The following is a 100913-nucleotide window of genomic DNA, read 5'->3' as shown; positions in this document are numbered from 1 at the left end:
AATAGTGGGTCCCCTTTCGTGCGTCTTGGATCGGGTTCGTTCGGAGTCGGCGTGGTGCATACCCGATCCTCCGGAGTTTCATGCCCGATCGCTGTCTCGTGGAGTCATTAGGTCACGAGATGGTAACGACGCCCTTCTGTATCCCGCGTTGCCCCGTGATGTGAGTAACGTCCGCTGGTGCAAGATCCGCTTGGATCGTGCTGCACGGCGGTGCGCATCCTCCCGGGTCGTTCTCAGGGCGACGAGAGGGCGAGACTATGAAGAACCGTTTGGGCTCCATGGGAATCTCGAAGACGGCGGCGGCAACTGTTGCGGGCGTCGGTCTCATCGGTGCGTCGATGACGGGATGCACGAGCGTGGACAACTCGGGCGACGGGTCGACACTCCAGCGATTGCAGGACAGCGGAACCGTCACTGTCGGTTTCGCGGGCGAGGCGCCCTACAGCTTCATGCAGGACGGTGAACTTACCGGTGCGACTGTGGCACTGCACCGGCAGATCTTCTCCAACCTCGGAATCGACAATGTGGAAGGCGTCGCGACGGACTTCGGCGCGCTCATTCCGGGGCTTCAGGCGGGACGGTTCGACGTCGTCAGCGCCGGCATGTCGATCCTGCCGCAACGGTGTGAACAGGCTCTGTTCAGTGAGCCGGAGTTCAACTACACGACGGCACTGATGGTTCCCGAGGGGAACCCGCAACAGCTCAGCGACATGCAGACGATTGCCGACAAGGACGTCCGCATGGCCGTGCTCACCGGCGCGATCGAGTCCGACTACGCCTCGGAGCTGGGGATCGACGCGATGCAGGTGGCGTCGCCGCAGGACGGCATGGATGCTGTGGTCAACGGCCGCGCCGACGTCTTCGCGTTGACGGGCATCTCGCTGAACTGGATGAAACAGAACAACGAGAACGCGCCCGTCGACGTCACGGAGTCGTTCGTCGCGAATATCGACGGCGTTCCCCAGGTCGGCGCGGGCGGCACCGTGTTCCGTACGGACGACGCGGAACTGCGCGACGCCTACAACGCCGAACTGGCCAAGATCACGTCGGACGAGGCCACCTACCTCTCGATCGTCGGGGAGTACGGCTTCACGGCGGAAGAACTGCCGGACCCGGAACTGACGACCGAGATTCTGTGCGAGGGTACAGCCTGATTTCGGGATCCGGACAATGGCTACGGACTCGAATTTCGACCAGTTTCGGGACGCGATACCCCGCATTTTCGACGGGATCGTGGTCACGCTCGAATTGACCATCGGTAGTGCGATTTTCGCATTCCTGCTCGCTCTCGTGCTCGGCCTGGCGGGTGCCGCCGAGAATCTTGCGCTCCGCGGCAGTGCCCGCGTGATCATCGAATTCTTCCGGGGCACATCGCTGCTGGTGCAGTTGTTCTGGTTCTTCTACGTGCTTCCGCTGTTCGGGTACCGGCTCGAACCGATCGTGTGCGGGATCCTTGCCCTATCGCTCAACTACGGGGCATACGGGGCAGAGGTGGTGCGCGGCGCGATCGCATCGGTTCCGCGGCCACAGTGGGAAGCAGCCACTGCTCTCAACTTCGGGTACTGGCAACGGCTGCGCCGGGTGATCTTCCCGCAGGCCTGGGCCGAGATGATCCCGTCGCTGACGAATCTGCTGATCCAGTTGCTCAAGGGCACCGCGCTCGCGAGTTACATTCTGCTGCAGGATCTCACGTTCGAGATCGAACAGTTGCGGCAGAGCACCGGCGACACCCTGTTCGCGTTCGGAATCGGGCTGGTCCTCTATTTCGTGCTCGGGTACGTGCTGACGTTGTTCATGAACGCTCTAGAGGTGCGCGCGAAACGCCGGCTGGGTACCGGTCCGAGCATGCGTGAGATCTTCGGAGTCGCGCCGGCTCTCGACGAACCCGCGGGGGTGGTGAAGACGTGAACGTGCAATGGAGTTGGCAACGCGCCGGGGAGGCGCTGCCGGTGCTGCTCGAGGGATTCCGGATCACGCTCCTGGCGACGGTACTGGGATTCGCTCTCGCAGCAATACTGGGTCTGGCCGTGGCGATCATGCGGCGCTCCTTGCCGAAGGTGCTCGCAAAAGTGCTCTCTGCGGTAGTCGAATTCATTCGGTTGACGCCGCTCGTCGTGCAGTTGCTGTTCGTCTACTATCTGCTCCCGCAATTCTCGGCGTTGCAGATCGGCATCGGGGTGCTCGGTATCCACTACGCGACCTACATGGCCGAGGTGTATCGGGCTGGTATCGAAGCGGTACCGGTGGGGCAGTGGGAAGCGGCTAGGGCACTGTCCCTGCCCCCCGCGCGTACATGGCGTGCGGTGATCCTGCCGCAGGCCGTCCGGCGTGTCGTTCCCGCACTCGGCAACTATGCAGTGTCGATGTTCAAGGACACGCCGTACCTGTTCACCATCTCCGTGGTCGAAATGGTCACGGCCGCGCAGCAATTCGGTGCACGAAACTTTCAGTACCTCGAGCCGCTGACGATGGCGGGGCTGATCTTCCTCGCAGCCAGTTACCCCACGTCAGTGCTCATCCGCAGATTGGAGCGTCGACTTGCCCACTGAACCCGCCCTCGACGAGGACATCGCCACCGCGCGAGGCACATCAGGTGTGCCGATGATCGAATTCGATTCCGTCGTCAAGAAGTTCGGTGACAACGTGGTCCTCGACCACCTCGACTTCAAAGTTGCGGCCGGCGACAGGGTGACTCTGATCGGCCCCAGTGGTTCCGGAAAGACGACCATCCTTCGCCTTCTCATGACTTTGGAGAAAGTGGACGGCGGCGTGATCCGGGTCAAGGGTGAGCCCCTCAGCCATGAGAAGAAAGGGGATCGGCTGGTTCCTGCCTCGGAACGACACCTCCGAGCGATGCGTCGCAGTATCGGAATGGTGTTCCAGCAGTTCAACCTTTTTCCGAACATGAACGTGATGGAGAATCTCACCGAAGCGCCCATCCACGTGCTCGGTCGCAAGAAGTCCGAAGCACAAGAGCGCGCACGTGAACTGCTCGCGACCGTCGGATTGTCGGACAAGGAGACTGCCCATCCCACGCAATTGTCCGGTGGGCAGCAGCAGCGCGTCGCTATCGCGAGAGCCCTCGCGATGGATCCCGACATCCTGCTGCTCGACGAGGTCACCTCGGCCCTCGATCCCGAACTCGTCGCCGATGTGCTCGACGTGCTGCGCACCATCGCGGAGACGACGGACATCACGATGCTCATCGTCACCCACGAGATGAACTTCGCGCGCGACGTCTCCAACCGGGTGCTGATGTTCGATCAGGGGCGCATCGTCGAAGAAGGCACGCCCGAGCACATCTTCACCAACCCCGAACAGGAGCGCACCCGGCGATTCCTCGACGCGATCATCGCGGGAGAGTAAGCACGCCGGAGTTTGTCAGCAGGCCGGAACTGCCAAGTGGGTCGACTCCAACCGTCCCCGAAGCACCACTTCCTCGCCCAGCGTCCATCGCGCGCGTTCTTCGCCGGAAGCGGCGTCGAGCGCACGGCGTGAGGCGACGACGTGTCCGGGCACCGTCTTGGCGAACTCGGACAGTCGTGCTGCCTCGTTGACCGGATCCCCGATCACCGTGTACTCGAACCGTTCTTCGGCCCCGATGTTGCCGGCGACGGCGATCCCCGCGGTGATCCCGATCCCTGCCCGGCATTCGGGCACCTCGGTTTCCAGTCGTTGTGCCATTCTGCGTGCAGCCGCCAGCGCCCGCCCCGGAGCGTCGTCGACTGCGACCGGGGCGCCGAAGATGGCGAGCGCCGCGTCGCCCTCGAACTTGTTCACGAAGCCTCCGGCGACGTGGATCTCGTGGACGACGACGGCGAAGAACCGGTTGAGAAGTTCGACGACCTCGGTGGGTGGTCTGCTCGCTGCGATCCCCGTCGAGCCGATGATGTCGATGAACAGCACAGCGACTTCCCGTTCTTCGCCACCGAGTGTCTCTGCACGGTTCAGGGCGGCCGCTGCGACATCTCGGCCGACGTGTCTGCCGAACACGTCCCGCATACGTTCGCGTTCGCGCAGTCCTTCGGCCATCCGGTTGAACCCTGTTTGCAGCTGGCCGAGTTCGGTGCCGTCGTAGACGACGACGGCTGCGTCGAAGCTGCCGTCCTCGATCCTGCGCATCCCGAAACGCACCGATTCGATCGGGGCGATGGTCGATCGGACCGTCAGGTACATCAGCAGCGAACCGGTGAACAGCGCGATCGTGCAGAGAACGAGGATGGTGATCGCGAGGCGGGTGGTGGTGACCGGGCGGATGAAAGCGAACACCGCGACCAGGATCAGCCCTACCACGGGTACCGCGCTGCCGAGAGCCCAGGAAAGCATCACCCGTCCGGTGGTGCCGGCGAATCTCCGCCGGGGCGGTGTGCCTGCCTCGAGTGCCCTGGCAGAGATGGGACGTAACGCGAATTCGGTGAACATGTACGCGAAGCCGCACACCGTGAACCCGGCGAGGGTGATGGTCAATGCGACCTTCGGGATGGTTTCCGGGTCGACGAGGCCGAAACACGTCGTGAAGAGAATCAGCCCGAGAAACCACAATCCGCCCTGTTCGAGCGTGATGCGCCAGGGCATCTGCAAAGCGATGCGCTGTTCCGCGGCGGTGGGAGGCCGGTCTTCGAGGGCCCACCGCAGCCGCCGGAGAGCGCCGCGCGTGAACATGACCGACCCCAGCACGATCGCGACCCCCACGTACACCGGCGCGAGGATTGCGGTGACCACCAGGAAGTCCGACGTGAGAACGGACGGGCCCGGGATGACGACGTTGATGAGTGCCGCCACGAGCGCGGCACCCACGAGGTGCGTCGCCACGAGCGAGAGGGTGAGCAGCGACTGGATACGGATGCGTTGCCGCCGGACGGGTTCGGCGGGCTCACCGAGAATCGCGGAGCCCAGAGGAGCGGTGCGGTTGCTGCGTGCTGACATGGTCGTTCGAGAGTAGTCGAGCAGATCCACTAGGGTGGGTCCGTGCGTCTTGTGATTGCCCGTTGCCGTGTGGACTACATCGGACGCCTGACGGCGCATCTGCCCTCGGCACGCCGACTACTCCTCGTCAAAGCCGACGGTTCGGTGAGTATCCACGCCGACGACCGCGCCTACAAGCCTTTGAACTGGATGAGCCCGCCCTGCTGGCTCGTCGAGGAGCCGGCCGAGGCGGCGCAGGCGCTGTGGGTGGTGACGAACAAAGCCGGTGAAGAACTGAGGATCACCCTCGAGGAGATCGAGCACGACTCCAGCCACGAACTCGGAGTGGACCCCGGGCTGATCAAGGATGGCGTCGAAGCGCACCTGCAGGAACTCCTCGCCGAACATGTGGAAACACTCGGGCGGGGGTTCACCCTGGTGCGGCGTGAGTACCCGACTGCGATCGGTCCCGTCGACCTCCTGTGCCGCGACGCCGACGGCGCCACGGTGGCGGTGGAGATAAAGCGCCGCGGGGAGATCGACGGCGTCGAACAGCTCAGCCGCTATCTCGAGCTTCTCAACCGCGACCCTTTGCTCGCTCCGGTCAGCGGCGTCTTCGCCGCGCAGCAGATCAAGCCGCAGGCGAAAACCTTGGCGACGGATCGAGGGATCCGTTGCCTCGTTCTCGACTACGAGGCTCTGCGCGGGACCGAGAGCACCGAGTTCAGACTGTTCTGACCGTGCCTCGCCGCAACCGTCCCCCCAGCTCGGCACGCAGACGCGGACACCCCGATACGGAGGGGACCGCGTTCGGTTTCGCGACGAGCCGTACGGAGAACGGGCCGGCAGGAGCGCACGACGAGCGATACACCGTGCGGACCGTGCCCGGCAGTCGTGCCACCAAACCGTACCGATGCCCGGGTTGCGACCACGAGATCGCTCCGGGCACACCGCACGTGGTGGCGTGGCCCGTCGACACACCGGGCGGCGCCGACGACAGGCGGCATTGGCACAACGGGTGCTGGAAGGGTCGCGGAACCCGTCGGCCGACCCGCCGGTGGTCGTAGCGGGCATCGTGGTCAGGTTCTCGGACTCGCACGCATTTCTGTCCGTTCACTCGTAGGCTCGTCTGCGCGCACCCGAGTGTCGCGAGCGCGGGCTGGGATCTGACCACCGGCCGGGTGGCACGCAACCCCGACGGCCTGGATCTCGCGGGGCTGCTCGACGTCGTCGAGTCGGAGATGAAGGATGCTCCCGACCGACTGCAATGGTCGATGAACCACTGTCTTGCCCAGATCGGAATCGAGCACGAACAGTACCGGCCGCGCGCCCTCGAGATCGGGGAGCGGCTCTCGAGGACTACCCGACCTCCCCGGGTTGCACGTCGCCGTACGCGCCGGACTGGATCAACGAAATGGTCGGCCGGCGGATCTGACGGTCACTTCGTCTAGTTCCGTACCTTGCTGGCGACGGCGGGGGAGCGGCCCTGGATGTTCGGTCCGGCCGCGGTGGTGTTCCGCGGCTGTGTACCCGACGCGCCGGGGCCCTCAGCCGGCTTGGTGGCATTCGCCGGCTTGTTCGCGTTCGTGTCGGCAGGCTTGCCGGGCGCCGCCGATTGTGCGGGCTTCGCCGCTTCCGCGGGCTTCGGGGTCCCGGACTTCGGGGTCCCGGACTTCGGTGCCTCTGCCGACTTCGGGGCGCCGCCCGACTTCGGGGCACCGCCCGGCGTGGCGGCACCGCCCTGCGTCGGCCGTGCAGACGACGCGCCCTGGCCGTCGGCGTTCTCCGCCTTCTCGGGATTGCGCGCCGGAGATCCACCCTCGGTGCTGCCAGTGGCCGGTCGAGGCCTGTCGAGCGAGATCTCCCGATCGAGCAGTTCGCCCTCGCGATTGATCGCGGCGAGCATCGTCGGCACGTCGTCGAGTTGCTCGCGTACCGCGTCGAGCTGGCCCAGGATGCGTCCGCGCAGCATCCGCAGTTCCTCGGTGAGGTCCCGGGCGTTGGCGACCTTGCGCTCGGACTGCTCCGTGGCCGTCGAGAGTCGGCGAGCGGCTTCTTCCGTCGCCACCTCGATGCGTCGTTCGGCCTCGGCCTTGCTCTTACGCTCGAGTTCGTCGAGCGCGCCGAGAAGCTTGCTGCGGCGCTCGGCCATCGTGATCTCGAAGTCCTGCTGAACTTGCTCGCGCTTGCTTTCCGCTTCGGCGGCGTGACGGTCGGCTTCGGCGTGGGCAGCCGTGACGATGCGGTCGGCTTCCTTGCGCGCGGCAGCCATCGTCCGCTTGTGCTCTTCCTCGAAAGCGACGCGGCGATCCTCGAGTTCTGCGAGCTTCTGTTCGTAATCGCCGCGGAGCCGGATGCCCTCCTGCTCGGCGAGCGAAATCATCTCGGCGGAGTCCGCTTCCGCGCGTGCCCGCAGCTCGGATGCCTCGTCGGACGCGAGTCGCAGCATCCGCGAGATGCGGTCGCTCATGCCCTCCGCCGTCGTGGGCGGGACCGAGAGCCGGTCCACATCCCTACGGAGTTCGTCGATCTCGTTGCGTGCGTTCTCGAGCTGTCGCGCCAGGTCGCGCGCTTGGGCGGATGCGGCGTCGCGGTCGGTCGCGGTCACGCGCAACTCGGCTTCGAACCGGGCGAAGTAATTGGTTACCTCGTCGCGGTCGAAGCCTTTTCGCACGATCGAGAACGGCAGGTGGCTGGGGGTGCGATCACGATCGAAGACCATGGCGACAATCTACCTGTTGAGACCGGAGGACACGCTGCGCTCCCGCCTATAACTGGACGGGAGCGAAGTCGCGGTCCTGCACCAACAGTTCGGTGCGACGGGCAGCTAGTGCGCAGCGTGCGCGGCCGGCTCCACCAGTTCGACGAGAACGCCGCCCGCATCCTTGGGGTGGAGGAAGTTGATGCGAGAGTCGGCGGTGCCGCGACGAGGCGCGTCGTACAGCAGACGGACGCCGTTGGCGCGCAGTGCCGCGCTGACAGCGTCGAGGTCGGATACGCGGTATGCGAGCTGCTGCAAGCCCGGGCCGCTGCGGTCCAGGAACTTCGCGATGGTGGAATTCTCGTTCAGGGGTGCGAGCAGCTGAATCTGGGTTGCACCTTCGGGGCTGCCCGGCACGGACAGCATCGCTTCCCGGACACCCTGCTCCTCGTTGACCTCCTCATGGGTCGACACGAGGCCCAGGTTCTCGGCGTACCACGTGAGGGCCGCGTCGAGGTCGGGGACTGCGATGCCGACGTGGTCGATCGCGGTGACGAGGCCGGTCGCGAGAATTGCGGCGCCCGGAGCGGAAGTGGGGGAGATCTCAGTCATGTTCTAGACGGTAGCGTTAACGTTGCATGCGTTCATATCGGGAGTGGCATCGAGCCCGGTTGGGCGCCCCATTTCTTCACCGATCGTCGGAGGTCGTTTCCGTGAGCAGTTCTGTCATCGTCGCCGGAGCCCGTACGCCCATGGGGCGTTTGCAGGGTTCACTCAAGGATCTCTCGGGATCCGACCTCGGTGGCGTCGCGATCAAAGGCGCTCTCGAGAAGGCAGGCGTCGCCCCCGAACAGGTCGAGTACGTGATCATGGGACAGGTCCTTACCGCCGGCGCCGGGCAGATCCCCGCACGCCAGGCCGCTGTCGCCGCCGGGATCCCGATGGATGTTCCGGCACTGACCATCAACAAGGTGTGCCTGTCGGGCATCAGCGCGATCGCCATGGCCGATCAGCTGATCCGTGCGGGCGAATTCGACGTCGTCGTCGCAGGTGGCCAGGAATCGATGAGCCAGGCGCCGCACATGCTCGAGAAGAGCCGCGCCGGCTTCAAGTACGGCGATGTGACGCTGCGTGATCACATGGCGTACGACGGCCTGCACGACATCTTCACCGACCAGGCGATGGGCAACCTCACCGAGTCCGCCAACAGCGACGAGCGTTTCGTCTCCCGAGAGGAGCAGGATGCATTCGCCGCGGCCTCGCACCGGAACGCGGCGCGCGCCTGGAAGGACGGGCTCTTCGACGAAGAGGTCGTGCCCGTGGCGATTCCGCAGCGCAAGGGCGACCCGATCATGTTCGCCGCCGACGAGGGAATCCGCGCCGACACCACGACCGAATCGCTCGCGAAACTGCGCCCCGCCTTCTCCAAGGACGGCACCGTGACTGCCGGTTCGGCCTCGCAGATTTCCGACGGCGCCGCTGCGGTAGTGGTGATGAGCAAGGCGAAGGCCGAGGAACTCGGCCTGAGCTGGATCGCGGAGATCGGCGCGCACGGTGTGGTTGCCGGACCCGACTCGACGCTGCAGTCCCAGCCCGCCCGTGCAATCGCGAAGGCATGCGCGCGAGAAGGTATCGACCCGAAGGACCTCGACCTGATCGAGATCAACGAGGCCTTCGCAGCCGTCGGCATCGTCTCGGCACGCGAACTCGGCATCGACGCGGACAAGGTCAACGTCAACGGTGGGGCGATCGCGCTGGGCCATCCGCTCGGCATGTCGGGTGCCCGCATCGCCCTGCACCTCGCGCTGGAACTGAAGCGCCGCGGTGGTGGCGTCGGCGCGGCCGCACTGTGCGGTGGTGGTGGCCAGGGCGACGCCCTCGTCGTACGTGTCCCGAAGGCCTGACCTTCAGGCTCAGAGCACGATCACGGCCCCGGTGCAGCACACCGGGGCCGTGATGTCTCTCACCACCACTACAGGCGGTCGTAGCCGTCCGGCACAATGGGCGCCATGACCAACTTCTTCGACCTGTCCACTCCCGCGAAGAGGTTCCGCCTCGTCGCGATCTGGGAAGCCGTTACCTGGCTCGCGCTCTTGATCGCGATGTTCTTCAAGTGGGTGCTCGGATACGAAGAAGCAATCGCCATCCCGGGCATGGTGCACGGCGTGGCCGGTTTCATCCCGTTCGTTCTCGTCGCACTTCTCACCGCATGGTCGCTCAAGTGGGACCTGAAGACCACATTCCTGGCCCTGGTTTCGAGTGTCCCGCCGTTCGGCACGATCGTCTTCGAGCGCTGGGCAGTGCGCACCGGCCGTCTCGCCGAACTGTCCGCCCCCGAAAGCCGCGAGAAAGTCGACACAGCAGCCTGACCGCCCGGCGCACCACCGCCCGGGCATGACAAACTGGATGGCGTGACTCGACCCGGTTCCCGTCCAGCACGTTCCGCTGCTGCAGCCGCAGCAATGTCCGGCGCGGTGGATCTCGCGCCGCTCAAGGCGAGGGCCACCGCCCCGCCGCCACCTCCGCCGAGCGACAACGGCACCCCCGGCACGATCGCGTCGATCATCGACGTCACCGAAGCCACGTTCGAGGCGGAGGTTCTCGAACGGTCGATGCAGGTTCCCGTGATCGTCGATCTCTGGGCGACGTGGTGTGAACCCTGCAAGCAGCTGACCCCGACGCTCGAAAAGCTCGCCGCCGAAGCCGGCGGCGAATGGGTGCTCGCGAAGGTCGACGTCGACGCCAATCCGCGTATCGCGCAGGCGTTCGGTGTGCAGTCGGTACCCACCGTCGTCGCGCTCGCCGCCGGGCAGCCCCTCGCCGATTTCCAGGGTGTCCAGCCCGAAGCCGCGCTTCGGCAGTGGCTCGACGCGATCCGCGAGGCCGTCGCCGGCAAACTCACCGGACCGCCGAGCGCCGACGGTGAGCCTTCCGAGCAACCTGCGGACCCCCGCTTCGAGGCGGCCGAACAGGCTCTCGAGCAGGGTGATTTCGAGGGCGCCGAGGCCGCGTACCGGCTGATCCTCAACTCCGAACCGAACAACACCGACGCGCAGGCCGCGTTGCGGCAGGTCAGGTTCCTCGGGCGCGCCCAGAACCTGCCGGAGGACGCGGTCGCACGTGCGGACGCCGCCCCCGCAGACCTCGACGCGCAACTGGCAGCGGCGGACGCCGAACTGTTCGCTCAGGATCCGGTAGCGGCGTTCACGCGGTTGATCGAGTTCGTGCGCCGCAGTGCCGGCGACGAACGCACCGCGGCACGGACCCGGCTGCTCGAACTGTTCGAGTTGTTCGACCCGGCCGAGGATTTCGTGGTCGCGGCGCGTCGCAAGCTCGCGATGGCGTTGTACTAGCCCCCGAGGCCGACCGGAACCGAGACCGCCCCAACGGCCGCTGCTTATCGGTAGCGGCCGTTGCAGGCTGCCTCGCCGCCGAGCACCCCCGTACGGAACGCGTCGACCCGCGAAAAGCCGCTGGGCACGGTGGTTCCGTTGACGTCGCTGGCGGCCAGGCCGTCGGTGAGCAGCCCGGAGACCGCCTCGTCGAGATCCCCGGGGGAGAGCCACACCATTTCCGCGTCGGGCTCGAGTTCGGCCGCGAGCGCGCTCATCGGACTCAGTGCGGCACTGATGACGCCGGACAGACATGCCGCGCGCAAAGCCGTGCGCGGATCGGTGAGCGATTGCCCGTTGGAGTGCTGCACGGCCAACGCGTACCGGGACGCGACCAGCACGTACGCGTTGTAGTCGCCGCGGACGTCGGCATCGAACTCGTCGTTCCCCGCCGTCGTGGGGGTGCCGCGCTCGGCGAGTTCCTCGAGGTCGACTCCCACGGTGTTCGTCGCCGGGCAGTACGAGACCGGTGACGTGGCCGCGGCATCCGCGCAGTCGAGGTCCGCGCCGGACAGGTCGAGCCTCGGCGGGTTCGCCAGTTCGAAGACGCGGTCGAACGAATGGAAGATCAGGTCCACGGACTCCGCGGTGACCGCGAGCTCCCCGTCGTCGCTGCCGTCGAAGTATTGCGGCAGGTCCGCCCGTCGCGTCTCGATCTCTGCGGCATCGATCTGGGCGCAGGCCCCTGCGCCGTCGGTGAACCCGATCTGGACGGCCGTGACCCGCTCGAACGCTGACCCGTGGATGGAGTCCGGGTCGTTGGGATCGGTGTCGCGGAACAGCAGCATCGACGCGAGCACATTGTTCAGGCCGTCGGAGGTGTCGAGTTCGAAGTGTGCCGCACGGCCCTCTGCCACATGACGCATGAACGCGCCGGCGAAGCAGTCGGCCTGCTGCTCGAACACGATGCCCGGGTCGTCGTCGGCGATCAGCCCCGCCGAGTACTGGATCGCGTGACCGTACTCGTGGGCGAGCACCATCACGGCGGCCATGGGCCCGAAGTCGTCGATCAGCTGAGGCATCAGGTAGGACCGGTCCCAGCCGATGACGTCGCCGGGACTGCAGTACGCGGCATTGACGAAGTCGAAGGTCGGTTCCCCGCAGAAGCGGGGGCCGCGCCGTTCGGACGGATCCCACGACATGATCGTGGACACCGGCTCGAACGAGCCCTTGGCGATGCTCCTGAACTCCTCGCGCCAGTAGTCCTCGATGTCGCCGATCGCGTTGCCCGCCAGAACATCGACGGGGCCGCCGTCGGTGTTCTCGACGACGACGTCGGCGTCGAGAACACCGACGCGGGGCCCGCTGTAACCGTTCGTGACGGGCAGACCGGCTACCGTGAAAGGGTTGTCGTATATCGACACGGCCGTGCCGCCGACCTGTTGAGCACACCCCGCCAGCAGAACCACGGCCATCACGGGCACCGCCACCCGCTCGAACCGTCGTGTCCGTCTCACGTTGTGGTGCTCCTTCGTCGCGTGCGGGTCACCCCCGCAACGACAGCCAGATGGCACCGTGCGCGGGCAAGGTCACCCGAGCCGACGCAGGACGCCCGTGCCACGAATGCTCTGTCGCCTCCACCGCACCGAGGTTTCCGGTGCCGTGACCGTGGTAGGCGGTCGCATCCGTGTTGAGAATCTCTTCCCATGTGCCGGGTTCGGGTAAACCGACACAATAGTCGGCGTGGGTGGTCCCGGAGAAGTTGTGCAGGCACGCGACGACCGAACCGTCGATGCCGTACCGCAGGAAACTCAGCACGTTGTTGTGGGCGTCGTTCGCATCGATCCACGAGTACCCGTCCGGTGCGCTGTCGAGTGTGTACAGCGCCGGATGCGCCCGGTAGGTGCGGTTGAGGTCGCCGACGAGCTTCTGGATACCGCGGTGGAGTGGCTGATCGAGCTGCCACCAGTCGAGTCCGCGTTCCTCCGACCACTCGGCGACCTGCCCGAACTCCTGCCCCATGAACAGCAGTTGTTTGCCCGGATGCGCCCACATGTAGGCGAGCAGCGACCGCAGACCCGCGGCCCGCGTCTCGTCGTCGCCCGGAAGACGGGTCCACAGCGTGCCTTTGCCGTGCACCACCTCGTCGTGACTGATGGGCAGGACGAAGTTCTCGCTCCACGCGTACATCAGCGAGAACGTGATCTCGTGGTGATGGAACGTGCGGTGCACCGGGTCGCGCGAGAGGTAGCCGAGGGTGTCGTGCATCCAGCCCATGTTCCATTTCATGGTGAACCCGAGCCCGCCGACGTTGGTCGGACGTGTGACACCCGGCCACGAAGTCGACTCCTCGGCGACCGTCACGACCCCCGCGTGGTGCTTGTGGATCGTCGCGTTGAGTTCCTGGAGGAACCCGACGGCCTCGAGATTCTCGCGACCTCCGTAGATGTTCGGGGTCCACCCGCCGTCCGGCCGCGAGTAGTCGAGATAGAGCATCGAGGCGACCGCGTCGACGCGCAGGCCGTCGATGTGGAACTCCTCGATCCAGTACAGCGCGTTCGCGACCAGGAAGTTGCGCACCTCGGCTCGTCCGTAGTCGAAGACGTAGGTTCCCCAGTCCAGCTGTTCGCCGCGTTGCGGATCGGCATGTTCGTACAGCGGCGTTCCGTCGAACCGGGCGAGTGCCCACTGATCCTTCGGGAAGTGGGCCGGAACCCAGTCCATGATCACGCCGACTCCTGCGGCGTGAAGCCGATCGACGAACTCGCGGAATTCGTCGGGGGTGCCGAAACGTGAGGTCGGAGCGTAATAGGAGGTGACCTGATAACCCCAGGACCCGCCGAACGGGTGCTCGGCGACCGGCAGGAGTTCGACGTGCGTGAAGCCGGTTTCGAGGATGTACTCGGCGAGTTGGTCGGCCAGTTCGACGTAGGTCAGGCCGGGCCGCCATGACCCGAGATGTACCTCGTACACCGACATCGCCTCACGCAACGGCTCGGACACCGCCCGCGCGGCCACCCACTCGTCGTCGAGCCAGGTGTAGTTGCTCTCGATTACCCGTGAAGCGGTGGAGGGTGGCACCTCCGCGGCGAAGGCCATCGGGTCGGCTTTGTCGACCACCGAACCGTCGTGCCCGTGCACGCGGTACTTGTAGAGCGCACCCGGTTCGACACCGGGGATGAAGACCTCCCACACCCCGCTCGACCCCAGCACCCGCATGGGTGCTGTGCGCCCGCCCCAGCCGTCGAAGTCGCCGATGACGGTGACTCCGCGCGCGTTCGGCGCCCACACGGCGAAGGAGGTGCCGGTCACGGGCCCGTCGGGTGTGTCGTAATGACGCGGGTGCGCGCCGAGAATTTCCCACAGGCGCTCGTGCCGTCCCTCGTTGAACAGGTGACGGTCGAGCTCGCCGAGCGTCGGCAGGAATCGGTATCCGTCGGCGACGACTTCGGTGTGGTCGAACGGATAGGTGACGACGAGGCGATAGTCGGCCAGGTCGAACTGGGGGACCAGGGCACTGAAGACATCGTTGCCCACCGCCTCGAGGGGGTAGTCGACACCGCCGATGCGGGCAGCGACCTTCTCCGCGCCCGGACGCAATGTGCGCACGACCGTGCCTTCCGCGTGCGGGTGCGCACCTAGAACGGCGTGCGGATCGTGGTGCTCACCGGCGGCCAACCGCGCGAGATCCTCCGGGCGCGGGCTGTGCCGCCGGCGCGGTGGTTCCTCGGCGGAAGGCGGTGGGGGCACTGTCACGTGAGTCTCCTGTAGGCGAGAGTCGATCGGGTCGGAATCCCGATCGGGGGCAGGACCAGAATGTGCGCGACCGATTTCCATGGCTCCAGCCGAACATAGTTGGCTTGGCCCCACGTGTACTGTTCCCCGCTCACCTCGTCGTAAACGGAGAGGTGGTCCTGCCACTCGCGACCGATCGACGGCATGTCCAGCCAGACGGTGCCTTCCTCGGCGCCGTACGGGTTGAGGTTCACGATGACGAGCACCGCGTCGCCGGTGACGGGGTCGTGCTTCGAATACGCGATCAGGGCGTCGTTGTCGATGTGGTGGAAGGTGATGTTCCGCAGTTGCTGTAGCGCGGGATGCGCGCGCCGGATTCGGTTCAGGGTCGTCAGCCACGGCTCGAGCGACTCGCCGCGCCGGCGCGCTTCGTCGAACCGGCGTGGACGCAACTGGTACTTCTCCGAGTCGAGGTATTCCTCGCTGCCGGGACGGACGGCGAGGTGCTCGTACAGTTCGTATCCCGAGTAGACCCCCCAGGTGGGGGACAGCGTCGCGGCGAGTGCGGCCCGCAGGGCGAACATGCCGGGCCCGCCGTGCTGGAGCGTCTCGTGGAGGATGTCCGGAGTGTTGACGAACAGGTTGGGGCGGGCCTCGTCCGCCTTGTCTGCGATCTCGCGTCCGAACTCGGTCAGTTCCCACTTCGCGACACGCCAGGTGAAGTACGTGTAGGACTGCGTGAATCCGCGTCGGGCCAGCCCGTACATGCGCGCGGGCCTGGTGAACGCTTCCGCCAGGAACAACACGTCCGGGTCGGACTTCTTGACCTCGGCGATGAGCCACTCCCAGAAGTCCGGTGGCTTGGTGTGCGGGTTGTCGACCCGGAATATCTTGACTCCCAAGGAGATCCAATGTCGCACGACGCGCAGGACTTCCGCGTAGATCCCGTCCCGGTCGTTGTCGAAGTTCACCGGGTAGATGTCCTGGTACTTCTTGGGCGGGTTCTCGGCGTAGGCGATGGTGCCGTCCGGGAGAACGGTGAACCATTCCGGATGGTCACGGGCCCACGGGTGATCCGGGGCGCACTGCAGCGCGAGATCGAGCGCGACCTCGAGGCCGAGGGCCTCGGCCCGCTCCCGGAATGCCAGGAAACTGTCCTCGTCGCCGAGTTGCGGGTGGATCGCGTCGTGGCCGCCCTCCTCTGCACCGATGGCCCAGGGCGAACCCACGTCGTCCGGTCCCGCCACGAGGGTGTTGTTGGGTCCCTTGCGGTTGATCCGGCCGATCGGGTGGATCGGCGGCAGATAGACGACGTCGAACTCCATGGCGGCGATGCGCGGGAGATCGTCGGCCGCGGTCTCGAAGGTGCCGTGCCGCGGCGTGCCGTCCTCGTTCCAGCCACCGGTCGAACGAGGAAAGAACTCGTACCACGAGCCGAACAAAGCCCGCGTCCGATCGACCACCAGAGTGAAAGCTCTTCCGCGTGTGAGCAGTTCACGCAGCGGCTGAGCCCGCAGGATCTCGGTGACATCCGCGGAGAAGGCCGGAGCGACCCGCTCTGCCAGTGGGAGTTCGGAGCGCAGCGACGCGGCGACGGCCAGCAGGGTGGGGCGATTTCCGCGCAGTACGCCCCGTGCGGCTTTCTCGAAAATCCTTGCGCCGCTCTCGAGATCGTTCGCGAGATCCTCGGGGCCTTGTCCCGCAGTTATTTTGGCGTCGACCGCGTGACGCCAGGTGGACACCGGATCGCTCCATGCCTCGATGCGGTACGTCCAGATCCCGGGCGCGGTAGGGGCGAACACCGCGTGGAAGGTGTCGGGTTCGGCCCCCGGCGTCATCGGGATCCGCGTCGGTTTGGCCGCAGGCGCCGGGGCGGTGGCAGGGCCGCGGACGGTCAGCGTCGCGGCGATGGCGTCGTGGCCCTCGCGCCACACCACTGCCGATACCGGTACCACCTCGCCGACGACCGCTTTGGTGGGATACCGCCCACCTTCGATCGAGGGTTGGACGTCGTCGATGCCGAGGCGACCTGTCACGCTTGCTCCGTTCCGTGCGGGGCCCGGGACGTACCCGGGACCGGGGCGTACTGCGGCCGTGTGTTGTGTCAACCGTAATGGAGGCGGCGGCCCGCGGCCGACCATTGATCGTGACCTCGGAATACCCGGAATCGGGCGTGACGAACCGTATCGGTTACCCACGGTTCACAGCGCGTGACCCAGGCGCAATGCGGCGTTCCATAACCTCTTTCCCGTACGGATCCACGTCTCCGCGGAGGCAATCCGAAAGGACGAGCGCATGGGCGTGCACATCCGGCCGAGCCGGATTTGTCGGGGCTGTTCGAATGGGGCCGGGGGATATGTCCTCCCTGTCCTCGGTTCCGGCACCGAAGGCGCCGCGCCGCGGCGGACATGGGTAGGCTTCCCAGAGTGAAAGCCTTGCGTCGGTTCACCGTACGAGCCCACCTTCCCGAGCGACTCGCTGCGTTGGGGACACTGACCGCCAACCTGAGATGGTCGTGGCATCCGGAGACCCAGGATCTGTTCGCCGCGGTCGATCCCGAGTTGTGGGAGCGATGCGGTAGCGACCCCGTCCGACTGCTCGGCGAGGTCCCACCGGAGCGGCTCGACGCCCTCGCGGAGAACGAGGAATTCCTCGTCCGGCTCGACGCCGCCGCCGCCGATCTCGACCACTATCTGTCCCGCCCCCGGTGGTACCAGCAGCAACAGGAACGCGGCACCGCCGTGCCCGCGGGGATTGCGTACTTCTCCATGGAGTTCGGCGTCTCCGAAGTCCTCCCCAACTACTCCGGCGGACTCGGCATCCTCGCCGGTGACCACCTCAAGGCGGCTTCGGACCTGGGCCTGCCGCTGATCGGCGTCGGATTGCTCTACCGCTCCGGCTATTTCCGGCAGTCGCTCAGCGCAGATGGATGGCAGGTCGAGCACTATCCGGCATACGACCCGCAGGGGCTGCCGATCAAATTGCTCACGGAGGCCGACGGCTCCACGGCGCTCGTCCAGGTCGAGATTCCGGGCGGGCGCACCCTCGACGCGCGGGTGTGGATCGCCCAGATCGGCCGGGTGCCGCTGCTGCTGCTCGACTCGGACATCGCGAGCAACGACGAAGAACTCCGCGGGGTCACCGATCGGCTCTACGGAGGCGACCAGGACCACCGCATCAAGCAGGAGATCCTCGCCGGGATCGGCGGTGTGCGTGCCGTCCGTGCCTACACCCGGATCGCCGGCCTGCCGGACCCCGACGTGTTCCACATGAACGAGGGACACGCGGGCTTCCTCGGTGCCGAGCGCATCCGCGAACTTGTCACGGGCACAGGCCTCGATTTCGACGAGGCGCTTGCCGCGGTCCGGGCCGGAACCGTCTTCACCACGCACACGCCCGTGCCCGCCGGTATCGACCGGTTCCCGATCGACCTTGTGCGCCACTATTTCTCGGGGCGTAACGGCGAGAACGAGTCGGCGCTCCTGCCGGGTCTCACCGTCGACCGCATTCTCGCTCTGGGCCGCGAGTCCGACCCGGACGTGTTCAACATGGCCCACCTCGGACTGCGGCTCGGGCAACGCTGCAACGGCGTCTCGAAGCTGCACGGCGCGGTCAGCCGGAACATGTTCGAGGAGCTGTGGCCCGGGTTCGACGCCACCGAGGTTCCGATCGGATCCGTCACCAACGGCGTGCACGCACCCACTTGGGCTGCGCGCGAATGGCTCGCCCTGGCCGATCGCCTGGCCGGACCTGATCTCGTCGAGGAATCGCGCGGATGGGAACTGCTGCAGACCGTCGACGCCCGCGAACTGTGGGAGATGCGCAACACCCTGCGAAGCATGCTCGTCGAAGAAGTGCGTCGTCGTCTGCGCAACTCGTGGATCGAACGCGGTGCGACCGAAGCCGAGCTGGGCTGGGTCGATTCGGTCTTCGAACCCGGTGTCCTCACCATCGGTTTCGCGCGGCGCGTGCCCACCTACAAGCGCCTGACGTTGATGCTGCGCGACCCGGAGCGGTTGCGGGCACTGCTCCTCGACCCCGAACGGCCACTCCAGCTGGTCGTCGCGGGCAAGAGCCATCCCGCCGACGACGGTGGAAAGGCGCTCATCCAGCAGGTCGTGCGGTTCGCCGACGAGTACGACGTCCGGCACCGCGTGGTGTTCCTGCCCGACTACGACATGTCCATGGCGCGCTACCTCTACTGGGGTTGCGACGTGTGGCTCAACAACCCGCTCCGTCCGCTGGAGGCCTGCGGGACGTCCGGCATGAAGTCGGCGCTCAACGGCGGACTCAACCTGTCCATCCGCGACGGATGGTGGGACGAGATGTACGACGGTGAGAACGGCTGGGCGATCCCCACCGCCGACGGGGTCGACGACGTACGCCGCGACGACCTCGAAGCGAATGCGCTGTACGAACTGCTGGAACGTTCGGTGCTTCCGCGCTTCTACGACCGCGACGGGGACGGAGTGCCCGGCCGGTGGATCGAGATGGTGCGCCACACTCTCGAGAATTTGGGACCGAAGGTGCTCGCCTCGCGCATGGTCCGCGACTACGCCGTCGACTACTACATTCCGGCGGCAGCGGCCGCGCGGTCCGTCGCGGCCGACGACTTCGCCGGTGCGAAGGCCGTCGCCGAGTACCGGGAGCGACTCGAAGCGGCATGGCCGTCGGTGCGGGTCGCGCAGGTCGATACCGAAGGGCTGCCCGAGGTGCCCGAGATCGGCTCGAGGCTCGCGGTCACTGCCCACGTGGAACTCGGAGCGCTCGCGCCCGACGACGTCGAGGTGCAGGCGGTGATCGGCCGGGTCGGATCGGACGACTCGCTCAGCGACATCGTCTCGATCCCGATGACCCACACCGGCAAGGGATCGTTCGGTGAAGTGTTCGAGGCAGATGTCAGGTTGCCGCTGGCCGGACCGGTCGGTTACACCGTGCGGGTGTTGCCGCACCACGATCTGCTCGCCTCGCCGGCAGAGTTCGGCATGGTCCGCCTGCCCTGATGTGCGACCGGGTGGATCCGCGTTCCGTCGCGAACCGGATCCACCCGCAGGTCAGCCACGTAGGCGGGCCAATGCCTTGCGCACGATTTCGGGGTCGGTCGTCTCCCAGAACGGCGGCAGCGACGCGCGCAGGTAGCTGCCGTACCGGGCGGTCGCCAGCCGGGAATCGAGCACCGCGATCACGCCGCGGTCCTCGGTGCTGCGAAGCAGCCTGCCCACGCCCTGAGCGAGGAGCAACGCCGCGTGGTTCGCCGCGACCGCCATGAACCCGTTGCCGCCGCGGGCCTCGACCGCTCGCTGGCGGGCGACGAGCAGGGGATCGTCGGGCCGGGGAAACGGGATGCGGTCGATGATCACCAGAGACAGTGACGGTCCGGGCACGTCGACCCCCTGCCACAACGACAGCGTGCCGAACAGGCTCGTCGGTTCGTCGGCGGCGAACTTCTCGACCAGCGCGCCGGTCGCGTCGTCGCCTTGACACAAGATCGGGGTGTCCACACGTTCGCGCAAGGCCTCGGCGGCGGCCTTCGCCGCACGCATCGACGAGAACAGCCCGAGTGTGCGTCCGCCGGCAGCGGTGACCAGCTTCTCGATCTCGTCGAGATGGCTCGGCGGCATCCCGTCGCGGCCGGGCGGCGGCAGCTTCTTGGCGATGTAGAGGATGCCGGATTTCTCGTGGTCGAACGGCGATCCGACGTCGATGCCGTTCCATTTCAGGGTGCTCGTGTCCGAGGGCGGCTCCGCGCCGGAAGCCGCGGCGGTGTCGCTGCGGCTCGGAGACTGCGGGGGAAGCCCCCAGTCGACGGCGAGACCGTCGAACGAACCACCGACGGTCAAGGTCGCGGAGGTGAGGACGACCGTCGATTCGCCGAAGAGCTTCGAGCGCAGCAGACCGCCCACCGACAGCGGCGCCATCCGGACAGTGCGGCGGGCGACGCCGCGGAACTCGTCGGCCGCGAGCCAGACGACATCCTTGCGTTGCGACGGATCGGGCTCGTCGAAGGCCGTCAGGATGCGCACGGCGCAATCGTGGACGTCGTCGATCTCCGCGAGAGCCTGACTGCGAGCCGCGGCGGCCTCAGGATCCATGCCGGGTTTGGGCGACCCGATCGAGGTGTGCACCGCCCACGCGGCGTCGCGGATCGCGGCGAGTGCGGCACCCGCGCCGTCGGGCACCGCGTCCCACCGTCCGGGTGGAAGCTCGTCGAGCAGGGCATCCCAGTTTTCTGCGGCGCCCTCGAGCCGGTCGACTTCCTCGTCTCCCGCGAGCTTGAGGCACCGTCGCGCGGCAGCGGAGACGCTGCTGCCCGACAGTTCGGCGGTGGCGACCCCGGTGACCCGGTCGACGAGTTCGTGCGCCTCGTCGACGACCACCACGTCGTGCTCGGGGAGGATCTGGATGCCGGTGATCGCGTCGATGGCGAGGAGCGCGTGGTTGGTGACGACGACGTCGACCTGCGCCGCTTCCGCGCGCGCGATCTCGGCGAAGCAGTCCTCGCCCACCGGGCAGCGCGACTTGCCGAGACATTCGCGCGCGGTGACGCTGACCTGACGCCAGGCCTGGTCGGAAACGCCGGGGCTCAGGTCGTCGCGGTCGCCCGTATCCGTCTCGGAGGACCACTCGGTGACCCGGCGCACCTCACGTCCGATGCGCGAGAGCGCGAAGGCGTCGAACAGCCCGGTGTCCGGTGGTTCTTCCGCGAGACCGGTATGAATCTTGTTGAGGCACAGATAATTTCCGCGGCCTTTGAGGATCGCGAAACGTGGCCTGCGGCCCAGCGAATCGGTGAGCGCCTTTGCGAGCCGCGGAAGGTCGCGCTCGACGAGTTGTCGTTGCAGCGCGATGGTGGCAGTGGAGACGACGACGGTGCGGCCGGTGCGGACCGCGTACCGGATACTCGGAACGAGATATGCAAGCGACTTGCCGGTACCGGTGCCGGCCTGGACGGCCAGGTGCTCGCCGGTGTCGATGCTGTGTGCCACTGCCGACGCCATGGTCAGCTGGTTCCGTCGTTCCTTGCCGCCCAGCGCGTGTACCGCGGTTCGCAACAGCTCGGGCACTTCGGGAAGATCGGGCACCCGTCAAGGGTAGCGGGCAGCACCGTCAGGTTTCGGGTCCGGCCGACGCGGTCCGCGGCGATCCGGGACACGGCACCGTGCGTCCACCGGGCGCCGGTCCCGCGGGCTGGTTACCTCGCGCGAACGAACCGGGTCGGGATCGCGGGATCACCGGCCGACAACGTCATCCCCTCCCACGGCAGGCTCACCATGCCCCGGGAAAGGAAACGTCGGCTCTCCTCGAGCGTCGGAAGACCACCGACCGGGTCACCGTCGCGGACGAGAGGAACCATCAGGTCGTGCACGACCGATCCGTCACCGTCGGGGACCCGATCGAGGTCGGCCGGATAAACCACTTCCTCGACGAGTGTGCCGCTGCGACGCGCATACCGCACTGCCTTCTTCGCCCCGCCACGCGACTCCTTCGCGGCGCTGCGCTTCTCGACCGGAATACCCGCGACCTCGACGAGCTTGTAGACCATGCCCGCGGTGGGAGCTCCCGAGCCGGTCACCACCGACGTCCCGACGCCGTATGCGTCCACGGGCTCGGCGCGCAGGCCCGCGATTCCGTACTCGTCGAGATCGCCCGACATGACGATCTTGGTGCGGTTCGCGCCGAGGCCGTCGAGCTGACGGCGGACCTGCCGCGCGAGGACACCGAGATCACCGGAGTCGATGCGGACGGCGCCGAGACCGGGGCCCGCGACCTCGATCGCGGTGTTCACTCCGGCCGTGATGTCGTAGGTGTCGACCAGCAACGTGGTATCCACCCCGAGCGTCTCGACCTGGCTGCGGAAGGCCGACGCCTCGTCCCGGCCCGCGGACGTCGTGTGCAGCAGCGTGAACGCGTGCGCCGCGGTGCCCGCCGCGGGGATACCGAAGCGACGTGCCGCTTCCAGATTCGACGTCGAGTCGAAACCCGCGAGATACGCGGCGCGGGTCGCAGCGACCGCCGCTTCCTCGTGCGTGCGACGCGAGCCCATCTCGATCAGGGTGCGCCCGTCGGCGACGCTGACCATCCGTGCGGCCGCGGACGCCACCGCGCTGTCGTGGTTGAAGATCGACAGCACCAGCGTCTCGAGCAGCACGCATTCGGCGAACGTCCCGCTCACCGACAGGATCGGGGAGCCGGGGAAGTAGAAATCGCCTTCGCGATAACCGTCGATGTCGCCGGAGAAACGGAAGTTTCGCAGCCACTCGACGGTGCCGGGCGCCAGAAACCTCGACACCGATGCCAGTTCGCTCTCCCCGAAGGTGAACGTCGCGAGGGCGTCGATGAGGCGGCCGGTACCGGCGACCACGCCGTACCGGCGACCGCTGGGTAGGCGCCGGGCGAACACCTCGAATACGCAGGGGCGATCACCCGACCCGTCGGCCAGTGCGGCTTCGAGCATCGTCAGTTCGTATTTGTCGGTGAACAGTGCGGTGCTGCCGGGAATCACAGCGGAGGTGGCTTCGGACACTCGAATACTGTAGATCGAGGGCCGGTGGGCGGGTTTTTCGACGCGCGCCGACGTCGTACCCTGGACCTTATGGTGCCGGGGTCCACGACAGATGAGTTCGACGTCCGCATGATGGCAGCGGGCCAGGCCGTCCCGGCCGAGGCCGAGGCGGTCGAGGGGGCCGCGGCCGTCGACCGGCCATGGGTCACCGTGGTCTGGGACGACCCGGTCAATCTGATGCACTACGTGACGTTCATATTCCAGAAGCTGTTCGGGTACAGCAAGGCCAAAGCCACCGAACTGATGCTCGAAGTCCACAACGAGGGCAAGGCCGTCGTCTCGAGTGGCACGCGTGACAAGATGGAGCACGATGTAGAGCGTCTCCATGCCGCCGGTTTGTGGGCGACCATGCAACGGGACGAATGACCCCACCCACAGGAGGACCCGACCGACGTGCGGCCGTGGATCAGGAAGAACTCGCTCAGCGGACCGAAACTTCGCTCGGAGATGGACGCCCACGAGGCGTCGGTCCTGAGGTCTTTGGTCGCATCCGTGCTGGGCATGCTCGAGGATCGCGCCGGCCAGGCGCCGCAGGACGATCTGGCCCAGCTGACCGGACTGCGCACCGGTAACGCCACCCCGCCGGACATCCCGGCCGTGCGGCGACTGCTTCCCGACTTCCATCGCCCCGACCCGGACGCGGCCACGAACGCCGACGACGAGTCCGCCGACCTCAACGGCGCGATGCGCAGCCTCCACGAGCCCAGCATCATCGATGCGAAACTCGCCGCCGGGGCGATGATCCTGCGCACCGTGCCCGAGTCCGGCGGCCGCGTCGTCCTGACTCCCGAGCAGGCCGAAGCGTGGCTGTACGGACTCAACGACGTCCGCCTTGCGCTCGGCGCGACCCTCGACATCGACGACGACACACCCGAGACTCTCGACGACGACGATCCGCGCGCCCCGCATCTCGACGTCTACCACTGGCTCACGTGGGTGCAGGATTCGCTGGTACAGGCCCTCCAGCCGTGACGGTCGCCGGGCCGACCGACTCCATCCTCGATGTGCCCGGTCTGCGCGTCGGGCACTGGCAGGCCCTCGACGCCGACGTTCGTCTCGCGCACGACGGCGTCCCCGGACACGGATCCGCCACCGGATGCACCGTCGTCCTCGCCGAGTCCTCAGCGGTAGCGTCCGTCGACGTACGCGGCGGGGGGCCGGGCACGCGGGAAACCGACCTGCTCGACCCGAGCCATTCGGTGCAGCGCGTCGACGCGGTGCTGCTCACCGGCGGTAGCGCCTACGGGCTCGCCGCCGCAGACGGCGTCATGCGATTCCTGGAAGAGCGTGGCCGCGGCATTCCCATGGGTGCGCCCGGCGCCGTCGTGCCGATCGTCCCGGGTGCGGTGATCTTCGATCTCCCGGTCGGGGCATGGGACGTGCGACCGGATGCCGCCGCAGGGTATGCGGCGGCTGCCGCCGCCGGCGACACCTCGCTCGCGCGCGGATCCGTCGGCGCCGGAACCGGCGCCCGGGCGGGGGTTCTCAAAGGGGGAATCGGCTCGGCAAGCGTGCGGATCACCGACGGACCCGCCGCGGGAGTGACGGTGGCCGCGCTCATGGTCGCTAACCCCGTCGGTTCGGTGACAGATCCCGAAACCGGCCTGCCCTGGGGGTTGGGATACGCCCGCGCCGCAGAACTGGGAATGTCGACGCCCATCGCGTCCGAAGTCGCCGCGGCGCGCGCCCTCGGCGAAAAGGGAACCGTCCTGAACACCACCATCGGGGTGGTAGCGACCGACGCGCCGCTGTCGAAGGTGGCGTGCCGGCGGATGGCGGTCGCCGGTCACGACGGACTCGCCCGCGCCGTACGGCCCGCCCACTCCCCGCTCGACGGCGACACGATCTTCGGCCTCGCCACCGGCACAGCCCACCTTCCCGACGGCCCCGGCATACCGGATGCCTTCGATCCGGGCCTGCCCGTCCTCGCCGCGGTGGGGGTCGCCGCCGCGGAGGCCGTCGAGCGAGCGATCGTCGATGCGGTCCTCGCGGCGACCGGCGTCGCCGGAATCCCGTCCTACCGCGAGGTCTTTCCGTCCGCATTCCGCTCGCCGACGACCTGATCCCGCCCAGAAGGCCACAATGGAGCAATGACCATCCCGACCGGTAACGGCACCGGCTCCACGCACAGGCCGATCTGGCAGCGCGCCGCGCTCTGGACCGGTGGGTTCCTCGTCCTCCTCTACGGGATCGAAGCGGCGGACACTGTCCTTCCCGCAGACCTCGACGCCGCGGGTGTGGAACCTCGCACCGGCGACGGATTGTGGGGGATCCTGTTCGCGCCGCTCCTGCACGCAGACTGGGCACACCTGACGGCCAACACCGTTCCCGCGCTCGTGCTCGGATTCCTCGTCATGCTCTCCGGCATCGGGCGGGGCATCGCGGCCACGGCGATCATCTGGCTCGTCGGTGGCATCGGCACGTGGCTGTTCGCCGGGACCGGCGAGAACCACATCGGCGCCTCGACGCTGATCTTCGGCTGGCTCACCTACCTGATCGTGCGCGGAATCTTCACGCGCAAAGCGGGGCAGATCCTTCTCGGCATCGTCGTCCTGTTCGTGTACGGCGGGATGCTGTGGGGAGTCCTCCCGAGTCAGCCCTGGATCTCGTGGCAAGGTCACCTGTTCGGGGCGCTCGGCGGCATCCTCGCTGCCTGGGTCCTGTCCTCAGGCGCTCGGGCCACACGGCGCACGACGACCGCGCCTTCGCTACGCTGAGCGGAAACCAGGTCCCGCGTGCGCCGTCCACTCCGGGCCCGCACGTCACAGCTTTGTCGCAACTGTGAGTCTGCGCGTGAAATGTCGCGTTGGCTTCATCATGGGGCCTCCGGCATGGCAGCATGACGTGTATGCGCATGACCGTTCTGGGGTGCTCCGGCAGTGTGGCCGGGCCGGATTCCGCCGCATCCGGATACCTGTTGACCGCGCCCGACACCCCGCCTCTGGTCATCGATTTCGGTCCCGGCGTCCTCGGCGCCCTGCAGCGCCATGCGGATCCCGGTGAAGTCTCCGTCCTGTTGTCGCATCTGCATGCCGACCACTGCCTCGATCTGCCCGGTCTGCTGGTGTGGCGCCGGTATTCGCCGAACCCTCCCGTCGTCCGCACCCTGGCGTACGGCCCCAGTGGGACGGCGCAACGGATCGGCGCAGCGTCCGCCGAAGCCCCCGGCGAAACGGACGATGTGAGCGACACCCTCGATGTGCGCACCATCGTCGAAGGCGAGCCGATCCGGTTCGGCACGCTCGAGATCACTCCGGCGAGGATGCAGCATCCGCCGGAGGCCTACGGATTCCGGGTCACGAGTGATTCCGGGCGCACGCTCGTCTACACGGGTGACACCGGCATGTGTGATGCGGTGGTCGATCTCGCGCGCGGCGCCGACGTGCTGCTCTCGGAAGCATCCTGGACGCATTCTCCGGGGGAGCGCCCCGAAGGAATCCATCTGTCCGGCACCGAAGCCGGACAGATCGCGACCCGAGCGGGTGTCGGAGAACTGCTCCTGACTCACATTCCGCCCTGGACTTCGCGTGAGGACGTCATCGCCGAGGCGAAGGCCGAGTACTCCGGCCCGGTCCACGCGGTGTCCGCCGGCGACGTCTACCGCATCTGAGACCGCCTCGGCCATCGCCTAGGCTCGGTGCGTGACCACACGAGAAGACGGCAGGGCGGACGACCAACTCCGCAACATCCGCATCACCCGAGGATTCACCAACCATCCGGCCGGGTCGGTACTCGTCGAGTTCGGGCAGACCCGCGTGATGTGTACGGCGAGCGTCGAAGAAGGCGTGCCTCGCTGGCGGAAAGGCTCCGGGCTCGGTTGGGTCACCGCGGAGTACGCGATGCTTCCCGCCGCCACCCATACCCGCAGCGGACGCGAATCCGTCAAGGGCAAGCTCGGTGGCCGGACCCAGGAGATCAGCCGCCTGGTGGGCCGCTCCCTCCGCGCGTGCATCGATCTCGCCGCGATCGGCGAGAACACCATCGCCATCGACTGCGACGTGTTGCAGGCGGACGGAGGAACTCGCACAGCTGCCGTCACCGGCGCGTACGTCGCGCTGAGCGACGCCGTGACTTGGCTCCGCGCTGCGGGCCGCCTCGCCGATCCCCAGCCGATCTCGTGCCAGGTCGCCGCGGTGAGCGTCGGAGTGGTCGACGGGCGCGTTCGCCTCGACCTGCCGTACGAGGAGGACGTCCGGGCGGAGGTCGACATGAACGTCGTCGCCACCGACACCGGCACGCTCGTGGAGGTCCAGGGCACCGGCGAAGGCGCGACCTTCCCGCGTACGACGCTCGACAAGCTGCTCGACTCGGCGCTCGCCGGCATCGACGAACTCTGCCGGATCCAGCGCGAGGTTCTCGCTCAGCCCTATCCGGGTGTTCTTCCCGCGGTCGCCGACCACGGGAAGAAGAAGTTCGGAGTCTGACATGACCGTGCGAGTACTCGTCGCAAGCCGTAACGCGAAGAAACTCCGGGAACTGCAGCGGGTGCTCGACAGCGCCGGCATCGACGGAATCGAGCTGGTCGGCCTAGATCAGGTTCCCCCGTTCCCGGAAGCACCCGAAACCGGAGCAACCTTCGAACAGAACGCGGCGGCGAAGGCGCGGGACGGCGCGGCCGCTACCGGGATGCCCTGCATCGCCGACGACTCCGGACTCGAAGTGGACGCCCTGCGCGGAATGCCCGGGGTCCTGTCGGCCCGGTGGAGCGGACGGCACGGCGACGACGCCGCCAACACGGCGCTACTTCTCGGCCAGCTACAGGACGTCCCCGAGGACCGGCGCGGCGCAGCTTTCGTCTCCGCATGCGCGCTCGCGTTCCCGTCGCAGGACGGTGAGACCGAAGTGACGGTCGTGCGGGGGGAGTGGCGAGGCCACATCGTGCGTGAACCGCGCGGAGCGAACGGCTTCGGGTACGACCCGGTATTCCAGCCTGAAGGGGAGGAGCGCACCGCGGCGGAACTCACGGCGGAGGAGAAGGACGCTTCGTCGCATCGGGGTCGTGCGCTCGCGCAACTCGTCCCCGTGCTCGCTGCGCTCGCCGCGTCCGGTTAGCGACGGCTTGCGGGCGCGTTCGGACCGGCACTCGCGCTGCGTGCAGACGGTGGACACCGAACCTGCCCGACACTCGAGCAGGACAGCTGTCAGGGCTCGATCAGGGGTGGTGGACGAAGGCACCTCGGACGTCAGACGACGTCCGAGGTGCCCTTCTCGTCCAAGGACCACCGCATGTCGACCACAGTGCCACCCGGTTCCCGCTCGACCACCATGTCGGTGGTCAGGTTTCGGATCAGCGTCAATCCGTGGCCGCGGGAACGCCGAGATTCGTCGTCTTGTGCGTCGTGCCACACCCCGTGATCGGAGACGCGCACGTGTAGTTGCCCCTCGGCGCGGTGATAGGTCGCTTCGAAATCGAGTGTTGCGTCCGGGTCGGACGGGGCATACGCGTGCTCGACCGCATTGGCCAGCGCTTCGTAGCTGGCCAGGAGGATGTCCTGACGACGGTCGTCGTCGAGGGGGAGGTCGGCCAACCAGCGCCGCATTGTGCCACGCAGAAGCGCGATCTCGGATGGATCGGCCCGCACACCCCGATGGCTGATGCCCTCGGGGGTGAACGATGCGGGCTCGTCAAAGGCGGACGACATGGGTTCCTCGGTTCGTCGATGCTGTTACGCCTGCGGTGAGGAGTCCTCCGCCCCACCGGCGAGCGCGCCGACTGCGTCGGCGAGGCGAGGATGAACTGCCAGCACCTCGCCGAGACCGAGCAGTTCCAGCGGACGGGCGGTCGCGCTGCCGTGTGCGACCACCGCGAAACGGCGGTCGTCACCGGCACGCTTGGACAGTTCGACCAACAGGGCGATGCCCATTGATGCCAGGAAGTCGACTGCGGTGAGGTCGACGACCAGTGCTGTCGCGTCGGTATCGAGGAGGGTGAGCGCCTGCTCTTCCAGCAGGGGGGCACTCGTCATATCGACCTCTCCGCTGACCGAGAGGATAGCGACGGAACCCTCTCTCGACGCCGAAAGAGTCATATGAGGATGCGCGGTAAGTGGATCGTTCACCGCCCTATCATGCAAGATCGCGCCGACAGATGCGAGAAACAGGTTGAAGATTACGCCGTCCCAGCCGTCGGGACCGACCCAAACGGGTGTCTGTATTGTTCGAATGCAGCAGGGAAGGACGACCAACGTGGACGTGTACCGACCGGATGACTCGACGTACCATCCGTCGCTACTCCTCATCGAGGACGACCCTGGCGACGCGTTGCTCGTAGAGGAACTGGTTGCCGACAGCGCCCCCGAGATGAAGGTTGTTTGGGTCCAGTCGCTCGCCGCGGCGCGCGAGGAATTCGCCGTCCGGATGCCGGATTGCGTGCTGCTCGATCTCCACCTCCCCGATGCCAGCGGCCTCGAAGCCGTCGCCAAGGTCAAGGAAGTCGCCGAATCGGTTCCGATCGTCGTACTCACCGGCTTGGCCGAGGAACAGACCGGGCTCGCGGCGCTGTCGGTCGGTGCGCAGGACTACCTGGTCAAGGGACGTGTCGAGCCCGATTTGTTCGGCCGCGCCGTCCGGTATGCGATCCAGCGAAAACAAGCGGAACAGGCCGCGTCGGCGCTGCAGGCCGGTCAACTTCGCGCCCAGGAGAACGCTCGCCTCGAGCGAGGATTGCTGCCGTCCCCGCTGTTGAAGCCCGATGCGGGTTTCGACGTCGTCGCCCGGTACCGGCCCGGCCGCACCTCGGCGCTGCTCGGTGGTGACTTCTACGATGTCGTCCAGACCGAGGACGGCACCGTGCACGTCCTCATCGGCGACGTCTCCGGACACGGGCCGGACGAGGCCGCACTCGGGGTCGGGCTGCGCATCGCGTGGCGCACTCTCGTGCTTACCGGAGTCACGGGACCGCGCCGGCTGCACAAGCTCGAGGAGATCCTCGTCGCCGAACGGGCGGGGAACCGGATCTTCGCCTCTGTGACCAACCTCTCGATGTCGGCCGATCGCCGGACCGTGCAAGTCATGCGAGCGGGACACCCGGGTCTGCTGCTCCGAAACGGCAGTAGCGTGGATTGGCTGGAGGCGCCGGGAGGGCCGGCGCTCGGCCTCGTGCCGAGTCTCTCGACCTGGCCGGTGCACGAGATCACCTTGCCGGCCGGTGCTGCGCTCGTCCTGTTCACCGACGGACTGTTCGAGGGGCATCGCGGCGAAGGACGAGAACGTCTCGGAGAGGAGGGCCTGCTTGCTCTGGCACGGGCCTGCGCAGACCTCGAACCCAACGATTTCACCGACTCCCTCATTGCACGTGCGGAAGAACTCGCCGAGAGCAACGGCGGACTGTCCGACGACGTGGCAGTGGTGTACGTGCAATGGAAGAAGGAAGTGACCGCACCCGCATGACGAAAACCGACACCCGGGAGTCCGAGACAGGGCCGGCTACCAGCGCCGGGGCCTCCATGGTGAGCCACGACCGCGGACCCACAGTGCAGGGCTGGTTCCTGATCGTGCTGAGTGTCATGGGGGTGCTGGTCGTGATCGGCACCCTGGTCGGCAGCCACTACCTGCGCGAGACCACCAACATGTCGGACTACGTGCGGGACCGCATCCAGCCCGCCCGCGTCGAGGCATACAGGCTGCAAGCCGCGCTGGTGAACCAGGAAACCGGGGCGCGGGGCTACATCCTCGCCGCCGATCCCGCGTTCCTTCAGCCCTACGAGGACGGCCGCCTGGACGAGCAGGAGGCAGCCGAGTCGCTGCGGGAACTGGTTGCCGGTGAGGACGAGCTCATCGCCGACCTCGATGCGGTCGAAGCGGCGGCGGAGGAATGGCGTCGCGTCTACGCCGCACCGCTCGTGTCGAGCGTGGTTCCGGGCAACCCTCAGCCCGTCGATCCGGTTGTGGTCGAAGCCGGTCGCGTGGCGTTCGACCGGCTGAGAGTGCTCTTCGACGTCCAGAACGCAGGTCTGCTCGACGCCCGCGAAGAGGGAATCGAAGAACTCGAAGAGGTCCGGACGAACCGCGACACCATCTTCGCGTCGATGGTCGCGGTCTTCCTGCTCACCGGAGTGGGAATGGCATTCCTCGTCCAGATGATCGTGGTCCGGCCGCTGGCGCGCCTACGCGAAGCGACGCGGAAGGTCGTCGCGCGCGAAGAATTCGGCCACCACATCACGCCGGAGGGCCCGGCCGACATCCGTGCGCTCGGACAGGACGTCGAGAACATGCGCGAGCGGATCGTCCGCGAACTCGAGGTGTCGCGCGAACGGCACGCAAGGCTGGAAAGCCAGGCGATCGACCTCCAGCGGTCCAACGCAGAACTCGAGCAATTCGCATACGTCGCTTCGCACGACCTGCAGGAGCCGTTGCGCAAGGTGGCGTCGTTCTGCCAGCTACTCGAAAAACGGTACGGCGACAAGCTGGACGAGCGCGGGGCGCAGTACATCGCGTTCGCGGTGGACGGCGCCAAGCGCATGCAGGTCCTCATCAACGATCTGCTCACGTTCTCCCGGGTCGGACGCGTGAGCGACAACCACGTCCGGGTGGCGCTCGCTCCGACGCTCGATGCCGCCCTCACAAACCTCGAGCAGGCGATCGAGGAGTCCGAGGTCGTCATCGAACGACCGGACTCGCTACCGGAGGTCGTGGGGGACCCCACGCTGCTCGTGATGTTGTGGCAGAACCTGCTGGGGAACGCCATCAAATTCCGTCATCCGGACCGCCCGATCACGATCCGGATCGCGTGTGAGGAAGCTCGCGAAGGCGACGAAGCGGTGTGGCAGTTCGCAGTACAGGACACCGGCATCGGCATCGCCCCGGAGTTCTCCGACAAGGTCTTCGTCATCTTCCAGCGCTTGCACGGACGTGACGTCTATACCGGCACCGGTATCGGCCTTGCGATCTGCCGCAAGATCGTCGAATACCACGGCGGGGAGATCTGGCTCGACCCCGAGTACAAGGGCGGTGCCCGGTTCTGCTTTACCATTCCCGTTGTGGGTGACAACGAGCCTGCACAAAACGAGGCTCTGGAAGGAGCATCCGCATGACCGTTCCCGGTGAACCGATCGACGTCCTCCTGGTGGAAGACGATCCCGGTGACGAGCTTATGACACGCGAGGCGTTCGAAGACAACAAGATCGGTAACACGCTGCACGTAGTTCGCGACGGCGAGGAAGCACTCGACTTCCTGTACCGGCGTGGAGCTCACGAAGGTGCGCCCCGGCCAGACCTCATTCTCCTCGATCTCAACCTGCCCAAGTACGACGGACGGCAGGTGCTCGAGAAGATCAAGTCCGACGCCGACCTCACCGACATCCCCGTCGTGGTGCTCACCACGTCCGCTGCCGAGGAGGACATCCTCCGGAGCTACAAGCTGCACGCGAACGCGTATGTCACCAAGCCTGTCGACCTCGACCAGTTCATCCGGGCGGTCCGGCAGATCGACGAGTTCTTCGTCCAGGTGGTGCGTCTGCCGCGGCGCTGAGCGCCCACGAACGCGAATCGGGTGGATGCGACCGGATCTCTCCGGATCGCATCCACCCGATCGTCGTAGTGGGGAGGTGCCGGGTCAGACCCCGAAGTCTGCCTTCACCTGCTGAGTGCGCTTGTGCTCGACATAGAACGACAGGAACGGGATCGTGCCGGCTAGCAGCGTGCCCACGGTCTTTCCGACGGGCCAGCGGACCTTGATCGACAGGTCGAAGGTCAGCACGAGGTAGATGGCGTACACCCACCCGTGCACGATCGCGATCCATGCGGGCACGTTCTCGATGCCGATGATGTACTTGGCGACCATCTCACCGGTGAGGATGAGCAGCCAGATACCGGTGGCGTACGCGAGCACCCGGTAACGCAGCAGGGCGGAACCGATCTTCTTGCGATCGGCGTCACTGATCACGCGCTTCGTGGCGGTGGTGCCGCCTGGCGCCTGCTCGGGTGTGGTGCTCACTGCGTGCTCCTATCGGACCTCCGCGCCAGCTGCGCGAGGTACTCGTTGTACTCCTGGGTCTGTCGTGCCTCAGGATCGTCGGCCTCTTCTGCCAGCGCTTCGGCCACCGTGCGGGGGCGCGTCGGGAGAAGATCCGCGGGGATCTCGGTCGGCTCCGTCGACTCCGACGGGCGCGGGGCGCCGGTGGCTTCGGCTTCGGCTTCTTCCGCTTCGAGTTTGACGAAGCGGCGGTAGGCGTACACGCAGAAGAAGGCGAAGGCCGGCCACTGGAATGCGTAACCGAGATTCTGGTAGTTGCCGCCGGCTTCCTCGAAGCGCATCCACTGCCAGTAGCCGAGCCCCAGGCATCCGGCTGCAGCTACGAGAACCAGGACAACCAGGGCCAACCTGCGGGGTGGTCGATGCTCGGACACGCTGTCGACGGTACCCGAGCGGTGCACCGACCTGCCAAGACGGTCGATGCACCGTGGGTGATCTCACGTGGTGCGCGAGGGGGGACTCGAACCCCCACGTCCGAAGACACGGGTACCTAAAACCCGGGCGTCTGCCAATTCCGCCACTCGCGCTTCACGGACACAATACGTTACGGCCTTTCACCTGCCGACTCGCAGCCGAGCCTGTGCCTGCCGGCCCAGGTCGGTGTCTGGCTGTGGCAGTTCGGACAGAGAAATCGCACGTTGCCGGGGCGGGAGTCGTTGGGGTTCCCGTCGATGTGATCGACGTGGAAGATCAGAGCCTGTCCGGCCCAGATCGGCCCGGTCCCGCAGAGCGCGCAGAGATGGTCGCGCCCGGTCTCGAGGAGGGCGCGCCGAAGCAGATGGGGCTTCACACGAGGTGCCCCGCGCGGGCGTTCGGTGAGGATCGCCGTCCAATGGTGTCGTCCCGCTCCGCCACTGGGCAGACGTGGCCTGCCGGTGAAGTGAGAGGTGTCGATGCCCAGCGCCTTGATTCTGCGGCCCAGATGGGTGTGATGCCCGCCGTTGGGTTTGAGTCCGAAGTACCTCATGACCTCCGCGACGTTGGTCGACTGTCGCACCGCCTCTTCCAGTAGCTCCTTCGTGTACTTGGCCGGTCGTGCCATGTGCGCCCCCTGTTTACGAACGTATGTTCGATTTGGTGCCGAGGCTAGCGGCACGGACCGACACGGTTGTCGTCTCGACGCACGAGTTCGATCTCTCGTCAAGATGATAACGATTCGATAACGATAAAACGTGAGGGTTCCTCGGGTTATCGGACGTCCACGCAATGACGCGGCCAGCGGCAATTCGGGTTACCCGCCGGTTCGATTCGGCGTCGACTGTGAGGCAACTCACCGGTCGTGAGGCTGCGCCGCTCTCTCGGCGCTCAAAACATGAGGAAGTCCTCATGATTCTGTGCGAATCTGGGCGTGCCCGTAAGAGCACATCGAGTCCATGCGACAAACCCGCGCAGGCAGTGCTGCACCACAGGAAATGCCTCGACGCAGGGGTGTTCAGGAGAGGAAAAACACGCGTGACGATCGACGAGACCACACCAGGTGACAACGGACGGAACTCGAAGGCCTCACGACGCACCGGCGAACAGGGAGCGGCCACCGCTTCCCGGTCGGCACTCGTGGACAGGTTCCTCGCCGGTGAGCCCTACGCCGTCGCATTCGGCGGTCAGGGCGCACCCTGGCTCGACTCGCTCGGTGAACTCACCCGGGACAACGGCCTCGAACCCGAGCTGACCGAACTGGTCAACGCCGCCGCCACGCACCTCGGTCCCGTCGCCGCCGATCTCGTCGTCGTGCGGCCGGTCGGTTTCGACCCCGTCGCGTGGATCCTCGAGCAGGAACTCGCCGACGAGGACGACGCGCCCGCCGGACCCGACGCCGCAGTCCTGACTTCCGCCGCCGTGTCTCTCCCCGGCGTGCTCCTGACTCAGCTCGCGGCCCTGCGTGCGCTGGCGAACCAGGGTCTCGACGTCACCGAGGTGGCGCCGTCCGCCGTGATCGGTCACTCCGCCGGAGTCCTCGCAGTCGAAGCCGTGTCGGCCCGCGGAAACAAGGATTCCGAGATCCTCGCGCTCGCGCAGCTCATCGGAGCTGCCGCGACCCTTGTCGGACGACGTCGCGGTCTGCTCGCGCGCGCCGGCAAGTCCCCGATGCTCTCCGTTGCAGGTGCCGACCCGGAACGCCTCGGCGCCGTCGTCGCCGAGTTGTTCGACGGCAAGGATCCCGCCGTCAGCGCGGTCGTCGCTATCCGTAATGCACGACGTCGCGTCGTGTTGTCCGGTCCGCCGGCGGCGCTCGAGCGCGTGCAGCAGCGCTGCGAGCAGATCTCCGACGCCGAGACCCGCGAGCGCGAGTCGAAACAGCGTGGCGGCGCGGTCTTCTCACCGACCTTCGAATCGGTGTCGGCCGAGGTGGGATTCCACCACCCCGCCTTCGCCGATGCCGTCGAGCAGGTTGCCGACTGGGCTGCCCGGTGCGACCTCGACGCGGAACTCGCCCGGGCCCTTGCCGAAGCGATTCTCGTGCGACCCGTCGACTGGGTCCGGGAGGTCGACGATGCACTCGAGTCCGGTGCGTCGTGGATCCTCGACCTTGGCCCCGGAGAACTCCTCACCCGTATGACCGCCTCGGGCCTGCGCGGCCGGGGCGTCGGCATCGTTCCGGCGTCTACCCGTGGCGGTCAGCGCAATCTGCTCACCCCCGGCGCGGAGCCCGAGGTGCCCCGCGCATGGACCGAATTCGCACCCACCCCGGTCGTGCTGCCGGACGGGCGCGTCGGTGTGGAGACCTCTTTCACTCGCCTGACCGGCCGCTCGCCGATCCTGCTCGCGGGCATGACGCCGACGACCGTCGACCCGCAGATCGTCGCGGCCGCAGCCAATGCCGGCCACTGGGCCGAACTCGCGGGCGGCGGACAGGTCACCGAGCAGATCTTCGCCGACAACGTCGCCGGCTTGCAGAAGCTGCTCGAACCGGGTCGCGCAGCCCAGTTCAACTCGATGTTCCTCGACCCGTACCTGTGGAAGCTGCATGTGGGCGGTAAGCGCCTGGTGCCGAAGGCCCGTGCGGCCGGTGCGCCGTTCGACGGTGTCGTGGTGACCGCCGGCATCCCGGAACTCGACGACGCGGTCCAGATCATCTCCGACCTGCGCGACGCCGGAATCGAGCACATCGCCTTCAAGCCGGGCACCGTCGCACAGATCCGTTCGGTGATCCGGATCGCGAACGAAGTTCCGAACTTCCCGGTCATCGTCCACATCGAAGGCGGGCGCGCAGGCGGCCACCATTCGTGGGAGGACCTCGACGACCTGCTGCTCGACACCTACGCCGAGCTACGCACCCGCCCCAACCTAGTGCTGTGTGTCGGCGGCGGGATCGGCACGCCCGAGAAAGCTGCCGATTACCTGACCGGCCGCTGGTCCACGGTGCACGGTTTCCCCGCGATGCCCCTCGACGGCATTCTCGTCGGCACCGCGGCGATGGCCACGCTCGAAGCCACCACCGCACCGGCAGTCAAGCAGTTGCTCGTCGACACACCCGGCACCCCCGACTGGGTCGGTGCGGGCACCGCTTCCGGCGGCATGGCATCGGGCCGTAGTCAACTCGGCGCCGACATCCACGAAATCGACAACGCGGCTTCGCGCACGGGCCGGCTCCTGGACGAGGTCGCCGGTGACGGCGAGGCCGTGGCGGCGCGTCGCGCCGAGATCATTGCCGCTCTCGACGTCACGGCCAAGCCGTACTTCGGTGACCTCGGCTCGATGACCTACCTGCAGTGGCTCCGCCGCTACCTCGAGCTTGCCGTCGGCACCGACGCCGTGGCCGACTTCGATTGCGGCACGGACCTGGCCGACGCCGTTTCCGCAGCGCACACGAGCCTGTGGACCGATGTGACGTGGCGTGAGCGCTTCCGGGAGATGCTGCAGCGCGCCGAAGCTCGCCTGCACCCGGTCGACCGTGGGCCCATCCCGACCTTGTTCGCCGACGACGCGACGCTCGAGCAGCCTCACGCGGCGCTCCACGCGCTCACCGCTCAGTACCCCGACGCGGACGAGGTTCTGCTCCACCCCGCCGACGTCCCGTTCTTCGTGACGCTGTGCAAGACCCCCGGCAAGCCCGTCAACTTCGTTCCCGTCATCGACCGGGACGTGCGTCGCTGGTGGCGTTCGGACTCGCTGTGGCAGGCTCACGACCCGCGTTACAGCGCCGATCAGGTCTGCGTGATCCCCGGCACCGTCGCCGTTGCGGGAATCACGCGAGTGGACGAGCCTGTCGGCGAGTTGCTCGACCGTTTCGAGAAGGCCACCGTCGACGAGTTGCTCTCCGCCGGTATGGAACCGACGGCGATCGTCGCTCGCCGTCACCTCGATCTCGCGCCCGGCGTGCTGGACGCGGTGCTCTCCGCACCGGATGTGCACTGGGCGGGTCGTCTCACCCGTAACCCGGTCCACCGTCTCGGTGATCTCTCCGAATGGACCGCCGAATCGGAGTCCGCGGTGTCGCACGCACCGACCGGCGCCACCCTGACCGTCCTCGACGACCGGCACGTCGGGCTCCGGGTTCCGCTCGCCCGCGACAAGGCCGTCGAGATCCGCATCACCGTGCCGGCTTCCGTGAGCACCGGTGGCGCTCCGGTGGTGAGCGCCGCAGACGCGGACGCTGCGATGTCCGCGCTGCTCGGTGTCGCCGCCGGTCAGGAACTGCCCACCGTCAAGAAGGGCGCCGCCCGCATCACCTTGGGCTGGCTGCCCGAAAAGATCGCCGACCATGCCGGAGTGACGGGTTCGGGCCTGCCCGGGAACCTGACTCCGAGCGGCAACGGTGTGCCCGACGTCCTCGTCGGCGCGTGCTGGCCGGCGGTCTTCGCCTCGCTCGGCGCCGCCCGCACCGGCGACGGTCTTTCCGTCATCGAGGGCATGCTCGACCTGGTTCATCTCGACCACGCCATCGACGTCAAGAACGGCCTTCCCACGGAACCGGCGTTCCTCGGGGTCAAGGCAGAGGTCGCGGGAGTCTCCGACACCGACCTCGGCCGGGTCGTGGAGGTCCGCGTCGTGATCACCGCAGACAGCGGTGACGGTTCGGGCGGCAACATCGTCGCGACCCTGACCGAGCGATTCGCGATCCGCGGCCGTACCGGCACCGCCGGACTCGCCGATCCGGTCCGCGCCGGCGGCGCTCTGAGCGAGGACGCCACCGACACTCCGCGTCGCCGACGCCGGGATGCAGTGATCGTCGCGCCGACCGACATGGCGGCGTTCGCGAAGGTGTCGGGCGACCACAACCCGATCCACACGTCCGGCAACGCCGCCCTCCTGGCAGGACTCGGCAGCCCGATCGTGCACGGCATGTGGCTGTCGGCCGCTGCTCAGCAGGTCGTCACGGCCGCCGAAACGGACGCGAAGCTGCCGGTCCGCCGCCTGACCGCGTGGACCACCCGCTTCCTGGGCATGGTGCGTCCAGGGGCGAAGATCGACGTCCGCGTCGACCGGATCGCTACCGACCGCGGCGCCGACGTCGTCGAGGTCGGCTGCCGGGTGGACGGCGACCTCGTCATGGTGGCCACGGGCCGGATCGCCGCTCCCAAGACCGTCTACGCATTCCCGGGACAGGGCATCCAGCGACCGGGCATGGGCCTCGACGCCCGCGCCCGCAGCAAGGCCGCCCGCGAAATCTGGGACCGCGCGGACAAGCACACCCGCAAGGCGCTCGGCTTCTCGATCCTTGCCGTCGTGCGCGACAACCCGACGGTGCTCAAGGCCCAGGGCGTCACCCACAAGCATCCCGACGGTGTGCTGCACCTGACCCAGTTCACGCAGGTCGCCATGGCCACGCTCGGTGTCGCGCAGATCGCGGAACTCCGTGAGGCCGGAGCGTTCATCGAGGATGCCCTGCTCGCCGGGCATTCGGTCGGCGAATACAACGCCCTCGCGGCGGTCGCCGGCGTACTGCCCCTCGAGGCCGTACTCGAGGTGGTCTTCCAGCGCGGCTCGGCGATGCACGCTCTCGTGCCGCGCGACGCACAGGGCCGCTCCGACTACCGCATGGCGGCGATCCGTCCGTCGCAGTTCGGTGTCGCGGACGAGGATCTGGAGGCGTTCGTCGCCGAGGTCGCAGAGCAGGCCGGAGAGTTCCTCGAGATCGTCAACCTCAATCTGCGTGGATCGCAGTACGCGATCGCGGGCACGGTCGCGGGGCTCGATGCTCTCGAAAAGGTGATCGAGCGGAAGGTCGCCGAGTTCGGCGGCAAACGCGCATTCATCCTGGTTCCCGGGATCGACGTGCCGTTCCACTCGACCGTGCTGCGCGGCGGCGTCGACGATTTCCGTGAGCGTCTGCTGCATCTGCTGCCCGAGCAGATCGATCCGGACATCCTCCTCGGCCGCTACATCCCGAACCTGGTGCCGAAGCCGTTCGACCTGGGTCGCGACTTCGTACAGGAGATCGCCGACCTGGTTCCGTCCGAACCCCTGGCCGACGTCCTCGCGGACTTCGACACCTGGTCGGCCGATCGGTCCAAGCTCTGCCGCGTCGTGCTGGCGGAACTGCTGGCATGGCAGTTCGCGTCGCCGGTGCGCTGGATCGAAACCCAGGATCTGCTGTTCACACCGGAATCCGAGGGTGGTCTCGGTGTGGAGCGATTCGTCGAGGTCGGCCTCGGCGCGGTCCCGACCGTCGCGAATCTCGCGTCGCAGACGCTCAAGCTGCCGGGCCGCTTCGGCGAACCCGTCGAGGTGCTCAACATCGAGCGGGAGGCGTCGGTCGTGTACTCCACCGATGTCGATCCGGCGCCGGTCGAGGACGACGAACCCGTCGTCTCCGAGGCGCCCACCACCGCTGCGGCGCCGGCAGCCCCGGCAGCCCCGGCGGCTCCGGCGGGTGGCCCACGGCCCGACGACATCGCATTCAGCGCTGCCGACGCTACCCGGGTGCTCATCGCACTGTGGACGAAGCTGCGTCCCGATCAGATCGGTCCCGCCGACACGATCGAGGCGCTGTGCGACGGTGTGTCCTCGCGTCGCAATCAGTTGCTCGTCGACCTCGGATCGGAGCTCTCGCTCGGCGCCATCGACGGTGCCGCCGACGCGGACATGGGCGCACTCGCCGGGACAGTGGACCGGCTTGCCCGCACGTACCGTCCGTTCGGGCCCGTGCTGTCCGATTCGATCAACGATCATCTGCGGAAGGTCTTCGGGCCGTCGGGCAAACGTCCGGGATACGTCGCCGATCGCGTCACGAAGGTGTGGGGCCTCGGGGAAGGCTGGACCCAGCACGTGACTGCGGAGGTCGCACTCGGCAGCCGTGACGGAACGTCCGTTCGGGGCGGGGACCTCGGTGGGCTGGCGCAGGGTGCGCTCGCCGACACCGGTGCCGTCGACGCGCTGATCGACGCCGCGGTTCAGTCCGTCGGGTCGCGACGTGGCGTCTCGGTCACGCTTCCGTCCGCCGGCGGCGGTGGCGGTGGCACGGTCGACGCTGCGGCGCTCGGCGAGTTCACCGAGCAGATCACCGGTCGCGACGGAGTCCTGGCGAACGCCGCTCGACTGGTACTCGGCCAGCTCGGTCTCACCGAGCACGTGGACGGACTTGCGGACAAGGCCGACGACGAGCTCGTGGAGCTGGTCTCCGCCGAGCTCGGTTCGGACTGGCCGCGACAGGTCGCGCCCGCGTTCGACACACGTAAGGCTGTACTGATCGACGACCGCTGGGCCACGGCACGCGAGGATCTCGCCCGCATCTGGCTCGGCGACCCGATCGACGTCGAGCGCTTCGCGGCATCGGGCAGGACGGTCGCTGCGCACGCTACGTTCTGGCGAGCCAAGGCCATCGAAGCCGGTCGCGTGGTCCTGGCCGAGACGTACGGCCGCATCGCTGCGGCCGCCCAGGAGACGGTGGATGCCGAGTACGGCGACGAGGTCGCGGTCGTCACCGGAGCGAGCAAGGGCGGTATCGGTGCCGCCGTCGCCGCACAGCTTCTCGCCGGAGGCGCGACGGTGATCGTCACGACCTCCCGCCTCGACTCGTCCCGGCTCGGGTTCTACAAGGACCTCTACGCCCGGCACGCCCGTACCGGTGCCGCCCTGTGGGTGGTGCCCGCGAACATGGCGTCGTACTCCGACGTCGACGCTCTCATCGAATGGATCGGCACCGAAACCGTCGAGAACGCGGGCGGCGCCAAGAAGCTGATCAAGGACGCCCTCACCCCGACGCTGCTGTTCCCGTTCGCCGCACCGCGCGTCGCCGGGTCGCTCGCCGACGCCGGAGCGCGTGCCGAAATGGAGATGCGGGTCCTGCTGTGGTCGGTCGAGCGGTTGATCGCCGGACTGTCCGCCATCGGATCCGACACCGATGTCGACACGCATCTGCACGTCGTGCTTCCGGGCTCTCCGAATCGCGGCATGTTCGGCGGCGACGGCGCCTACGGCGAGTCGAAGGCGGCGCTGGATGCGATCGTCACTCGCTGGAGCGCCGAGCGCACCTGGGCCGAGCGCGTCACCCTGGCCCACGCCCTCATCGGCTGGGTTCGTGGGACGGGCCTGATGGGCGGTAACGACCCGCTGGTCGAGGCGGTCGAGGCCGCGGGTGTGCGCACGTGGTCGCCGACGGAGATGGCCGCTGAGCTCTGCAAGCTCGTCGGACCGGAGGCCAAGAGGCTCGCTCAGGAGGCACCGCTCGTCGCCGACCTCACCGGTGGGCTCGCCGAGGCTGATCTCGATCTGCCGGCACTCGCCAAGCAGGCGCAGGACGCAGCGGCCGACGCCTCCGACGACGCGGACGAGGACCGGGACGCGACGATCGCGGCTCTGCCCGCAGCGCCGCGCGCCGAGGACGTCCCCACCCCCGAGTGGGCCGCGCTCGACATCGACCCTGCCGACATGGTCGTCATCGTCGGTGCCGGTGAGCTCGGCCCGTACGGTTCGGCACGCACCCGCTTCGAGATGGAGGTCGACGAGGAACTGTCGGCAGCCGGCGTACTCGAACTGGCGTGGGTCACCGGCCTCGTCGTGTGGGAGAACGAACCCGAGCCCGGCTTCTACGACGCCGAAACCGGCGAGCTGGTTCCGGAATCGGAGATCGCCGACCGCTATCACGACACCGTCGTCGAACGCTCCGGTATCCGGCGCTACGCCGACGACGGCGCGATGACCGACAACACCGCACCGTTGCTGACCTCGGTGTTCCTCGACAAGGATCTCTCCTTCGTCGTGGGCTCCGAAGCGGAGGCTCGCGCCTTCGTCGATTCCGATCCGGAGAACACGACCGCCTCGGTGGATTCCGAGTCGGGGGACTGGACGGTCACCCGCAAGGCCGGAACCGAGATCCGGGTGCCGCGGAAGGCGAAGCTGACCCGTACGGTCGGCGGTCAGATCCCCACCGGCTTCGACGTCACCAAGTGGGGCATCCCCGCCGACATGGCGGACTCGGTGGACCGGGTGGGTCTGTGGAACATCGTCACGACGGTCGACGCGTTCCTGACCGGCGGTTTCACCCCGTCGGAGCTGCTCCGGTGGGTGCATCCCTCGCTGGTCGCCAACACGCAGGGAACCGGTATGGGCGGCATGACGTCGATGCGCTCGCTCTACATCGACACGCTGCTCGGGGAGTCCCGCGCGAACGACATCCTGCAGGAAGCCCTGCCGAACGTCATCGCCGCGCACGTCGTGCAGTCCTATGTTGGCGGGTACGGCGCGATGGTGCACCCGGTCGCCGCCTGTGCGACTGCCGCGGTGTCCGTCGAGGAGGGTGTCGACAAGATCAAGCTGGGCAAGGCGAAGCTGGTGGTCGCGGGTGGCTTCGACGACCTCGGTATCGAGGGGATCATCGGCTTCGGCGACATGTCGGCGACCGCGAAGTCGGACGACATGCGTGCGAAGGGCATCGACGACCGTCGCTTCTCGCGGGCCAACGACCGTCGTCGCGGTGGGTTCGTCGAGTCGGCCGGCGGCGGCACCGTTCTGCTCGCCTCCGGTGATGTCGCACTCGAAATGGGGCTGCCCGTACTCGGTGTGGTCGCGTGGGCCGGTTCGTTCGCCGACGGCGTGCACACCTCGATCCCGGCTCCGGGAATCGGCGCGCTCGGCGCAGGTCGCGGTGGCCTGGAATCGGGATTGGCCAAGGAACTGCGCAAGCTCGGCGTGACCGCCGACGACATCGCCGTCATCTCCAAGCACGACACGTCGACGGCTGCGAACGATCCGAACGAGGCGGAACTGCACGAGCGGCTCGCCGCGGCACTCGGCCGCAGCGACGGCAATCCGATGTTCGTGGTGTCGCAGAAGTCGCTGACCGGACACGCGAAGGGTGGTGCGGCAGCGTTCCAGCTCGTCGGGCTGTGCCAGGTGCTGAGCCAGGGTGTCGTTCCTCCGAATCGCAGCCTGGACTGCGTGGACGACAAGATGGCGGAGTTCGAGCACCTCGTGTGGGCACGCACCCCGCTGCGTTTCGGCGAGCAGTACGCGCTCAAGGCCGGACTGCTGACCAGCCTCGGGTTCGGTCACGTATCCGGGCTGATCGCGGTGGTGCATCCGCAGGCGTTCGTCGAGGCGATCCCCGCGGATCGGCGTGAGGAGTACCGGACCGCGGCGGCAGCCCGGACCGTCACGGGTAAGCGGCGTCTGGCCGCGGCCATGACGGGCGGCGCAGCCCTGTACCAGCGGCCGGCCGATCGCCGGTTCGGTGGCGACGCGGTGCCGGCAGCCGCTGCCCGGCAGCTCGAGGCGGACGTGCTGCTCGACGCGGATGCACGACTCGGCGACGACGACGTGTACCGCTCGGGCCTGCCCGGCTGCAAGTAGCGTCACGCAACCGAAGGGACGGGTACAGCAGGATGGGAGTTGCGGGTATCGGGTTCGACCTCGTGTCGGTTCCCGAGTTCGCTGAGCAGTTGGGCCGTTGCGGCACGACGATGCTGGCGAACTTCACACCGGGGGAGCGCCGTGATGCGAATACCCGCAGCTCCGATCCGGCCCGGCATTTCGCGGCCCGGTGGGCGGCGAAAGAAGCGGTGATCAAGGCGTGGTCGGCCGCACTGTTCGGCCGCCCGCCGGTCCTGCCCGAGACCATCCATCAGCAGATCGAAGTGATCTCCGATGCCTGGGGCCGGCCGAGCATCCGCTTGCACCGGGAGGTGGCAGAGCACCTGGGGGGAATGCGGATCCACGTGTCGCTGACCCATGACGGCGACATGGCCGGCGCGTTCGTGGTGCTCGATTCGGTGGACGGCGACAAGCTGTGAGGGGTTGCGGGTCAGGGTTGCCGGGGAGAGGTGGGCTCGGCGCGGTGCGCGCCGGCGTGCTGGGCTTCCCGGGAGCGTTCGGACTCCTCACGTCGTTTGCGCTTCGCCGCTTGGGTTCGTGAATCACGCTCGGCCACTTGCAGATACGCGACCATGATGCGTTTGAGTTCGGCCACCGCCTCGGCGTGCGTCTGGTCGTCCTGTACGGAGAAGTTCAGCATCGAGTACACGACGTGGACGAGCACCTCGGCCATGAGTTTGCGGCGCGGGCGGGGAGTGTCGGGAGTGAGGGGTGCGAGCATCCGCGCGACCTGCTCGGCGAATTCCCGCTCGTGGATCGCGCCGGTGGCCCGGGTGGAGGGTGTGGACTGCATGGCGAGCCACACCTCCCGCCGTGAGGGATCGGTGGCCCACAACCCCGCCATGTGGTCGACGAAGCTGTTGAGAAAGCGCAACCAGTCGACCGACGGGATCTCGCCGTTGAACTTGGCGAGTTCCTCCTGGACGCCGACGAGGTCCTGACGGTTGAGCTCGCATACGATCACGTACTTGTTGGCGAAGAACTGGTACAGCGTGCCGATGGGGACGTCTGCGCGGGCCGCCACTTCCTCGCACGTGAAGGATTCGAATCCGACTTCCGTCAGCAACTCCCGGGACGCGGCTAGCAGCGCGTCGAACTTGCGCCGGCTCCGCTCCTGGGTGGGGCGTCGACGAGGTACCAGCTCCTGTGGTTCCGTCTGAACCTCGAGCGCCGGGTCGATCCGGCGCGGGGTGCGGCGGCTGTTCGATGCTGACTCCACTCGCCCAGGCTAGCCGTAGCGCACGGGAATGCCGAGTACTTGCTGTGTACGCGAGTGCCAATAACTCGGGTTGTGCTGCCCGGCGGCTCCGGGGGCGCCCCATAGACCGGAGCCGATGAGCGCACGGCTCGGACGTACACCCGCGTGCACCGGGCGCGTCGTCCTAGGATTGCGGCAAGCGACCGATCGATCCCGGCGCCCAGGACCGCGACGATGCCCTACCGTAGCCTCGGCCGACGATGCTGCGACCGGCGTCGGTGCGAAGACGGTGATCCGGGCAGCGGCGAGGGAGTGAAAGGGCGAGTGGCTCCGAGTGTTCCGCTCGCCCGCCGAGCCGGGCACGTTCGCGCGGAAACTCGCAGGCTCGAGAGTTGCGACTCCGATCATCGGCTCGGATCGGGTTTCCCGACGACATCGACGGTCCACATCAGGCCGACCGAGGAGAAACGATGAGCAACGAAGACACCGTCCAGCAGATACGCGACCGGGTGCGGGGATCCATGTCCGCAGCCCGAGGTGAACTCGAAACGCTCGTCGCGTTCCGTTCGGTCGCCGACCCGCGGCAGTACCCCGCCGAAGAATGTGTTGCGGCCGCCCGATGGGTACGAGATGCATTCGCCGATGCCGGCATCGAGCAGATCGAGCTTGTCGAGACCGTCGACGGGTCACTCGCGGTGGTCGGCCACACCCCCGCACCGCCCGGCGCTCCCACCGTCCTGCTCTACAGCCACTACGACGTCCAGCCCCCCGGCGACGAATCGAAATGGGAAAGCCCGCCTTTCGTCCTCACCGAACGCGACGGGCGCTGGTACGGGCGGGGCGCCGCGGACTGCAAGGGCAACATCGTGATGCATCTGCTCGCCCTACGCGCGTTGCGGGCGGACGGCCCACTGCCCGTCGGCGTGCGGATCGTGATCGAAGGATCGGAGGAGATGGGCGGTGAGGGCCTCGAACGCCTCGTCGCCGAGCGACCCGAACTGTTCGCCGCCGATCTCATCGTGATCGCCGACAGCGGTAATACGGAGGTGGGCCGGCCCACCCTCACCACCACGTTGCGCGGAACGGCGAATGCGGTCGTGCACCTCGAAACCCTCGCGGGGCCGGTCCACTCCGGGATGTACGGCGGAGGCGCTCCGGATGCGCTGGCCGCGCTGGTGCGACTACTCGGCACCCTGCGCGACGAAGACGGAAACACCGTGGTCGACGGACTCGACGCCACCGCGACGTGGGACGGCGTGCCGTACCCGGAGGAGCGCTTCCGGGCCGACGCCGGAGTGCTCGACGGAGTATCGCTGCCGACTTCCGCCACCGTGGCCGACGCCGTCTGGGCGCGGCCCGCGCTCACCGTTCTCGGTATCGACGCCCCGCCCGTTGTCGGATCGGCGGCCGCGATCGTGCCGCGCGCGTCGGCGCGCCTGAATCTCCGTGTACCGCCGGGAGTCGACGCGGTGACCGCGCAGGACGCACTCGTCGCCCACCTCGAAGCGCACGTACCGTGGGGTGCTCATATGCGAGTCGAACGCGAAGTCGTCGGCGAACCGTTCCGTGCCGCGACCGACGGACCGGGTTACGCCGCCCTGCGCGGAGCCCTGGAGACCGCATACGGCCGCGAGGTCGGCACGGCAGGCCAAGGCGGCTCCATCCCGCTGTGCACCGCGCTGCAACGCGCGGTCCCGGGGGCGGAGATCGCTCTCATCGGCGTCGAGGAACCACGCTGCGTCATCCACGCGCCGAACGAGAGCGTCGACCCGTCGGAGATCGAGAATCTTGCGGTCGCCGAAGCGCTCGTGCTGCGTACTCTCGCGTCCGGCTAGCTCAGGAGTCTCGTCAGCTCCGGCGTCGGGCTAGACGGAGAGGTCGCGCCGCAGCTTCGCGACGTGGCCGGTCGCACGCACGTTGTACTGGGCGACCTCGATCTTGCCGTCCGGATCGACCACGAACGTCGATCGGATCACCCCGGTCACGGTCTTGCCGTACATCTTCTTTTCGCCGAATGCGCCCCACGCGGTGAGCACTGCCTTGTCGGGGTCGGACAGCAACGGGAATGTGAGACCTTCGTTGTCCCGGAACTTGGCGAGCTTGGCCGGCTTGTCGGGCGAGATCCCGATCACGTCCAGCCCGGCATCGCCGAGTTCGGCGAGACTGTCACGGAAATCGCAGGCCTGCTTCGTGCAGCCCGGCGTGCTCGCGGCGGGGTAGAAGTAGACGATCACCTTGCGTCCGCGGTAGTCGGACAGCGAGACCTCGTTGCCGTCGGCGTCCGGGAGAGTGAAGTCGGGAGCGGGGTCGCCGGGGACGAGTCTGTTGTTTTCGGTCATGTCCGCGACAGTAGTAGACCGATCGTCCACTACCGTGGTCGCAGCACACTGCAGCGACCTTCTGGAGGATCACGTGGGTAGGGACACCGAGGACATCGAGCGGGAGATCGAAAAGGCCCGGAACCAGCTCGCGAGCACGCTGGACGAACTGACCGTTCGTGCCAACCCGAGGGTTCTGGTGGCGAACACGAAGCAGACCGTCGCCGCGAAGCTCAATCAGCCGGCGGTGAAGAAGTACGCGCTGGTGGCAGCGGGCGCCGTGGTCGGGCTGCTGGTGCTGCGCAAGATTCTGCGCTGACACAACCCGTTTGCACCTGTGCCCGCGCCGACCGGCGCGGGCACAGTGCGTTTCGGGCAGTGGTGGTCCGAGAAGAGTGGTGAAGAGCTCTCGGCGAGGAGAGGTTGGGGACGGATCACAGACACGCGTCGCCGAAACGAAGAAGTCCCCTCCCAGCAGATGCTGGGAGGGGACTTCTGTGGTGCGCCATCAGGGACTCGAACCCCGAACCCGCTGATTAAGAGTCAGCTGCTCTGCCAATTGAGCTAATGGCGCTTGGCTGGTGTCTCCGTTCCGTTGTCCCGGCGACGAAAAGAAGATTACACACCTTCGACTATCGCACCAAATCGGCTGGTCAAGGCGATTTTCGGGGCTGGGGCTTGTAACGAGCACGAGCGAGTGCGCGATTGTCATCGGAACGTTATCGCTATGGGGGGAGTCCTCCATCCCGGCGGATGTCCTACTGGCATCATCTGAATACAACGTATGACGTGCAATTTCGGTGCCTTGTGGGGAGGGGCGGAATCGGAGAATGGCAGTGAAGGCTGGATGTGTGACGCATACTCGGCGGCGAAGTGCCGGGGCGATGCTCGGGATGTTGCTCGTCGCGGTCATGGCGTTCGTCGCGGCATGCTCGAGTGGGACGGGGACCGGCGCGGAAGAGGTGCCGATCGACTCGAATCCCCTTGCCGCCCTCATCAAGCCGACGGTCTCCTCCAGCGTCGCCGACGGTGGCATCGGTTTCTCCCCGGTCGATCCTGTGACGGTCTCCGTGGTCAACGGAAAGCTCGAATCCGTCGCCCTCGTCGACCCCACCGGGGAAGCCGTGAAGGGTGAAGTGGCGTCCGACGGTCTCAGCTGGGTCAACACCGAACCGCTCGGTTACAACCGGGAGTACACGCTCGAGACCGTCGCCTACGGTCTCGGCGGGTCGGCTACGTCCACCGTGACCTTCACGACATCTGCGCCCGGCAATCTCACCCAGCCGTACGTGATGCCCGGGGACGGCGCCGTGGTCGGCATCGGGCAGCCGGTCGCCGTGCAGTTCGACGAGAACATCCCCGACCGCCGCGCGGCCGAGGAAGCGATCAAGGTGGTCACGGACCCGCCGGTCGAGGGCGCGTTCTACTGGCTCAGCAACCGGGAGGTGCGCTGGCGTCCCGAGCAGTACTGGACGCCGGGCACGACCGTCACGGTGGACGTGGACGTCTACGGCAAGGATCTCGGCGACGGTCTGTTCGGGCAGGACGACGTCCGTTCCACGTTCACGATCGGTGATGCTGTGGTCATCACGGCCGACGACAACACCAAGCAGGTCACGGTCAATCGCAACGGCGCGGACGTCATGACCATGCCGACGTCTTTCGGCAAGGCCGACACTCCCACCCCCAACGGGGTGTACACGATCGGTGACCGCTTCGAGCATCTGGTGATGGACTCTTCGACCTACGGTGTTCCGGCGGATGCGCCGGAGGGATACCGCACGCCGGTGGACTGGGCGACCCGCATGTCCTACAGCGGCATCTTCTTCCATTCGGCGCCGTGGTCGATCGGTGACCAGGGCGTGCGCAACGTCAGTCATGGATGCCTGAACCTGAGTCCCGCAAACGCCAAGTGGATCTTCGACAACACCAAGCGCGGCGACATCGTCATCGTCCGTAACACCCTCGGCGGAATCCTGGAGGGCGTCGAAGGGCTCGGCGACTGGAATATCCCGTGGTCGACCTGGAAGGCCGGCAACGCCGAGACCTGACAGTCTGTGCCGCACCTGGGGCGACGCCCTGCTCCGGGTGCGGATAGGTGACGCAGGGGAAACGCACTACGAAGACAGCTGATCACGAAGACAACTGATCACGAAGACAACGGAAAAGGCCCCCGACCGGGATCGCCGGTCGGGGGCCTTCTTTTGGGTGAGTGACGGGACTCGAACCCGCGACAGCCAGGATCACAACCTGGTGCTCTACCAACTGAACTACACTCACCATTGCATTCGCATGTGGCCGGGGCCGCTTGCTCCTGCGGTAGAGATACTAGCGTGACTTCACCGAAAACGACGAATCGGCAGGTCAGGCCGGTCCCAAGTCCTCTACGACGGCAGCGATGTCCTCCGGGGACGGGCCGGGCTCGGGCACGAAGGCGGTGCGCCGGTAGTAGCGCAGCTCGCGGATCGATTCCTTGATGTCGGCGAGCGCACGGTGGGACAAGCCCTTCTCCGGCTGGCCGAAGTAGATCCGCGGATACCAGCGGCGGCACAGCTCCTTGATCGAGCTCACGTCGACCATCCGGTAATGGAGGTACTTGTCGAGTTCGGGCATGTCACGGGTGATGAACCGCCGGTCGGTGCCGATGGAGTTGCCCGCGAGCGGTGCCGTGCCCGCTTCTCCGACGTGCTCGCGGATGTAGTCGAGCACCAGTTTCTCGGCCTGCGCGAGCCCTACCGTCGAGCGACGCACCTCTTCGGTGAGGCCCGAGCGCGCGTGCATCTGCTGCACGACTTCGGGCATCGCCGCGAGTGCCTCCTCGTCGGCGTGGATGACGATGTCCACGCCTTCTCCGAGCACATTGAGTTCGCTGTCGGTTACCAGTGCCGCGATCTCGATCAGCTTGTCGCTGTCGAGCTGTAGCCCGGTCATCTCACAATCGATCCATACGAGTTTGTCCTGCACGAGATACAGCGTAGCCAGACGTCGAAGCCGTTAAGGTCGGCAGTGGCACAGCAGTGGCCGTGCACAGTCGAAGGAGCATCCGTATGCCGGACCGAGACAAGCGCCACGAAGACCCCGGCGATGCGTCGCGCCCGGCGGACGCAGCCGCACGGATCGCCGCCGGATACGCGGTGTCCGGACCCGCCCTCGACCTCGGCGCCGTTGTAGTCGACGGCGTGGCGAACCCGTCCGCCAAGGTCCGAATCCCTCTCGCCACGCTGAACCGCCACGGCCTCGTCACCGGTGCTACCGGGACGGGAAAGACCGCGACGCTGCAGTTGCTCGCCGAGGAGTTGTCGGCCGCCGGTGTGCCCGTGGTGATGTCCGACGTCAAAGGCGATCTGTCGGGCCTCACGGGCGAAGGCAAGATCGAGGAGAAGATCGTTGCGCGCGCGATCGACACCGGTGACGAGTCGTGGGAACCGCACGGCTACCCGGTGCAGTTCTATTCGCTCGGTTCCGAGGGCGCGGCCATCCCGGTCCGGGCGACTGTCACCTCGTTCGGGCCGATCCTGCTGAGCAAAGTGCTCGAGCTCAATGCAACCCAGGAGTCCACCCTCGGCCTGATCTTCCACTGGGCAGACCAGCGCGGCCTCGCGTTGCTGGATCTGAAGGACCTGAGCGAGGTCGTCAGGTATCTGACCAGCGACGAGGGAAAAGCCGACCTCAAGAGCATCGGCGGGGTGTCCGGAGCGACGGCCGGGGTGATCCTGCGCGCACTGGTCAACCTCGAGCAAGCCGGCGGAGACACTTTTTTCGGGGAACCGGAACTCGAGACCGAGGATCTGCTCCGCCTCGCCGACGGCCACGGCGTCATCAGCCTGTTCGAACTCGGCGATCGCGCGACCCAGCCGGCGTTGTTCTCGACCTTCCTGATGTGGCTGATCGCCGACCTGTTCCAGGCGTTGCCGGAGGTCGGGGATCTCGAGAAGCCGAAGCTCGTGTTCATCTTCGACGAAGCGCATCTGCTGTTCACCGATGCGTCCAAGGCGTTTCAGCGACAGATCGAGCAGACCGTCAAACTGATCCGCTCGAAGGGCGTCGGGGTGATCTTCTGCACCCAACTGCCATCGGACGTGCCCCAGGCGGTGTTGTCGCAACTGGGAGCACGCATCCAGCACGCGATGCGCGCGTTCACCCCCGAAGACCGCAAGGCTCTGGACAAGGTTGTGCGCACCTACCCGGAGACGGACGTATACGACCTCGGACGGGCACTGACAGAACTCGGAACCGGCGAAGCCGTCGTGACGGTGTTGTCGGAGACCGGTGCGCCCACTCCCGTCGCCTGGACCCGGATTCGGCCACCGCGCTCCCTGATGGGTTCGGTGGGGGAGAACGCGATCCTGGCGGCCGCTCAGTCGAGCGCGCTCTACGGCAAGTACGGCCGCACGATCGACCGCGAATCGGCGTACGAGAAGTTGACCGCATCGGTGGGCGGGGCCCCCGACGTCGATCCGGAGTTCGAGACCCCGCCGCTGCCTGCCGGAGCGGGGGAGGTACTGCCGGAATCCGCGCGGGACGACGAGCCGTCGATCATCGAACGAGCGATGGGGAGCCCGGCGGTCAACAGCTTCCTGCGGTCGGCGGCGTCCGCGGCGGGCCGGGAGATCAGCCGCAGCATCTTCGGAACCGGACGCCGCCGCCGGCGTTAGTCGGAACCGAGTTTGCGGTAGAAGGCGCCGGCGATGGGCGCGGAGACCGACCGCGGCGCGAACTGTCCCGCCGCCGACATCGCCTTGCTGATCACGCCGGGCACGACGCGCATCCGGTTGGCGGCCAGGGCGTCGAGCGAGACCTTGGCGGTGTGAGCGCTCGAGATCCACAGGAAGTCGGGCACCAGTTTGTCGACGATCGACGCCTCCGCCGGATCCGGTTCCTCGGTGCGCACCGGTCCGGGAGCGAGCAGTGTGATGTGCACGCCGGTGCCTTTGAGTTCGCCGCGCAGCGACTCGGAGAACGTGTTGACGAAAGCTTTGGTCGCGGCGTAGGTCGCGTTGTGCGGGATAGCCATGTTGCCCGCGGCGGAGCCCACCATCAGGATCGCGCCGGACTTGCGCTCGACCATCTGCGGGAGCACCGCGAGGGTGAGGTCGTGCACTGCGACGGCGTTCAGTTCGACCTGTGCGCGCTCGTAGGCGGGGTCGAGTTCCGCAACGGCACCGAACGTCGCGATCCCCGCGTTGTTGCAGAGGATGCTGATGCGACGGCCGGCGAGTTCGCCGACGAGGACCGACCGAGCGTCGCGGTCGGACAGGTCGCACGCCCGAACCTCCACGGCGACGCGGTGCTTCGTACGCAGCGTCTCGGCGAGCGATTCCATCACCTCACCGCGGCGCGCAACGAGTATGAGGGAATGCCCCCGGGAGGCGAGTTCGGCGGCGAGTGCTTCGCCGATACCGGAAGAAGCTCCGGTGACGACGGCGCGGGCATCGGGATGGGGAGTCGGCAGAGTCACGGTGGGTCAGCCTAGCGGGATGCGGACCGGACGGGTCTGCGGCGTCGGCCGGCGCGACTCGCGGCACCGCTGCGGGACACGATCGGTCTCGAGCGGGCTTAGGCTGCGCACCATGAGCGCACACACGCACGCTCCGGCCGGCGCCGGGGGTGCCACGACGAAGAAACAGGTCTTCGCGTGGGGTCTGTGGGACTGGGGATCATCGGCATTCCACGCGGTGATCCTCACCTTCGTCTTCTCGGTCTACCTCACCGACGCTGTCGGCGACGACCTGCCCGGCACCGTGCCGGCGTCCGCGTGGCTCGGGTGGGCGCTGGGCATCTCGGGTGCGCTGATCGCCGTCACGGCACCGATATTCGGCCAGAGGTTCGACGCGGCCGGTCGCCGGAAATGGTCGCTCGCGATCCTGACGGCGCTGACCGTGGCCGCGATGGCCGGTATGTATTTCGTGCGCGACGACTACAGCTACCTCTGGCTCGGTCTCGTGCTTCTCGGAATCGCATCTGTGGGCGCCGAGCTTGCGCAGGTCCCGTACAACGCGATGCTGCGGCAGGTCTCGACGGAGGACACCGTCGGCCGGGTGTCCGGGTTCGGTTGGGCCATGGGGTATTTCGGCGGGATCGTGCTGCTGTTGCTGTGCTACGCCGGTTTCATCGCCGGTGACGGCGATGCGCGCGGTCTGCTCGGTGTCTCTACCGAAGGGGGCGCCAACATCCGGCTCGTGGCGCTACTGGCGGCAGTATGGTTCGCGCTGTTCGCATTGCCCGTGCTGTTCGCGGTTCCGGAGAAACCGGTCGAACGTGGTGACGACCGGCGACGCGTCGGCATCGTCGAGTCCTATCGCGTGCTCTGGCGCGATCTGCGCCAGCTGTGGCAGGCCGACCGTCGCACCATCGGCTATCTGGGGGCGTCCGCACTGTTCCGGGACGGTTTGGCAGGTGTGTTCACCTTCGGCGCGGTCCTGGCCGTCAATGTCTACGGAATCAGCGCGGCGGACGTGCTGCTCTTCGGCGTCGCTGCCAACGTGGTCTCTGCGCTCGGCGCACTTGCCGCCGGACGCATCGACGACCGGCTCGGCCCCAAGACCGTCATCGTGGGTTCGCTCGTCGCGATGATCGCGGCCGGAACGGTCTTGCTGGTGGTGTCGGGGCCGACGATGTTCTGGATCTTCGGTCTCGTGCTGTGCCTGTTCGTCGGTCCTGCGCAGTCGTCGGCCCGCACGTTTCTGGTCAGGCTCACCCCGCCCGGACGGGAAGGGCAGATGTTCGGCCTCTACGCGACCACCGGTCGTGCGGTGTCGTTCCTCGCCCCGACTCTGTTCGGGTTCTTCGCGTGGTGGTTCGCCACCGATCGGGCCGGCATCGTCGGGCTGTTGCTCGTTCTCGCAGTGGGCCTCGCCGCACTGCTCGCGGTCCGCGCACCCGAAAGCTCGTAAGCGCAGGTCACGGCACTCCCCGGTTTCCGCGCGCGGCCGATCACTCCGGGTCGAGCATCGGTACGAGGAATCGGCGCGCGATCGTGGCGAGCTGGGTGTCGTCGTCGAGGTCGACGAGACGGCTCGGGAAGGTGAGGAACGACGCGGACACCCGCACCATCATCTCGGCGACCAGATCCGTGTCCAGCGCGTGCGACACGTTGCCGGCCTGCTGTTCGCGCCGAAGCTGGCCTGCGACGAAAGCCCGCACGGTCGCGAGCATCTCCTCGCCGTTGCCGACCACGGAACCGGCGAGCAACGTGGGTTCCGTGTCGAGGAGACCACCGATCAGCGGATTGGTCCGGACGGCACGGAGGGAACTCACGAACCCGGCCACCACGCGGTCGGCGGCGGTGTCGGCACGCGCGATGTCGTCGAGGAACCTCGTGAAATAGCGGCGGATCTCGCGAAGGACCACCTGATCGACCAGAGCGTCCTTCGACTCGAACTTCCGGTACAGCGTGATCCGGGACAGCTGGGCACGACGCGCGATCTCCTCCATCGATGAGCGCTGGATGCCCAAGCGGCAGAACTGCTCGTATGCGGCGTCGAGAACGCGCGTGCGGGTGCGGTCGTCGTCGCCGGGCTGTTCGCGGGCGTCGTGATACGCGCGGTCGAGCAGCGACTCCGATTCCGGGGTCCTGCTGCGAACGAGCGGCGCTTGTTCCACGGTGTCCTCCTGGGAAGCCGAGTCTACTGCGGTGTCTCGTGCCGCACCGCGCTCGCCGGGTGTCGCAGGCGGGTGGAAAGGATCCGAAAACGCCGCCCGGGGTGGATGAATATGCTCTGATGATACAGGGACACAAAAAGTGTTTCATTGCATCATCGCGGGCGTCATCACACGGGCAAGCTCACAGGGGCGGTGGAGGGCATCGATGGAAGAACTCAGCAGGCGCAGGGTCCTCGAATTGGGGGGCGCGCTCGGCGCGGTGGGAGCGTTTGCATTTGCAGCGCCCGCACAGGCGCGACCGTGGAGGTGGTCGCCGGCCGGATCGATCCCGGGCACAGGAAACGGCGCCGATCCGAGGACGGTATGGGACCCCGAAGCCGACCAGCTGGTGGCGTCGTTGCTGGACCGGGGGGATGTGCCGAGAGTCAACGAACTGCTCAGGACCTGGACCAGGAACGGTCAGCCGCTGCCCGGTGGTCTCCCCGCCGATCTGCGCGACTTCATGGAGCGGGCCCGGCAGCTTCCCGACTGGGCCGATCCCGCCAAGCTCGGGGCCGCCGTGCGGTTCAACGAGAAACGGGGGCTGTACCTCGGCGTTCTCTACGGCTTCGCGAGCGGGATGATGAGCACCGTCATCCCCAAGGAGGCGCTTGCGGTCTACTACTCGAAGGGCGGCGCGAACATGAAGCGCCGCATCTCCAAGACGGCAAAGCTGGGCTACGACATCGGTACTCGCAACGCCTACCTACCCGACGGTGAAATGGCCGTGACGGCCGTCAAGACCAGGCTCGTTCATGCCGCGGTGCGTCATCTGCTGCCGCAGTCCCCGCACTGGGAGCACGCCGCGCCCGAGGACGTCCCGATCAGCCAGCACGACATGATGGTGACCTGGCACAGCCTGCCGACCACGGTCATGCGGACACTGAAAGCCTGGAAGGTGCCTATCGCCGCGGACGAATCCGAGGGCTTCCTGCATTCGTGGCAGATCAGCGCGCACATGCTCGGTATCGAGGATCAGTACATCCCCGCGACGTGGGACCTGGCCGAGTCGCAGGCGGTGGAGGTGCTCGACCCGATCCTCGCCCCGACTCCCGAGGGCATCAAGCTTGCCGACATCCTGCTCGACCTCGGCGCGGGTCTCGACTTCACCCTGCTCACCCGGCCGATCCTGGGCGCTCTGACGCGGTTCATGCTCGGGGACGAGATCGCGGACTGGCTCGGTATTCCCCGCGAGCCGGTGTGGGGGACCCTCCTCGACGTCGCGTGGGGGCCGTTCGTCGCGGTTCGCGAAGGACTCCTGCCGCTGCCTCTCGCGCCGGAGGCGTACTGGACGTTCGACGAGTTGCTGCGCCAGTTCGTATTGCTGTACATGTCCGAGTTGCGGCCCATCAGCATCGAGATCCCGGAGTTCAACAATCCCAACTACCGCTGAAACGGTCCCGGACGAGAAGATCAGCTTTCGGCAGCAGTGCCTGCCCGCCGCCGGATCGCCTCGGCGGCGGCATCGGGCGCCTGTTCCGGAATCCAGTGCGAGACGTCGGGGAGAACGACGAATTCGTAATCCGCGTCGACGAATTCGCCACACCGCTCCGCCGCGGCGGAACCGATGGCCGAGTCCCCGGTACTCCAGACGTAGGTCGTGGGTACCTGAACCGGCGGGGTCGACTCGAGATCGCGCGTCATGGCGCGGTACCAGTTCAGGGCGGCGGTGAGCGCGCCCGGCCGGGACAGGGTCCGGACGTAGTCGTCGATCGACTCGGGATCGACGCTCGGATCGAACATTGCTCGCAAACGTCGCGCATCGTCCTCGAGCAGTACGGATTCCGCCTTGCCCTCCATGCGCAGAAGCCGGATGTACGACGAACGCTCCCGCTGGTCGTCGTCCTCCTGCAGCGCCCAGCCGTATGCGGCGAGATGCGGCACCGAGAACGCCGTGAGGGTGGACACGCGGTCGCGGTGGTGCGCGGCGGTCTGCCAGGCCACCGCGGCACCCCAGTCGTGTCCCACGAGGTGTGCCTGCTCGATCTCGAAATCGTCGAGCAGACCGATGATGTCGCCGGCCAGCGCCGGCAGTTGATAATGTTGCACGCCCTCGGGTCGCGCGCCGGGAGAGTAGCCGCGTTGATCGGGTGCGATCACCCGGAATCCGTCGCGCACCAACAGGCGCGCCACGGGTGTCCAACTGCGTGCGGTTTCCGGAAATCCGTGCAGCAACACGACCGGGGGACCGTCGGGCGGTCCCGCCACCCGGACATCGAAGATCAGATCTCCCAGAGTCGTTTCGGCGTTGCCGGTCATGCCGTCCACCGTACGGAGATCGTGTCAGTCGTGCGCCGGCTTCCAGGCCGCCATTCCTAGCAGGATCAGCCGCATCTGCTTCTCGGCGCGGGCGATGACTTCGCACTCCTCGGCGCTTCCGGGGCGCGGCACGGACAACAGTTCCAGCACCACGTCGAGCATCGCGGTGACCAGCAGGTCGGCCACCATCTCCAGGTCGTCGAAGGGCCACCGCTCGAGGCCGGGGGTGCGTGCGAGGTCCGCGGCCAGTTCGCCGGCGAGCAACCGCAACTCGGTCGTGACGGTGCGTGCGACTTCCGGTTGACCGCCGTGTCGTTCGCGTGCGATGAAACGGAAAGCGGGTTCGTGTGTCCGCACTTCGCGCACCAGGATGCGGAGCGATTCGCGTGCGGTCGCGGGGCCGGGGGAGCGGCGGGCGTCGCGCAGCAGGCGTCGCAGGACGCGCATCGTGTCGGCGGTGAGGGTGACGCCGAGTTCTTCCATCGATGCGAAGTGACGGTAGAAGGCGGTCGGCACAATTCCGGCGTGGCGGGCGACCTCGCGCAGGCTGACACCGGCCAGACCCCGATCCGACGACAGTTCCAGGGCCGCGTCGAGCAGTGCCTGGCGAGTGCGCTCCTTGCGCTCTGCTCGGGTTGTCGATGTCGGTGCGGGTGCTGCGGCCACGGTTCGAGTGTAGGCAGAGCGGTGTTCGGTCTGCGCGTGGGGTGTAACCGCGGTCACAATCGGGTTGACACGAGGGCGGAACCGCCTGTCACACTTAGTTCAGTGCACGGATGTGCACTGGAATCCGATCCCTTCGGAAGGCAGGCACCGATGATTGCGCGCCACCTCCCCCCGATCGACAACGCGCGGATGCTCGCACGAAAAGTGCTCGTCGGCGCACTGGGGACCCTCTCGAGCCCCCACCACCCCGACCGGTACCTCGAACTGGTCGATCCCCTTCTCGTTACCGCCGTCACCCGCGCTCGGGTTACACATGTGGACCGAAACGTCTCGGGTTCGGTGACCTTCACTGTCAGCCCGGCGCGTCCCGTCCGCTTCGAACCGGGCAACCACATTCCGCTGTCCGTCACGGTCGACGGAGTGCGGCACACCCGCACCTATTCGCCGGCGTACGCACCCGGGGCGTCGCGTGACGGTAGCGGGCCGATCGTGTTCACGGTTGGACTCCACCCGGACGGGATCGTCTCGCGCTACCTCCACGACCACGCCGAACCGGGACTGGTCGTCGAACTCGGTGAACCCGCCGGTGACTTCGTGCTTCCGACGCCACGGGCCGAACGGCTGATCCTCATCGGAGGCGGCTCGGGAATCACCCCGGTGCTGTCGATGCTCGAGGGGCTCGTCGCCGAAGGGCACACCGGTGCGGTCACCTTCCTGTACTACGCCCGAACGCCGGAGCACGTCCCGCGTCGAGAGGCGCTGGAGGCGCTCGGCGCTCTGCCCAACGTCGAAGTGGTCCTCGCCTACACCCGGTCGGGCGGTGGTGCTCTCGAAGGACGGTTCGACCCCGCGCACCTCCGGGCGGTCGCGCCCTGGTTCGCCGATACTCCGGCGTACGTCTGCGGACCCGCCGGCCTGGTCTCCCGGGTCCGGGACGTCTACGCCCGCAACGACGCGGAAAACCTCGTGCACGTCGAGGAATTCACTCCGCCCACGTACACCGTCGACCCGGACGACGCCACCGGCGTCATCTCGTTCGCCTCCTCGGGCGTCGTCGCCGACAACACCGGTGTCACCCTCCTCGAGCACGCGGAGAGCGCCGGTCTCACACCGGAGCACGGATGCCGGATGGGAATCTGCCATTCGTGTACCGCCGTCCGGATCTCCGGATGCACGCGAGACGTGCGCACCGGTGAAGTCGATGCGGAGCCCGGTACTCGAATTCAGATCTGCATCAACGCGCCGGTCGGCGATGTAGCCGTCGACCTCTGACGCGCCACCCGGCGCACCCCCGGATCGACACCTTTACTGCGAAACCATTGGAGGACACCATGTTCGGACTGTCCCTACCCACCATCCCCTTTCTCCCGTTCCTCTCCGGCTCGTCGGCGCCCGCAGATCCCGAACCGTTGGTGCTGACTCGCGAGCACATCGACGAGCTGGGGCGGGAGTTCGACGCACTGCGCGAAGAGACCGTGGCGTCGCTCGGCGACGAGGACCGCGAATACATCTATCGCATCATCAAAACGCAGCGTGGATTCGAAGTCGCCGGCCGAGGGCTGATGTTCCTCGGATTCTTTCCGCCCGCCTGGGTCGCGGGGGTCACGGCACTGAGCGTGTCGAAGATCCTCGACAACATGGAGATCGGGCACAACGTGATGCACGGCCAGTACGACTGGATGCGGGAACCGTCCCTGAACTCGCGCACGTTCGAGTGGGACACCGTGTGCCCGTCCGATCAGTGGCGGCACTCGCACAACTACATGCACCACACGTACACCAACATCGTCGGCAAAGACCGCGACATCGGGTACGGGATCCTGCGGATGGACGCCAGCCAGAAGTGGCACCCGTACTACCTCGGCAACCCCGTCTACGCGACCGCATTGATGCTGCTCTTCGAGTGGGGCGTGATGATGCACGACGCCGAGGCGGAGAACATCGTCGCCGGCACCCGGTCGTGGCGGGACGTCCTCCCGCTCGCGAAAGGCTGGTGGCGCAAGGCGCGTCGCCAGGTCGTCAAGGACTATGTGGCGTTCCCGCTGCTCACCGGCCCGTTGTTCGTGCCGACTCTGCTCGGCAACGCGACCGCCAACGTGGTGCGCAACGTGTGGGCCTACTCGATCATCTTCTGCGGCCACTTCCCGTCGGGCGTGCAGTCGTTCAGTGAGGAAGAGACCGCCGAGGAGACACGAGGCGAGTGGTACGTGCGGCAGTTGCTCGGCAGTGCGAACATCTCCGGCTCACCGCTGTTCCACATCATGTCGGGCAATCTGTCGCACCAGATCGAGCACCACTTGTTCCCCGATATTCCGGCGCATCGCTACCCGGAACTCGCACCGCGGGTCCGTGAGCTGTGCGAACAGTACGGGCTGCCCTACAACAGCAGGGGACTCACCGCTCAGGTGGGGTCGGTGTGGAAGAAGATCTTCACGTTCGCGCTGCCCCCCAACTGGGTCACGCAGACCCCCGACGTCGCGGTGCTCCTCGAGCGTTCGCCACGCGAGCAGTCCGACGCCGCTCCGGGTACCCTCGCACGGGAGAACGTCTGAGGGGGACTGCCATGGTCGGGAAGTTCGAACGCAACAAGGACATCGCCCAGGAGATGGCTGAATCCGCGGCGACACGCGTCGGCGCGATCGCGGGAATCATCACCGGAGCTGTCCGTGACGTCACCCGCGAGGTCGGCGGCTGGATCACCGACGGGATCGAGATGCGCGAGGCCGCACGCAAGGCGCGCAGCGACGATGAGCGGGGCACAGCGGGCAGCAACCCGACCGAATAGCGGGCTTCGACGCCCGCCCCGTACGGGACACCCCAACCACGGACAGCGGCGGTCGAACACCCGGGTCGAATGCAGAAACGGCGGGCTCCGGAAAACCGGAGCCCGCCGTTTGCGTCGACGCGGTCGACGTCAGATGACGCCGAGGGCGAACATCGCGTCCGCGACCTTCACGAAGCCCGCGATGTTGGCGCCGTGGATGTAGTCGCCCGGCTTGCCGTACTCGGCCGCCGTCTCGACACACCGGCTGTGGATGTCGCGCATGATGCGGGCGAGACGCTCGTCGGTGTAGTCGAAGTGCCACGAATCGCGCGACGCGTTCTGCTGCATCTCCAGCGCGGAGGTAGCGACGCCACCGGCGTTGGCCGCCTTGCCCGGGGCGAATGCCACGCCGGCGTCGCGGAACACCGCGATACCGCCGGGAGTCGTGGGCATGTTGGCACCCTCGGCGACAACCTTCACGCCGTTGTTGACCAGGATCTTCGCCGAGTTCTCGTCCAGCTCGTTTTGGGTGGCACACGGCAGCGCGATGTCGCAGGGGACGTTCCAGATGTTGCCACCCGGGTAGAAGTCCGCGTCGCCACGCTCGTCGACATACTCGGAGATGCGTCCGCGCCGGACTTCCTTGATCTCCTTGAGCAGTTCCACGTCGATGCCCTTGGGGTCGACGATGTATCCCGACGAGTCGGAGCACGCGACCACGGTGCCACCGAGCTGGTGGATCTTCTCGATCGCGTAGATCGCGACGTTTCCGGAACCGGAGACGACGGCGGTGCGGCCCTCGACGGAGGTCCCGGCGTGCTTTGCCATCTCGGCGACGAAGTACGCGGCACCGTAGCCGGTCGCTTCCCTGCGGACCTGCGACCCGCCCCAGGTGATGCCCTTGCCCGTCAGCACACCCGACTCGTACGAGTTGGTCAGGCGCTTGTACTGGCCGAACAGGTAGCCGATCTCGCGACCACCGACGCCGATGTCGCCGGCCGGGACGTCGGTGTACTCACCGATGTGGCGGTGCAACTCGGTCATGAACGACTGGCAGAAGCGCATGATCTCCTGCTCGGAGCGACCCTTGGGGTCGAAGTCCGAACCGCCCTTGCCGCCGCCGATGGGCAGGCCGGTGAGGGCGTTCTTGAAGATCTGCTCGAAGCCGAGGAACTTGACGATTCCGAGGTTCACGCTGGGATGGAAGCGGAGTCCCCCCTTGTAGGGGCCGAGCACGCTGTTGTACTGCACGCGGAAACCGCGGTTGACGTGCACCTGACCGTGGTCGTCGATCCACGGCACGCGGAAGATGATCTGACGTTCGGGCTCGCACAGCCGCTCGATGAGACCGGATTCGAAGTAGCCCGGGTGGCGCTCGAGCACGACGTGCAGGGACTCGAACACTTCGGCCGCAGCCTGGTGGAACTCAGGCTCGCCCGCGTTCCGGGCCTTGACCTGCTCGTAAATCTCTGCGATGCGGTCCGAAGTCGACACGCTACCTACCTGACTGTGAGGATTCTGTAACACGGCATTTACCACCAGAACTATAGGACGTAACAGAGGGCGCTGTTAGTCCGGGGCCGCAGGTGGGAGCGAAAACACAGGGTGTCGAGAGTCCTCGGTCGGGAGATCCTCGGGCGGTTGGGTAGGGGTGCGCAGCCCTGTCCTTGCTCGCGGGGCGCCGCTACGGTGTGGACCGCGGCGCAGCGCCGATCGCAACCACCGTGCTCGGGGGCCGTACCGGCACGCCGCGACCCGTTTCGGGACGCCGGCGCCGCGGGGCAGTCAGGGAGCGGGGACAGTCAGGGGTCCATATTGCAGTTCACCGCGGCGGGCCCGGCATGTCGGACGCACCGGGCAGGCCGCGTGGAGTCAGTTCTTCATGAGGATCTGCTGCTCCGTCACCAGTGGGTACGAGGCGAGGCCGGTTCCGTCGAGGTCTTCCTTGTGCATGTCCACGCCGGTGATCTGGCTGTTCTCGTAGGTCCGGTAGTAGTAGACGCCTTTGTCGGTATTGCAGCACGACGAGTAGATGGTGATCTCGTACTTGTCCCCGAGGCGAACGCATCCTCGCTGCTGTTCCACGGAACCCAGGATGTGAAAGAACTGGCTGATCGCCTCGGATTCCGATTGGCCGGACACCGAATTCACCTTCGTGAATGCGGCTTTGACGAAGCGCGACATCGAGGACAGGTCGCCCGGCAATCCGACGGCGCCGAGTCCGCGGCTGTACACATCGAAATCGATCTCCTTCGAGAAATGCGGCTCCGGCGGGTCGATCGACAGATTCATATAGTTGTTGATGTTGAACAGCTGGATATCGAAGGTCGGATTGTTGGTGAGGACCTGGATCGGATTGTCGTGCACCTTCAGGCCTTCGGCAACGGACTCCACCGAGATGGATTGGGTTCGGTCGGAGATGATCCAGTGCAGCGGTGACGGCGGAAACTCGGCGCTGAACGCGGTGTCGACGATGCGCACATCCGCCAGTGCATCTCGCACCTCGGCGACGGTCTCGAACTGCCCGAGGACCCACGGAATGAATTCGAAGGACGCGATATTCGTCCCGTCCTCGGAGACGGGTTTGTAGTCGGCATTGCCGGGAAAGTTCAGTCCCGCCATGCTCAGACCCTTTTCGTTGGTCGCGTCGTAATACAGCGGGTAACCGTCGGCGACCGTCGCCATCCCGATCAGGGCGTGGTGCGTATTCTGTGCGGGCACGTTCCGGAACTCGAACGGGAAATTGCGCGGCGTGACCGTTACCGCTTCGTGGTAGGAGTATTCGAGGTCAAGGTTGCGGCCGAAGTAGTGATCCTCGGCGACGTAGTTGGCGGCTGTGCACATATGACTACCTCCGAACTCTCGCGGTCCACCCCGATGTCATGACGAAGGCGAGGAGACACCCGTTCAACTCGGCTCGGCTCGACGCGCGCGTGGGACGAAAATTCTCACGAGCCCATCGGTGTCCGATGCGAAGTAAGTGGAACCAACGGTATCGGAGTCGATGTGTTCCCACCCCAGGATCGGACGCACTGGGCATCTCGGGAACACGTGTCCGGGGACTTCCCAGCACCGGTCCAGGGAAGAAGAACCTTCGAAGCCTTTGGTGCGCCTTCGTGGATCTTGTTCGAACCCTGCAGGCGCACCCCGGCCGGACGCCGGCAGTGCCACAGTGCCCCCGGCAGGAATCGAACCTGCGACCTAGAGATTAGAAGGCTCTTGCTCTATCCAACTGAGCTACGGAGGCGCGGCCAGAATCTTAACGGCTCGACGGGGATCTGTATGCAGGGACCCCTGCTAGGCATTGCGGGCAGGCCCGGGCTTCTTGCCCTTCGGTTCGGACTCGGACTCGGACTCGTCTTCGGCCGGAGCGACGCGCGGGATGTCCACTTCGTCGTGCCTGAGCCTCTGCATCACGTGGTCGATCCCGATACCCAGGACGACGGCGACGCAGACGGAGATGACGGCGCCGAGCAACGGCTGGGACTCGAACCAGCCGCCGACGAGCCGGCCCATCAACGACGAGTAAAGGGCCCACGTGACCCCACCGAGAATGGTCAGCGGGACGAACTTCCTGCGCGGATATCCGGTCGCGCCCGCCGTCATGTTCACGGCGATGCGGCCGATCGGGATGTACCGGGCGGTGAGGATGACCGCCGCTCCGCGTTTGTCGAGTCCGCGCCGGGCCCACGCGAACGCGGCTTTGCCCTTGGGGGTGCGCATCCACCGGAATCGTTCGGTGCCGACCCGCTTGCCGATCGTGTACGCGATGTTGTCCCCGACGATCGCTCCGACTGCGGCGATCACGATGATGGCGGCGAGGTAGGGCCGGCCGGTCGATCCCGACAGCGATGCCAGGGTGACGAGCACCGTCTCGCTGGGGACGGGCGGGAAGAACCCGTCGACTACGCACACCACGAGGAGAAGCGGGTAGACCCACAGCGCACCCGCCTGGCCGATAATGAACTCGTTGATCACTTGCATGAGCTGGTGGTGTGCTCCCGTCGGGTGTAAAGCGCACTTGCTCAGTCCACGGTATGCGTTCGGCGCGGCAGGTGGGAAAGGTCGCGACGACTCGATCCGCTCATACGACGAGTCCGGCCCGGAACGCGGCCAGTGCCGCTTCCACCCGATTGCGGGTGCCGAGTTTGGTGAACACCGCCGAAATGTGTGTCTTGACCGTGGTTTCGCTCAGGAACAAGCGGCCCGCGATGTCGGCGTTGGACGCACCGGTTGCGAGCACCTTCAGGACGTCGCGTTCACGCTCGGACAGCTTGGTGAGCTCCGTCACGGCCGGCGACGCGGTGGTCTCGCGACGACTCGCCACGATGCGGCGGAGGGAATCTTCGCTGAAGAGCGTGTTGCCGGCGGCGACAGCCCGCACCGACTGGTGGAACGTGTGCGGAGGCTCGTCCTTGCTGAGGAAACTGTGAGCGCCGGCAGCGACGGCCTGGACGACGAGATCGTCGACGTCCATCGCCGTCATGGCGATCACGCGCGGTGGGTGGGGCATCGACATCAGCTGACGGGTTGCGTCGAGGCCGCCTACCCGGCGCATCTTCAGGTCCATCAGCACCACGCGCGGCGAGAATTGGTGGACGGCCGCGGGAACCCGATCGCCGTCGTCGACACCGGCGACGACCACGATGTCGTCGGTCGCGGCGAAGATGTCGGTGACGCCGCGGCGAACGAACGGATCGTCGTCGACGACTAGCACGGTGATCATCTCGGCAGCGGTCACGGGCACGAGCCTAGATCCAGGCTCCGACAGCGAGACGACCCGTCGACGCCGGGAGGCAGACGCCGCGGGTTCCGGCCTCAGGCGGACCAGGGCACCCAGCAATCCACGACGAATTCGTTGCCCGCCACCCCGGCCCGGAGCGTGCCTCCGATCTGACCTGACTGCTCGGCGAGGCCGGTCAGTCCGGTGCGCGAGCCGATGGGCACGGTCGGAGGCAACATGCTGAGCGTGTTCCGCACCTCGATCCGGATGCCGTGTTCGGCGGCTCCGGTGATGGTGATCCGTACCGTCTGGTCCGACGCGTACTTCTGGACATTGGTGAGTGCTTCCTGCACCACCCGATACGTCACGTGCCCCGACACCGTGCCGACGTCTCCGGGCTGGAGATCGGTGAACAGGACGGTGTGCAGCCCGGCCGCGCGGGCGGACTGGACGAGATCGGCGACGGCGTCGATGCCCTGATGCCCGCTGGCTCGTTGCGCCCCGGTGGTCCCGCGGAGCACACCGACGATGCTCTTGAGTTCGTCGAGGGCTTCGTGCGCGGTGCTGCGAATCATGGCGGCCGTATTGGCGGTCTTCTGCGGATCATCGGCCCCACCGACCTGCAGTGCTCCCGCGAACAGGGAGATGCGGCTCAGGCCCGCGGCGAGCGTGTCGTGCATGTCGCGGGCGATCCGGGTTCGTTCCTCGGTACGGATCATCTCGTCGTGGATCGATTCCGTCTTCGCCGTCGCGCGGTCGCGCACGTGTTCGGCGACGGTCAGTTGCGAGCGGGTCTGCTCGAGTAGCGCGAGCACCACCACGACCGTGACGAGCGCCGCCGCGACCAGCCAGGGGATCCACCAGGCGACCTCCCACATCGGCTTGGGCGCGGCGTCCTCCGGGCGCATAGTGCCCATCGTGAGCACCGAGTTGTCGCGAGTGCGGTGCGCGTCGTAGGTGAGTGAGATACCGCATGCGAAGAAGACGGCTCCGGCTGCTCCGGCGAGTCGTCCGCTGCGTTCCGATTTGACGACGGCGTAGAGCGCGATGAGGGCGGCGGTGGCATCGGTGGAGAACAGCAGCGGTCCCAGGAGGGTGACGGCCAGCACGATCCAGGGGCGTCGGTGTCGCTGTACGAGAGCTCCCGCTGCGACGAGGCCCAGCACGAACCCGAGTGCGTAGTTCCATTCGGGAACCGTGTTCGAGTCCGACGAGAGGCCCAGCGTCAGGAACGTGCAGAACAAGCTCAGTGTCACGGCAGCTGTGGTCCAGACACGCCGGCGCCACGCCGGCGGTCGTCGCAGCTCCTGAGCGGAAGTAACCATCACCTCGTGCACGCTACGCAATCCCGTGCCGCACCTACATGGTCCGAACGGTCCGCACAGCCGTAGCGATCGGCCCGAAAGGATGAGGTGGTCCGTCCGATCGGACGAGGTGCCGGACCGGTTGGGTCGGGTGAGCTGTTCACACCGGAGGAGCGGCACCGCCTGCTCCGCATCCCCAGCCCAGACCGATGAGGAGAAGTGTGATGACGCACCCGATCTCGTACCCCGCCGACCCGAGCCAGAACCCGCAGGGACGCCCGCCGCGTGCCAGGCGCCGGGTGTGGCCCTGGATCGTCGTCGGTGTGCCTGTTCTGCTGTTCGGCGCCTGCTCGATCGCCGTAGTCTCCAGCGTCGGCGGCGAGAAGGAAGCTACCGTGATCTCGGGACCCACCGGAGAGGAGGTCGTGGCAGACCGAGGGCCGGAATTCCCCGGCAAGCTCGACCACGACACCGCGGCAGTGGCCGGCGCCACCATCAGTCGCGACGACCTCGCCTACACCGTCGGGCCGCTCCAGGCCGTCGACTCGTTGCTCGGCAGCTATTTGTGCAGCGAGGTGACGATCGTGAACGTCGGCACCGCTGAGAACGACTTCAACGGATACACGGACTGGCATGTGCAGGACGCCGGTGGCGCGATCCGTGACTCCACGTTCGGCACCGACCGTCCGATGCTCCAGTCGGGCCGCCTCGCGCCGGGAGGGACAGCGACCGGAAACGTGTGCTTCGATGCTCGCTCCGGTGCCGCCCCGGGGACCTACATCGTCCTGTACGAGGACACTTTCTCGCTCTCGACCGATCGGCTCGCCTGGGTTTCGGCCCTCTGATCCGACTGTTCGATACGTGCCCGTCGGAGTGATCTCCCGACGGGCCGTCGGAGTGATCTCCCGACGGGCCGTCGCAGTGATCTCCCGACGGGCCGTCGCAGTGATCTCCCGACGGGCCGTCGCAGTGATCTCCCGACGGGCCGTCGCAGTGATCTCCCGACGGGCCGTCGCAGTGATCTCCCGACGGGCCGTCGCAGTGATCTCCCGACGGGCCGTCGCAGTGATCTCCCGACGGGCCGTCGCAGTGATCTCCGACGGGCCGTCGCAGTGATCTCCGACGGGCCGTCGTAGGCGCGGCAGGGAAGGTCCTACCCTGGTAGGCATGGCAGCACCCGAGCTCGCGTCCACTGCGCAGCCCTCCGTTCCCGCGCCCGGACGCGGGAACCCGTCGGTCTTGTTCGTCCTCTTCGGCATCCTCGCGGCAATTGTCGCGTCGCTCGTCGTCGGCCTGTCCGCCGCGCAGGCGCTGGTCTTGCTCGGCATCCCGGACCCGGGGGCACTGACCACCTACGGTCTGCCCGCGGTTCGGGCGGTGTCGGAGGTCGCGACCGTGATCACGATCGGCTCGCTGTTCTTCGCGGCGTTCCTCGTGCCGCCGCAGAGGAGCGGTGTGCTCGACGTCGGGGGATACCGCGCAGTCCGGACGGCAGGGATCGCGGCGGTGGTGTGGGCCGCGACGGCTGCGCTGATGGTGCCGCTGACGCTGTCCGACACTTCCGGTGCGTCGTTCGCCGAGGCTCTCCGGCCCGACAACCTGTTCGGGGCCCTCGGACAGGTGGAAACCGCTCTGGCCTGGGCCTGGACGACGGTGCTCGCCCTGATCACCGCGCTGCTGATCCGGCTTGCAGTGCGCTGGTCGTGGGTGCCCTACCTCCTGCTGCTCTCGTTGGTGACCCTGATGCCGGTCGCGTTGACGGGCCACTCGTCGTCCGGCGGCTCGCACGACCTCGCCACCAACAGCCTCGTGCTGCACCTCGTGGCCGCGTCGGTCTGGGCCGGCGGGTTGTTCGCGTTGCTCGCGCACTCGTGGCGCGGCGGCGACCACACCGATGTCGCGGCTCGCAGATTCTCCTTCGTCGCCGGCCTCGCGTTCGTGGTGATGGCTCTGACCGGCGTGATCAACGCGGGAGTGCGCGTCTCGTTCGAGGATCTGACGACGACCACCTACGGCAGGCTCCTGATCGCGAAGATCGTGGCGTTGATCCTGCTCGGGTTGTTCGGATGGATGCAGCGGCGCCGCGCGCTCCCGGCCCTCGAAGCCGATCCGGCCGACCGGGGCGCACTGGTGCGCTTCGCTGCCGTCGAGGCGTTCGTCCTGGCGGCGACCGTGGGACTTGCTGTGGGCTTGGGCCGTACCCCGCCGCCCGCGCCGGATGCCGTGCCCTCGGTTCAGGAAGTGGCGCTGGGCTACAACCTCGAGGTGCCGCCGTCGTTCGCCAACCTGTTCTTCGGGCAGTGGCGGTTCGACCTGATCTTCGGCACGTTGGCCATCGTGCTGGCCGTGGCCTACGCCATCGGCCTGTGGACTCTGCGTAAGCGCGGAGACGCCTGGCCCGTGGGACGGAGCATCGCCTGGTTCTCGGGTTGCTTCGTGCTCCTGGTCGCCACGTCGTCAGGTGTCGGTATGTACTCCGCGGCGATGTTCAGCGTGCACATGGGTGCGCACATGGCGATGTCGATGCTCGCGCCGGTGCTGCTGGCACTCGGCGGCGCCATGACCCTCGCGCTGCGCGCGTTCAAACCGGCCGGACGCAATGCCCCTCCGGGTCCACGCGAGTGGATCCTCGAGTTCCTGCACAGCCCGCCGTCCCGGTTCTTCACCCACCCGATCGTCGCGTCGGTGATGTTCGTCGGCGGCTTCTACGCGTTGTATCTCGGCGGGATCTTCGAGACCTTCGCCGACAGCCACACCGCGCACGTGCTGATGAATCTCCACTTCCTGATGAGCGGCTATCTCTTCTACTGGGTCGTGATCGGTGTCGATCCGTCGCCACGCGACCTGCAACCGGTCACGAAACTCGGCATGGTCTTCGGGTCGCTGCCGTTCCACGCGTTCTTCGGCGTGACCCTCATGAGCATGGGAACGGTGATGGCCGAGTCGTACTACCGCGGGCTCGCGCTGCCGTGGAACTACGACCTGTTCGACGATCAGAAGGTCGGCGGAAGTATCGCGTGGTCGGCGGGGGAGATCCCGCTCGTGCTCGTCATGCTCGCGCTGCTCGTGCAGTGGTCGCGCAGCGACACGCGAACCGCACGCCGGGTGGACCGGGCCGCGGATCGGGACGAAGACGCCGATCTCGCGGCGCACAACGCCATGTTCGCGGAGTTGGCGCGCCGGGATCAGGAAACGCGCTAGGCGGCGGTAGCGCCTGCGTTTCGGTGTCGGGCAGGGGTGCGCATACGTCCCCGGTCGGTCGCGATGCGCACGGCCACCGCTGCCACGACTGCTACGACGGCGGCGACCGCTGCCGCCACCGCCGCGGGCGTCGAGTTCCAGCCGTCGTCGGCGGTGCGACCGACCGCGATCCAGCCGAGCCCCCAGGCCATGGCCGCGGCGACCGCGAGGCGGCCACGGCCGGCGAAAGCGACGACCACCGATACCGCCGCGACTACGGCAAGGATGACCACGGCCCAGATGTCGGCGCCCCAGCCGAACGGATCGATGTCCGCGGAGTTCAGTGCTGCCGCGGTGTTGGCGACCGTCGCGACCGCCACCCACCCCAGGTAGACGAACATCGTGCCGTCGACGACGACAGCCTCGAGCCGGCTCGCCGGGGCAGTCGCCGTGAGCCCGAGGAACACGCGCACGAGAACCGCGAGCAGTGCGACGATCACCACGACGCTGAGGCCGACCTGATCGATCTGGATCGCCCCGATCCACAGCGCGTTGAGCAGCATCGACGCGGCGATCCACCAGCCGAGCTCCCGTTGCCTCGGGTCGGTGTGATGCGCGGGCAGCAACTGCCACACGGCGAGCGCGATCAGGCCGACGTAGATCAGCGTCCAGATCGAGAACGCCGCCCCGCCCGGAGCAACGGCGGTCGCATCGGAGGCAAGCGCTCCACCGGCCGCTTCGGCCACAGGCGTCCCGGCAACGGCGCCGGAGCCCAGGAACGACACCGCGACGGCGATCACCGCACTCACCGCGACTGTGACGACGCGCGCGACATCCCTCCCGGTCCTGGGCGCGACAGCCGGAGTCGGCGAGGTGAGGGAATGTGAGGTCATGCACACAGGTTGCCCGGCAGGGCAGCCTCCCAATCGGGATCCTTCGACGTCCGATCGCGATGTCCGATCGCGATGTCCGATTTGCACTGCCGGAGGCCCGGCGGCACGTATGGTGCTCGCTGTGACTGCGCGCAGGGGGACGGGCAAGGCGACACGGCACGGATGGGCGAGGCAGCAGGGGTATCTCGGGAGCGCCGTCGCAGGCGTTCTCGTCTGCCTTCTGGCGCTCGGAGCGCCGGCGGCGATTCCCCGCACCGCGCACGCCCAGCCGGCCCCCGGATCGGTGGTCTCGGCGACACCTCTCGACGCTCGCCTGTCGCTGCCTGGCGCAGCCTCGGCTCATGCGCTCTCGTACACGACGCAGTGGCGTTCGGGTGAGACGACCACCGCGACCGGGGTGGTGTTCCTGCCCGGTGGCACTGCGCCGGAGGGCGGGTGGCCCGTGGTCGCCTGGGCACACGGCACGACGGGTCTCGCGGACGACTGCGCGCCCTCCCGCAACCCGCGCAGCGAACGCGACGCTGCCTATCTCGAGCACTGGCTCTCCCAGGGATATGCCGTCGTCGCCGCCGACTATCCCGGTCTCGGCTCGGACGGCCTGCATCGATACCTCGACGGGCAGAGCGCGGCGAACAGCATCGTCGATCTCGTGCGTGCCGCGCGTGCGGTCGAACCCGCGCTGTCGGAGCGCTGGGCGGTCGTCGGTCAGTCACAGGGAGGGCATGCGGCGCTGCACACGGCGCGCACGGCCACGGTCCGCGCGCCCGAACTCGACTTCCGCGGGACGGTCACAACGGGAGCGCCGTCGAATCTCGAGCTGGTATTCCCGATCGGTTCCCCGGAATTCCCCGACCTTCCCCTGGATGGCCTGACGGTCTTCGGTGCGTACATCTTCGCGGGTCTGCGAGAGGCGAACCCCGGGCTGGACCTCGACGGGTACCTCAGCGATCTGGGGCGTGAGGTTGTCGATACCGCAGGGACGCTCTGCTACGACGAGATGCTCGAGCGCTACACCGGCGTCGGGATCGGTGATCTGCTCGCCCGGCCGCTCGGCGAGGACCGATTCCCAGGCGCTCTCGCCGACTACCTGGGCGTTCCGGCGAACGGATACGACCGGCCGCTGTTTCTGGCGCAGGGTCTGAACGACCGGGTTGTGCCGGCACCGCTGAGTTTCAAGCTCGTCGCCGACCTGTGGGCCGGGGGAGCGCAACCACGGTTCGCCACCTACCCGACGGGACATTCGGAGACGATGGCCGCCTCGCTTCCGGACACCACACCGTTCGTCGCGGAGTTGTTCGCGCGCTGACTCCGGTGCCGCAGTTCGGCGGGACGACGCGCAGGATGTGGGTTATCCCGCCCGGGCGGATACGCTGGTCGCCATGGCGGAGTTCATTTACACGATGAAGAAGGTGCGCAAGGCGCACGGTGACAAGGTCATCCTCGATGACGTCACCATGAGCTTCTACCCGGGCGCGAAGATCGGCGTCGTGGGACCCAACGGCGCGGGAAAGTCGTCGATCCTCAAGATCATGGCGGGCTTGGATCAGCCCAGCAACGGTGAGGCGTTCCTCGATCCCGATGCGACGGTCGGCATCCTCCTGCAGGAGCCCCCGCTCAACGAGGAGAAGACGGTCAAGGAGAACGTCGAGGAGGGCCTCGGCGACATCAAGGTCAAGCTCGACCGGTTCAACGAGATCGCCGAGCTGATGGCGACCGACTACTCGGACGAACTGATGGAAGAGATGGGCGTCCTCCAGGAGGAGCTCGATCACGCCAACGCGTGGGATCTCGATTCACAGCTCGAGCAGGCGATGGACGCGCTTCGCTGCCCGCCGCCGGACGAGCCGGTCACCCACCTCTCCGGTGGTGAGCGCCGCCGTGTCGCGCTGTGCAAGCTGCTGCTGAGCAAGCCCGACCTGCTGCTCCTCGACGAGCCCACCAACCACCTGGACGCCGAGTCGGTGCTGTGGCTCGAGCAGTTCCTCGCGAGCTACCCCGGCGCCGTCCTGGCCGTCACTCACGACCGGTACTTCCTCGATCACGTCGCGCAGTGGATCTGTGAGGTCGACCGCGGCAAGCTGCACCCGTACGAGGGCAACTACTCGACCTACCTGGAGAAGAAGGCCGAGCGCCTCGAGGTGCAGGGCAAGAAGGACCAGAAGCTGCAGAAGCGCCTCAAGGAGGAGCTCGAGTGGGTTCGCTCCGGCTCCAAGGCACGGCAGACGAAGTCCAAGGCACGCCTCGGACGCTACGAAGAGATGGCAGCGGAAGCCGAGAAGCACCGCAAGCTCGACTTCGAAGAGATCCAGATCCCCACTCCTCCGCGCCTGGGCAATGTCGTCGTGGAGGTCGAGCACCTCGACAAGGGCTTCGACGGCCGCGTGCTCATCAAGGATCTGTCGTTCACGTTGCCGCGAAACGGCATCGTCGGCGTGATCGGCCCGAACGGTGTGGGTAAGACCACCCTGTTCAAGACGATCGTCGGACTCGAAGAGCCCGATTCGGGCAGCGTCAAGGTCGGCGAGACGGTCAAGCTCAGCTATGTCGACCAGAACCGCGCCAACATCGACCCCACCAAGAACGTGTGGGAGGTCGTGTCCGGTGGCATGGACTTCATCGAGGTCGGCCAGAACGAGATGCCGTCGCGCGCGTACGTCAGTGCCTTCGGTTTCAAGGGACCGGACCAGCAGAAGAAGGCCGGCGTGCTCTCCGGTGGTGAGCGCAACCGACTCAACCTCGCGCTGACCCTCAAAGAGGGCGGCAACCTGATCCTGCTCGACGAACCGACCAACGACCTCGACGTCGAGACCCTGAGCTCGCTCGAGAACGCACTGCAGCAGTTCCCGGGCTGCGCCGTCGTGATCTCCCACGATCGCTGGTTCCTCGACCGGACCTGTACCCACATTCTCGCGTGGGAAGGCAACGTCGAAGAAGGCAAGTGGTTCTGGTTCGAGGGCAACTTCGAGGCGTACGAAGCCAACAAGGTCGAGCGCCTCGGTGCGGATGCGGCACGTCCGCACCGCGTCACCCACCGGAAGCTCACCCGTGACTGATCGGCTCGACACGCATTCCAACGGAATCGGGCAGGACGGGCTTCGGCAGGACGGCCTCGGGACGAACGGCGGCGGCGAGCCCTTCCGCTGTTCGCTCGAGGTGCGCTGGGCCGATTCCGATCGCCTCGGTCACGTGAACAACACCAAAGTGGTCGAGTACATGCAGGAAGCTCGGATCAAGTTCCTGCTCGCCAACCTCTCGGCACGCGGCGCCGTCGCGGTCCGCAAGATGACCGTGGAGTTCCTGCGGCCCATCAAGGACGCCTCGGGGCCACTCGACGTCGAGATCTCGGTGTTGCACGTGGGCACCACGTCCTTCACGCTGCGGCACACGATCCTCGATCGCAGCGGTGTGGTGTGTGCGCACGGGGATGCGGTCCTCGTCGGATTCGATGTGGACACAGACCGTTCGAGGCCGCTCGACGACCGCGAACTCGAGGTGCTCAACCGGTACCGGGTTGCGACGGGGACCTGATCGTCCCGTGTGATGCTCGCTCTCTCGTGGCGCCGCGGATAGGCTCGCTCTCGAGCCCGTCCGCGGCGCTCGGTTTTGTCCGACAAGTAGCGAGGGAGCAGCTTTGATGACGGATTCGACTGCATCGCAACTGGATTCGTCATTCCTGACGGTTCTGACGCATGCGTACGAGCAGTCCGGGGAAGAAATCGGTGATCCCGCGACGATCGCCGGCGCCCACCTCGAACTGGGACGCGACCGCATGCCCGGTACCGCAGCCGTCCATGTCCGTCCCCCTGGCGACGACCCGCTCGGCTCGACCGCCCAGATCGTCACCGACGACATGCCTCTCCTCGTCGAGGCGGTCCTGGCGTTGTTCGCCCGGCTCGGCGTGAGTGTCGACGCGGTCGTACATCCCGAGTTCTCGGTGCTGCGCGACGACGCCGGACGACTCCTCGGACTCTCGCTCGCAAACCGAACGCCGGGCGACGAGGCGGACACCGCACTCCGGGTCGCGGAGTCGTGGATGCACGTGCAATTTGCCGTGGGCGCCGACGGCCCCACGGCCGAGGCGATCGAGGACGGCCTTCGCCATGCGCTGGGCGATGTCCGGCAGGTGGTCTCCGACACCGGCCCGATGCTGGCTCTCCAGCGCGAACTCGCTTCCGCGCTGGACGCGCTCGCTGCTGCTCCGCCGCCGCGGCACACCGCCACCGTTCTCGCAGAGACCGCAGACCTGCTGCGCTGGCTCGGGCGGGGCCACTTCACCATGCTCGGTTACCGCCGTTACGACTTCGTCGACCCCGAGGGATCGGGTGTTCTCCATTCACGGCCGGTGCCCGGCAGCGGCTTGGGGGTGCTGCGCAGCGCGGACGGTGATATCGACCTGCTCGACCTGCCGCCCGGCGCACGTCCCGATCGCCGTCCGTTGCTGGTGCTGACACAGGGAGCGCTGCCCACGACCGTGCACCGCTCGGTGTATCCGTACTTCGTGGGGATCGCAGTCCTCGACGAGGAGGGTGGTGTGGTCGGCGAGCACCGGTTTCTCGGGGTGCTCACGGTGACGGCCCTGAACGACAACATTCTCGACATCCCGCTGATCTCGCGAAGAGTACGTTCGGTGATCGACCGCGCTCACGTCGACCTCACGTCGTACACCGGGCAGGCGATGCTCGAGATCATGCAGGCGATCCCGCGCGCCGAACTCTTCTCGATGGACACCGCAACCCTCTACGACACGGTGTCGTCGGTGGTCGACATCCGAAGGCAGGTCCGGTTGTTCGTGCGTGTCGACACGCACCGCCGTTACGTGTCGTGCCTGGTGTACCTGCCGCGCGACCGGTACACGACGAAGGTGCGGATCGCGATGCAGGAGATTCTTCTGCGCGAGTACGGCGGCGGGGTCCTCGATTACACCGCCCGCGTGTCCGAGGGTGAACTGGCGCTCCTGCACGTCACCATCCGATTCCCGGGGCGAGGCCGGCGCGAGATCGACACGTCCGACGAGAACCGCGCCCGGATCCAATCGCTCCTCGCCGAGACCAGTCGAAACTGGGCGGACCGGCTTTCCGAGGCTGCCGCAGGCGATACCCGCGTCGACGCGGCGCTGGTGCAGCGCTACGCCGATGCGGTGCCCGAGGCGTACAAGGAGGATTTCCCGTCCGACCGTGCGCTGTCCGATCTGGTGCTGCTCGACAGGCTGAAGGTCGGCGAGATCGAGACGCGGCTCGACCGGCCCGACCCCTCGGTGCCCCGCACGTGGCGCTTCACCCTGTATGTGGGCGACGAGGCCGTCACCCTCGGCCGCGTGCTTCCCGTCCTGCAGAGCCTCGGCGTCCAGGTCGTCGACGAACGTCCCTACCGAGTGCCGCGATCCGACGGGATGGTGTGCTGGATCTACGATTTCGGCCTCGAGGTGCCCAACGATCTCGAACCCGGACTACTCGATACGGACCCGACGCTGGCGCGGCGGTTCACCGACATGTTCGTCGTCGCCTGGCGAGGTGACGCCGAGACCGACAGGTTCAACGAACTGGTGTTGCGCGCGGGACTGGCATGGCGCCAGGCGGTCATGCTCCGGGCGTACGCGAAGTACCTGCGCCAGACCGGCTTTCCGTACAGCCAGCACAACATCGAAGGCGTGCTGCTCGACCACCCGGACATCACCGTCCTGCTGGTCGGTCTGTTCGAAGCGCGATTCGATCCGGACGCGGCGTCGCCCGGGCGCGAGGAACAGATCACCGACGAACTGTCCTCGAGGATCGAGGCTGTCACCGGACTGGTCACCGACCGGATCCTGCGCGCGCTCTTTTCGCTGATCCGCTCCACCCTGCGAACGAACTACTTCGTCCCGGCGGACGACGGCCGCGCGCGCGGTCGTGTCCTGTCGATGAAGCTCGATCCGGCCGGGATCCCCGAACTTCCGCAGCCGCGCCCGAAGTTCGAGATATTCGTCTACGCCCCCGACGTGGAGGGCGTGCACATGAGATACGGTGCCGTGGCACGCGGCGGTCTGAGGTGGTCCGACCGCCGGGAGGACTACCGCACCGAAGTGCTCGGGCTCGTCAAGGCGCAGGCCGTCAAGAACGCCGTGATCGTTCCAGTCGGAGCGAAGGGCGGGTTCGTCGTCAAACACACGCCCGAACCCACCGGTGACGCGGCCGCAGACCGGCAAGCCGTCCGTGCCCGCGGGGAACTGTGTTACCGCAGATTCATCTCCGGACTCCTCGACCTGACCGACAATCTCGACACATCCCGCACGAATGTGATCCCGCCGCAGCGGGTCGTGCGGCACGACGGTGACGACACCTACCTCGTCGTCGCTGCCGACAAAGGCACCGCCTCGTTCTCCGACCTCGCGAATTCGGTTGCGGCCGAATACGATTTCTGGCTCGGTGACGCGTTCGCCTCCGGTGGGTCGGCCGGATACGACCACAAGGAGATGGGCATCACCGCCCGCGGAGCGTGGGAGAGCGTCAAGCGGCACTTCCGTGAGCTGGGGCTCGACACCCAGTCGGAGAACTTCACCGTGGCCGGCATCGGCGATATGAGCGGAGACGTGTTCGGCAACGGGATGCTGCTCAGCGAACACATCGAACTCGTCGCCGCATTCGATCACCGCCACATCTTCCTCGACCCGGAACCGGACGCGGCCCGCTCGTTCGCCGAACGGCGCCGGATCTTCGAGCTTCCCCGATCGTCCTGGGCCGATTACGACCCGGCGCTGATCGGCGAGGGCGGCGGCGTGTGGGAGCGGACACGCAAATCGATCCCGGTCAGCGCCGCGGCCCGGCGCGTACTCGGCCTGGACGACGACGTCACCGAACTCACCCCGCCCGAACTGATCCGGGCGATCCTGCGTGCCCCCGTAGATCTGCTGTGGAACGGCGGTATCGGCACGTACATCAAGTCGGAGTCCGAAGCACACGCCGATGTGGGGGACAAGAGCAACGACGCGGTGCGGGTCGACGGTGGGGGCGTTCGGGCACGGGTGATCGGTGAGGGTGGCAATCTCGGAGTCACTCAACTGGGCCGCATCGAGTACGCCCGCACCGGCGGAAAGATCAACACCGACGCGATCGACAACTCGGCCGGCGTGGACTGCTCCGACCACGAGGTCAACATCAAGATCCTCCTCGACTCGATGGTGACCGCCGGCGAACTGCAGGTCGCCGACCGCAATCCCTTGCTCGCCTCCATGACCGACGACGTCGCCGAACTCGTCCTCGCCGACAACATCGGCCAGAACAACGTCCTGGGTCTGGAGCGGGCCGCTGCACCCGCGATGCTCGCCGTCCATCAGCGACTCATCCGCACACTCGAAGCGGAACACGGACTCGACCGCAGCCTCGACGCGCTGCCCGACGACACCGAGATCGCGCGGCGTCTCGCCGCGGGGGAGGGGCTCACCTCACCCGAGTTGTCCCAACTCCTCGCGCACGTCAAACTCGCGCTGGTCGACGAGTTGCTCGAGACCGACGTGCCCGACAACGACACGTTCGCGTCGCGTCTGCCGGGTTATTTCCCTCCGGCGCTGCGGGACCGATTCGTAGCCGGAATCAAGGCACACCCGCTGCGCAGGCAGATCGTCGCGACCATCCTCGCGAACGAAACCGTCGACAACGGTGGCATCTCCTTCGTGTACCGGTTGACGGAAGAGACCGGTGCGTCGAGCACCGACGCGATCCGCGCGTACGCCGCGGTCACCGCGATCTTCGGGCTTCCCGCGATCTGGGACCGGGTCCGCAGTGAACGGCTTCCCACCGACGTGGAGGACGAGTTGCTCCTCGAATCGCGCCGCGTACTCGACCGCGCGTCGCGGCGACTGCTCTCCACGCGTCCGCAGCCGCTCGCGGTGGGTGCCGAAATCAGCCGCTACCGAGACCGTTTCGCGCGACTCGCACCGCGGGTGAGCGAATGGGTTCGGGGGCACCACGTCGAAGATTTCGCACGCAGGACTGCGCCGGTGCTGGAGCGGGGCGCTCCGGTCGATCCGACGGAAGCGGTGTACTACCTTCTCGTGCAGTTCGTCCTTCTCGACGTCATCGACGCCGCGGACATCGTCGAGCGTGACGACGAGGAGGTCGCGGAGCTGTACTACGCACTCGACGCGCATCTCGGTATCGACCGGCTGCTCAGTGCGGTGTCCGTGCTCGAAAAGGGCGACCGTTGGCACTCGCTGGCGCGCTTGGCATTACGCGACGACCTGTACGGATCGTTGATTGCCCTGGTGCTCGACGTGTTCGCCGGAGCGGAGCCGGGTGAGACGACCGCGGAGATGATCGAGGACTGGGAATTGTCCAACGGATCACGGCTCGTGCGCGCCAGGGCGGCGCTCGACGAGATTTTCGCGTCTGGAAACCTGGACCTCGCCATCCTGTCGGTGGCGGCACGCCAGATCAGAAGCATGGTGCGCACGGGCGCATCCGATCGGAGGTAACGAGTGGGCAGCGTGGGGGAACAGTTCGGATTCCATACCGAGGTGATGGTGCGGTGGTCGGACATGGATGTCTTCCAGCACATCAACCACGCCCGGATGGTGACACTGCTCGAAGAGGCGCGCATCCCGTGGCTCTTCGCCGACGGCCGGCCCACCCAGACGCTGCGGGACGGCGCGGTGATCGCCGACCTCCACGTGCGGTACCGCCGTCAGTTGCGTCATTCGGACGGACCGCTCGACATCATGATGTGGACCGAGAAGGTGCGGGCGGTCGACTTCACCATCGGCTACGAGGTGCGTCCGGGCGGTGCTCCGGCCGACTCGGCTCCCGCCGTGGTCGCCTCCACTCAGATTGCCGCGTTCGACATCGACACCCAGCGTCTGCGGCGCCTCAGCGACGACGAACGAGAGTTCCTGTCGCGGTGGCGGCGTGACTGAGCCGGGTGCGGGCGGGGATGGCGGCGCACGCCGGGAACGTCTGGTCCGGCTCGACGCGCCGGCCGACCGCACCGATCTCGCGACATTCCTCACGCACGCACTGCGTCTGGACGACGCCGCGGTGGTGCGTCTGCGGCGCCGGGGTGACGGACTGTTCGGTGTGTGGACACAGACCGGTTTCGACGTCCTCGCATCGCGTCTCGTGCGCGGGACCGTCGCGCCCGCCGATACCTGTGTTGCCGCGGACGGCCTGCGGGCCGCAGTCGTCGGTGCACCCGGCGCGGGCATCGAGGTGGATCCGGGATGGGCGATGGATTCGGCGTGGCGCGGGGCACTGCCTCCGGACGACGGGTTCGCGCACGTCGACGACATCCCCGCGCGGGTGCTCGTCGAACTCGCACATCGCGGCGTCGCACTGAGCCGCGAACACGGTGCACAGGGCCCGCCGGCGTCGTTGCTGGCGCAGGAGGTGCTCGAGGTCAGTGGCGGCGACCTCACAGTCGGGGTGCCGATGCGGATGGTATTCGCGCTCGGCGCAATGGGATTCGTGCCGACGACGAGCCGGGACGCCGGAGACCTCGAGGGTATCGATCCCGCCGAGGTGGTACGAGTCCGCGCCTCGGCCACATGGTTACGGCTCGATGCGCGATACGGGTCGGTCCATCTGCGTCGCGGCGGTGGCCTCGGTCTGAGTGTGGTCTGATCCGGTCAGACGAGCCAGACGGCGCTGTTCCCCGGGAGTTGCCCGTCGGCGATCGGTGTACTGGACAGCAGCGCGGTGCCTGCGGGAAGCGCCACCGGCTCCGTGCCGGCGTTGAGCACACACGTCAATCCTCCGGGGCGCCGGAATGCGAGGCATCCGGGTGGGCTCGCATGCCAGCCGATGTCGTCTCCGGTTATCTCCGGACGGTCGCGCCGCAACCGGATCGCTTGCCGGTACAGCGACAGCATCGACCCCTCGTCCGCGAGTTGGGCTTCGACGGTGAGCGCGGCCCAGTCGTCCGGCTGAGGCAACCACGACTCCGACGCGCTGGTGAATCCGAACGGCGGGGCCGTGCCCTCCCACGGCATGGGGACCCGGCATCCGTCCCGGCCGCGGTCGGTGCGTCCAGAGCGTTCCCACACCGGGTCCTGGAGCACCTCGTCCGGGAGATCCACGTTCGGTAGCCCGAGTTCGGCCCCGTTGTAGACGAACACCGCACCCGGTAGCGCCAACTCCACCAGGATCATGGCGCGGGCGCGGGCGAGGCCCCTCGCACCGCCCCCGTATCGGGTCACCTCGCGGTCCACGTCGTGATTGGACAACGTCCAGGTCGGGGAAGCGGGCGTGCCGGCGACAGCGGCGAATCCCTTCTCGATGGCTTCCCTGATCTCGTCCGCATCCCAGCCCGCGAGCGTCAGATGGAACTCGAACCCGAGGTGCAACTCGTCCGGTCGCAGATATGCGGAGAACCGCTCGTGGTCGCTGACCCAGATTTCGCCGATGGTCACGGCGTCCGGATACTCGTCGAGCACCTTCCTTATTTCCCGGTGGATCGCATGGACTTCGGGGTTGTCGAACCGGGGATCGGACGCGGCATGCCCGAGCAGTTCGTTCTCTTCCCAGCCGTCGTGATCTGCCAGGTCGGCGGGTTTCGCCATCCCGTGCGCCACGTCGATGCGAAATCCGTCCACGTGCCGGTCGTGCAACCAGAAGCGCAGTGTTTTCTCGAGGTCTTCGGCCACCCCCGAATCGGCCCAGTTGAGGTCGGGTTGCTGCGACGCGAACACGTGCAGATACCACTGCCCGGGCGTGCCGTCGGGTTCGGTGACCCGCGTCCAGGCAGGACCGCCGAAGATGCTCGGCCAGTTGTTCGGTGGCTCGTCTCCTTGCGGTCCGCGACCGTCCCGGAAGTGGAACCGGTTGCGCTCGGCGCTGCCCGGTGCGGAGGCGAGCGCCTCATGGAACCAGGGGTGTTCGCTGCTCACGTGATTCGGTACGAGGTCCATCACCACACGGATGCCGCGCGCGTGCGCCTCCTCGACCAGCGCGTCGAAAGCAGCGACGTCGCCGAACAACGGATCGACGTCACGGGGGTCGGAGACGTCGTACCCGTGGTCGGCCATCGGTGACCGCATCACCGGGTTGAGCCAGATCGCGTCGATGCCGAGCAGGACCAGGTAATCGATGCGGTTTCGGATCCCGCCGAGATCGCCGACGCCGTCGCCGTTCGAATCGGCGAAGGACCGCGGATATACCTGGTAGAACACCGCGTCATGCCACCACGCCCGCGCGGGGGCGGGACCGGGAGTCGGCACATCGCTGGGGCGGGCCACGGGTCACATCGTGACAGATGCGCGAGCGGGGGACAGCTCGAACCACGGTAGGAAGTTTCTGTGACCGGGCGCACGTGATAGGACAATCCCCATGAATAGGACATCCATCGTCGCTGTCTCACTCGACGACGTGGAGCTTCGCCCAGACCCCATCGACCCGGATTGGATCCACGACGGAGCACCGGTGGCCCGTAGCGGTCAGTGGTCCACCGGAAGCGATCTGACCACGACCACCCACGTGTGGGACTGCACCGCGGGCCGCTTCACGTGGCACTTCGGAGTCGACGAAATCGTCCACATCGTCGAGGGCTCGGTGATCGTCAGTTCGGACGACGCCGATCCGCGGATTCTGCGTGCCGGGGACGCCGCGCTGTTCCGTGCCGGGACCACCGCGTTGTGGGAGGTGCCCGAGTACGTCCGGAAGCACGCGATTCTGCACCGGGTCATGCCCGCGCCGTTCGTCTTCGCACTCCGCGTCACCGGCAAGCTCCGCTCGCTGCTGCCCGGGCGGTGACCCGCCCGGCCGGGACTCACACGGCCGAATTCATCATCGAGTCGGCCGCCATGTTCATGTAATCGAGCAATTGGCGGCGGTGCGCGTAGTCGAGCGTCTCCGAGTCGATCGACGCGATAGCGGTGTGCATGCAGCGCAACCACGCGTCCCGCTCGAGCGGCCCGATGCGGAACGGGTGGTGCCGCATGCGCAGCCGGGGGTGGCCGCGCTCGTCGGAGTAGGTGTGGGGGCCACCCCAGTACTGCTCGAGGAACATCCGCATGCGTCGCTCGGCCGGACCGAGATCTTCCTCCGGGTACAGCGGCCGGACGATCTCGTCGGCGGCCACCTCCTCGTAGAAGCGCGCCGTGATCTTGCGAAACGTCTCGGCGCCGCCGACTGCGTCGTAGAAGGTCTGCTCGTCACTCATCGGTCTCTGCTCACCATCCCTCTCGAATGTCCATTGTGCCCGTTGCCCCGGTCGGTCCTCAGCGGGCCGGGTGCACGGCGTGCCCGCACCCGAAGTTCACCCGCCTGACCTCGACCTGTCGCACGATTCGGGGTGCGATTCCGGACTATCCGTGATGCACTGTTTCCAGTCTTCCGGAGGTCGTATGAAGCACCGCAGCAGCGCACATCGACAACTCCCGCCCGCGGATGCCCCGATGGGGGCGCCGGGGGCCAGCAACCTGCGCGTGGTGTACGACAGCACGGCCGTCCCCGACTGGGTCAAGCGGCGGGTGCTGCTCCTGAACGCCACATACGAACCTCTCACGGCGCTGCCGGCCCGGCGCGCCGTCATTCTGATGGCGGGCGGCAAGACCGACACCGTCCACGACGATCCGCACGCGCCCTTCGTCCGTTCCGCGGAATGGTCGGTGCAGTTGCCGTCGGTGATCCGCCTGCGCAGTTACGTGCGGGTGCCGTATCACGCCCGGGTCCCGATGACGCGCGCGGCGCTCATGCACCGCGACGGCAACCGCTGTGCCTACTGCGGAGCGAAGGCCGAGACGATCGATCATGTCGTCCCCCGTAGTCGCGGTGGCGAACACACCTGGGAGAACTGCGTCGCGTGCTGCGCGTCGTGCAACCACAAGAAGGCGGACAAGATGCTCGCCGAACTCGGCTGGACGCTGCGCGCCGCACTCACCCCTCCCAAGGGCCGCCACTGGCGCCTGCTCGCGACGCTTCCGGAGTTGCACCCCACCTGGCTGCCCTACCTGGGAGAGGGCGCCGCCTGAGCGCACCGCACCGATTCCGGGGCGTGTGCGGCCTTTCACAGGCGCCTGGGCTACCGTTTGCGTGTGAGCATTCTCGAGACAACCCTGATCTTCGTCGGCATTCCGCTGCTGATCGTCTTGGTCTTGGCCGGTGTGTCCCTCACCGGGCAGCGGTACCCGGGCCCGGTTCCGTCCGACAACCCGTACACGCTCGGACAGAAATGGGAGCACGGGCCGGTGCTGTGGACCGCCACGGACGAAGCTACGCACCCCGGGCACCACGCCCATCACGGACATGTCGTCGGCAACCCGGCGGATCTGATCGGAGGTACCGCAAGTGGCAAGTGGTGACGTGATCCACACTCCCGTCCGTTCCACGGAGACCCTTCCGTACGGTGCGGCTCTCACGGCGAGCGGCCGGATTTCGAGCACCCGCCCGCTCGGTGATCCGTTCGACGGCCCGCCCTTCAAGGAGAGCGAGCTGATCCGGCTCGACGACACGCTGACCGACGCTATCCGGGCCACCCATGTGCGCTTCTCCGTGTACATCGGTGATGCCGTGGATCCGGCTGCCGAGACCGACGCGCTGTTCCCGACGACGCCGGACGCGGAGAACTCGGTGCTGCTCGCCGTGTACCCCAACCAGCGGTCCATCGAGATCCGCTCGGGACGCCAAGCCGCAGATCGCGCCACCGACCGCGTCGCCCAGCTCGGCGTGACGGCCGCGCTGGCGTCTTTCGGTCAGGGAAACCTGATCGACGGCATCACCAGTGCCGTCCGGGTGATGGCCAACGCGATCGTCGCCCCGTAGTTTCGGCAATCCCGTAGTTCGGCGCTACCGTCACTGCGGGTTCCGCCACCGTGGCCCCGGTGCCGCGCTCGGTCCTCGGACCGGGTGCGGCACCGGGGCCACAGGCGTTTCAGTGGACCTGCGTCACGATGCGTCGAACGAGCGCGCCTTCAGCGACCGCACGATGCCGGCGCGTCCCTCCACGATGAGACGGCGCAATGCCGGCGGATGATCGCCCGTGAGGAACTCGTCGGCCGCGGCGACCGCGTCCTCCGTCACGGCCCACGACGGGTACAGACCCACGACGACGGTCTGCGCGACCTCGCTCGAGCGCCGTTCCCACACCTGCGGCACGTCGGCGAAGTACCGCGCGACATACGGCGCGAGCAGTTCGCTCTGGCCGAGCGGCGCGAACCCGCCGATGACGGACCGGGCGGTGATGTTGGGGACGGTGTCGTCGTGCACGACGGTCTCCCAGACCTGCTCCTTCACCGCAGCCTGCGGACGCGCGGCACGCGCCGCCGCTGCCTGCCGGGCACCGGCCGCGGTGGGATCCCGGCGAGCCTCCGCGTCGATGAACGGTGACTCGAGGCCGTCGGCGTCCACTTCACCCGCAGCGGCGAGAGCGTGGACGATCCGCCAGCGCAGATCCGTGTCGACGACGAGACCGTCGAGCCCCACCGACGCCGGGTCGGCGTCGAGCAGTTCCGCCAGCACCTCGGTGTGCCACGGCGACAGTTGCGCACCGCCGAGCGCGTTGACGAACGCGAGCTGATGGTCCGAGCCACCCTCCGCCTCACGGGCGAGCTCGAGCAGCCGGTTCGCGAAGTCCGGCCATCCCCGCTCGTTCGCCCAGGACGGCTCCGCATAACTGCTCAGTGCGGTCGCTGCCTGCATCAGCAGTCGCTGCACGACACCCACTTCGGTTTCCGCGGCGATACCGCGCTGCACGAGCGCCACGAAGTCGCGGGCCTTGAGTTCCGCCTGCCGGGTCATCTCCCAGGCCGCCGACCACACGAGCGTGCGTGGCAACGATTCCGTGATGTCACCGGTGCGCTCGAGGACCGTCGCCAGCGACTCGTCGTCGAGACGCACCGAGCAGTACGTCAGGTCGTCGTCGTTGACGAGCACGAACTTGCCGCGCGGCACGCCCACCAACTCCGGGACCTCGGTTCGCGCGGCCGCATCGACATCGATTTCGACGCGATGGGTGCGGACGAGTCGGCCGGACCCGTCGTCGTCGTAGACACCGATCGCCAGGCGATGCACGCGCCACTCGCCGGCACCGGGCTGGGCGCCTTCCTGGACTACCGCGAAGCGCGTGAACGTGCCGTCGTCCGCGACCTCGAAATCGGGTCGCAAGATGTTCAGGCCCGTGGTCTTGAGCCACTGCGTTCCCCAGTCGGAGAGGTCGCGTCCGGAGGACTTCTCGAGCGCCGAGAGCAAGTCGTCGAAGGTGGCGTTCCCGTACGCGTGGTCACGGAAGTAGTCGCGCAGGCCAGCCAGGAACGGTTCCTGCCCGACGTAGGCGACGAGCTGCTTGAGCACCGACGCGCCCTTGGCGTACGTGATGCCGTCGAAGTTCACTTCCACGGCGGCGAGATCGGGAATGTCCGCGGCGATCGGATGCGTGGACGGCAGTTGATCCTGCCGGTACGCCCACGACTTCTCGACGTTCGCGAACGTGGTCCACGCGTTGGTGTACTCGGTGGCGGACGCCTGGCACAGCACCGAGGCGAACGTCGCGAAGGATTCGTTGAGCCACAGGTCGTCCCACCACCGCATGGTGACGAGGTCGCCGAACCACATGTGCGCCATCTCGTGCAGCACCGTTTCGGCGCGACGTTCGTACGAGTAGCGGGTGACCTTGGAGCGGAAGACGTAGTCCTCGAGGAACGTCACCGCACCCGCGTTCTCCATTGCCCCGGCATTGAACTCGGGCACGAACAACTGGTCGTACTTGCCGAAGGCATACGGCACGCCGAAGTTCTTGTGGTAGAAGGCGAAACCCTGCTTGGTTTCGGTGAAGAGGCGCTCGGCGTCCATGTGCCCGGCGAGCGAGGAACGGCAGTAGATGCCCAGCGGAATGGTGCCGTGCGCGTCGCTGTACTCGTCGGTCCACTGCGCGTACGGACCGGCGATCAGAGCGACGAGATACGTGCTCATGCGCGGGGTCGTGCGGAAGATGTGCTTGCCGGGCTGCGCGGCGGCTGTCTGTACCACCTCGGCGTTGGAGATGACCTTCCAGCTCTCGGGCGCGGTCACGGAAACGTCGAACGTCGCCTTGAGATCGGGCTGGTCGAAGCAGGCGAACATCCGCTTGGCGTCGGCGGTTTCGAACTGCGAATACAAGTACACCGAGTCGTCCGCGGGGTCGACGAATCGGTGCAGGCCCTCACCGGTGTTGGTGTACAGGCACTCGGCGTCGACGACGAGTTCGTTCCGCGCGGCCAGCCCGGTCAGCGCGATGCCCGTGTCCTCGGTGTAGCCGGATACGTCCACGGCGACACCGTTGAGGGTGGCCGAGTTGATCGACTTCGCGATCAGGTCGATGAACGTCGACGCTCCCTCGGTCGCGTCGAAACGCACCGTGGTGACGGAGCGGAACGTCGTCGTGCCGGGCGCACCGGCGCCGTCCGTCAGATCGAGTTCGATGCTGTAGTTGTCGACGGACAACACGGCGGCACGTTCGGCGGCCTGCTCGCGGGTCAGATTCGGTGGTGCCACTGAAAAGCTCCTTTTCACGACGGGATGCCGGTAGGCGTCCATCCCACCATGATCGTCGTACGTCGACGGCCGAACCGTCGCTGCGGGTGCCGGGCGGTACGGGCGGTCCGTCACCCGAGGGCGAGCGGCTTCGGGAAGAATCAGGGACGCAAGACTGTTGCACGCCGCATCCCGGCGACCGCCGTGTTCGGACCACTTCTGAGGAGAACTTCGTGAGCGACTCGACCAACCCCACCGGCAAGGACACCGCAGACTTCTGGTTCGACCCGCTCTGCCCGTGGTGCTGGATCACCTCGCGCTGGATCCTCGAGGTCACGAAGGTGCGCGACATCGAGGCGCGATTCCACGTGATGAGCCTGGCGGTGCTCAACGAGGGCCGCGACCTCCCGGAGGAATACTCCGAGCGGATGAAGCAGGCATGGGGTCCCGTGCGTGTCGCCGTCGCGGCGGCGCAGAAGTACGGGGACGACATCCTGGAGCCGCTCTACACCGCGATGGGCACCCGGATCCACAACGAGGGCAACGAGGACCTCGGTGACGTCATCGCCGGTGCGCTCGCAGAACTCGACCTGGATCCTTCGCTGGCCGATGCCGCGACCACAACCGAGTACGACGCGGCGCTGCGCGCGAGCCACGCCGCGGGCATGGATGCCGTGGGTGACGACGTCGGAACCCCGACCATCCACGTCAACGGGGTCGCGTTCTTCGGGCCCGTGCTGTCGAAGATCCCGCGCGGTGAGGAAGCCGGCAGGATGTGGGACGGCGTCGTGGCGCTCGCGTCGTACCCGCACTTCTTCGAGCTCAAGCGCAGCCGCGACGAAAACCCGAGCTTCGACTGATCCCGGCATGTGAAGGACTCCGGTGGCGAAGGAGCGGCCGCTTCGCCACCGGAGACCTCGGGTGTGGGTGGGCCGAACGTCAGCCGAGCACGGTCTCGAGGTCGTCGAGGATGCTGTTCGCGCCGATGACGCCGATGCCGACCATCCAGGTTTCGTCCTCGAACTCGAAGGTGTTTCCGCTCAGGACTGCGGGCTGCGATCCCCAGAGCCCGGTCACGGTGCCCATCGTGGACGCGTTCGGATCACCGGCGGGGTTGGTGAAGAAGATGACGTCGCCGTCGATCCGGGTGTAGTTCTCGGGGCTCAGTTCGAGCATCGAGTACTCGTTCCAGTCACGTTCACCGAGGTCGAAACCGACCTTGGTGAGGATGTTGCCCGAGAACGTGTCGGGTCCGTACAGGCGGAAGTTGTCCGGGCGGAATCGGACCATCGAGGCCGTGCGACCGTCGGCTCCCACGGCCTCGCCGACCTGGGCGGCGCGGTCGTCGAGCGTGGTGAGGAGGGTTTCCATCTCGTCGCTCTCGTTTACCGCGGCGGCCGTGATGCGAGCCTGCTCCTCCCAGTCGGTGCCGGAGTTCACAGAGAAGACGGTCGGAGCGATGGCGGAGAGCATGGGGTACAGCGCTTCGTGGCGGACCTGTGCGCCGATGATGAGATCGGGATTCAGGCTCGCAATGGCCTCGAGGTCGGGCTCGGAGGTCAGGCCCACCGTCGTGGTGGCGGCGAGCTTGTCGGCGAGGTAACCGGGTACGCCGTTGGCCGCGCTGGATTCGGTGGCGCCGACCGGGGTGATGCCGAGGGCGACGAGGGTGTCGAGGTGCGGCGAGTCGATGACCACGATGCGCTCGGGGGTGCCCTCGAGGGTGGTTTCGCCCATGGCGTGTTCGACGGTGTAGGACTCGCCGGCGTCCGCGGGCTCCTCGGTCGTACCGGAACTGCACGCGGACAGTAGGACTGTGCCGGCTACTGCGGCGGCACCGAGGAGGGCGCGCGCTGAACTTCTGTGTGATCGGGACATGATCGCTCACAGTAGAGCAGGAACTTAGGTTAGCGAAACCTTAGGGTGGGGGTGCGGTTCGCCGGAGCGAGTGCCGTGGCAGACCGAGACCTCGTTAGACTCGGCCCCATGCGCGTGTACCTGGGAGCTGACCATGCAGGCTTCGAACGTAAGAACGAGATCATCGAACACCTGACGAAGAACGGCCACGAGCCGATCGACTGCGGCGCCTTCGAATACGACGCCCAGGACGACTACCCGGCGTTCTGCATCGAGGCGGCCCGTCGTACGGTCGCCGACGAGGGCAGCCTCGGCCTCGTGCTCGGTGGCAGCGGCAACGGCGAGCAGATCGCCGCGAACAAGGTCCCCGGCGCGCGTTGCGCGCTGGCGTGGAGCGTCGAGACCGCCACCCTCGCCCGTGAGCACAACAACGCCCAGCTCATCGGCATCGGCGGCCGGATGCACAGCCTCGAGGAAACCCTCGCCATCGTCGACGCCTTCCTCGCGGCCGAGTGGTCGAACGAAGAGCGTCATCAGCGTCGCATCGACATCCTCGCGGAGTACGAGAAGTCCGGTGTGGCTCCGGCTGTGCCGGGCGCGCAAAACTGATCGATGCCCGAAGGACACATCCTGCACCGGCTCGCCCGGTTGCACACCGAGTGGTACTCGGGTGGGCCGGTGCGGGTGTCCAGCCCACAGGGGCGCTTCGAGGACGGTGCCCGGGCAGTCGACGGCCGCGTGCTCGTCCACGCGGACGCGTGGGGCAAACATCTGTTCCACCACTACGACGGCGGTCTCGCCGTCCATGTCCACCTCGGTATCTACGGAGCCTTCACCGACACGGAACTGCCGCTCGGTGAGCCGATCGGGCAGGTCCGCATGCGGATGATCGGTGCGCGGTACGGCAGCGACCTCCGCGGACCCGCAGCATGCGAGGTGCTCACCGAGGGTGAGGTCGACGCCGTCGAGGCGCGACTCGGACCCGATCCGCTGCGACCCGACGCCGATCCCGAGCGGGTATGGGCACGGATGAGCCGCTCCCGCAGCCCGATCGGTTCGTTGCTGATGGATCAATCGGTGATCGCCGGGGTCGGCAACGTCTATCGCGCGGAAGTGTTGTTCCGTCACAACATTCACCCCAACCGTCCCGGCCGCGACGTCACACGAGACGAATTCGACGCGCTGTGGGCAGATCTCGTCGACCTCATGGAGATCGGGGCGCAGCGCGGACGCATGCACGTCGTGCGGGCCGAGCACGACGGGGGAATGCCGTCGTATGCGAAGGACCGGCCCCGCACGTACGTGTACCGCCGCACCGGTGAGGCATGCCGCGTGTGCGGGACGCCGGTGCTGCACAAGGTGATGGGGGCGCGGAACCTGTTCTGGTGCCCGACCTGTCAGCCCGGCTGAACGGTGATCTCGTCCGCGTCGGGATCCTCGGTTGCGCCGAGTACGGCGCTGATTCCGCTGCGCAGACAGTCGTCGAACACCTCTCGATCCGGCACCGCGCCGGCGTCCACGGTGATTCCGATCCAGCATCCCGACCGATACGACATGAGTGTCGCGTTCAGCGCCGCACCGTGGGTCGGTCCGAAACCGTAGTACCGCTCGACCTTCGCGCCGCCGATATAGAGCGGCGCGCTCGATCCGGGGAGCGTGGCAGTGAACACGTCCTGCGGGCCGAAGAGCGCCTCCTCGTTCGCCAGCGCCGCCACGGGTTCGCCGCGTCGAGCCCGCAGATCCACCGGGCGTGACCCGGAGACCTCGGTCGGGCCCGCGCGCCGCGTCTCGATCCGTCTCATCAACTCGTCCGGATCTTCGGTGCCTTCCGCCGATGCCGTTCTGAGAGGGTGGCCCGAGCCCGCCATCGCGGCTCGCAGTTCGTCTGTGTTCCGGCCGTGGCGGCGTCGGTATGCGGCGCAGGCGAGCAGCATCGCGGCGACGAACGCGCTCTCGAGTCCGCAGCCCGCCCGGTCTGCCGCGGCCCGAAGGTCGCCGAGCGGAACGTCGACCACATGGAGACGACACGCAGAACGCCCGGGTACACACACCTGATCTTCTTCCCCGTCGGGTCCACCGAGAAGCGAGTTCACGAGAGAGGTCGTGACGCGGTTGAGGCCGCGTGCGGCCGACCGAGCCCACGACCGGACGACATCGCCCGGGTCGTCGCCGGGAGGCGCGAGGTGGTGCAACCGGATCACCAGTGCCGACCCGCCACCGGTCAGCCCGTCGAAGAGAGTCAGCCGCCACAGGGGGTGTCGCAAGCCCGGCACCGGAGGAGTGGTCCTCGCAGAATCGAGCACGTCGGCAAAGGTCGCGGGTGTGGGCAAGGACACACGGTCGAGTTGCCAGGGCGGATCGGAATCCGGGCCACCGGGCCAACGTGGGGGTTCCAGACCGAACGGCACATCGACGACCCGGTGGCGGAAGCCCGGCGACTCGTGATTTCCCGGTGCGAGCATCCCGGTCACCCGATCCCAGTCGGGGACTGCGTCGAGTACGACGACTGCCACGACGACCGAACGCGGCACGCCGTCTCCGGTGGCTTCGCCGCGCTCGGGTGGGTCTGTCACAGAGGGGACGTTGTCACATCGAACGATCTGCGGGATCGGCTTGGAGCGCACTTTGCGGATTCGAGTCGAAAAGGTGATCCGTGGCCGGACGATACGGGCAGCTTGCCGCCGTAACGAAAAACGCCCGCCGACCTGGTGGTCGGCGGGCGTCCCGCTATGGAGGGGATGACGGGAATCGAACCCGCGTAGCCAGTTTGGAAGACTGGGGCTCTACCATTGAGCTACATCCCCGTTGCTGCAACTTTCACCGCTTCTGCGGTGTCCGCTCCGTGCAGGATGAGACTGTACCGAACCTCGCTTTGGAATTCATAATCGGGGGGCCGTAGGATTCCTGCTGCGGGTCCCCAGGGATGCTCTAGGGGTGCCGGTGACGGGATGTGGCGCAGCTTGGTAGCGCATCCGCTTTGGGAGCGGAGGGTCGCAGGTTCGAATCCTGTCATCCCGACCAGATCGAACGGCGTCAGCGCGCTCAGTAGTGAAACGAACGACCGACCAGACAGCACGACAGAAGGAGCATGTCCCGTGAAGAGCACCGTCGAGCAGCTGAGCCCGACGCGAGTCCGTATCAACGTTGAGGTGCCCTTCGAGGAGCTCCAGCCTGATTTCGACCGCGCCTTCCAGTCCCTCGCAGGACAGGTGCGCATCCCGGGCTTCCGTCCGGGCAAGGCGCCCCGCAAGATCCTCGAGGCCCGTGTCGGACGCGGCGCCGTGCTCGAGCAGGTCGTCAACGACGCCATCCAGTCTCGTTACAGCGAGGCCGTGACCGCCAACGAGGTCAAGGTCCTGGGACAGCCCGAGATCGACGTCACCAAGCTCGAAGACAACGTGGAGCTCGTCTTCAACGCCGAGGTAGACGTGCGTCCCGAGATCACCCTCCCGGACTTCTCCGAGATCTCCGTGACCGTCGATCCCGTCGAGATCACCGACGAGGACATCGACGAGCAGCTGCTGTCGCTGCGACAGCGTTTCGGCACCCTCACGGGCGTCGATCGCCCCGTGCAGGACGGCGACTTCGTCTCCATCGACCTGTCGGCGACCGTCGACGGCAAAGAGGTCACCGAGGCTGCCACCGAGGGACTGTCGCACGAGGTCGGTTCCGGCCAGCTCATCGACGGTCTCGACGAAGCGATCATCGGCACCTCCGCCGGCGAGTCGAAGGACTTCGAGTCCACCCTGCTGGCCGGAGAGTTCGCCGGTCGGAAGGCCGTCGTCACCGTCAAGGTCAACTCGGTCAAGGAGCGCGAGCTCCCCGAGGCCGACGACGATTTCGCGCAGCTCGCGAGCGAGTTCGACACCATCGACGAGCTGACCGCCGACCTGCGTGAGCGTGTCGAGCGCGTCAAGAAGGTCGAGCAGGCCGGTCAGATCCGCGACAAGGTTCTCGAGGTTCTGCTCGACACCGTCGAGATCCCGCTTCCCGACGCGGTCGTTCAGGCCGAGGTCGACAGCGCCGTCCACGACGCGATCCACGAGCTCGACCACGACGAAGCGCAGCTCGACAAGCTGCTCGAGGCACAGGGTTCGAGCCGCGAGGAGTTCGACAAGGAGGCTCGCGAGTCCGCCGAGCGCTCCGTGAAGACCCAGCTGCTCCTGGATGCGATCGCCGAGGCGGAGGGCACCACCGTCGAGCAGCAGGAGCTCACCGAGCGGATCTTCTTCCAGGCTCAGCGCTACGGCATCCCGCCCGAGCAGTTCATCCAGCAGATCAGCCAGGCCAACCAGCTCGGTGCCGTGTTCGCCGACGTGCGTCGCGGCAAGGCGCTCGGTTCGGTGGTCGACCGCGTGACCGTCACCGACACCACCGGTGCGTCCGTCGACACGAGCGAGCTGTTCGGCACCAAGAAGGACGACGCGGATGCCGAGGATTCGGCTGCCGAGAGCACCGAGGATTCCGCCTCCGAGTAGTCGGATTTTTTCCGCTTTGAGCGAAGAGGGGCGGCACCGGGCATCCGGTGCCGCCCCTCTTCGTTAGTGTCAGTGTCAGCAATCCACGATTGACGAGAAGGCAGGTACCCGTGACTCATCAGAATCCGGCGACATCCATCGGTCCGACGATGACCTCGGCCACCGCTGGGCTCAACCTCAGCGACTCGGTGTACGAACGCCTGCTTCGCGAGCGGATCATCTTCCTCGGCACCCAGGTCGACGACGACATCGCCAACAAGCTCTGCGCACAGATCCTCCTGCTGTCGGCGGAGGACCCCAACCGCGACATCTCGCTGTACATCAACTCCCCGGGTGGTTCGGTCACCGCGGGTATGGCGATCTACGACACGATGAAGTTCGTCGAGTGCGACGTGGCGACTTTCGCGATGGGTCTGGCCGCGTCGATGGGTCAGTTCCTGTTGTCGGCCGGCACCCAGGGCAAGCGTTATGCCCTTCCGCACGCGCGGATCATGATGCACCAGCCGTCCGCCGGTATCGGCGGCACCGCGAGCGACATCGCGATCATGGCCGAGCAGTTCGCGCACACCAAGCGGGAGATGGCGGAGCTGATCGCCGAGCACACGGGGCAGACCGTCGAGCAGATCACCAAGGACTCGGACCGCGACCGGTGGTTCACCGCTCAGCAGGCACTCGAGTACGGCTTCGTCGACCACGTCGTCGCACGGGCCCAGCAGGCCGGCGGTACCGGCAACTGATCCCCGGGTACTCACCGACCCGCTCCACGCCCCACGAATTCTTGGAGAAGCGATGACCAACATGTTCGATCCGCGCCAGCTCGGCGGCCAAGCTCCGGCCTCTCCGGCGAGCCGCTACATCCTGCCCTCGTTCATCGAGCACTCGAGCTACGGCGTCAAGGAATCCAACCCGTACAACAAGCTGTTCGAAGAGCGCATCATCTTCCTCGGTGTGCAGGTCGACGACGCGTCGGCCAACGACGTCATGGCGCAGCTGCTGGTGCTCGAGTCGCTGGACCCGGACCGCGACATCACGATGTACATCAACTCGCCCGGTGGTTCGTTCACCTCGCTCATGGCGATCTACGACACGATGCAGTACGTACGCGCCGACATCACGACGGTGTGCCTCGGCCAGGCCGCGTCGGCAGCAGCCGTGCTCCTCGCTGCCGGCACGCCGGGCAAGCGCCTGGCCCTGCCGAACGCGCGGGTTCTCATTCATCAGCCCTCGACCGGCGGGATTCAGGGTCAGGTTTCCGACCTCGAGATCCAGGCCGCGGAGATCGAGCGGATGCGCCGTCTCATGGAGACGACCCTCGCTCGGCACACCGGTAAGGACGCGGAGCAGATCCGCAAGGACACCGATCGCGACAAGATCCTGACCGCCGCGGAGGCCGTCGAATACGGATTGATCGACAACGTTCTCGAATACCGGAAGCTCTCAGCCCAGAAGTAGCCGAACGGCCCGGCCCGACCGCGTGTCTCGTGGTCCGGGCCGGGTCGATGTGCAATTGTGAGCGGGACCAGGTGCGGGGCCGACAAATGTGGCCGGAAACGCCGGGAACCAGTCGACCCGAACGCCGGACTCCGGGTACGGTCGAGCAAGGGCCCGCTCCCCGGGCCGGCGCGCAACGAAGATCGCGGCAGCAGTTGCACGCACACGAGGAAGTAGGGACCTGACAGATGGCACGTATCGGTGACGGCGGAGACCTGCTCAAGTGCTCGTTCTGCGGAAAGAGCCAGAAGCAGGTCAAGAAGCTCATTGCGGGGCCGGGCGTCTACATCTGTGACGAGTGCATCGATCTGTGCAACGAGATCATCGAGGAAGAGCTCGCCGAAACCAGCGAGGTCAAGCTCGACGAACTGCCCAAGCCCGCCGAGATTCGTGACTTCCTCGACAACTACGTGATCGGCCAGGACTCTGCGAAGCGGACGCTCGCGGTCGCGGTGTACAACCACTACAAGCGGATCCAGGCCGGCGACAAGGCCCGCGACGCCCGTGGTGAGGCCGTCGAACTGGCGAAGTCCAACATCCTGCTGCTCGGGCCTACCGGGTGTGGCAAGACGTACCTGGCACAGACCCTCGCGAAGATGCTGAATGTGCCGTTCGCCATCGCCGATGCCACTGCGCTCACCGAGGCGGGTTATGTGGGTGAGGACGTCGAGAACATCCTCCTCAAGCTGATCCAGGCCGCGGACTACGACGTCAAGCGCGCCGAGACCGGCATCATCTACATCGACGAGGTAGACAAGATCGCGCGCAAGAGCGAGAACCCGTCGATCACGCGCGACGTGTCGGGCGAAGGCGTGCAGCAGGCGCTGCTCAAAATTCTCGAGGGGACGCAGGCGTCGGTGCCACCGCAGGGTGGACGTAAGCATCCCCACCAAGAATTCATCCAGATCGACACCACGAACGTGCTGTTCATCGTCGCGGGTGCTTTCGCCGGCCTCGAGAGGATCGTGTCGGATCGAATCGGCAAGCGTGGCATCGGGTTCGGCGCAGAGGTGCGGTCGAAGGCCGAGATCGACACCACCGATCACTTCGCCGATGTCATGCCCGAGGACCTCATCAAGTTCGGCCTCATCCCGGAGTTCATCGGACGCCTTCCGATCGTCGCGTCCGTGACGAACCTCGACAAGGAATCGCTCGTCGAGATCCTGTCCGAGCCGAAGAACGCACTCGTGAAGCAGTACGTGCGGTTGTTCGAGATGGACGGCGTCGAACTCGAGTTCTCGCAGGACGGCCTCGAGGCGATAGCGGACCAGGCGATTCTGCGAGGCACGGGCGCACGTGGTCTTCGCGCGATCATGGAAGAAGTCCTCCTGCCCGTGATGTACGACATCCCCAGTCGCGACGATGTGGAGAAGGTCGTGGTCACCGCGGAGACGGTCACCGACAACGTGTTGCCGACGATCGTGCCGCGCAAGACCGATCGTGAGCGCCGCGAGAAGTCGGCCTGACCCCTTCTCGAACGACTCTTCGGACAGACCTCGGCCCCGGCAGGAAATCCTGCCGGGGCCGAGGTCTGTTCCGGGTGAAGGTCAGGTGCAGTTCGCCTCTTGCTGTCGGCCTGCCCGGTACCTTCGCAGTGATGTGATCAGTCGACTGCGAGTGCGACCTTCTCCAGTTCCGCGATGCTGTAGGCAGCGTAGTTCTCGTACTTGCCGCGTCCGGTGAAGTACGACGAGAGCTGTTCGTCGAGTTCCTCCACGGTGAACGCCGAACCCGCCGCGTCGAAACGGTTCTCGACCTTCGGGGAATCCATGAGTGCAACCATCTTGCCGTACACCACGAACACCTGGCCGTTGATCTCGTGCGAGGCGGGGGAGGCAAGGTACGAGACGAGGGTGCCGACACGCTCGGGTGCGAGCGGGTCGAGACCGGTGTTCGCAGCGTCGGCCTCACCGAACGCCTCCGCCGTCATCGCTGTGCGGGCACGCGGGCAGATCGCGTTCGCGGTGACGCCGTAGCGGGAGAGCCCCTGTGCGGTGGACAGCGTCAGGGCGGTGATGCCCGCCTTGGCGGCCGAGTAGTTCGGCTGTCCGGCAGAACCGAAGAGAAATGCTTCCGACGACGTGTTGATGACGCGGCCGTAGACGGGGCCACCGGTTTCCTTGCTGGCTGCGCGCCAGTGGACGGCGGCGGCGTGGGACGTCGCGGCGTGTCCCTTGAGGTGCACGCGAATCACGTCGTCCCAGTCGGATTCGGTGAGGTTGAAGATCATCTTGTCGCGGATGATGCCGGCATTGTTGACGAGGATGTCGAAGGAGCCGAACGCCTTGACCGACTCTTCGACGAGGCGGCCACCCAGCGACCAGTCGGAAACGTCGCCGGTGACGGCGATCGCCTGTCCGCCCGACGCGACGATCTCTTCCGCGACCTGGTGTGCGGCGTCGCCCATGTCGTTGACGACGACGGCGGCACCGGCTGCAGCCAGTGCGAGAGCCTCGGCGCGCCCGAGACCGGCACCGGCCCCTGTCACGACGGCGCTGCGACCGGACAAGCTGACTGATTCACCCATGGATGCCTCCGGTGTTGCGTTGCCACGAGCAGAAACCCGACTCGCAGAATTAGTATTGATTCTAGTTTGTGACGACGGCATACCTGTGGCGTGGCCTGTCCCACTGAGCGAGAGTGTCGCAGATCACGCGCTGACGGCGTGAAACCTTAGCGAAGCCCTTTTCGCTTCTGTCGGAAGGAATTTAGACGTCGCTCGATCGTGCCGATCTGTTCGAAGCCGGCTATCGCTGGGCCAGGGCGGTTCTCCGGTCGGCGGAGTGAGCCGTGCACCCGTGCGTGTTTTCCCGGTGGGCTACCAGGGGTGGTGCACGGGTGGAGTGCCTGGTGCGAGCGGTTTCGTGGTCCGAGATCGAAGGTGTGAACTACAGCACTCCGGGGCGAAGTCGGGGAGGGATTTCCGCAGCGCTACAGGCGATCTCGACGCCTGCGCACTTCCCGCTTACCGGAACGCGGTGGTGAGCAGTACCCGTGGATGAGAGTATTCGTCTTCGGTTTCGTCCGAATCGGTGAAGGGGTGGCGGGCATGCCGAGACTTGCGGAGGTGCGCGATGCCGCCGAGCCCTCTTCGGCCGAACAGCGCGCGCGGCACAGCCGGATTCTCAGGGTGGCGGCCCAGTTGGGCGCCGAGAAGGAACTCGAGCGCGTCCAGATGCAAGAGGTCGCGAAACGGGCAGGGGTCGCGCTCGGCACGCTCTACCGGTATTTCCCATCCAAGACACATCTGTTTGTCGCGGTGATGCTGGACCGGATCGATCGACTGGACGCGCAGGCAGAAAAGCGTCCGCGCGGATCGCTGTCACCTTGCGATGCTGTCTACGAGACGCTCGTCCGGGCGGGTAGGGCACTGCTGCGTGCGCCACTGCTGGCCAACGCGATGCTCCAGTCCGCGGGCACGTCCAACGCGGCCACCGTCCCGGACTCGGCGAAGATCGACCAGCATTTCCAGCAATTGCTTCTCGACGCCGCGGGCATCGACGAGCCGACGACGCGCGATGCCACGGTTCTGCGGCTCGTGGTGGCGTTGTGGTTCGGCCTGCTGCAGTCCGCTCTCAACAATCGGACATCGATTCCCGAGGTCGAGTCCGACCTGCGGGTCGCGTGCGACCGCCTGCTCGGCGACCTGCCCGGCAACCCGCGCTGACCGTTCTTCCAGCCTCTTCGGTCGACTGTCGAGGCCTCTCACGTGCACAGTCCCGCTCGGTGGGACGACACGGTTCCGCACTCTCCTGATTCCTAGAATAAATTTCAGTATTTCCGAAATGGCAAGGAGTGACATGAGTAACGTCGTCATCGTCGAGGCTGCGCGGACACCGATCGGCCGCCGCCGCGGTCAATTGGCGGGGGTCCATCCCGCGGTGCTGCTCGGCACCGCACAGAAGGCACTCCTCGACCGCACCGGGCTGCCGGCAGAGCGGATCGGTCAGCTCGTCGGCGGTGCCGTCACCCAGGCGGGGGAGCAGTCGAACAACGTCACCCGGCAGGCGTGGCTGCACGCCGGCCTTCCGTATTCCACCGGTGCGACCACGATCGACTGCGCATGCGGTTCCTCGCAGCAGGCCGTGCACATGGTCGCCGGTCTCATTGCGTCCGGGCAGATCGATGCCGGTATCGGCTGCGGCGTCGAGGTGATGAGCCGGGTGTTCCTGGGCCAGGCGAACGCCCCGGGCACCGGAAACCCGTACCCCGACGACTGGTCCATCGACATGGGCGACCAGTTCACCTCAGCCGAGCGGATCGCCGTCAATCGCGGTATCGGGCGCGACGATGTCGATGCGTTCGGCCTCGAGTCCCAGCGCCGCGCCGCGATCGCATGGGCCGAGGGCCGGTTCGACCGCGAGATCGTGCCGGTCGACGCACCCGTCGTCACGAAGGAGGGCGAGCTCACCGGGGAGGTCGCGACCGTCACCCGCGACGGCGGACTCCGCGAGACCACCGCTGAGGGACTGGCGGGCCTGCGGCCTGTCATCGAAGGCGGAATCCACACCGCCGGCAACTCGTCGCAGGTCAGCGACGGCGCGGCTGCGGTGTTGCTGATGAGCGAGGATGCTGCGCGGGAAGCCGGACTGCGGCCGCGCGCCAGAATCCTCGCCTCCACGCTGGTCGGCTCCGATCCGTACTACCATCTCGACGGCCCGATCGATTCGACCCGAGCCGTTCTCGAGCGAACCGGAATGTCGTTGTCGGACATCGATATCGTGGAAATCAACGAGGCGTTCGCGTCGGTGGTTCTGTCGTGGGCGCAGGTGTACAAGGCAGACATGAGCAAGGTCAACGTCAACGGCGGTGCGATCGCGCTCGGCCATCCCGTCGGCTCCACCGGGTCGCGACTGATCACCAGCGCATTGCACGAACTCGAACGGTCCAACGGCTCCACTGCTTTGGTCACCATGTGCGCGGGCGGTGCGCTCTCGACCGCCACCGTCATCGAGCGCATCTGACACCCCGCTCGCCCCGGCGGATCGCCGTGTCGAGGCTGTTCGCCCACCCGTCATTCGGAATTTCTTCTAACAAAGGATGCGTTCGTGACTCTCGGCTTGAGCGATGATGACTGCGACCTGCGCGACTCCGTGCGGGGCTGGGCCGGACGGCACGCCACGCCGGCGGTGATCCGTGAGGCCGTCGAGGCCAAGACCGAAGCCCGGCCGTCGTACTGGGGTTCGCTCGCGGAACTGGGAATGCTCGGTCTCCACCTGCCCGAGGCGGTCGGTGGTGCCGGATTCACCTTGCTCGAAACAGCAATCGTGGCAGAAGAACTCGGCCGTTCCATGGTTCCCGGCCCGTTTCTGCCGACGGTCGTCGTCTCTGCCGTGCTGCACGACGCCGGCCGCACCGACGAACTCGCCGGCCTGGCGGACGGTTCGGTGTTCGGTGCCGTGTCCCTGCAACCGGGCGGTCTGAAGATCTCTCGCGACGGCGACTCGGCCACCCTGTCCGGCACCTCGAGCCACGTACTCGGCGGGCAGGTGGGCGATCTGTTCCTGCTCGCAGCGCACGATGCCGGTGAGCTCGCCTTCGTGCTCGTCCACCGTGACCGTCTCGACGTCACCGACCTGCCCGGCTACGACGTGGTCCGCCGGAACGCCGAAGTGACCGTGAACGATCTGCCGCTGACAGCCTTCGAGGTACTCGAGGCCGCACCCCAGCGGGTGCTCGACATCGCCGCGACGCTGTTCGCCGCCGAGGCTTCCGGCCTCGCCGACTGGGCTACGACCACCGCCGCCGACTACGCCCGAGTCCGTCAGCAG

General features: G+C 67.0%; 86 protein-coding genes, 6 tRNA genes and 1 pseudogene (1 of these 93 only partly in view). 56 read left to right on the top strand and 37 right to left on the bottom strand.

Annotated features, from left to right (window positions below; genetic code table 11):
- The first annotated feature begins 278 nt into the window (after positions 1-278).
- From ehuB to ehuA, 4 genes are read left to right on the top strand one after another with little or no spacing between them, the layout of a single operon-like run.
- Positions 279-1154 carry an ectoine/hydroxyectoine ABC transporter substrate-binding protein EhuB gene (ehuB, locus tag RDCOP1_RS04375; RefSeq protein ID WP_111731578.1) on the top strand — a complete coding sequence of 292 codons (876 nt, stop codon included), beginning with the start codon at positions 279-281 and terminating at the stop codon, positions 1152-1154.
- A gap of 16 nt (positions 1155-1170) precedes the next feature.
- Entirely contained in the window at positions 1171-1908 is a 738-nt protein-coding gene (gene ehuC, locus RDCOP1_RS04370) for an ectoine/hydroxyectoine ABC transporter permease subunit EhuC (protein ID WP_072698763.1), read from the top strand.
- Positions 1905-2549: an ectoine/hydroxyectoine ABC transporter permease subunit EhuD gene (ehuD, locus tag RDCOP1_RS04365; RefSeq protein WP_072698762.1), complete on the top strand. Its 645-nt coding sequence runs from the start codon at positions 1905-1907 to the stop codon at positions 2547-2549. The genes ehuC and ehuD overlap by 4 nt, the downstream gene beginning before the upstream one ends.
- 52 nt (positions 2550-2601) lie before the next feature.
- Positions 2602-3366 carry an ectoine/hydroxyectoine ABC transporter ATP-binding protein EhuA gene (ehuA, locus tag RDCOP1_RS04360; protein WP_072698919.1) on the top strand — a complete coding sequence of 255 codons (765 nt, stop codon included), beginning with the start codon at positions 2602-2604 and terminating at the stop codon, positions 3364-3366.
- A gap of 15 nt (positions 3367-3381) precedes the next feature.
- Here ehuA and RDCOP1_RS04355 read toward each other — a convergent pair whose 3' ends face one another.
- The gene (locus tag RDCOP1_RS04355) at positions 3382-4926 is read right to left on the bottom strand and encodes an adenylate/guanylate cyclase domain-containing protein (protein WP_072698918.1); all 1545 of its coding nucleotides are present in this window, start codon (positions 4924-4926) and stop codon (positions 3382-3384) included.
- A gap of 42 nt (positions 4927-4968) precedes the next feature.
- Between RDCOP1_RS04355 and nucS the strand changes: the two genes are divergently transcribed.
- From nucS to RDCOP1_RS21690, 3 genes and pseudogenes are all read left to right on the top strand, one after another.
- The gene (gene nucS, locus RDCOP1_RS04350) at positions 4969-5643 is read left to right on the top strand and encodes an endonuclease NucS (protein ID WP_072698761.1); all 675 of its coding nucleotides are present in this window, start codon (positions 4969-4971) and stop codon (positions 5641-5643) included.
- Between the two features lie 2 nt (positions 5644-5645).
- Positions 5646-5972, top strand: coding sequence for an Rv1322 family protein (locus RDCOP1_RS21695; RefSeq protein ID WP_072698760.1), 327 nt, complete (start codon positions 5646-5648; stop codon positions 5970-5972).
- Positions 5973-6044: 72 nt separating this feature from the next.
- Positions 6045-6340: pseudogene (locus tag RDCOP1_RS21690) on the top strand (DNA alkylation repair protein); the annotation flags it as partial.
- Between the two features lie 12 nt (positions 6341-6352).
- Here RDCOP1_RS21690 and RDCOP1_RS04335 read toward each other — a convergent pair.
- Together RDCOP1_RS04335 and mce are read right to left on the bottom strand one after the other, a co-directional pair.
- A complete protein-coding gene (locus RDCOP1_RS04335) occupies positions 6353-7627 on the bottom strand; it encodes a coiled-coil domain-containing protein (RefSeq protein ID WP_072698759.1) in 1275 nt (424 codons plus the stop codon).
- Between the two features lie 105 nt (positions 7628-7732).
- Complete coding sequence (mce, locus tag RDCOP1_RS04330; RefSeq protein WP_072698758.1) at positions 7733-8218, bottom strand: methylmalonyl-CoA epimerase; 486 nt, start codon at positions 8216-8218, stop codon at positions 7733-7735.
- Between the two features lie 101 nt (positions 8219-8319).
- Here mce and RDCOP1_RS04325 point away from each other — a divergent pair, with 101 nt between their 5' ends.
- From RDCOP1_RS04325 to RDCOP1_RS04315, 3 genes are all read left to right on the top strand, one after another.
- Positions 8320-9510, top strand: coding sequence for an acetyl-CoA C-acetyltransferase (locus RDCOP1_RS04325; protein ID WP_072698757.1), 1191 nt, complete (start codon positions 8320-8322; stop codon positions 9508-9510).
- Positions 9511-9615: 105 nt separating this feature from the next.
- The gene (locus RDCOP1_RS04320) at positions 9616-9975 is read left to right on the top strand and encodes a DUF3817 domain-containing protein (RefSeq protein WP_072698917.1); all 360 of its coding nucleotides are present in this window, start codon (positions 9616-9618) and stop codon (positions 9973-9975) included.
- A gap of 93 nt (positions 9976-10068) precedes the next feature.
- Positions 10069-10959 carry a tetratricopeptide repeat protein gene (locus RDCOP1_RS04315; RefSeq protein ID WP_072698756.1) on the top strand — a complete coding sequence of 297 codons (891 nt, stop codon included), beginning with the start codon at positions 10069-10071 and terminating at the stop codon, positions 10957-10959.
- Between the two features lie 44 nt (positions 10960-11003).
- On the opposite strand, the gene RDCOP1_RS04310 is transcribed toward RDCOP1_RS04315, so the two are convergent.
- The 3 genes from RDCOP1_RS04310 to RDCOP1_RS04300 are packed head-to-tail and all read right to left on the bottom strand — an operon-like array spanning position 11004 to position 16709.
- Positions 11004-12455 carry a neutral zinc metallopeptidase gene (locus RDCOP1_RS04310; RefSeq protein WP_072698755.1) on the bottom strand — a complete coding sequence of 484 codons (1452 nt, stop codon included), beginning with the start codon at positions 12453-12455 and terminating at the stop codon, positions 11004-11006.
- A gap of 28 nt (positions 12456-12483) precedes the next feature.
- Entirely contained in the window at positions 12484-14694 is a 2211-nt protein-coding gene (glgB, locus tag RDCOP1_RS04305) for a 1,4-alpha-glucan branching protein GlgB (protein ID WP_072698754.1), read from the bottom strand.
- The gene (locus tag RDCOP1_RS04300; protein ID WP_072698753.1) at positions 14691-16709 is read right to left on the bottom strand and encodes a maltotransferase domain-containing protein; all 2019 of its coding nucleotides are present in this window, start codon (positions 16707-16709) and stop codon (positions 14691-14693) included. Before RDCOP1_RS04300 ends, glgB begins: the two co-directional genes overlap by 4 nt.
- 390 nt (positions 16710-17099) lie before the next feature.
- Between RDCOP1_RS04300 and glgP the strand changes: the two genes are divergently transcribed.
- Positions 17100-19676 carry an alpha-glucan family phosphorylase gene (gene glgP / locus RDCOP1_RS04295; protein WP_072698752.1) on the top strand — a complete coding sequence of 859 codons (2577 nt, stop codon included), beginning with the start codon at positions 17100-17102 and terminating at the stop codon, positions 19674-19676.
- A 51-nt stretch (positions 19677-19727) separates the two neighbouring features.
- Here the strand turns inward: glgP and RDCOP1_RS04290 are convergent, their stop codons facing one another.
- Entirely contained in the window at positions 19728-21755 is a 2028-nt protein-coding gene (locus tag RDCOP1_RS04290) for an ATP-dependent DNA helicase (protein WP_072698751.1), read from the bottom strand.
- Between the two features lie 110 nt (positions 21756-21865).
- On the bottom strand, positions 21866-23197 hold the full coding sequence (locus RDCOP1_RS04285; RefSeq protein ID WP_111731577.1) for a nicotinate phosphoribosyltransferase: 1332 nt from the start codon (positions 23195-23197) through the stop codon (positions 21866-21868).
- 69 nt (positions 23198-23266) lie between these two features.
- On the opposite strand from RDCOP1_RS04285, the gene clpS reads away from it, so the two are divergent.
- The 7 genes from clpS (at position 23267) to rdgB (ending at position 28288) form a co-directional block, all read left to right on the top strand.
- Complete coding sequence (gene clpS / locus RDCOP1_RS04280; RefSeq protein WP_072698915.1) at positions 23267-23602, top strand: ATP-dependent Clp protease adapter ClpS; 336 nt, start codon at positions 23267-23269, stop codon at positions 23600-23602.
- A gap of 81 nt (positions 23603-23683) precedes the next feature.
- Positions 23684-24208, top strand: a complete 525-nt coding sequence (aosR, locus tag RDCOP1_RS04275; protein WP_239537408.1) for an oxidative stress transcriptional regulator AosR — start codon at positions 23684-23686, stop codon at positions 24206-24208.
- Positions 24205-25299: a P1 family peptidase gene (locus RDCOP1_RS04270; RefSeq protein ID WP_072698749.1), complete on the top strand. Its 1095-nt coding sequence runs from the start codon at positions 24205-24207 to the stop codon at positions 25297-25299. Before aosR ends, RDCOP1_RS04270 begins: the two co-directional genes overlap by 4 nt.
- A gap of 27 nt (positions 25300-25326) precedes the next feature.
- Positions 25327-25953, top strand: a complete 627-nt coding sequence (locus tag RDCOP1_RS04265; RefSeq protein WP_072698748.1) for a rhomboid family intramembrane serine protease — start codon at positions 25327-25329, stop codon at positions 25951-25953.
- Between the two features lie 131 nt (positions 25954-26084).
- Complete coding sequence (locus RDCOP1_RS04260; RefSeq protein WP_072698747.1) at positions 26085-26846, top strand: cyclic nucleotide-degrading phosphodiesterase; 762 nt, start codon at positions 26085-26087, stop codon at positions 26844-26846.
- A gap of 31 nt (positions 26847-26877) precedes the next feature.
- Positions 26878-27660 (top strand): ribonuclease PH, encoded by a 783-nt coding sequence (gene rph / locus RDCOP1_RS04255; protein ID WP_072698746.1) that lies wholly within the window; start codon positions 26878-26880, stop codon positions 27658-27660.
- 1 nt (position 27661) lies between these two features.
- Positions 27662-28288, top strand: a complete 627-nt coding sequence (rdgB, locus tag RDCOP1_RS04250; RefSeq protein ID WP_072698745.1) for an RdgB/HAM1 family non-canonical purine NTP pyrophosphatase — start codon at positions 27662-27664, stop codon at positions 28286-28288.
- A gap of 131 nt (positions 28289-28419) precedes the next feature.
- Here the strand turns inward: rdgB and RDCOP1_RS04245 are convergent, their stop codons facing one another.
- A complete protein-coding gene (locus RDCOP1_RS04245; protein WP_072698744.1) occupies positions 28420-28878 on the bottom strand; it encodes an ATP-binding protein in 459 nt (152 codons plus the stop codon).
- A 24-nt stretch (positions 28879-28902) separates the two neighbouring features.
- Positions 28903-29265 (bottom strand): STAS domain-containing protein, encoded by a 363-nt coding sequence (locus RDCOP1_RS04240; RefSeq protein ID WP_084722347.1) that lies wholly within the window; start codon positions 29263-29265, stop codon positions 28903-28905.
- 133 nt (positions 29266-29398) lie between these two features.
- Here RDCOP1_RS04240 and RDCOP1_RS04235 point away from each other — a divergent pair, with 133 nt between their 5' ends.
- The 3 genes from RDCOP1_RS04235 to RDCOP1_RS04225 are packed head-to-tail and all read left to right on the top strand — an operon-like array spanning position 29399 to position 32705.
- On the top strand, positions 29399-30625 hold the full coding sequence (locus tag RDCOP1_RS04235) for a PP2C family protein-serine/threonine phosphatase (protein ID WP_174555753.1): 1227 nt from the start codon (positions 29399-29401) through the stop codon (positions 30623-30625).
- Positions 30626-30681: 56 nt separating this feature from the next.
- A complete protein-coding gene (locus RDCOP1_RS04230) occupies positions 30682-32268 on the top strand; it encodes a sensor histidine kinase (protein WP_072698741.1) in 1587 nt (528 codons plus the stop codon).
- The gene (locus tag RDCOP1_RS04225) at positions 32265-32705 is read left to right on the top strand and encodes a response regulator (RefSeq protein ID WP_072698740.1); all 441 of its coding nucleotides are present in this window, start codon (positions 32265-32267) and stop codon (positions 32703-32705) included. The genes RDCOP1_RS04230 and RDCOP1_RS04225 overlap by 4 nt, the downstream gene beginning before the upstream one ends.
- Before the next feature lie 84 nt (positions 32706-32789).
- Here RDCOP1_RS04225 and RDCOP1_RS04220 read toward each other — a convergent pair whose 3' ends face one another.
- From RDCOP1_RS04220 to RDCOP1_RS04205, 4 genes are all read right to left on the bottom strand, one after another.
- A complete protein-coding gene (locus RDCOP1_RS04220) occupies positions 32790-33170 on the bottom strand; it encodes a DUF3817 domain-containing protein (RefSeq protein WP_072698739.1) in 381 nt (126 codons plus the stop codon).
- The gene (locus tag RDCOP1_RS04215) at positions 33167-33583 is read right to left on the bottom strand and encodes a transcriptional regulator (RefSeq protein WP_072698914.1); all 417 of its coding nucleotides are present in this window, start codon (positions 33581-33583) and stop codon (positions 33167-33169) included. The genes RDCOP1_RS04220 and RDCOP1_RS04215 overlap by 4 nt, the downstream gene beginning before the upstream one ends.
- 68 nt (positions 33584-33651) lie before the next feature.
- Positions 33652-33736 (bottom strand) — tRNA-Leu (locus RDCOP1_RS04210).
- Positions 33737-33753: 17 nt separating this feature from the next.
- Positions 33754-34251 (bottom strand): HNH endonuclease, encoded by a 498-nt coding sequence (locus RDCOP1_RS04205; protein WP_072698738.1) that lies wholly within the window; start codon positions 34249-34251, stop codon positions 33754-33756.
- A 410-nt stretch (positions 34252-34661) separates the two neighbouring features.
- Here RDCOP1_RS04205 and RDCOP1_RS04200 point away from each other — a divergent pair, with 410 nt between their 5' ends.
- The gene (locus RDCOP1_RS04200; protein ID WP_072698737.1) at positions 34662-43940 is read left to right on the top strand and encodes a type I polyketide synthase; all 9279 of its coding nucleotides are present in this window, start codon (positions 34662-34664) and stop codon (positions 43938-43940) included.
- Between the two features lie 32 nt (positions 43941-43972).
- Entirely contained in the window at positions 43973-44380 is a 408-nt protein-coding gene (gene acpS / locus RDCOP1_RS04195) for a holo-ACP synthase AcpS (RefSeq protein WP_072698736.1), read from the top strand.
- 11 nt (positions 44381-44391) lie between these two features.
- Here acpS and RDCOP1_RS04190 read toward each other — a convergent pair whose 3' ends face one another.
- Positions 44392-45180: a TetR family transcriptional regulator gene (locus RDCOP1_RS04190; RefSeq protein ID WP_072698735.1), complete on the bottom strand. Its 789-nt coding sequence runs from the start codon at positions 45178-45180 to the stop codon at positions 44392-44394.
- Between the two features lie 449 nt (positions 45181-45629).
- Here RDCOP1_RS04190 and RDCOP1_RS04185 point away from each other — a divergent pair, with 449 nt between their 5' ends.
- Positions 45630-46994, top strand: a complete 1365-nt coding sequence (locus RDCOP1_RS04185; RefSeq protein ID WP_072698734.1) for a dipeptidase — start codon at positions 45630-45632, stop codon at positions 46992-46994.
- Positions 46995-47024: 30 nt separating this feature from the next.
- Here RDCOP1_RS04185 and bcp read toward each other — a convergent pair whose 3' ends face one another.
- Complete coding sequence (gene bcp, locus RDCOP1_RS04180) at positions 47025-47498, bottom strand: thioredoxin-dependent thiol peroxidase (RefSeq protein ID WP_072698733.1); 474 nt, start codon at positions 47496-47498, stop codon at positions 47025-47027.
- 73 nt (positions 47499-47571) lie between these two features.
- Here bcp and RDCOP1_RS04175 point away from each other — a divergent pair, with 73 nt between their 5' ends.
- Positions 47572-47796 (top strand): DUF3618 domain-containing protein, encoded by a 225-nt coding sequence (locus RDCOP1_RS04175; RefSeq protein ID WP_072698913.1) that lies wholly within the window; start codon positions 47572-47574, stop codon positions 47794-47796.
- A 179-nt stretch (positions 47797-47975) separates the two neighbouring features.
- Here the strand turns inward: RDCOP1_RS04175 and RDCOP1_RS04170 are convergent.
- A tRNA-Lys gene (locus RDCOP1_RS04170) sits at positions 47976-48051 on the bottom strand.
- A gap of 337 nt (positions 48052-48388) precedes the next feature.
- On the opposite strand from RDCOP1_RS04170, the gene RDCOP1_RS04165 reads away from it, so the two are divergent.
- Positions 48389-49528: a L,D-transpeptidase gene (locus RDCOP1_RS04165; protein WP_231923029.1), complete on the top strand. Its 1140-nt coding sequence runs from the start codon at positions 48389-48391 to the stop codon at positions 49526-49528.
- Between the two features lie 156 nt (positions 49529-49684).
- Here the strand turns inward: RDCOP1_RS04165 and RDCOP1_RS04160 are convergent.
- Positions 49685-49757 (bottom strand) — tRNA-His (locus RDCOP1_RS04160).
- A gap of 84 nt (positions 49758-49841) precedes the next feature.
- On the bottom strand, positions 49842-50441 hold the full coding sequence (gene orn, locus RDCOP1_RS04155) for an oligoribonuclease (RefSeq protein ID WP_072698732.1): 600 nt from the start codon (positions 50439-50441) through the stop codon (positions 49842-49844).
- Positions 50442-50524: 83 nt separating this feature from the next.
- On the opposite strand from orn, the gene RDCOP1_RS04150 reads away from it, so the two are divergent.
- Entirely contained in the window at positions 50525-52132 is a 1608-nt protein-coding gene (locus RDCOP1_RS04150; protein WP_072698731.1) for a helicase HerA-like domain-containing protein, read from the top strand.
- Here RDCOP1_RS04150 and cmrA read toward each other — a convergent pair.
- The gene (gene cmrA, locus RDCOP1_RS04145) at positions 52129-52935 is read right to left on the bottom strand and encodes a mycolate reductase (protein ID WP_072698730.1); all 807 of its coding nucleotides are present in this window, start codon (positions 52933-52935) and stop codon (positions 52129-52131) included. The genes RDCOP1_RS04150 and cmrA overlap by 4 nt on opposite strands.
- Positions 52936-53047: 112 nt before the next feature.
- On the opposite strand from cmrA, the gene RDCOP1_RS04140 reads away from it, so the two are divergent.
- A complete protein-coding gene (locus RDCOP1_RS04140) occupies positions 53048-54370 on the top strand; it encodes an MFS transporter (protein ID WP_072698729.1) in 1323 nt (440 codons plus the stop codon).
- A 40-nt stretch (positions 54371-54410) separates the two neighbouring features.
- Here the strand turns inward: RDCOP1_RS04140 and RDCOP1_RS04135 are convergent, their stop codons facing one another.
- Positions 54411-55079, bottom strand: coding sequence for a TetR/AcrR family transcriptional regulator (locus RDCOP1_RS04135; RefSeq protein ID WP_072698728.1), 669 nt, complete (start codon positions 55077-55079; stop codon positions 54411-54413).
- 205 nt (positions 55080-55284) lie between these two features.
- On the opposite strand from RDCOP1_RS04135, the gene RDCOP1_RS04130 reads away from it, so the two are divergent.
- Positions 55285-56511 carry an oxygenase MpaB family protein gene (locus RDCOP1_RS04130; protein WP_072698727.1) on the top strand — a complete coding sequence of 409 codons (1227 nt, stop codon included), beginning with the start codon at positions 55285-55287 and terminating at the stop codon, positions 56509-56511.
- Positions 56512-56531: 20 nt separating this feature from the next.
- On the opposite strand, the gene RDCOP1_RS04125 is transcribed toward RDCOP1_RS04130, so the two are convergent.
- On the bottom strand, positions 56532-57377 hold the full coding sequence (locus RDCOP1_RS04125; protein ID WP_072698911.1) for an alpha/beta fold hydrolase: 846 nt from the start codon (positions 57375-57377) through the stop codon (positions 56532-56534).
- A 24-nt stretch (positions 57378-57401) separates the two neighbouring features.
- A complete protein-coding gene (locus RDCOP1_RS04120) occupies positions 57402-58043 on the bottom strand; it encodes a TetR family transcriptional regulator (RefSeq protein WP_072698726.1) in 642 nt (213 codons plus the stop codon).
- A 150-nt stretch (positions 58044-58193) separates the two neighbouring features.
- On the opposite strand from RDCOP1_RS04120, the gene RDCOP1_RS04115 reads away from it, so the two are divergent.
- The 3 genes from RDCOP1_RS04115 to RDCOP1_RS04105 are packed head-to-tail and all read left to right on the top strand — an operon-like array spanning position 58194 to position 60828.
- Positions 58194-59315, top strand: a complete 1122-nt coding sequence (locus RDCOP1_RS04115; protein WP_072698910.1) for a ferredoxin reductase — start codon at positions 58194-58196, stop codon at positions 59313-59315.
- 59 nt (positions 59316-59374) lie between these two features.
- Positions 59375-60595, top strand: coding sequence for a fatty acid desaturase family protein (locus RDCOP1_RS04110; protein WP_072698725.1), 1221 nt, complete (start codon positions 59375-59377; stop codon positions 60593-60595).
- Positions 60596-60606: 11 nt separating this feature from the next.
- A complete protein-coding gene (locus tag RDCOP1_RS04105) occupies positions 60607-60828 on the top strand; it encodes a hypothetical protein (protein ID WP_072698724.1) in 222 nt (73 codons plus the stop codon).
- A gap of 129 nt (positions 60829-60957) precedes the next feature.
- Here the strand turns inward: RDCOP1_RS04105 and gdhA are convergent, their stop codons facing one another.
- The 6 genes from gdhA to RDCOP1_RS04075 all read right to left on the bottom strand — a co-directional run bounded on the left by gdhA (position 60958) and on the right by RDCOP1_RS04075 (position 66786).
- Complete coding sequence (gene gdhA / locus RDCOP1_RS04100; RefSeq protein WP_072698723.1) at positions 60958-62301, bottom strand: NADP-specific glutamate dehydrogenase; 1344 nt, start codon at positions 62299-62301, stop codon at positions 60958-60960.
- Positions 62302-62679: 378 nt separating this feature from the next.
- Positions 62680-63651 carry a choloylglycine hydrolase gene (gene bsh / locus RDCOP1_RS04095; RefSeq protein ID WP_072698722.1) on the bottom strand — a complete coding sequence of 324 codons (972 nt, stop codon included), beginning with the start codon at positions 63649-63651 and terminating at the stop codon, positions 62680-62682.
- A gap of 329 nt (positions 63652-63980) precedes the next feature.
- Positions 63981-64054, bottom strand: a tRNA-Arg gene (locus RDCOP1_RS04090).
- Between the two features lie 50 nt (positions 64055-64104).
- Positions 64105-64791, bottom strand: a complete 687-nt coding sequence (locus RDCOP1_RS04085; RefSeq protein WP_072698721.1) for a DedA family protein — start codon at positions 64789-64791, stop codon at positions 64105-64107.
- Positions 64792-64891: 100 nt separating this feature from the next.
- The gene (locus tag RDCOP1_RS04080; protein ID WP_371836800.1) at positions 64892-65548 is read right to left on the bottom strand and encodes a response regulator; all 657 of its coding nucleotides are present in this window, start codon (positions 65546-65548) and stop codon (positions 64892-64894) included.
- A 77-nt stretch (positions 65549-65625) separates the two neighbouring features.
- The gene (locus RDCOP1_RS04075; RefSeq protein WP_231922967.1) at positions 65626-66786 is read right to left on the bottom strand and encodes a sensor histidine kinase; all 1161 of its coding nucleotides are present in this window, start codon (positions 66784-66786) and stop codon (positions 65626-65628) included.
- A 272-nt stretch (positions 66787-67058) separates the two neighbouring features.
- On the opposite strand from RDCOP1_RS04075, the gene RDCOP1_RS04070 reads away from it, so the two are divergent.
- Genes RDCOP1_RS04070 through RDCOP1_RS04060 form a run of 3 tightly spaced genes read left to right on the top strand, consistent with a single transcriptional unit; the run spans position 67059 to position 70035 of the window.
- Positions 67059-67679 carry a DUF4352 domain-containing protein gene (locus RDCOP1_RS04070; RefSeq protein ID WP_111731575.1) on the top strand — a complete coding sequence of 207 codons (621 nt, stop codon included), beginning with the start codon at positions 67059-67061 and terminating at the stop codon, positions 67677-67679.
- A 16-nt stretch (positions 67680-67695) separates the two neighbouring features.
- Entirely contained in the window at positions 67696-67950 is a 255-nt protein-coding gene (locus RDCOP1_RS04065) for a hypothetical protein (RefSeq protein WP_072698720.1), read from the top strand.
- Positions 67951-68001: 51 nt separating this feature from the next.
- Complete coding sequence (locus RDCOP1_RS04060) at positions 68002-70035, top strand: bifunctional copper resistance protein CopD/cytochrome c oxidase assembly protein (RefSeq protein WP_072698719.1); 2034 nt, start codon at positions 68002-68004, stop codon at positions 70033-70035.
- Here the strand turns inward: RDCOP1_RS04060 and RDCOP1_RS04055 are convergent.
- On the bottom strand, positions 70032-70907 hold the full coding sequence (locus RDCOP1_RS04055) for a TspO-related membrane protein (RefSeq protein WP_072698718.1): 876 nt from the start codon (positions 70905-70907) through the stop codon (positions 70032-70034). The two genes, RDCOP1_RS04060 and RDCOP1_RS04055, sit on opposite strands and share 4 nt — an antisense overlap.
- A 220-nt stretch (positions 70908-71127) precedes the next feature.
- Between RDCOP1_RS04055 and RDCOP1_RS04050 the strand changes: the two genes are divergently transcribed.
- The 6 genes from RDCOP1_RS04050 (at position 71128) to RDCOP1_RS04025 (ending at position 80494) form a co-directional block, all read left to right on the top strand.
- Positions 71128-72213, top strand: coding sequence for an alpha/beta hydrolase family protein (locus RDCOP1_RS04050; protein ID WP_072698906.1), 1086 nt, complete (start codon positions 71128-71130; stop codon positions 72211-72213).
- Positions 72214-72286: 73 nt separating this feature from the next.
- The gene (ettA, locus tag RDCOP1_RS04045; protein WP_072698905.1) at positions 72287-73960 is read left to right on the top strand and encodes an energy-dependent translational throttle protein EttA; all 1674 of its coding nucleotides are present in this window, start codon (positions 72287-72289) and stop codon (positions 73958-73960) included.
- Positions 73961-73985: 25 nt separating this feature from the next.
- Positions 73986-74435 carry an acyl-CoA thioesterase gene (locus tag RDCOP1_RS04040; protein WP_331827999.1) on the top strand — a complete coding sequence of 150 codons (450 nt, stop codon included), beginning with the start codon at positions 73986-73988 and terminating at the stop codon, positions 74433-74435.
- A 106-nt stretch (positions 74436-74541) separates the two neighbouring features.
- Positions 74542-79353 carry an NAD-glutamate dehydrogenase gene (locus tag RDCOP1_RS04035; RefSeq protein ID WP_072698717.1) on the top strand — a complete coding sequence of 1604 codons (4812 nt, stop codon included), beginning with the start codon at positions 74542-74544 and terminating at the stop codon, positions 79351-79353.
- Between the two features lie 45 nt (positions 79354-79398).
- Complete coding sequence (locus RDCOP1_RS04030) at positions 79399-79791, top strand: acyl-CoA thioesterase (protein WP_072698903.1); 393 nt, start codon at positions 79399-79401, stop codon at positions 79789-79791.
- Entirely contained in the window at positions 79784-80494 is a 711-nt protein-coding gene (locus RDCOP1_RS04025; RefSeq protein WP_072698716.1) for a DUF8185 domain-containing protein, read from the top strand. Before RDCOP1_RS04030 ends, RDCOP1_RS04025 begins: the two co-directional genes overlap by 8 nt.
- Positions 80495-80499: 5 nt before the next feature.
- Here the strand turns inward: RDCOP1_RS04025 and RDCOP1_RS04020 are convergent, their stop codons facing one another.
- A complete protein-coding gene (locus RDCOP1_RS04020) occupies positions 80500-82107 on the bottom strand; it encodes a glycoside hydrolase family 13 protein (protein ID WP_072698715.1) in 1608 nt (535 codons plus the stop codon).
- A gap of 91 nt (positions 82108-82198) precedes the next feature.
- Here RDCOP1_RS04020 and RDCOP1_RS04015 point away from each other — a divergent pair, with 91 nt between their 5' ends.
- Positions 82199-82621: a cupin domain-containing protein gene (locus RDCOP1_RS04015; RefSeq protein ID WP_072698714.1), complete on the top strand. Its 423-nt coding sequence runs from the start codon at positions 82199-82201 to the stop codon at positions 82619-82621.
- A gap of 16 nt (positions 82622-82637) precedes the next feature.
- Here the strand turns inward: RDCOP1_RS04015 and RDCOP1_RS04010 are convergent, their stop codons facing one another.
- Complete coding sequence (locus RDCOP1_RS04010) at positions 82638-83030, bottom strand: globin (RefSeq protein WP_072698713.1); 393 nt, start codon at positions 83028-83030, stop codon at positions 82638-82640.
- 184 nt (positions 83031-83214) lie between these two features.
- Between RDCOP1_RS04010 and RDCOP1_RS04005 the strand changes: the two genes are divergently transcribed.
- From RDCOP1_RS04005 to RDCOP1_RS03995, 3 genes are all read left to right on the top strand, one after another.
- Complete coding sequence (locus RDCOP1_RS04005) at positions 83215-83841, top strand: HNH endonuclease (protein ID WP_072698712.1); 627 nt, start codon at positions 83215-83217, stop codon at positions 83839-83841.
- Positions 83842-83904: 63 nt separating this feature from the next.
- Complete coding sequence (gene ctaJ / locus RDCOP1_RS04000; RefSeq protein WP_072698711.1) at positions 83905-84171, top strand: aa3-type cytochrome oxidase subunit CtaJ; 267 nt, start codon at positions 83905-83907, stop codon at positions 84169-84171.
- Positions 84158-84631 carry a DUF5130 domain-containing protein gene (locus RDCOP1_RS03995; RefSeq protein ID WP_072698710.1) on the top strand — a complete coding sequence of 158 codons (474 nt, stop codon included), beginning with the start codon at positions 84158-84160 and terminating at the stop codon, positions 84629-84631. The genes ctaJ and RDCOP1_RS03995 overlap by 14 nt, the downstream gene beginning before the upstream one ends.
- A 123-nt stretch (positions 84632-84754) precedes the next feature.
- On the opposite strand, the gene pepN is transcribed toward RDCOP1_RS03995, so the two are convergent.
- Entirely contained in the window at positions 84755-87337 is a 2583-nt protein-coding gene (pepN, locus tag RDCOP1_RS03990; RefSeq protein ID WP_072698902.1) for an aminopeptidase N, read from the bottom strand.
- Positions 87338-87549: 212 nt separating this feature from the next.
- Between pepN and RDCOP1_RS03985 the strand changes: the two genes are divergently transcribed.
- On the top strand, positions 87550-88176 hold the full coding sequence (locus tag RDCOP1_RS03985) for a mycothiol-dependent nitroreductase Rv2466c family protein (protein WP_072698709.1): 627 nt from the start codon (positions 87550-87552) through the stop codon (positions 88174-88176).
- 79 nt (positions 88177-88255) lie between these two features.
- On the opposite strand, the gene RDCOP1_RS03980 is transcribed toward RDCOP1_RS03985, so the two are convergent.
- Positions 88256-89194, bottom strand: coding sequence for an ABC transporter substrate-binding protein (locus RDCOP1_RS03980; RefSeq protein ID WP_072698708.1), 939 nt, complete (start codon positions 89192-89194; stop codon positions 88256-88258).
- Positions 89195-89302: 108 nt separating this feature from the next.
- On the opposite strand from RDCOP1_RS03980, the gene RDCOP1_RS03975 reads away from it, so the two are divergent.
- Together RDCOP1_RS03975 and RDCOP1_RS03970 are read left to right on the top strand one after the other, a co-directional pair.
- Positions 89303-89782 (top strand): ribose-5-phosphate isomerase, encoded by a 480-nt coding sequence (locus RDCOP1_RS03975; protein ID WP_072698707.1) that lies wholly within the window; start codon positions 89303-89305, stop codon positions 89780-89782.
- A gap of 3 nt (positions 89783-89785) precedes the next feature.
- Complete coding sequence (locus RDCOP1_RS03970; RefSeq protein WP_072698706.1) at positions 89786-90583, top strand: Fpg/Nei family DNA glycosylase; 798 nt, start codon at positions 89786-89788, stop codon at positions 90581-90583.
- Here the strand turns inward: RDCOP1_RS03970 and RDCOP1_RS03965 are convergent.
- Together RDCOP1_RS03965 and RDCOP1_RS03960 are read right to left on the bottom strand one after the other, a co-directional pair.
- The gene (locus RDCOP1_RS03965) at positions 90571-91746 is read right to left on the bottom strand and encodes a wax ester/triacylglycerol synthase domain-containing protein (protein ID WP_231922966.1); all 1176 of its coding nucleotides are present in this window, start codon (positions 91744-91746) and stop codon (positions 90571-90573) included. The two genes, RDCOP1_RS03970 and RDCOP1_RS03965, sit on opposite strands and share 13 nt — an antisense overlap.
- 157 nt (positions 91747-91903) lie before the next feature.
- A tRNA-Gly gene (locus RDCOP1_RS03960) sits at positions 91904-91977 on the bottom strand.
- 140 nt (positions 91978-92117) lie between these two features.
- On the opposite strand from RDCOP1_RS03960, the gene RDCOP1_RS03955 reads away from it, so the two are divergent.
- The 5 genes from RDCOP1_RS03955 to clpX all read left to right on the top strand — a co-directional run bounded on the left by RDCOP1_RS03955 (position 92118) and on the right by clpX (position 96608).
- Positions 92118-92194 (top strand) — tRNA-Pro (locus RDCOP1_RS03955).
- 74 nt (positions 92195-92268) lie between these two features.
- A complete protein-coding gene (gene tig, locus RDCOP1_RS03950; protein WP_072698705.1) occupies positions 92269-93651 on the top strand; it encodes a trigger factor in 1383 nt (460 codons plus the stop codon).
- Positions 93652-93761: 110 nt separating this feature from the next.
- Positions 93762-94388 carry an ATP-dependent Clp protease proteolytic subunit gene (locus RDCOP1_RS03945; protein WP_072698704.1) on the top strand — a complete coding sequence of 209 codons (627 nt, stop codon included), beginning with the start codon at positions 93762-93764 and terminating at the stop codon, positions 94386-94388.
- Positions 94389-94440: 52 nt separating this feature from the next.
- Complete coding sequence (locus RDCOP1_RS03940) at positions 94441-95103, top strand: ATP-dependent Clp protease proteolytic subunit (RefSeq protein WP_072698703.1); 663 nt, start codon at positions 94441-94443, stop codon at positions 95101-95103.
- Between the two features lie 227 nt (positions 95104-95330).
- Positions 95331-96608: an ATP-dependent Clp protease ATP-binding subunit ClpX gene (clpX, locus tag RDCOP1_RS03935; RefSeq protein WP_072698702.1), complete on the top strand. Its 1278-nt coding sequence runs from the start codon at positions 95331-95333 to the stop codon at positions 96606-96608.
- 137 nt (positions 96609-96745) lie between these two features.
- On the opposite strand, the gene RDCOP1_RS03930 is transcribed toward clpX, so the two are convergent.
- Positions 96746-97669 carry a 3-oxoacyl-ACP reductase gene (locus RDCOP1_RS03930; RefSeq protein ID WP_072698701.1) on the bottom strand — a complete coding sequence of 308 codons (924 nt, stop codon included), beginning with the start codon at positions 97667-97669 and terminating at the stop codon, positions 96746-96748.
- A 522-nt stretch (positions 97670-98191) separates the two neighbouring features.
- Here RDCOP1_RS03930 and RDCOP1_RS03925 point away from each other — a divergent pair.
- The 3 genes from RDCOP1_RS03925 to RDCOP1_RS03915 form a co-directional block, all read left to right on the top strand.
- Complete coding sequence (locus tag RDCOP1_RS03925; protein ID WP_072698900.1) at positions 98192-98809, top strand: TetR/AcrR family transcriptional regulator; 618 nt, start codon at positions 98192-98194, stop codon at positions 98807-98809.
- Between the two features lie 133 nt (positions 98810-98942).
- Positions 98943-100106, top strand: coding sequence for a steroid 3-ketoacyl-CoA thiolase (locus RDCOP1_RS03920; RefSeq protein WP_072698700.1), 1164 nt, complete (start codon positions 98943-98945; stop codon positions 100104-100106).
- An 84-nt stretch (positions 100107-100190) separates the two neighbouring features.
- On the top strand, positions 100191-100913 hold the start of the coding sequence (locus RDCOP1_RS03915; RefSeq protein WP_072698699.1) for an acyl-CoA dehydrogenase family protein. The gene runs 1467 nt beyond the window's last position; only the first 723 of its 2190 coding nucleotides appear in the window; its start codon is at positions 100191-100193; the stop codon falls past the right edge of the window.

The sequence above is a fragment of the Rhodococcus coprophilus NBRC 100603 genome, from assembly GCF_001895045.1.
GTDB classification, from domain to species: Bacteria; Actinomycetota; Actinomycetes; order Mycobacteriales; family Mycobacteriaceae; genus Rhodococcus; species Rhodococcus coprophilus.
Note: the sequence above shows the minus strand (reverse complement) of the source record. Positions and strands in the feature narration are given on the sequence as shown.

Bases quoted from the DNA above. Each gene is read 5' to 3' on its own strand.
- RDCOP1_RS04315 (WP_072698756.1), top strand. From the start codon at position 10,069: ATGTCCGGCGCGGTGGATCTCGCGCCGCTCAAGGCGAGGGCCACCGCC.
- RDCOP1_RS03975 (WP_072698707.1), top strand. From the start codon at position 89,303: ATGCGCGTGTACCTGGGAGCTGACCATGCAGGCTTCGAACGTAAGAAC.
- RDCOP1_RS04320 (WP_072698917.1), top strand. From the start codon at position 9,616: ATGACCAACTTCTTCGACCTGTCCACTCCCGCGAAGAGGTTCCGCCTC.
- clpS (WP_072698915.1), top strand. From the start codon at position 23,267: ATGGTGCCGGGGTCCACGACAGATGAGTTCGACGTCCGCATGATGGCA.
- RDCOP1_RS04130 (WP_072698727.1), top strand. From the start codon at position 55,285: ATGGAAGAACTCAGCAGGCGCAGGGTCCTCGAATTGGGGGGCGCGCTC.
- RDCOP1_RS04185 (WP_072698734.1), top strand. From the start codon at position 45,630: ATGAGCAACGAAGACACCGTCCAGCAGATACGCGACCGGGTGCGGGGA.
- ettA (WP_072698905.1), top strand. From the start codon at position 72,287: ATGGCGGAGTTCATTTACACGATGAAGAAGGTGCGCAAGGCGCACGGT.
- RDCOP1_RS04005 (WP_072698712.1), top strand. From the start codon at position 83,215: ATGAAGCACCGCAGCAGCGCACATCGACAACTCCCGCCCGCGGATGCC.
- RDCOP1_RS04150 (WP_072698731.1), top strand. From the start codon at position 50,525: ATGCCGGACCGAGACAAGCGCCACGAAGACCCCGGCGATGCGTCGCGC.
- RDCOP1_RS04015 (WP_072698714.1), top strand. From the start codon at position 82,199: ATGAATAGGACATCCATCGTCGCTGTCTCACTCGACGACGTGGAGCTT.
- mce (WP_072698758.1), bottom strand. From the start codon at position 8,218: ATGACTGAGATCTCCCCCACTTCCGCTCCGGGCGCCGCAATTCTCGCG.
- RDCOP1_RS04245 (WP_072698744.1), bottom strand. From the start codon at position 28,878: ATGTCGTCCGCCTTTGACGAGCCCGCATCGTTCACCCCCGAGGGCATC.
- aosR (WP_239537408.1), top strand. From the start codon at position 23,684: ATGGACGCCCACGAGGCGTCGGTCCTGAGGTCTTTGGTCGCATCCGTG.
- RDCOP1_RS04260 (WP_072698747.1), top strand. From the start codon at position 26,085: ATGCGCATGACCGTTCTGGGGTGCTCCGGCAGTGTGGCCGGGCCGGAT.
- RDCOP1_RS04060 (WP_072698719.1), top strand. From the start codon at position 68,002: ATGGCAGCACCCGAGCTCGCGTCCACTGCGCAGCCCTCCGTTCCCGCG.
- RDCOP1_RS04085 (WP_072698721.1), bottom strand. From the start codon at position 64,791: ATGCAAGTGATCAACGAGTTCATTATCGGCCAGGCGGGTGCGCTGTGG.
- RDCOP1_RS04355 (WP_072698918.1), bottom strand. From the start codon at position 4,926: ATGTCAGCACGCAGCAACCGCACCGCTCCTCTGGGCTCCGCGATTCTC.
- RDCOP1_RS04115 (WP_072698910.1), top strand. From the start codon at position 58,194: ATGATTGCGCGCCACCTCCCCCCGATCGACAACGCGCGGATGCTCGCA.
- clpX (WP_072698702.1), top strand. From the start codon at position 95,331: ATGGCACGTATCGGTGACGGCGGAGACCTGCTCAAGTGCTCGTTCTGC.
- RDCOP1_RS04335 (WP_072698759.1), bottom strand. From the start codon at position 7,627: ATGGTCTTCGATCGTGATCGCACCCCCAGCCACCTGCCGTTCTCGATC.
- RDCOP1_RS04265 (WP_072698748.1), top strand. From the start codon at position 25,327: ATGACCATCCCGACCGGTAACGGCACCGGCTCCACGCACAGGCCGATC.
- RDCOP1_RS04125 (WP_072698911.1), bottom strand. From the start codon at position 57,377: ATGACCGGCAACGCCGAAACGACTCTGGGAGATCTGATCTTCGATGTC.
- ehuA (WP_072698919.1), top strand. From the start codon at position 2,602: ATGATCGAATTCGATTCCGTCGTCAAGAAGTTCGGTGACAACGTGGTC.
- RDCOP1_RS04225 (WP_072698740.1), top strand. From the start codon at position 32,265: ATGACCGTTCCCGGTGAACCGATCGACGTCCTCCTGGTGGAAGACGAT.
- bcp (WP_072698733.1), bottom strand. From the start codon at position 47,498: ATGACCGAAAACAACAGACTCGTCCCCGGCGACCCCGCTCCCGACTTC.
- RDCOP1_RS03970 (WP_072698706.1), top strand. From the start codon at position 89,786: ATGCCCGAAGGACACATCCTGCACCGGCTCGCCCGGTTGCACACCGAG.
- RDCOP1_RS03920 (WP_072698700.1), top strand. From the start codon at position 98,943: ATGAGTAACGTCGTCATCGTCGAGGCTGCGCGGACACCGATCGGCCGC.
- RDCOP1_RS04235 (WP_174555753.1), top strand. From the start codon at position 29,399: ATGCAGCAGGGAAGGACGACCAACGTGGACGTGTACCGACCGGATGAC.
- RDCOP1_RS04240 (WP_084722347.1), bottom strand. From the start codon at position 29,265: ATGACTCTTTCGGCGTCGAGAGAGGGTTCCGTCGCTATCCTCTCGGTC.
- RDCOP1_RS04070 (WP_111731575.1), top strand. From the start codon at position 67,059: ATGACGCACCCGATCTCGTACCCCGCCGACCCGAGCCAGAACCCGCAG.
- RDCOP1_RS04110 (WP_072698725.1), top strand. From the start codon at position 59,375: ATGTTCGGACTGTCCCTACCCACCATCCCCTTTCTCCCGTTCCTCTCC.
- RDCOP1_RS04030 (WP_072698903.1), top strand. From the start codon at position 79,399: ATGGTGCGGTGGTCGGACATGGATGTCTTCCAGCACATCAACCACGCC.
- RDCOP1_RS04035 (WP_072698717.1), top strand. From the start codon at position 74,542: ATGACGGATTCGACTGCATCGCAACTGGATTCGTCATTCCTGACGGTT.
- RDCOP1_RS04055 (WP_072698718.1), bottom strand. From the start codon at position 70,907: ATGACCTCACATTCCCTCACCTCGCCGACTCCGGCTGTCGCGCCCAGG.
- RDCOP1_RS03940 (WP_072698703.1), top strand. From the start codon at position 94,441: ATGACCAACATGTTCGATCCGCGCCAGCTCGGCGGCCAAGCTCCGGCC.
- rdgB (WP_072698745.1), top strand. From the start codon at position 27,662: ATGACCGTGCGAGTACTCGTCGCAAGCCGTAACGCGAAGAAACTCCGG.
- RDCOP1_RS04140 (WP_072698729.1), top strand. From the start codon at position 53,048: ATGAGCGCACACACGCACGCTCCGGCCGGCGCCGGGGGTGCCACGACG.
- bsh (WP_072698722.1), bottom strand. From the start codon at position 63,651: ATGTGCACAGCCGCCAACTACGTCGCCGAGGATCACTACTTCGGCCGC.
- RDCOP1_RS04105 (WP_072698724.1), top strand. From the start codon at position 60,607: ATGGTCGGGAAGTTCGAACGCAACAAGGACATCGCCCAGGAGATGGCT.
- RDCOP1_RS04165 (WP_231923029.1), top strand. From the start codon at position 48,389: ATGGCGTTCGTCGCGGCATGCTCGAGTGGGACGGGGACCGGCGCGGAA.
- ehuB (WP_111731578.1), top strand. From the start codon at position 279: ATGGGAATCTCGAAGACGGCGGCGGCAACTGTTGCGGGCGTCGGTCTC.
- RDCOP1_RS04010 (WP_072698713.1), bottom strand. From the start codon at position 83,030: ATGAGTGACGAGCAGACCTTCTACGACGCAGTCGGCGGCGCCGAGACG.
- ehuC (WP_072698763.1), top strand. From the start codon at position 1,171: ATGGCTACGGACTCGAATTTCGACCAGTTTCGGGACGCGATACCCCGC.
- acpS (WP_072698736.1), top strand. From the start codon at position 43,973: ATGGGAGTTGCGGGTATCGGGTTCGACCTCGTGTCGGTTCCCGAGTTC.
- RDCOP1_RS03925 (WP_072698900.1), top strand. From the start codon at position 98,192: ATGCCGAGACTTGCGGAGGTGCGCGATGCCGCCGAGCCCTCTTCGGCC.
- RDCOP1_RS04205 (WP_072698738.1), bottom strand. From the start codon at position 34,251: ATGGCACGACCGGCCAAGTACACGAAGGAGCTACTGGAAGAGGCGGTG.
- RDCOP1_RS04230 (WP_072698741.1), top strand. From the start codon at position 30,682: ATGGTGAGCCACGACCGCGGACCCACAGTGCAGGGCTGGTTCCTGATC.
- RDCOP1_RS03980 (WP_072698708.1), bottom strand. From the start codon at position 89,194: ATGTCCCGATCACACAGAAGTTCAGCGCGCGCCCTCCTCGGTGCCGCC.
- RDCOP1_RS03930 (WP_072698701.1), bottom strand. From the start codon at position 97,669: ATGGGTGAATCAGTCAGCTTGTCCGGTCGCAGCGCCGTCGTGACAGGG.